90 protein-coding genes and 2 pseudogenes (1 of these 92 running past the window's edge) are annotated in these 104,065 nt (G+C 39.3%); 31 read left to right on the forward strand and 61 right to left on the reverse strand.

The genetic code is table 11. The annotated features are described in order from the left end of the window. The 7 genes from KNQ97_RS14200 to KNQ97_RS14230 form a co-directional block, all read right to left on the reverse strand. Positions 1-926, reverse strand: partial view of an MFS transporter gene (locus KNQ97_RS14200; RefSeq protein WP_128202572.1) — the 5' portion only. It extends 268 nt beyond the left edge of the window; 926 of the gene's 1,194 nt are visible here — the first part of the coding sequence; its start codon is at positions 924-926; the stop codon falls past the left edge of the window. A gap of 294 nt (positions 927-1,220) precedes the next feature. Next, the gene (gene bfr / locus KNQ97_RS14205; protein ID WP_001214863.1) at positions 1,221-1,685 is read right to left on the reverse strand and encodes a bacterioferritin; all 465 of its coding nucleotides are present in this window, start codon (positions 1,683-1,685) and stop codon (positions 1,221-1,223) included. Between the two features lie 253 nt (positions 1,686-1,938). Further along, the gene (ligA, locus tag KNQ97_RS14210) at positions 1,939-3,975 is read right to left on the reverse strand and encodes an NAD-dependent DNA ligase LigA (RefSeq protein ID WP_253612379.1); all 2,037 of its coding nucleotides are present in this window, start codon (positions 3,973-3,975) and stop codon (positions 1,939-1,941) included. 94 nt (positions 3,976-4,069) lie between these two features. Continuing rightward, positions 4,070-5,107, reverse strand: a complete 1,038-nt coding sequence (locus tag KNQ97_RS14215; RefSeq protein WP_000405211.1) for a cell division protein ZipA C-terminal FtsZ-binding domain-containing protein — start codon at positions 5,105-5,107, stop codon at positions 4,070-4,072. A 1-nt stretch (position 5,108) separates the two neighbouring features. Continuing rightward, positions 5,109-8,558, reverse strand: a complete 3,450-nt coding sequence (gene smc, locus KNQ97_RS14220) for a chromosome segregation protein SMC (protein ID WP_001239980.1) — start codon at positions 8,556-8,558, stop codon at positions 5,109-5,111. A 10-nt stretch (positions 8,559-8,568) separates the two neighbouring features. Continuing rightward, positions 8,569-9,264, reverse strand: coding sequence for a GntR family transcriptional regulator (locus KNQ97_RS14225; RefSeq protein WP_001047228.1), 696 nt, complete (start codon positions 9,262-9,264; stop codon positions 8,569-8,571). A 248-nt stretch (positions 9,265-9,512) separates the two neighbouring features. Beyond that, entirely contained in the window at positions 9,513-10,316 is an 804-nt protein-coding gene (locus KNQ97_RS14230) for a sulfite exporter TauE/SafE family protein (protein WP_000420176.1), read from the reverse strand. A 30-nt stretch (positions 10,317-10,346) separates the two neighbouring features. Between KNQ97_RS14230 and KNQ97_RS14235 the strand changes: the two genes are divergently transcribed. Continuing rightward, a complete protein-coding gene (locus KNQ97_RS14235; protein WP_253612380.1) occupies positions 10,347-11,099 on the forward strand; it encodes a biotin--[acetyl-CoA-carboxylase] ligase in 753 nt (250 codons plus the stop codon). Positions 11,100-11,113: 14 nt separating this feature from the next. Next, entirely contained in the window at positions 11,114-11,848 is a 735-nt protein-coding gene (locus KNQ97_RS14240; protein ID WP_057693261.1) for a pantothenate kinase, read from the forward strand. A 49-nt stretch (positions 11,849-11,897) separates the two neighbouring features. On the opposite strand, the gene ffh is transcribed toward KNQ97_RS14240, so the two are convergent. Continuing rightward, positions 11,898-13,307: a signal recognition particle protein gene (gene ffh, locus KNQ97_RS14245; protein ID WP_000460625.1), complete on the reverse strand. Its 1,410-nt coding sequence runs from the start codon at positions 13,305-13,307 to the stop codon at positions 11,898-11,900. A 140-nt stretch (positions 13,308-13,447) separates the two neighbouring features. Here ffh and KNQ97_RS14250 point away from each other — a divergent pair, with 140 nt between their 5' ends. Both KNQ97_RS14250 and KNQ97_RS14255 read left to right on the forward strand, forming a co-directional pair. Beyond that, positions 13,448-14,257 (forward strand): inner membrane protein YpjD, encoded by an 810-nt coding sequence (locus KNQ97_RS14250; protein WP_000624642.1) that lies wholly within the window; start codon positions 13,448-13,450, stop codon positions 14,255-14,257. 84 nt (positions 14,258-14,341) lie between these two features. Beyond that, positions 14,342-15,286 carry a tRNA-dihydrouridine synthase gene (locus tag KNQ97_RS14255; protein WP_001984199.1) on the forward strand — a complete coding sequence of 315 codons (945 nt, stop codon included), beginning with the start codon at positions 14,342-14,344 and terminating at the stop codon, positions 15,284-15,286. Positions 15,287-15,366: 80 nt separating this feature from the next. On the opposite strand, the gene KNQ97_RS14260 is transcribed toward KNQ97_RS14255, so the two are convergent. The 7 genes from KNQ97_RS14260 to KNQ97_RS14290 all read right to left on the reverse strand — a co-directional run bounded on the left by KNQ97_RS14260 (position 15,367) and on the right by KNQ97_RS14290 (position 24,901). Beyond that, entirely contained in the window at positions 15,367-16,320 is a 954-nt protein-coding gene (locus tag KNQ97_RS14260; protein ID WP_253612381.1) for a DUF6160 family protein, read from the reverse strand. Between the two features lie 161 nt (positions 16,321-16,481). Further along, the gene (locus KNQ97_RS14265; protein WP_001038889.1) at positions 16,482-18,893 is read right to left on the reverse strand and encodes a DUF6160 family protein; all 2,412 of its coding nucleotides are present in this window, start codon (positions 18,891-18,893) and stop codon (positions 16,482-16,484) included. Positions 18,894-18,925: 32 nt separating this feature from the next. After that, positions 18,926-19,651: a DUF6160 family protein gene (locus KNQ97_RS14270; protein ID WP_253612382.1), complete on the reverse strand. Its 726-nt coding sequence runs from the start codon at positions 19,649-19,651 to the stop codon at positions 18,926-18,928. A gap of 13 nt (positions 19,652-19,664) precedes the next feature. Next, a complete protein-coding gene (locus KNQ97_RS14275; RefSeq protein WP_253612401.1) occupies positions 19,665-21,797 on the reverse strand; it encodes a hypothetical protein in 2,133 nt (710 codons plus the stop codon). A 222-nt stretch (positions 21,798-22,019) separates the two neighbouring features. Then, positions 22,020-23,327 (reverse strand): hypothetical protein, encoded by a 1,308-nt coding sequence (locus tag KNQ97_RS14280; RefSeq protein WP_001248735.1) that lies wholly within the window; start codon positions 23,325-23,327, stop codon positions 22,020-22,022. A 296-nt stretch (positions 23,328-23,623) separates the two neighbouring features. Further along, on the reverse strand, positions 23,624-24,193 hold the full coding sequence (gene dcd, locus KNQ97_RS14285; protein WP_000985728.1) for a dCTP deaminase: 570 nt from the start codon (positions 24,191-24,193) through the stop codon (positions 23,624-23,626). A 114-nt stretch (positions 24,194-24,307) separates the two neighbouring features. Next, positions 24,308-24,901: a LysE family translocator gene (locus tag KNQ97_RS14290; protein ID WP_000626777.1), complete on the reverse strand. Its 594-nt coding sequence runs from the start codon at positions 24,899-24,901 to the stop codon at positions 24,308-24,310. A 356-nt stretch (positions 24,902-25,257) separates the two neighbouring features. Here KNQ97_RS14290 and KNQ97_RS14295 point away from each other — a divergent pair, with 356 nt between their 5' ends. Beyond that, entirely contained in the window at positions 25,258-25,824 is a 567-nt protein-coding gene (locus tag KNQ97_RS14295) for a DUF2062 domain-containing protein (RefSeq protein WP_000605100.1), read from the forward strand. Between the two features lie 30 nt (positions 25,825-25,854). Here the strand turns inward: KNQ97_RS14295 and KNQ97_RS14300 are convergent, their stop codons facing one another. From KNQ97_RS14300 to KNQ97_RS14310, 3 genes are all read right to left on the reverse strand, one after another. Next, positions 25,855-26,727 (reverse strand): 5'-methylthioadenosine/S-adenosylhomocysteine nucleosidase, encoded by an 873-nt coding sequence (locus KNQ97_RS14300; protein WP_001159884.1) that lies wholly within the window; start codon positions 26,725-26,727, stop codon positions 25,855-25,857. A gap of 144 nt (positions 26,728-26,871) precedes the next feature. After that, positions 26,872-28,101, reverse strand: coding sequence for an iron-sulfur cluster carrier protein ApbC (apbC, locus tag KNQ97_RS14305; protein ID WP_253612383.1), 1,230 nt, complete (start codon positions 28,099-28,101; stop codon positions 26,872-26,874). Between the two features lie 146 nt (positions 28,102-28,247). Further along, positions 28,248-28,748, reverse strand: coding sequence for a hypothetical protein (locus KNQ97_RS14310; RefSeq protein ID WP_000206127.1), 501 nt, complete (start codon positions 28,746-28,748; stop codon positions 28,248-28,250). A 286-nt stretch (positions 28,749-29,034) separates the two neighbouring features. Here KNQ97_RS14310 and metG point away from each other — a divergent pair, with 286 nt between their 5' ends. Beyond that, the gene (gene metG, locus KNQ97_RS14315; protein ID WP_253612384.1) at positions 29,035-31,098 is read left to right on the forward strand and encodes a methionine--tRNA ligase; all 2,064 of its coding nucleotides are present in this window, start codon (positions 29,035-29,037) and stop codon (positions 31,096-31,098) included. Between the two features lie 126 nt (positions 31,099-31,224). On the opposite strand, the gene KNQ97_RS14320 is transcribed toward metG, so the two are convergent. Both KNQ97_RS14320 and KNQ97_RS14325 read right to left on the reverse strand, forming a co-directional pair. After that, positions 31,225-31,413, reverse strand: a complete 189-nt coding sequence (locus KNQ97_RS14320) for an NF038215 family lipoprotein (protein ID WP_000735804.1) — start codon at positions 31,411-31,413, stop codon at positions 31,225-31,227. 162 nt (positions 31,414-31,575) lie between these two features. Beyond that, a complete protein-coding gene (locus tag KNQ97_RS14325; RefSeq protein WP_000463103.1) occupies positions 31,576-32,199 on the reverse strand; it encodes a LysE family translocator in 624 nt (207 codons plus the stop codon). A 178-nt stretch (positions 32,200-32,377) separates the two neighbouring features. Between KNQ97_RS14325 and KNQ97_RS14330 the strand changes: the two genes are divergently transcribed. The 5 genes from KNQ97_RS14330 (at position 32,378) to KNQ97_RS14350 (ending at position 38,006) form a co-directional block, all read left to right on the forward strand. Further along, positions 32,378-32,947: a TetR/AcrR family transcriptional regulator gene (locus KNQ97_RS14330; protein ID WP_038347163.1), complete on the forward strand. Its 570-nt coding sequence runs from the start codon at positions 32,378-32,380 to the stop codon at positions 32,945-32,947. Next, positions 32,944-34,587 (forward strand): MFS transporter, encoded by a 1,644-nt coding sequence (locus tag KNQ97_RS14335; RefSeq protein ID WP_002133721.1) that lies wholly within the window; start codon positions 32,944-32,946, stop codon positions 34,585-34,587. The genes KNQ97_RS14330 and KNQ97_RS14335 overlap by 4 nt, the downstream gene beginning before the upstream one ends. A gap of 40 nt (positions 34,588-34,627) precedes the next feature. Further along, on the forward strand, positions 34,628-35,743 hold the full coding sequence (locus KNQ97_RS14340; RefSeq protein WP_169031051.1) for an HlyD family secretion protein: 1,116 nt from the start codon (positions 34,628-34,630) through the stop codon (positions 35,741-35,743). 64 nt (positions 35,744-35,807) lie between these two features. Continuing rightward, positions 35,808-36,689, forward strand: coding sequence for a 1-aminocyclopropane-1-carboxylate deaminase/D-cysteine desulfhydrase (locus KNQ97_RS14345; protein WP_253612385.1), 882 nt, complete (start codon positions 35,808-35,810; stop codon positions 36,687-36,689). A gap of 117 nt (positions 36,690-36,806) precedes the next feature. Further along, entirely contained in the window at positions 36,807-38,006 is a 1,200-nt protein-coding gene (locus KNQ97_RS14350; protein ID WP_118978405.1) for an NAD(P)/FAD-dependent oxidoreductase, read from the forward strand. Positions 38,007-38,018: 12 nt separating this feature from the next. Here the strand turns inward: KNQ97_RS14350 and KNQ97_RS14355 are convergent, their stop codons facing one another. The 3 genes from KNQ97_RS14355 to KNQ97_RS14365 all read right to left on the reverse strand — a co-directional run bounded on the left by KNQ97_RS14355 (position 38,019) and on the right by KNQ97_RS14365 (position 40,449). Next, positions 38,019-38,189 (reverse strand): hypothetical protein, encoded by a 171-nt coding sequence (locus KNQ97_RS14355; RefSeq protein ID WP_000742883.1) that lies wholly within the window; start codon positions 38,187-38,189, stop codon positions 38,019-38,021. 128 nt (positions 38,190-38,317) lie between these two features. Next, positions 38,318-39,994 (reverse strand): mechanosensitive ion channel, encoded by a 1,677-nt coding sequence (locus KNQ97_RS14360; RefSeq protein WP_001001666.1) that lies wholly within the window; start codon positions 39,992-39,994, stop codon positions 38,318-38,320. A gap of 227 nt (positions 39,995-40,221) precedes the next feature. Beyond that, complete coding sequence (locus tag KNQ97_RS14365) at positions 40,222-40,449, reverse strand: hypothetical protein (RefSeq protein ID WP_000543705.1); 228 nt, start codon at positions 40,447-40,449, stop codon at positions 40,222-40,224. 292 nt (positions 40,450-40,741) lie between these two features. On the opposite strand from KNQ97_RS14365, the gene KNQ97_RS14370 reads away from it, so the two are divergent. Continuing rightward, entirely contained in the window at positions 40,742-41,161 is a 420-nt protein-coding gene (locus KNQ97_RS14370; RefSeq protein ID WP_002000170.1) for a hypothetical protein, read from the forward strand. A gap of 47 nt (positions 41,162-41,208) precedes the next feature. Here KNQ97_RS14370 and KNQ97_RS14375 read toward each other — a convergent pair whose 3' ends face one another. Further along, positions 41,209-41,970 (reverse strand): ferredoxin--NADP reductase, encoded by a 762-nt coding sequence (locus KNQ97_RS14375; protein ID WP_000021173.1) that lies wholly within the window; start codon positions 41,968-41,970, stop codon positions 41,209-41,211. Between the two features lie 86 nt (positions 41,971-42,056). On the opposite strand from KNQ97_RS14375, the gene gigC reads away from it, so the two are divergent. Further along, positions 42,057-42,944 (forward strand): LysR family transcriptional regulator GigC, encoded by an 888-nt coding sequence (gigC, locus tag KNQ97_RS14380; RefSeq protein WP_001242992.1) that lies wholly within the window; start codon positions 42,057-42,059, stop codon positions 42,942-42,944. Between the two features lie 11 nt (positions 42,945-42,955). Here gigC and KNQ97_RS14385 read toward each other — a convergent pair whose 3' ends face one another. The 16 genes from KNQ97_RS14385 to ndhC form a co-directional block, all read right to left on the reverse strand. After that, entirely contained in the window at positions 42,956-43,411 is a 456-nt protein-coding gene (locus tag KNQ97_RS14385; protein ID WP_223153501.1) for an excalibur calcium-binding domain-containing protein, read from the reverse strand. Positions 43,412-43,567: 156 nt separating this feature from the next. Continuing rightward, positions 43,568-43,861, reverse strand: coding sequence for a cold shock domain-containing protein (locus KNQ97_RS14390; RefSeq protein WP_031379448.1), 294 nt, complete (start codon positions 43,859-43,861; stop codon positions 43,568-43,570). A gap of 116 nt (positions 43,862-43,977) precedes the next feature. Continuing rightward, positions 43,978-44,613, reverse strand: a complete 636-nt coding sequence (gene upp / locus KNQ97_RS14395; protein WP_001007343.1) for a uracil phosphoribosyltransferase — start codon at positions 44,611-44,613, stop codon at positions 43,978-43,980. A 100-nt stretch (positions 44,614-44,713) separates the two neighbouring features. Beyond that, a complete protein-coding gene (nuoN, locus tag KNQ97_RS14400) occupies positions 44,714-46,210 on the reverse strand; it encodes an NADH-quinone oxidoreductase subunit NuoN (protein WP_001011955.1) in 1,497 nt (498 codons plus the stop codon). A gap of 2 nt (positions 46,211-46,212) precedes the next feature. Next, a complete protein-coding gene (gene nuoM, locus KNQ97_RS14405; protein ID WP_000429844.1) occupies positions 46,213-47,811 on the reverse strand; it encodes an NADH-quinone oxidoreductase subunit M in 1,599 nt (532 codons plus the stop codon). A 1-nt stretch (position 47,812) separates the two neighbouring features. After that, positions 47,813-49,702: an NADH-quinone oxidoreductase subunit L gene (nuoL, locus tag KNQ97_RS14410; protein WP_000121137.1), complete on the reverse strand. Its 1,890-nt coding sequence runs from the start codon at positions 49,700-49,702 to the stop codon at positions 47,813-47,815. Next, positions 49,699-50,007 (reverse strand): NADH-quinone oxidoreductase subunit NuoK, encoded by a 309-nt coding sequence (nuoK, locus tag KNQ97_RS14415; RefSeq protein WP_000529822.1) that lies wholly within the window; start codon positions 50,005-50,007, stop codon positions 49,699-49,701. Before nuoK ends, nuoL begins: the two co-directional genes overlap by 4 nt. Beyond that, positions 50,007-50,525: an NADH-quinone oxidoreductase subunit J gene (gene nuoJ, locus KNQ97_RS14420; RefSeq protein ID WP_014205902.1), complete on the reverse strand. Its 519-nt coding sequence runs from the start codon at positions 50,523-50,525 to the stop codon at positions 50,007-50,009. Before nuoJ ends, nuoK begins: the two co-directional genes overlap by 1 nt. Then, complete coding sequence (gene nuoI / locus KNQ97_RS14425; RefSeq protein WP_000276693.1) at positions 50,525-51,067, reverse strand: NADH-quinone oxidoreductase subunit NuoI; 543 nt, start codon at positions 51,065-51,067, stop codon at positions 50,525-50,527. The genes nuoJ and nuoI overlap by 1 nt, the downstream gene beginning before the upstream one ends. Positions 51,068-51,085: 18 nt before the next feature. Beyond that, a complete protein-coding gene (nuoH, locus tag KNQ97_RS14430; RefSeq protein ID WP_001070989.1) occupies positions 51,086-52,102 on the reverse strand; it encodes an NADH-quinone oxidoreductase subunit NuoH in 1,017 nt (338 codons plus the stop codon). Between the two features lie 3 nt (positions 52,103-52,105). Then, positions 52,106-54,790 (reverse strand): NADH-quinone oxidoreductase subunit NuoG, encoded by a 2,685-nt coding sequence (nuoG, locus tag KNQ97_RS14435; RefSeq protein WP_000190957.1) that lies wholly within the window; start codon positions 54,788-54,790, stop codon positions 52,106-52,108. Positions 54,791-54,801: 11 nt separating this feature from the next. Continuing rightward, positions 54,802-56,133 carry an NADH-quinone oxidoreductase subunit NuoF gene (gene nuoF, locus KNQ97_RS14440; protein WP_001091095.1) on the reverse strand — a complete coding sequence of 444 codons (1,332 nt, stop codon included), beginning with the start codon at positions 56,131-56,133 and terminating at the stop codon, positions 54,802-54,804. After that, positions 56,130-56,639: an NADH-quinone oxidoreductase subunit NuoE gene (gene nuoE / locus KNQ97_RS14445; protein ID WP_000973142.1), complete on the reverse strand. Its 510-nt coding sequence runs from the start codon at positions 56,637-56,639 to the stop codon at positions 56,130-56,132. The genes nuoF and nuoE overlap by 4 nt, the downstream gene beginning before the upstream one ends. A gap of 13 nt (positions 56,640-56,652) precedes the next feature. After that, positions 56,653-58,440: an NADH-quinone oxidoreductase subunit C/D gene (gene nuoC, locus KNQ97_RS14450; protein WP_000852150.1), complete on the reverse strand. Its 1,788-nt coding sequence runs from the start codon at positions 58,438-58,440 to the stop codon at positions 56,653-56,655. 84 nt (positions 58,441-58,524) lie between these two features. Further along, positions 58,525-59,202, reverse strand: coding sequence for an NADH-quinone oxidoreductase subunit B family protein (locus tag KNQ97_RS14455; protein ID WP_000878003.1), 678 nt, complete (start codon positions 59,200-59,202; stop codon positions 58,525-58,527). 6 nt (positions 59,203-59,208) lie between these two features. After that, positions 59,209-59,760 carry an NADH-quinone oxidoreductase subunit A gene (gene ndhC, locus KNQ97_RS14460; protein ID WP_001274550.1) on the reverse strand — a complete coding sequence of 184 codons (552 nt, stop codon included), beginning with the start codon at positions 59,758-59,760 and terminating at the stop codon, positions 59,209-59,211. 427 nt (positions 59,761-60,187) lie between these two features. Between ndhC and KNQ97_RS14465 the strand changes: the two genes are divergently transcribed. Next, entirely contained in the window at positions 60,188-61,609 is a 1,422-nt protein-coding gene (locus KNQ97_RS14465) for a sensor domain-containing diguanylate cyclase (RefSeq protein WP_001147032.1), read from the forward strand. A 92-nt stretch (positions 61,610-61,701) separates the two neighbouring features. After that, positions 61,702-62,055 (forward strand): hypothetical protein, encoded by a 354-nt coding sequence (locus KNQ97_RS14470; RefSeq protein WP_001047854.1) that lies wholly within the window; start codon positions 61,702-61,704, stop codon positions 62,053-62,055. 22 nt (positions 62,056-62,077) lie between these two features. On the opposite strand, the gene bfmS is transcribed toward KNQ97_RS14470, so the two are convergent. Genes bfmS through KNQ97_RS14485 form a run of 3 tightly spaced genes read right to left on the reverse strand, consistent with a single transcriptional unit; the run spans position 62,078 to position 64,679 of the window. Next, positions 62,078-63,727 carry a sensor histidine kinase BfmS gene (bfmS, locus tag KNQ97_RS14475; protein WP_005129536.1) on the reverse strand — a complete coding sequence of 550 codons (1,650 nt, stop codon included), beginning with the start codon at positions 63,725-63,727 and terminating at the stop codon, positions 62,078-62,080. Between the two features lie 32 nt (positions 63,728-63,759). Beyond that, complete coding sequence (gene bfmR, locus KNQ97_RS14480) at positions 63,760-64,476, reverse strand: response regulator transcription factor BfmR (RefSeq protein WP_000076440.1); 717 nt, start codon at positions 64,474-64,476, stop codon at positions 63,760-63,762. Then, the gene (locus tag KNQ97_RS14485) at positions 64,473-64,679 is read right to left on the reverse strand and encodes a hypothetical protein (protein WP_000143214.1); all 207 of its coding nucleotides are present in this window, start codon (positions 64,677-64,679) and stop codon (positions 64,473-64,475) included. The genes bfmR and KNQ97_RS14485 overlap by 4 nt, the downstream gene beginning before the upstream one ends. A 329-nt stretch (positions 64,680-65,008) precedes the next feature. On the opposite strand from KNQ97_RS14485, the gene KNQ97_RS14490 reads away from it, so the two are divergent. From KNQ97_RS14490 to KNQ97_RS14505, 4 genes are all read left to right on the forward strand, one after another. Further along, a complete protein-coding gene (locus KNQ97_RS14490; RefSeq protein ID WP_000111541.1) occupies positions 65,009-67,843 on the forward strand; it encodes a ribonucleoside-diphosphate reductase subunit alpha in 2,835 nt (944 codons plus the stop codon). 55 nt (positions 67,844-67,898) lie between these two features. Further along, positions 67,899-68,033, forward strand: coding sequence for a hypothetical protein (locus KNQ97_RS14495; protein WP_000465010.1), 135 nt, complete (start codon positions 67,899-67,901; stop codon positions 68,031-68,033). Between the two features lie 137 nt (positions 68,034-68,170). After that, positions 68,171-69,454 carry a ribonucleotide-diphosphate reductase subunit beta gene (locus KNQ97_RS14500; RefSeq protein WP_000025827.1) on the forward strand — a complete coding sequence of 428 codons (1,284 nt, stop codon included), beginning with the start codon at positions 68,171-68,173 and terminating at the stop codon, positions 69,452-69,454. A 114-nt stretch (positions 69,455-69,568) separates the two neighbouring features. Continuing rightward, entirely contained in the window at positions 69,569-70,348 is a 780-nt protein-coding gene (locus KNQ97_RS14505; protein WP_004842275.1) for a tetratricopeptide repeat protein, read from the forward strand. Positions 70,349-70,525: 177 nt separating this feature from the next. Here KNQ97_RS14505 and KNQ97_RS14510 read toward each other — a convergent pair whose 3' ends face one another. Continuing rightward, entirely contained in the window at positions 70,526-71,065 is a 540-nt protein-coding gene (locus KNQ97_RS14510; RefSeq protein WP_005111976.1) for a hypothetical protein, read from the reverse strand. 77 nt (positions 71,066-71,142) lie between these two features. Continuing rightward, positions 71,143-71,670, reverse strand: a complete 528-nt coding sequence (locus tag KNQ97_RS14515; RefSeq protein ID WP_253612386.1) for a hypothetical protein — start codon at positions 71,668-71,670, stop codon at positions 71,143-71,145. 310 nt (positions 71,671-71,980) lie between these two features. Here KNQ97_RS14515 and KNQ97_RS14520 point away from each other — a divergent pair. Further along, positions 71,981-72,085, forward strand: a pseudogene (locus tag KNQ97_RS14520) (Darcynin 1); the annotation flags it as partial. Positions 72,086-72,766: 681 nt separating this feature from the next. Here the strand turns inward: KNQ97_RS14520 and KNQ97_RS14525 are convergent. The 7 genes and pseudogenes from KNQ97_RS14525 to KNQ97_RS14555 all read right to left on the reverse strand — a co-directional run bounded on the left by KNQ97_RS14525 (position 72,767) and on the right by KNQ97_RS14555 (position 81,363). Beyond that, complete coding sequence (locus KNQ97_RS14525; protein WP_216117416.1) at positions 72,767-73,012, reverse strand: hypothetical protein; 246 nt, start codon at positions 73,010-73,012, stop codon at positions 72,767-72,769. Positions 73,013-73,386: 374 nt separating this feature from the next. Next, a pseudogene (locus KNQ97_RS14530) lies at positions 73,387-74,079 on the reverse strand (RHS repeat-associated core domain-containing protein); the annotation flags it as partial. A gap of 32 nt (positions 74,080-74,111) precedes the next feature. Beyond that, on the reverse strand, positions 74,112-74,417 hold the full coding sequence (locus KNQ97_RS14535) for a hypothetical protein (protein WP_253612387.1): 306 nt from the start codon (positions 74,415-74,417) through the stop codon (positions 74,112-74,114). Between the two features lie 120 nt (positions 74,418-74,537). After that, positions 74,538-74,999 (reverse strand): hypothetical protein, encoded by a 462-nt coding sequence (locus KNQ97_RS14540; protein WP_253612388.1) that lies wholly within the window; start codon positions 74,997-74,999, stop codon positions 74,538-74,540. Next, positions 74,992-75,993: an RHS repeat domain-containing protein gene (locus KNQ97_RS14545; RefSeq protein WP_253612402.1), complete on the reverse strand. Its 1,002-nt coding sequence runs from the start codon at positions 75,991-75,993 to the stop codon at positions 74,992-74,994. Before KNQ97_RS14545 ends, KNQ97_RS14540 begins: the two co-directional genes overlap by 8 nt. A gap of 35 nt (positions 75,994-76,028) precedes the next feature. Beyond that, positions 76,029-80,993, reverse strand: a complete 4,965-nt coding sequence (locus tag KNQ97_RS14550; protein ID WP_253612389.1) for an RHS repeat protein — start codon at positions 80,991-80,993, stop codon at positions 76,029-76,031. Between the two features lie 22 nt (positions 80,994-81,015). Next, positions 81,016-81,363: a hypothetical protein gene (locus KNQ97_RS14555; RefSeq protein WP_253612390.1), complete on the reverse strand. Its 348-nt coding sequence runs from the start codon at positions 81,361-81,363 to the stop codon at positions 81,016-81,018. Positions 81,364-81,722: 359 nt separating this feature from the next. Between KNQ97_RS14555 and KNQ97_RS14560 the strand changes: the two genes are divergently transcribed. Together KNQ97_RS14560 and KNQ97_RS14565 are read left to right on the forward strand one after the other, a co-directional pair. Next, positions 81,723-82,049, forward strand: a complete 327-nt coding sequence (locus KNQ97_RS14560) for an ABC transporter ATP-binding protein (RefSeq protein WP_253612391.1) — start codon at positions 81,723-81,725, stop codon at positions 82,047-82,049. A 2-nt stretch (positions 82,050-82,051) separates the two neighbouring features. Beyond that, positions 82,052-82,390, forward strand: coding sequence for a hypothetical protein (locus KNQ97_RS14565; RefSeq protein WP_253206552.1), 339 nt, complete (start codon positions 82,052-82,054; stop codon positions 82,388-82,390). A gap of 246 nt (positions 82,391-82,636) precedes the next feature. On the opposite strand, the gene KNQ97_RS14570 is transcribed toward KNQ97_RS14565, so the two are convergent. The 5 genes from KNQ97_RS14570 to KNQ97_RS14590 all read right to left on the reverse strand — a co-directional run bounded on the left by KNQ97_RS14570 (position 82,637) and on the right by KNQ97_RS14590 (position 87,863). Beyond that, a complete protein-coding gene (locus KNQ97_RS14570) occupies positions 82,637-83,218 on the reverse strand; it encodes a TetR/AcrR family transcriptional regulator (protein ID WP_253612392.1) in 582 nt (193 codons plus the stop codon). A gap of 678 nt (positions 83,219-83,896) precedes the next feature. Next, positions 83,897-84,388: a flavin reductase gene (locus KNQ97_RS14575; protein ID WP_000249482.1), complete on the reverse strand. Its 492-nt coding sequence runs from the start codon at positions 84,386-84,388 to the stop codon at positions 83,897-83,899. Positions 84,389-84,573: 185 nt separating this feature from the next. Continuing rightward, positions 84,574-85,617, reverse strand: coding sequence for a methionine synthase (locus KNQ97_RS14580; protein WP_000735355.1), 1,044 nt, complete (start codon positions 85,615-85,617; stop codon positions 84,574-84,576). A gap of 21 nt (positions 85,618-85,638) precedes the next feature. After that, a complete protein-coding gene (locus KNQ97_RS14585) occupies positions 85,639-86,625 on the reverse strand; it encodes a DUF1852 domain-containing protein (protein WP_000031355.1) in 987 nt (328 codons plus the stop codon). Between the two features lie 365 nt (positions 86,626-86,990). Then, entirely contained in the window at positions 86,991-87,863 is an 873-nt protein-coding gene (locus KNQ97_RS14590; protein ID WP_253612393.1) for a LysR family transcriptional regulator, read from the reverse strand. 255 nt (positions 87,864-88,118) lie between these two features. Between KNQ97_RS14590 and KNQ97_RS14595 the strand changes: the two genes are divergently transcribed. From KNQ97_RS14595 to tcuB, 7 genes are all read left to right on the forward strand, one after another. Next, positions 88,119-88,727, forward strand: coding sequence for a LysE family translocator (locus KNQ97_RS14595; protein WP_218666551.1), 609 nt, complete (start codon positions 88,119-88,121; stop codon positions 88,725-88,727). Between the two features lie 117 nt (positions 88,728-88,844). Beyond that, a complete protein-coding gene (locus KNQ97_RS14600) occupies positions 88,845-89,774 on the forward strand; it encodes a LysR family transcriptional regulator (protein WP_005129570.1) in 930 nt (309 codons plus the stop codon). Between the two features lie 278 nt (positions 89,775-90,052). Further along, positions 90,053-91,363 (forward strand): MFS transporter, encoded by a 1,311-nt coding sequence (locus KNQ97_RS14605; protein ID WP_000383636.1) that lies wholly within the window; start codon positions 90,053-90,055, stop codon positions 91,361-91,363. Positions 91,364-91,455: 92 nt separating this feature from the next. Beyond that, on the forward strand, positions 91,456-92,250 hold the full coding sequence (locus tag KNQ97_RS14610; protein ID WP_253612394.1) for a substrate-binding domain-containing protein: 795 nt from the start codon (positions 91,456-91,458) through the stop codon (positions 92,248-92,250). A gap of 132 nt (positions 92,251-92,382) precedes the next feature. After that, positions 92,383-93,312 (forward strand): LysR substrate-binding domain-containing protein, encoded by a 930-nt coding sequence (locus KNQ97_RS14615; protein WP_253612395.1) that lies wholly within the window; start codon positions 92,383-92,385, stop codon positions 93,310-93,312. Between the two features lie 103 nt (positions 93,313-93,415). After that, positions 93,416-94,822: an FAD-dependent tricarballylate dehydrogenase TcuA gene (gene tcuA / locus KNQ97_RS14620; RefSeq protein ID WP_253612396.1), complete on the forward strand. Its 1,407-nt coding sequence runs from the start codon at positions 93,416-93,418 to the stop codon at positions 94,820-94,822. After that, complete coding sequence (gene tcuB, locus KNQ97_RS14625) at positions 94,812-95,945, forward strand: tricarballylate utilization 4Fe-4S protein TcuB (RefSeq protein WP_253612397.1); 1,134 nt, start codon at positions 94,812-94,814, stop codon at positions 95,943-95,945. Before tcuA ends, tcuB begins: the two co-directional genes overlap by 11 nt. A gap of 104 nt (positions 95,946-96,049) precedes the next feature. Here tcuB and KNQ97_RS14630 read toward each other — a convergent pair whose 3' ends face one another. The 3 genes from KNQ97_RS14630 to KNQ97_RS14640 all read right to left on the reverse strand — a co-directional run bounded on the left by KNQ97_RS14630 (position 96,050) and on the right by KNQ97_RS14640 (position 100,101). Beyond that, positions 96,050-97,279 carry a CaiB/BaiF CoA-transferase family protein gene (locus KNQ97_RS14630; protein WP_253612398.1) on the reverse strand — a complete coding sequence of 410 codons (1,230 nt, stop codon included), beginning with the start codon at positions 97,277-97,279 and terminating at the stop codon, positions 96,050-96,052. Between the two features lie 52 nt (positions 97,280-97,331). Beyond that, positions 97,332-98,654: an MFS transporter gene (locus KNQ97_RS14635; RefSeq protein ID WP_253612399.1), complete on the reverse strand. Its 1,323-nt coding sequence runs from the start codon at positions 98,652-98,654 to the stop codon at positions 97,332-97,334. 226 nt (positions 98,655-98,880) lie between these two features. Further along, positions 98,881-100,101, reverse strand: a complete 1,221-nt coding sequence (locus KNQ97_RS14640) for an acyl-CoA dehydrogenase (RefSeq protein WP_002055095.1) — start codon at positions 100,099-100,101, stop codon at positions 98,881-98,883. A gap of 245 nt (positions 100,102-100,346) precedes the next feature. On the opposite strand from KNQ97_RS14640, the gene KNQ97_RS14645 reads away from it, so the two are divergent. Beyond that, positions 100,347-101,294, forward strand: coding sequence for a LysR substrate-binding domain-containing protein (locus KNQ97_RS14645; RefSeq protein ID WP_001254613.1), 948 nt, complete (start codon positions 100,347-100,349; stop codon positions 101,292-101,294). Between the two features lie 90 nt (positions 101,295-101,384). On the opposite strand, the gene KNQ97_RS14650 is transcribed toward KNQ97_RS14645, so the two are convergent. After that, positions 101,385-102,560 (reverse strand): zinc-binding dehydrogenase, encoded by a 1,176-nt coding sequence (locus KNQ97_RS14650; protein WP_151283420.1) that lies wholly within the window; start codon positions 102,558-102,560, stop codon positions 101,385-101,387. 400 nt (positions 102,561-102,960) lie between these two features. Here KNQ97_RS14650 and add point away from each other — a divergent pair, with 400 nt between their 5' ends. After that, entirely contained in the window at positions 102,961-103,956 is a 996-nt protein-coding gene (gene add / locus KNQ97_RS14655) for an adenosine deaminase (RefSeq protein WP_253612400.1), read from the forward strand. The last annotated feature ends 109 nt before the right edge of the window (positions 103,957-104,065 follow it).

Consider the following 104,065-nt stretch of genomic DNA (forward strand, 5'->3'; position numbering starts at 1 on the left):
ACTTGCCAAACAGGTGCCATCACAATAGTGACCATAGCAAGAGCAGCAACAATTGCACTATAAGTCACAATAGTTTTCTCACCCCACTGTTTTAACAAGATATGCCCTGCAAAACGACCACTTGTCATACTAAGCGCGAAGAAAGTATAAGCCAGCCCAGCAAAGGCAGGATTAAGCTGGTATTTACTGGTTAAATAAATACCACCCCAGTCCATTGCCGCACCTTCTGACAAAAAGGCAATGAAACACATCATCCCAATCAAAAGGATCGTACCATTCGGACGTGAAGATTTTTTAGGCGCGTCAGTTATTTCCGCAGCACCTTGTTCATCTTGCTCAAATGTTGTTAAGGCAGATGGAATGGCAACAAAGCTCACCACCAATAAAACCATGACTACAGACAATGTGCTCATGAGTGGTGAAAGGCCAATTGCTAATAGTGCAGTGACAAGCATGGCACCGATTAAACCGCCAAGGCTACACATACCATGAAAACTAGACATGAGCGCACGTAAGCTGTGCTTTTCCACCACAACTGCTTGTAAATTGATAGCAACGCCAAGACTACCTGCTGCCGTACCAAAAATGAATAACGCTACAGCCATCGATACAAGACTATGCCAGATCGTTAAACTTGGTAGCAATACCATCAAGAGTATGCTCGCCACAGCAATTAATGGACGACATCCCCAACGCTTAACTAAAGCCCCTGTCGCAGGCATAGCAATCATTGAGCCGATTCCCATACAAAGCAGCAATAAACCAAAATTTGCGTGATTTAGGTTTAAACGTTGCTGAGCATACGGAATAAGTGGTGCCCATGCAGATATCGCAAAGCCCAAGCTAAAAAAGCTAAGACGAGTTGCTAATCGTTGTGTACTTAAGAGAGTAGCTGTATCTAAAACAGCAGGTTTGGAAAATAACATATACGCGAAGCTCACCATAAAACCATTGGCGATCCATACCAACCGATTCCCCATAGAAAAACCCTTGCCTCATTAAATTTCTAGGCAAGGGTTTTTGTTGGCGAAATTATATCCAATTCCACAAAAAAAACATGGGGTCTGATACAAATTTTCTGACTTTTTTGTAACTGCCAAAGCCTTATGTAGTAAGGCTTTGAATATATTCAATTTGGCAGAATTAACATTTAAATGGTGACTTCATTTTATTAAAATGAGCCAATAAAAAACCCAGCCTAAGCTGGGTTTTTCAAGTCATTAAATTTGAGACTGGATATAATTTTGTAGGCCAATCAGTTCAATTAAACGCAACTGTTTTTCAAGCCAATAAGTATGGTCTTCTTCAGTATCTGATAATTGTTGACGTAACATGTCACGACTGATGTAGTCGCCCTTTTCTTCACAAAGTTTAATACCTGTCGCTAATTTTTCACGCACATGATATTCAAGTGCTAAATCAGCTTTTAAGCAAGATACAACGTCTGTACCAACATTGATATCTTCACGATGCATGTTTGGTTTGGCACCTAAAAATAATACACGACGAATAATCGCATCGGCGTGAGACGCTTCTTCTTGCATCTCATGGTCAATACGTTCATAAATCTTGTTTAAGCCCCAATCTTCATACATACGAGAATGGATTAAATATTGATCACGGGCAGCCAACTCTCCGCCAATGAGCATATTTAAATAGTCTATGACTTCTGGATTGCCACGCATAATAAATCTCCTATCGTATGAGTCTATTATGGGCAAACTTAAAAATGATTGCAAAACAAAAAATAGTTAAGTTTATGATTTTTATCAAATTAAAATGAGAAACATACGCATTTGCAGTTTAAGTTATTTAAATTTCCTTTGCAAAAAGAAACGCTTGTCCGATTTATAAGCTCAGACAAGCGTTCAAATATAGCAAAAACCATCAATTTATAAATTTGTAACTAAAATCAATGGTTCTTATTTCGCTATACTTTTAGCTCAAAGTTTGCCCATAGCCTGCCATGAGTGATAAGAAATCTGTTTCATTCATGACAGGAATACCTAATTTTGCAGCTTTTTCTAATTTTGAACCCCCCTTCTCCCCAGCAACTACACATTTTGTTTTGCTAGAAACACTCCCACTTACTCGTGCACCTAATGCTTGTAGCATTTGAGTGGCCTGATCACGGGTCATTTGTTCTAATGTACCCGTAAGTACCCAGCTTTCACCATTTAAAGGTTGACGCGTTGGTGCTGTTGGTGCATCCCAATGAATTCCTGCGGCAATTAAACGATCGAGTACTTCAATGTTATGCGGTGCCAAGAAAAAGTCTGCAATCCACTCTGCTGTAATATCCCCTACATCTGGGGTTTTCTTTAAAGCTTCTACATTCGCAGCTTTAAGTGCCTCTAGCGTCTGAAATGTATTTGCTAACATTCTAGCCGTTGTTTCACCTACTCCACGAATACCTAATGCATAAATAAAACGTGCTAGAGTTGTTTTCTTACTTGCTTCAATCGCATCTATTAGGTTCTGTACTGACTTTTCTCCCATTTTTTCGATGCCCAAGAGAGTTTCTCTGTGCTCATGCAAATGGTAAATATCAGCAACATCTTTAAGTAAATCGAGACGTAATAAAGATTCTACCCAACGATCTCCCAAGCCCTCGATATCCATCGCTTTACGCGATACAAAGTGACGAATGGCTTCAATACGCTGTGCGGCACAATATAAACCGCCTGAACAACGTGCGAGAGCCTCACCTTCAGGCATCACTACAGGCGAAGCACATACTGGGCAGGACTCTGGTAAATGAACAACTTCTGCTTCAGCAGGACGGAACTCCGGCCAAACTTTTTCTACTTTAGGAATCACGTCACCCGTACGATATACACTTACCGTATCGCCAACACGTACATCTAGACGATGAATTTCCCCAATATTATGCAACGTTACGTTAGAAACAGTCACACCACCCACAAAAACAGGGTTTAAGCGTGCTACAGGGGTCAAAGTCCCTGTACGCCCTACTTGCCAGTCAATCTGCTCAACTGTAGTTAATGCAGCTTGTGCCGGGAATTTATAAGCAGTTGCCCAGCGTGGTTCACGACTTAAGAAACCAAGCTGCTGTTGTTGTTTTAGGTCATCAACCTTCACCACCATGCCATCAATTTCAACTTGCAAGTTTGGACGTTCTTGCTGAATTTGCTCATAGCGCTGCTGTACTTCTTGAATTGAATTACACAAGTACTGACGCTCAGCAATTTGGAACCCAAGTTCCGTTAACCATTGCAAGCTATCATGCATGGTTGTTAGGCCATGATTTGGTTCACACTGTGCAATCCCATACGCATAAAATGCCAAAGGTCGAGCAGCAGCAATATTTGGATCAAGTTGTCTTAAACTTCCAGCGGCTGCATTTCGAGGGTTAGCGAAGGTTTTTTCTCCCTTTGCTTCTTGGTCAGCATTGAGTTTTTCAAAACCAGACTTTGGCATCAATACTTCACCACGTACTTCAAGTAGACGAGGTATTTCATATTTTTCTGAATGCAGAACTTTAGGTAAGTTACGAATGGTTTTAACGTTTTGAGTAATGTCTTCACCCGTTTCGCCATCCCCACGGGTTACGCCGCGAACAAGTACACCATTTTCATACCATAGTGAAATCGCAAGGCCATCGAGTTTTAACTCAACTTCATATTGTACTTTCTGGTTCGGAAGTCGCTCTTCTACACGGCGTGCAAATGCGAATAAGTCTTCTTGGTTAAATACATTACCAAGTGAAAGCATGGGCACCACATGCGTCACACTCTCAAATTTTGAAAGCGCTTGACCACCTACTTTCGTTGTTGGTGAGTCGGCTTGTACAAGTTCCGGATATTGTTCTTCTAAAGCTTTTAACTGATGAAATAAATGATCATATTCACTATCCGAGATTGTCGGCTGATCCATGACATAGTAGGCATGGTTATGCTTTGCAATCAGTTGAATAAGCTGACGCATCTGTTCGATCACGGAAGTTATTGCCATTATTTTATTCACCATAAAAAAGGGTGGAAATTTCTCCACCCTGAGCTGCGACTAGATATATTGCAATTATCGCAACCTATACCAAAAATTTAAACTAGGCTGTTGCCTGTGCTGGACGATAATCAATCACATGATGGCGCCAATGTTCTTTTAACTGTGGCGTAAATTCAAGGTTATTTTCATCATAAACCTTACCATCAATTTCACGAGCAATAAGGCCTGCAATACTGGTCATCATGTCAAAACCGGTAACTGCTTTGCTGTTTGGAAGTGCAAGGAAAAATGCTAAACCTTGAACTTGTTCAGTCGATAAAGTTTCTAAATCGAAACCAGCAGGACCATTATCAGTCATACGCAATACAGAGAACATCAGTGCACTTGGCTCATCGGTATTTTCATAGCGGTGGAAACAAGACATTTCACCGTAACGTAGACCATATTTTAAAAGCACTTTCAGTGCTTTATCACCCGATAACGCACGGCGCGGATTTGGATATACATTTAATGCGATAATCTGCTCAGCCATTGCTAACGCACTTTCGTCATCAAAACGCTGCTGCTCATGTAAATGTACATCAAGAATGTTGCTTTCACCTTCAAACTCAGCAATTTCAGCAGTTTCGATATTTGGATTTAAGCTTAATTCCGGCTCAGTTTTCGGTTGCCCTTCTGCAACTTTTGGTTCTGATGAGCTAACAACTTCTGGTTCAGCAGAAACGGTATCAACTAACTCAACTGAACTATTTTCACTTACAGTTGGGCTAACAGTATTTTCTTCAGCTTTAACTTCTTCTACTTCTACTGGCGTATTTTCAACGGGTACTTGTGTCTGGACTGTTTGAGCTTGTGAAGCCTGTTCTAGTTCTTTTGTTCCCTTTTCTTCTGACTGGGCTGGCTCGCTTAAAGTTGGTTCCACTCGTTCAGCAACGGCTGCTGACGCAACAGTAACTTCTGGCTGTTCAAGTTGATCTCGTACATGACGAGGGATAACCGGTTGATTACTTTCAGGATTAATATGCAAATCACTGTCTAGCGAGGGTTCAGCATGGTTCGGCTTTTTTAAAATCATTCTTAAGCCAATTAGCATGATAATAATGGCAACAACGATGCCAATAATCGTATTGATTTCCATTCTATGACTCCGAAACTAACCCGTATTCTTTTGCCTGTTCTAAATTGACAGTGACTAATTTTGATGTACCCGGTTCAGGCATGGTTACACCCAACAAGTCAGTTGCCATGGTCATCGCCAGCTTATTATGTGTAATGTAAATGAATTGTACATGTTCAGAAAGCTCTTTTACCAAATTACAATATCTCTGTACATTCGCATCGTCGAGTGGAGCGTCCACTTCATCGAGTACACAAAACGGTGCCGGATTTAACCTGAAAATAGCAAATACTAATGCTAACGCCGTTAACGCTTTTTCTCCACCGGAAAGTAATGCTAGAGAACTGTTTTTCTTACCCGGTGGTCTCGCCATGAGCTTAACCCCAGATTGCCAATCATCCTCAAGACTTAAACTGGCTTCACCACCATTAAAAACTTTTGGAAATAGATTTTGTAACTCTTGATTAATCTGATCAAAAGTCGACATAAACAACTTACGGGTTTCTTGGTCAATGCTCTTCATCGCATCTTTTAACTGAGTTACCGTATTTTCCAAGTCTTGAATCTGGTGGCTCAACTCATCAAAACGCTGAGAAACTTCTTCAAACTCTTGTGAAGCAGCTAAGTTAACTGCACCGATTTTTTCAAACTGTTTCTGTACTTTTTCTAGTTTTTGCTGGTGTTCAGTTAAATCTATTTTCAAGCCCGTTTGAAGCTCGGCATTTAACTCTTTGAGCTGTTCTTGATAGTGCTCACGGTCCGACTTGGCGGCTTGCCATGCTAAACGTTTGGCTTCAAGCTGCTCTCTAAGCTTTTCATCTTGCTGTTGGTATTGATGGCGTTGATCTGTAAGCGTTTGTTGCTTCTCTTGGACACTATTAAGCTCAATCTGCCATTCATTCCATGTCTTTTGCAGCTTTTCGGTTTGAGCAAACTGTTGTTGAAACTCTGACTCAAGGTTTGGCAACTCTAACTGAATAGGGTCAACAAACTTTTTCGCCTGTTCCATTTGCGCTGTAATTTGTTGATATTGGCTCTGCAAGAACGAAATATCTTTTTCAAGCAGCTCAATTTGTTGAGTTGTCTGCGTACTATTACGGCGTAAAATCTCACGTTCTTGTTGTTGCTGTTGTAAGACTTGTTGCTGTTCCTCAAGCTGCTCTGTTAATTCTTCTACCTGAAATTGCAAAGTTTTATAGTCAGGTAAAATAGTTTCGAGCTTCATTGCCAATGCATGCAAATCAATTTCAAGATCATCTTTTTGCATCGCATCTTCTTCAAGCTGCGTATCTAATTGAGCGAGTTGATCTTTCAATTGCTGTTTTTGCAATAAAAATGCTTGTGCTGCGGTTTGTTGCTTGGCAATTTGTACATCAAGCTGTTGCAAGTCTTTTTGTTTTTGTTTAATGACTTGTTGTTTTTGCTGTAGGTCAACTTGTAACTGTCCTAGCTCATCTTTTTGCTGAACTATAATTTGATCTAATGCTTGTAATTCTGGTTGCTGCTTTTGAAGAACTTGTTCAATTTCGTCTAGACGAATACGATGACTGAGCATACCTTGCGCACTTTGACTTTCGTCATCATACATAAGAGCAATTACCCAATCTTGCCCGACATGATAACCATCTAAAGTCAAAATAGACTGGCCATATTGCAGTTGCTTTTGTTCATTTAAAGCATGAGATAAATCTTGTGCAATCGCTACATTCGAGAATATTGATAGCTGTGGCGATGCAATCCAATCATTCAAGCAAGTCAGGTTCCCCTTAAATTTGCTTGATTGCTCTGAAGGCTTTAACTGGCGAGCAATTCCTTCCTGAAAGGCTTGTTCAGTTTCAACAATATGTGCCTGTAACCAATTTGCTAAAAACTTTTCAATAATTTGTGCGTGTGGTTTGCCCTGCTCTGTTAACTCTAGAGCCTGCATTAAACGTAGCGTATCTTGGTTTTGCTTTGGACTTTGTTTAGCAACAAGCTGGCTTAAGTTTTTCTGCTCTGATAATAAAACCTGTATTTCTGTTTTTAACGTTTGCTGCTGGTTTTTATTTGTCTGATGCGCTTGTTGAGCTTGTTCAATACGCTGCACATACTGCTCAATTTCCGCTTCTAACGTTGAGATTTCACGACAAAGCTGCTGCTGTAATTGCTCAAGCTCGCCTTGTTCATCTTCGTGTACTTGCGATTGGATCTGGTTTGCTTGATGTTGCAGCGTTTCTTTTTGCTGTTCAATGCGCTGTACATTTTTGCCTAATTGCTCGATTTGGGCAGACATTTGCATTTTTTGCTGCTGTTGTTTTTCAACCTGAGCTTTTACTTGCTCAAATTGTTGCTGCGCTTGCCGTTGCTGTGATTGTAAACCGGCAAAACTTTGCTCTGCTTCAGCTGCTGTATGCTCAATTGCAGTTAAAGCTTCGGTTTGCTCTTCTAACTGGCTATTCAGTGTTTCGAGTTGCAATTCAGAAAGCTGTAAACGTTCTTTCGTTTGGGCTTTTTGCTGTTCTAACTGAACGAGAGTTGTACTATTTTGCTGAAATAAACTTTGTTTTTGCTCTAGAGTCATTTTCAGTTCAGACAGTTTCTTTTCAGCTTGTTGCCATTCTTGTTGTAGTGGTGAAGATTGCTGAATAAGTCTCTGAAATAAAGCACTGGTAGATTCTAAATCATGTTCAATGGTACTTAATTCTGAACGAACTAACTTAAATGTTTCCCCCAGTTCGTTCATTTGAACGGTATATTCTTCTTGTAGGCGTACACTTTTCTCTGCCTGAAAAGACAAAATTTCAATTTTTAGGGTACGAATCTGGCTTTCTAATGTTTTATATTGAACTGCCGCTTCTGACTGGCGTTTAAGCGTTTTAAGCTGCGATTTTAATTCAAGCGCAATATCTTCCAAGCGTGAAAGGTTTTGCTCCGTATGTTCAAGGTGCTGCAAGGTTTCGCGGCGACGCGCCTGATAGCGGGAAACACCTGCTGCCTCCTCAATGAAAATACGCATTTCTTCAGGTTTGGCATCAACCAAGCGGTTAATCATGCCTTGTTCAATGACTGCGTAAGAGCGTGGCCCTAACCCTGTGCCCAAGAAAATGTCAGTAATATCACGGCGGCGGCAACGTGTACCATTTAAGAAATACTCAGATTTACCTTCGCGAGTCACCTGACGACGAACTGCGAGCTCATTATAAGCGTTATAAGCTCCACCTAATTTGCCATAGGTATTGTCAAAACGCAGTTCTACACTGGCAACCCCAACAGGTTTACGCTTGGATGTTCCGGTAAAAATAACATCTTGCATGCTACCACCACGTAGCTGACGAGCGTTTGATTCCCCCATCACCCAGCGGATCGCATCAATAACATTGGATTTGCCACAACCATTTGGACCAACCACTGCTGTGCGGTTCGCCTTAAAATTTAAAGTTGTACTATCTGCAAAAGATTTAAAGCCGGAAAGTTTTAAACTGCTTAAACGCATAATGCCCTAACTAGCGGCGTGAGCGTCTCGCCCAAGCCAATTCAATCTGTTTCATTCGTGTCAGCGATTCCAACACAAGGTTACGTAAGTGTCGACAAAAATCTTCCATAAATAAAGCGGCTTGTTGTGATTTTCGGATCAAAATTGCATCAGTCACGAGTTTAAATAATGCAAACGCTTCTTGTAGTTCCCGTTTAGAGGTATTTAGCGTCAAAAAATAACTACGACGTAATGATGGTAATAATTCTTTATAAAATTTCATTAAATAAGGATTACCGACCATATCTTGTTGTTCAGCAAGATATTGGAAAATAGCATCGTAGAATTTTTCGATATCGCCTGCTTTTACATGCTCAAGAAGCTGTTCTAACAAGAGCTGTAATTGATCAGCCTCATGGGCACGCCATGTTTCGCTTATGCGTTGTACAATATGCCCCAATAACATCATATTTGTATCAAACAACGCTTTGACCTGTTGTGCCGACATTTCCGAAACAATTGCACCACGACGCGGAAAAATTTCAATGAGATGCGTACGCTCGAGTAATAATAGCGCCTCACGAACTGATCCCCTACTTACGTCAAGTTCTTTAGCGATACGAAGCTCTTGTATACGTTCGCCTTCAACCAATTCGCCACTAATAATCTGTTCGCTAATATATTTGACAATTTGCTCAGAAAGACTTTCTGTCTCTTCGAGATTCATAAATCACCCGCTACTTTTTATATGCATTAATCCATGCTTTTCTTTCGCATCCTTGTTTTTAACTGATCCCATCCATTAAAAACTATGTCATTGTCTGACAATTTTATTGCATTTTAAGCCAACCCACCCAAAATCCATACAGAAATCGGATGAAAAACTCACCTTTAATCTTTTCAAGTCTTCAAATAAAAAAGCTTAAACCGTGAGAGTCTAAGCTTTCTTTTCTATATATTTTTAATAAAACATTTTTAATTCATAAAACCTTTATAAATAAAATAACTGCCGACCACGACTAACAAGCAAGCAAAGCATTTTTTTAGCATTTGTGGTGACAATGCGTGGGCAACCTTAGCCCCAAGTTTAGCGGTCACAAAACTCATGACACTAATACCAATAAAAGCATAGATATGGATATATCCAATCGTATTAGGTACAGAAATGTGCTCTTTAGCACCAAACCACATAAAACCAATTGCACCTGCAATAGCAATAGGTAAACCACAAGCAGCAGAGGTCGCAACTGCTTTTTGCATGACTACGCCATGACGGTTTAAATATGGGACAGTTAAGCTTCCGCCTCCAATTCCAAAAATTGCAGAGGCAATACCAATGCCACCACCTGCCATAAATTGCATAGGTGTTGAAGGAAGCTGACGTGTTGGGTCAACCACAACATGGGCTCCTTTGAACATCCGATAAGCCATCACAACAGCAAAGACACCAATAAGAAGCTGTAAATGCTGTCCAGACAAAAGGTCGGCAATACCTGCACCTAAAAAGGAACCAATCACTAGTCCCGGTGCTAAATTACGGAAAACAGGCCAGAGGACTGCACCTTTTTTATGATGAGCCGAAACTGAACTAAAGGAAGTCACAATAATGGTTGCTAGGGAGGTTCCGACTGCAATATGCATGATTACAGCGGGATCATAGTGCAACTGGGTAAAAACGACATAGAGGATTGGTACAATAATTAGTCCACCACCAACTCCAAACAGTCCGGCAGTAAAACCAGCAATTGCGCCAATGAGTAAATATATGATTAACTCCATAAATGTTTTACCACTCTGCTCATATTCAACATGGATTTAGAGACTCGCCAACTACAACAACTTTTAAGCGCAAAAAACCAGCTTCCAGAAGTGGTTTTATTAAAAGCAACCACAACTTCGACCAATGATGATATTCGTGAAATTGCCCAAAAAGGCATTACAACAGGCTTGGTTTGCAGTGCTCAACAAACTCAAGGGCGAGGTCAACATCAACGGCAATGGATTTCACCTGAAGGAAACATTTATTTAAGCACATTGGCGCAAACTCGAACACCCTTAGATGGTCGCTTAGCACTTGAAGTTGCGTTGAATATTTTGCAAATTCCACAGCTACAACCTTTGAGCCTACAAGTGAAATGGCCAAATGATTTGTATAGTACACAAGGAAAATGGGGCGGAATTTTGGTTGAACCTCTTTCCCAACATCAGGCGATTGTGGGTGTAGGTATTAATTTAAAAACACCACCAGTCACTGATAGTGATCAACCGATCACGTCTCTAGAAGATTTAGGCCTAGAGCAAATGAGTCGTCTTGAGTTAATTTCGGAGCTTTATGTCGCAATTCAAAATGCAGCCCGCTGGTTTGATCATGGTTGTTATAACCTTGCAGGACGTTTTAACCACCATGCAGCATGGCTTAATCAGTTAGTTCAGTTCGAACATAGTCAAGGACTGGTATATGGCCGTTTCGTTGGAATCTCTAATGAAGGTGCGGTGATTCTTGAAACTCCTGAACCACAGCAGTTTTATCAAGGTCGTCTAAGACCACAAACCACTCAGTAATCAGGTATTTTCCTATGAAAAGTTTATGGCTTGATATCGGAAACACCCGTTTGAAATACTGGATTACTGAAAATCAGCAAATTATTGAACATGCAGCTGAGTTACATTTGCAGTCTCCTGCCGATTTATTACTGGGATTAATCCAACACTTTAAACATCAAGGCTTGCATCGTATTGGGATTTCTTCGGTTCTCGATACCGAAAATAATCAGCGTATTCAGCAAATTCTAAAATGGCTAGAAATTCCTGTTGTTTTTGCCAAAGTGCATGCTGAATATGCAGGTTTACAATGTGGTTATGAAGTTCCAAGTCAGCTCGGGATTGACCGTTGGCTACAGGTACTTGCTGTTGCTGAGGAAAAAGAAAACTATTGCATTATTGGTTGTGGAACAGCGCTTACCATTGATTTAACGAAAGGTAAGCAACATTTAGGCGGTTATATTCTGCCAAACCTTTATTTACAACGTGATGCACTGATTCAAAATACCAAAGGTATTAAAATTCCTGATTCGGCTTTTGATAATCTAAATCCGGGTAATAACACCGTAGATGCAGTACATCATGGTATTTTACTAGGCCTCATTAGTACGATTGAAAGCATTATGCAACAATCACCTAAGAAACTACTTCTCACAGGTGGCGATGCTCCTCTTTTTGCTAAATTTCTACAGAATTACCAGCCAACTGTTGAAAAAGATCTTTTGCTTAAAGGGCTACAACAATATATTGCCCATTACCCTAAAGACTAAAATACAGAACAAAATAAAAGGCGCTCTAGGCGCCTTTTATTTTATGGTTTTATTTCTTTTGGTCGTTGTTACCAAACAGTGGTCCCATACCGCCGCCACCGCCAAATTGTTTTTGCATATTGCCTAATGAACGCATCATTTTGCTCATACCAGATGGATTCGCAAACTTCTTCATCATTTTAGCCATTTGCGCTTGTTGCTTAATGAGCTTATTCACTTCAGCAACATCCATACCACACCCAGCTGCAATACGTTTTTTACGGCTTGGGTTCATCAGGTCTGGATTACGGCGTTCCTTGATGGTCATTGACTGGATAATAGCTTCCATTTTCTTGACCTGCTTTTCAGGATTCGCCTGCTCAATTGCTTGCTGAATTCCTGCACTGCTCATGCCTGGCAACTTGTCTAAGAAGCCCATCATGCCGCCCATCTTCTTCATTTGCTCAAATTGCATCAGCATATCTTCAAAGTTGAAGCTGCCACCTTTTTGCAATTTTTTCGCCATTTTCTCGGCTTTTTCTTTGTCGATTTTACGTTCAACTTCTTCGACTAAAGAAAGTACGTCACCCATACCTAAAATACGTTGAGCAACACGGTCCGGATGGAATGGTTCTAAAGCATCAAGCTTTTCGCCCATACCTAAGAACTTAATTGGCTTACCGGTAATAGCACGCACAGAAAGTGCCGCACCACCACGCGCATCACCATCAGTTTTAGTAAGAATCACACCTGTAAGCGCTAAAGCATCGTTAAATGCTTTAGCAGTATTTGCAGCATCCTGACCTGTCATGGCATCAACCACAAACAAGGTTTCAGTCGGCTTAACTGCTGCATGCAATTCTTTAATTTCGTCCATCATGTCTTCATCGACATGCAAACGACCCGCCGTATCGACAATCAACACATCAGCAAACTGGATTTTTGCCTGTTCAATTGCACGGTTAACAATATCAATTGGTTTTTCAGAAGGATCTGATGGAATAAAGCCTGCACCAACTTCTGCTGACACAGTTTCTAACTGTTTAATCGCTGCCGGACGATAAACGTCGGCAGAAACGGTCATTACTTTTTTCTTTTGACGTTCTTTTAAGAAACGTGCCAGCTTGGCTGCTGTAGTTGTTTTACCTGCACCTTGTAAACCAGCAAGTAATACCACAACTGGAGGCTTAGCACTTAAATCCAGTGTTTCATTGGCCTCACCCATCATCTTGGTGAGTTCATCATAGACAATTTTTACAAATGCCTGGCCTGGAGATAACTGAGTCATCACTTCTTGGCCCAATGCCTCTTCCTTAACTTTCGCGATAAATTCACGAGTTACAGGTAACGCGACATCGGCTTCAAGAAGAGCCATACGTACTTCACGTAAGGTATCTTTAATATTGTCTTCGGTCAGCTGCCCTGAGCCAGTAACATTTCTTAAACTCTGCGTGAGTCGTTCTGTTAAGGTATCAAACATTGCAAAATCCGCTTAAAATGGCTAGTTGCAAAAAAATCTTTCTCGAAATAGAAAATTTATGCATAGAATGCTATAGGATACTTTAGTTCGCAGCGAATTTATATCTTATCTAGATGAATTAATCCTGAAAAAGGTTTGACATGATTAGCCTCCCCTTGGTTTACACAATTTTGGCACTCATCGCATATACCACTTCTTTCTGGTATCTGTTCATACGTTTAATGTCAAAACGTGAACCAAACCCATGGTTATTTGCTTTTGTTACAACCTTAGCACTGCTGTTACATGGCACAGTTTTATGTCATGCCATGCTGACGCCATCAGGAATTAACTACGATGTTTTTAATCTGGTGTCTTTTACATCAGGTCTTATGTTGTTGTTAAGCTTAGTTTTTAGTACTTTCCGTCCGATTGTACCCTTAAACTTGCTCGGTATTCCTGTAGCAGCGATTGGTCTTATTTTAGGTTTTGCATTTAGCCGTCCCGATCAGTTTATTGAACAGCATTCATTAGGTTTAGATACTCATATTATTCTTTCACTTTCTGCTTATGCTGTTTTACTGATGGCAACCATACATGCGATCTTGATATGGTTCCAAAACCGTGAACTCAAAAAGAAACAAAAAAAACGTATTTGGGTCAATTTACTTCCATCCATTCAGGCCATGGAGTCTTTATTATTTGACCTCATCATTACTGGTTTTATTTTATTAACCATTGCTCTCGCGTTTGGTTTCTTAACAGTTGATAGCTTCTTTGCCCAGCATCTCGCTCATAAAACCGTATTTAGTATTATTTCATGGTTTATTTATGGCTCTTTATTGATTGGCCACTATAAACTTGGCTGGCGCGGACAAAAAGCGATTCGTTTTACCTTAATTGGTTTTGCATTATTAGCGATCGGTTTTATTGGCAGTAAATTTGTGCTTGAGATGATATTGGGTCGATAAAACAATTAAAATTTCAGCACTACTAGACAGCGTTATACATATCCCGTATAACGCTGTTTTTGTTTTGCTCAGGTGACTCAGACTGTGAAACTCATACTCGCTCCAATGGAAGGTTTAACTGACCCGATCATGCGGGATACACTCACATCTGTTGGTCACTTCGACTGGTGTGTAACCGAGTTTATTCGCGTTACAGACAGTATTTTGCCAGACCATATTTACTATAGTTTTTGTCCTGAACTTAAAAATGATGGTAAAACAGCTGCTGGAACACCTGTACACGTCCAGTTCTTAGGCAATAATCCAGAGATGCTGGCAGCAAATGCGGCAAAAGTCGTTGAACTGGGTGCTCCTGCAATCGACCTTAATTTTGGTTGTCCTGCAAAAACCGTCAATCGACATCGAGGTGGTTCGGTACTTCTTGATGAACCAGACGTAGTACATATGCTGATTAAAGCTGTTCGAGATGCTGTACCTGCGCACATCCCTGTTTCAGCAAAAATGCGTTTAGGTTATCTAGATGAAAACCACACCATGGAAAACGCCCATGCTGTTGAAGATGCGGGTGCAAGCTGGTTAACTGTACATGCTCGAACTAAAGCAGATGGTTATACGCCACCAGCTTATTGGGAAAAAATTCTGCCTATTAAAGAAGCTTTAAAAATTAATGTGATTGCTAACGGCGAAATCTGGACCAATGCTGATGCTAGAGCTTGCCAGCAACAATCTGGCTGTGAAGATTTAATGATTGGCCGTGGTGCAGTGACTACTCCAGATTTAACACAATGTATTCGCCAAAATATGGATGAAGCACTGTTTACTTGGGAACAACTGGTTGACTTACAAATACGTTTTTTAAATGGTCAAGCAAAAACAGAAATTGGGATGGTTGGCCGTTATAAGCAGTGGTTAGGTATGATGACAAAAGCCTATCCTCAAGCGAAAGAATTATGGGACCAAGTGAAACGCATTAAAGCTTTAGATGAAATTGTTCAGCAGCTAGAGCAAACCAGTTCTTCTCGTATTTAATCACTCAAACAAAAGAGAGCGATTGTTTAGACAACCGCCCTCTTTTGGTATTTCAGGTTAAGTAATTATTAATTATTTTTTTAAAAGCCACTTACTTTCATTTTAAAGTCGGTCACCGAAGCACCCGTAACTCCAAAACTCCCCATAGACCCATTGGGTAAATTATTAAAGGTTGTTGTACTTTGTGTACCTAAATTTCCTAAAGTCACATTGTTAAGTGATGCATCAAATTTACTAGATACACCTATATTTCCAAAGGTAAGTCCTGTCGGGTCAACCCCAGCATAAAATCCATCAAGAACAAAATCGGTTGACGCATTCGTACCTGCAAATTTAAACCCAAATGTAGCACCCGTGTTATCGGAAACTAAAGTAATCGGGCAACCAGATGCAGCAGAACAAATCGATTGAATAGCTCCTCCAAATTTAACCATAACCGACTGGGCAGCATGTCCCAATTGAATATTTAAACGAGGCTTATTGGTTTGTACAAAGTTAATATCAAGATTACCAGTAGAACGAATCAGCTCTTTTACCCCGGTATTCACCGTTGTGCCCGAACTAAAAATTGATTTTGGTGCATAACTTGTTAATGCATAATCGGATGGGCTAGATAAAGATGTACTTGGTGCTAAATAAACTGAAAATGGTAAAAGCCGAATACCATTTACGTCACTCCCCATCGTGACAGCTAAATTTAAAAAAGGATTTCCACCACCAGCATCGGTATCGATTGCAATATTAAAAGAAGGATTTGTAGATACAGCAGCTTTAATAAACTCTATGCCAGGAACCGGATTAGTAGAGTTTCCTGCAATGACAAGACCTGCTTTACTGTTGTAAGACGTAGATGCAATACCGTTCGTATCAATCAAGGCAACTTGATTAAATTTAACTTGATCGGCCTGAATACCTAAAGTTAGACCATTTTGACCCGTCGCAGCTGCAAGACTTTGATCATCCAAAGGTTGCATCGCGCAAACACTTGAACTACCGGCAAGTAACAGCCAGCACCCTATATTTTTATTTTTCATGTCGCTCTAATCCTTAAGAGACAAACGTTTATTATTTGTTCAGACTATCAGAATAATATTCAAGTACAAAGCAATTATCTCTATAACCCGACGAATGCAAATCCAATCACACTAAACTAAAATTTATATAAAAAAGTGACGTTAAACGTCACTTTTATTGATTAGTTAAAGGCGCCATTTCTAGGCACAATGCTAAAGCTACTATTTAGACGTCCCCCCGTAATTGCAAGCTCACCTAAACGTGCTCCTGCACCCGTTGAAGGTGGATAGAAATTAATATCTTTTACACGTAATGCGCCGTCAATACTCTTATCAGGATTAAAATAAACCGCGGTATTTACACCAACTTTACCTAAACCACTTGCGGTATCTTTACCCACAACTAAAGCGGTATTAAACGCTAGCTTTCCAGTAATATTGTCAAATCCAATTGCAGAACCATCAATCGGATCACTAATTTGTACAGTATTTCCAGTTGCTGTCGCAGGCATTGTAAAATCACCTAGTACAGTTAAAGCACTACCATCTGCAATTGAACTATTCGGCACTATCGATAAATTAAGATCGCCGCCTAAACGTAGTTTTAAACCAAATAAGACATCATTATTTTTGGCAAAGTTATCGATTGGCGAAGTACAAGACCCGGTTGCCGGACAAGTTTTATATTTAGCTCCCGGTAAATAACCTGCCGCAATTTCGGTTGATAAAGCAAGTAACATATCTTTTAAACCGATATTTAAACTGCCATTTTCTAAACCAATAGTGCCATTGCCTTTGAGGAACATATCAATATTACGTAACCCCATATAATAATCGGTAGGGTTGCCCGCATTATTAGCATTTGGAGAACCATCAATTAATAAAATTGAAGTTGTTTTAGTACCGCCTGCATCTCGACCTGTCGTTCCTACAGCTATACCAAAACCTAAACGTGAAGTTGTACCAGATGTTGCAACTAAATTTTGAATCGGTTTACCGTTGGCATCTTTTGTATAGTAATAAGCACCATTTGCAGGCGCATCTACACCATAGACAGCGGCATTCGCATTTAAATTATAAAAGGGTAATGCCAAACCCCACTGGTTATTTAAACCATTATCTGCAAATTGATTAGCAGCAGCGACATTTGCACTGGTGGTAAAACGACCTCGTCTTGAAAATGCCTGAAACTCTGCTCCACGCATGGCAAGAATTAAGCTAAATGGATTAGTCACCGTATCACGATGAATATTATGTTGATAATCGGCAGCAGTGGTTAAAGTGCCGGATCCTAAACGAATTGCATTTAACGTTGCGTTATTTGGCATTAATAAAGTTTTTGTATCAGCAAGATTTAGATAAATATTTCCACTGTCAAAATAACCGCGTGTAGCCGAGTTCAGCCCCGTTAAATTACCGAATTCAAAACCATAGGCGTTCAGCCCTGCCCCACCAATTTCCAAGGTAGTTGCTTTACCATCTGAACCTAACATCGAATCATTATCTTTAGTGAACTCCCCTTTCATACGAAAGGCAATTCCAGAGTTACCTAAAATACTATTACTTGATCCCGTACCTGAAGCTGTATTAGCAGTACCTAATGTTGTTTTATCTGAAGAGCCATCCATACCACGGACTTGTAAGTAACTATTGACCATACGGCCGCTAGCACCTAAACGAATCAAGCCTTTAGAATTCTGTGGGCTATTTGTCGTGTCTAGGGCATAAGGATTTGACTTATCAACATTTGAGCTAAGCATTACCTCAATATTTAGACCTGAATTGGTTACTTTCCCACTACTGTCTACATATGTACCAGCAGTTAAACCAGAAGCAGAATCGGCGACACGATTAAAATCGACATAGCCATAGGTACTATTTGGAGTTTGCCCAACCGCAGCAGTATTATTCCCTGTATTAGTTTGTAAGACTATGCCACGGGTAGGATCAATAAACATGACGCCTTTACCAACAAAATTAAAGTTAAAATTCTTTAATATCAATTGATTTAGCTGACTACGCGCGTCTAATTGCCCTAAATAAATATTTGCATTATTTAGACCAAGCGTCATGCTTGACTGACTATTCGGGCTAAATAAACCATCTTGAGTAGCAAGAGCCAAGTTTAAAGGCGAAGTTGTTTGTATAGCCAACTGTCCTAAAGTAGGTGAACAAGCAGCCGAACTATTACAGACTTTGACGCTATTTACAGTAATGAGCGAGGGGCTACTTTGCATAGAAAAATCGACCCCTGCTTTACCTGTAGTCGCATTACTTCCTACGTCTAAACGGTAGTTTGTACCTAAAGCTTGTGTAGAGGCATTGCTTTTTTGTATTTTTACACCACTCGCTTGAGCTCTTAAAATTTGATCAGCACTTGTTGGTGTGCCTGCATGGTCGTCCCAATAAGCATTATCAATATTGATTTCGTTGAAAGTCGTTTGTATCGAGATTCCATCTTGACCATTGACCGCACTCAAATCGGCATCTGTTAACGCTTCTAAAGCAAAAACCTGTCCGCTCACTAACAACATACTGGCTGTTAATGTATTTAAAATAAACTTTGAGCCGTGACTTTCTTTATTTTTGTTCATCACTTCAGTTCCTTTGAAATCTACATTAACCTTTAACAACGTGGATGGCTTCCATCACAGCTAAAGACCATGACTTTTCCTTGAATTGCTAAGTTGCCATTCATCATTAAGCCCATAAATCCTGTTTCACGACCGTAGTCATACGCCGATGGGGTTGCAGTAGCCACTTGCTGGTTCGCACTATTAGCAGTCGCTGCATAAGTTGGCTTTTTGAAATATGCATAATCATACATATTTGCACTCGAGCCTTGGGTTGTTGTTGAGCTCGTAAAGTTATCTTGCTCAATTGACAGAGCATTAAAACCAAAATTACGAATTAAAATTGGCTGTGCTGCACTAAAACTCAGTTGAAGAGCCGGTTTTATAATTTCAGTATTACTTTTATCAAGATACTTTAAATCAGCACCATCTAAACCCATTTTTTGAATATTTAAAGTGCCTTGCACACCTTTAAATACTAACCAAAGTTTATTACCGCTGTCGCTATTTTCAGCCCAACCACTTGGCTTAGTCGCGTCTGTTTGCACAAAGCGTTTATTAATTGCTAAACCAATATGACAGAACTCTACGTTTTCACAAACGCCGCCACTGCCATTATCAAATATGCCGTTACTGGTCTGGTTTAAATTAAGCATCAAAGATAAATCAGCACCAGCTTGGCCATTAATTGCCTGTAATGCATCATTATCCAAGGTTTGCAATTCTGCATGAGTCACAGTTGCACAAAGAGCAAAGAGTAAAGCAGTTATTTTTTTCATCGCGTTACTCCTCTTATAGACCTTTTGTGGTGAGCTTTAAATGTTGAATTAAAACACCATCAATAACAGCTGAACCTAAATTGTTTAGAGGACTAATATTGGATAATGCAGGTGCCTGATTGGCAGTTGGAATCACATAGCCTGTGGTGCCATTACTACTTCCAATTAAATCATTGACAACAGCATTTCTTGATGTAAGCCATGGAATAGCAGAATTACTCCAATCACGGTTTGAAACAGTTCCATACATTGGAGTTGAACCTGATGTGCTTGTACATCCTAATGCACCAGAACACTTTGGTGCATCGGCGGGTTTAGCTTTTGGATCTGTGATAACCCAAGTACCTGTACCTTGGTTATATTCCCACTGATATAAATAACCAGCAGTTTTATAACCACAGTCTGAATTAAATAAACCACAACTATATTCCTGATTCCATGTTTGAGTATTCTGTTGTCTTTGCTTAAAACGGACTTCTGTCATAGTTGCGGAGGTAGTTCCAGACACAGAATTGTTCAATGACACCAAACTACCAGCAGAAGTTCCGGAAACTTGTGTTCCAGTTGAAATTAAGCGGCCAAATGAAACGCCTATTGCCCCTTCACCTGTATTTGCTAACAAGGTTTTTCCATTATCAGGACTATAGACCGTACCAATTGCGATACTACTATGCGTTGGGTTAGCACAAGAGTAAACATTACAAGTAGAGCCTTTATAAGTCGCGTCAGCACCAGTGTAATCAGTATAGATCTGTTTATATATTTCTGGTTTATTGGCAATACGTGCAATTTCTATACTAAAGTTTTTACCATCAGAACCTAAAATAAGTGGTTGATATAAATTACCTAATACTAAATTAATATTTGGATTGTATAAATATAAACCCTCACTATCAGCAAATTTTGGTGCTACAGCACTTGTGGAACCTAATGCTGGTGTATATAAATTATTTGATGCATTTGGTGAATCTGATGTTTCACGAGTGCTTAATCGTAAGACTTTACTTGTATCATTAAAGGCAATTCGTGTTTTATTCGATGTTTTTGTATCTGTTCTAGTTCTATTTTCTACATAGTAACGACATCCACGAGAAGTACTAAAACTTCCTGTTCCACTGTTACCACAATCACCACTACTACTTGTACTTAAAGTTGAATTTGCACCAGCATGTACTGTTTGCCAACCATTATTGGTACTCGATGCATATGTCTGGGTTTGACTCGTAACGTTTTCAGTCACAATACTAGTATTTTTGCTATCACCTGTATTTAAGCGGACTAGGCCAGACATTCCTAAAGTATTATTGTAAAAGGGGCTCATTCCACCTGTAGTAGTTGCTCCACCTAAAGTTTGAAACATACTAATCTGGCTGCCATTCAGACTAAAGCCATTTAAAACACCTTGTAAACGCAATCGGTTAGCCCGATTTGTATCAATACTGGTACCAATTAGTCCATTACTATCGCCATACTGGAACTGTGCTAAAGAGCCATCTGTAGTCGCTACAATATTAGGATTCCGTACAAATGCATCTAACCATAAACCTAATTTTAAATTATATGCATCAGCTCCTTCTGCACCATCAATGGTAGGTTGATACAAAGGAGCTTCTAAAGATAGATATGTAACAGGATAAAAACCACTATCTGTAGTGCTAAAGTTAGGAACATTGTTGGAAGTTTTTACTTTAAATACCCATGGGTTCGCACCTGTTCCCCAACTTGAAATCGCTGCTGCTGTTGCAGTATTGGCAATACGTGAGTTTGCATCACTGTCCGATTTGGAAAGTGCTAAACCATAAAGAAAGATATCAGCTTTACCTACAGCTTTATCTTCAGGTCCAACGCTACCATTACCACTTGTATCTGCGGCTGCAACACTTAAGGGTCCCACAGGCACATAGTTGATATAGCCAGTATCCTTACTACGATCAGTAATAATTTGATTTACAGATTCATTTGGACCAGCACCACGGAATACCATAAATGCATTTTGGGGTAATATTGCAATACCTTCGCCTGTAGTTTCACTTAAACCGGCATCAGAAAGTTCTTCAAGAGCAAAGCTAGGTTGACTTAAACAGAGTCCAATTAAGCTTGCTAAAACGGTTTTTTGAAAACCGACCGTATAATTAAGTGTAGTCATCATGACCTTCCTGTTTTATACGATGCCGCGCACCATATTTCTTTTTCTTTAACAGTCCTTGAGGCAAGATGAAATTATTTCCTTTTTCATCTCACTAGGGGCAAACTCTAAAAATTGCCAATCTTTCCACATTTCCATTATGCTGAATATTTACTCAAATGCAAAATTAAATCAGCAAAAACGCTTTTTTCCGATGAATGAAAATATTGATTTTTAGCTCAACTAACAGAATTTCAAAGAGCCATAACAGTTAGCTGAGAAATTTTGTTTTTGTAAGACAACATTAGTTAAGGTCATAGAGGCTGGCGTTTTTCCTGTTAAATCAACTGTCCCTACAGGAAGATTCCCTACTATTAAACAGTTAGCTGCTAAAATTCCACATTCTACTGCGTGACCTGGACTATTTAAGTAAGCACTTACTTGTCCTAATGCATCAACAATTGTAGAAAGTGCAATATCAACGCTACCTGTAGGAGTAATTTGGCCAATATCAATTGGATTTGTGAGTTCTAGCCACCACCCAGTCTGTGCAGTAGAAGCAGCTTCAGGCCATAGAATATTTACCCCCTGTACGGAAAGATACCCTGCGGATCCATTTAATTGTGCAGCATGGAAATAACCCAGACTTTGTTTAATTGCTACATTAACATCTAGATTATCTACAGAACCTGTTACATTACCAGAAATAGGAATAGGAATTCCAAGTACTGAAGCTGTAGCATTTAGGGTCCCACTAATAGCCAGACCGCCGACTGTAGCTGTCGCTTTTAAATTAGCCGTATTTATACGTTTACCCGTAATAATCTGTTCCCCCATCGACAATGTACCCGTACCTACACCTAAATTTAAGTTATATGCAGTGGATGTAAAAGGAACCGTGACACCCTGTCCTAGAACAGTTGCTCGACCAGTAATTGCTGTGTTTGTTTCATCTTGAGTAATACCATAGTAAGGATTCGTTGTCACAGTCCCGCCTGTTGGTTTAGTAATTAAGTAACCACTCAAAGAATTAATACCACTCGCAGCATCGCCATTTTGCAAACCAAAGGTAAGTAAACCCGAAAGCGATTTAGCACTTAATCGGAAACCTTGTATTTCACGTGTAGACGCTGAATTCGGGTTCTTAACAGCGAACTCTAAAAATGGATTAGTAATAACTGCTGAAGAGGCAGCACGTTCAGCACTGGTACTATCTACAGTACCACCACTTAAGCTTAAATAATCGATATCAATATCACAGGCCCCTGCTCCATTGACACCACCACAACCTAACTGTAATTTTTTAATATTGGCATTCAGTTCTAATTGGGCATCTAGAGCAAGTCGATAGAAGCCCATGTTTCCGTTAGTATTAGAATTACTTGCAGCATCGGTAGGCGCAATATAGGACATACTCATCAAGGCTTGACCACGAGTAGCTGACAACTCAGCATCAGACATTGGAACTAAGGTAGAACCAGCATAAGCTGAAGAAAAGCATAAACTTCCGAGTGCTAATATCGCAACCTGAAGAGACGTAAACTGTCGCATGACCGACCTCCGTATCCTTGGGGGCATAATCTAATTTCTTTTTATTTGGCTTCTTTTTCTTTAATGTACTCTTAAACTAAATACATAAGAAAAATACCGATATTTACGATTTCGCTTCTTTTTAATTTGTGTGATCCACATCAAAGAAAAAAATCAATTCTTGATCATTTTATATCATTTTTTACAAAAGAAAACGTACCTTATTAATATTCCGATAAACGTCACTTTTTAAGGTATATATAAAAAATAGGCCACTTAAAGTGACCCATTTTTAAAGCTCATCTATTTTTAACAATTTATGTCTTAGGAAGTGTAACCCCAGTTTGGCCTTGGTATTTACCACCACGATCTTTATAAGAGGTCTCGCATACTTCATCACTTTCGAAAAATAGCATTTGTGCTACACCTTCACCCGCATAAATACGCGCAGGTAAGTTCGTGGTATTTGAAAATTCTAAAGTAACGTGCCCTTCCCATTCTGGCTCTAAAGGAGTGACATTTACAATAATACCGCAACGTGCATAAGTTGATTTACCAAGGCATACAGTCAAAACATTACGTGGAATACGGAAATATTCAATTGTACGCGCTAGAGCAAATGAATTAGGCGGAATAATACAAACGTCAGACTCAATATCGATAAAACTTTTTTCATCGAAATTTTTTGGATCAACAATTGCAGAATGTACGTTAGTGAAAACTTTAAATTCGCGGGCACAGCGTACGTCATAACCATAGCTAGAGACCCCGTAGGAAATCAATTTTTCGCCATTCTTATCAAAACGGACTTGATTCTCTGCATAAGGTTCAATCATGCCGTGTTTTTCGCTCATCTCGCGAATCCAACGATCAGACTTAATAGCCATGTATTTTCTATCCAAAAGGTAATTTCATTGATTGCGACGTACTTTAACGTAAAAAAGCAATTATGAAAACAATGGCGGCTACTCTTATCGCTAAGAATAGCCCGGAATAAATTTTTAAAGATTTAATAAAGCAGAATAGCTAATTGGAATTGAGAAACTAACTAAAACCAACGAGGCTGTTCTTTGTAAATTTGATTGATTTAACCAACGTACTTTATTTGCAGCCAAGACTGACCCTAAAAAAATCCAGAATAAGGCAATCGGGGTAATTAAAGCTAAATAAGCCAGCATATGAATGAGATAAATATGAAAATTAGTCCACGCTGCAACAGGGAAAATCGCTGAAGCAAAAAGTAATGCCTTAGGATTTAGTAAAGTTGCACAAAATAATTCACGTGGGCGAATAGTTGGCTGATCTAGTTCAAGCTGTTGATTTGCCGTGTGCCATAATTTAATTGCTAAAAAAATAATATAACAAGCACTGAGCAATTTAAGTATAGGAGGTAATAAAGGAAGCGTTGCAGAAACTTTCCCGATTAACATTCCCCAAGCTGAAATCGAAATCACATACCCTAGAACTTCTGCTGGAATTAATTTAGCAGATTTTTTAAGGCCTACTTGTACTCCTGATGATGCAAGTAAAGTATTTGTTGGGCCAGGGGTAAGTAAAATAGTGGCAACCAAGCCAATAAAAAGCCATGAAATCATTGAATGACCTCACAATGTAGTCATCTCAGATTAATAGATATTATTCTAGAAGGCAAAATCTAATTGTAAGACAATTTTTTAACATCTTAAGAAATAAAATTTAAAAATTATTTATAAACAATAATTTATTAAAATTTTATTAATTCTAAGCTAAAAAACTATAGAGTCAGTCACAGCGTTTTACGTACCAAATTGTATTTAAGTAATATAAGTATTTTTATTTTAAATCTATTTTTACATTAAAAAGGCCTATAATAAATTATTACCGCAGTAAGTTTAATTTTTAAGCTTTTAATAAGTTTCAATTAATATATTGTTTCTTTGTGTTTATATGAGCTCCTAAGCTCTACTATCCTATGATTATGGCAAAGCAATTTTTTCAATCTTGGCTTCCTTCTCCAGAGAAAGTTACAAATATGAAATTTTTAAGGATTTTCGGGCAAAAAACCCTTAATCCTGTGCTTTGGTATGTCAACCGTAAATCTATTACTCGCGCCATTTTTGTAGGGACTTTTTTCGGTTTACTGCCTATACCCTTTCATAGTGTATTTATTGTTATGGCAGTTTTACTGTTTGAAGTTAATTTACCTATTAGCTTAATGCTTGCTTGGCTCAGCAATCCTCTTACATTAGCACCTATTTTATATATTGGTTTCTGGTTTGGTGCCCATATTTATCATGTGCATATGATAAATAAGAAAATGCTTTTAGGGGTGCTTCATCAGATTTCACGTTGGATTACGCATTTTGGTCATGGTCATATCGATTTGAGCCTCGCTAAAATTTTAATATCAGGTCTCATTGTCGAAGCGTTTGTATTTGCAACCATACTATATATAGTGACTGAGATTTTCTGGCGTTGGATGGTCATTCGAAACTGGAAAAATAGAACAGGACATAAAAAACAAGAAGACGCTCTATAAGAATTCATCTTCTTGCCTAAAATTAAATTGTTATTTTGGTAGTTTAGATTTCATATATTCTTCAGCTACGTTAAGCACGTAGTCTTGGCAAGCTTCTCCTGTACCAGGGTCATAAGCTCCATTATTGGTAATATTATTAGATAAAATTCGAATTCCTAAAAACGGAACATTAAACTGGCTTGCAATTTGTGCAACAGAAGCCGCTTCCATTTCTTCAACTGAGGTACCATAACGCTCATGGAAAAATTGAATTCGGTCAAGTTCATTATTCCAAACATCTGCCGAGCCAATCGTTCCTTCAACCACTTCACCTTTGTCATAACGTACTTTATGTGCCGCCATTAATAGCTCTTGGTCACCTTCAAATTTGCGAATTGCAATAGGCTCAGGGTCAGATTCTTCTGTCGGTAAAACATCAAAAGCCTCAACCCATGTAAGTGAGTTTGAACCGCCACCTAATGGCTGTTTAGGCGTTCTAAAAGCGCCAATATTGGTTGCATATTTTCCTAAAACAATATCATAAACATGAAGATCAGGATCGTGCCCCCCTGCTGTTCCCTGATTAATAATCGCAATCGGTTTATACCGTTCAATTGCCAAAGCGGTTGCGGCAGCAGAGTTACTCATCCCCATACGTGTTTTAGAAATAATCATTGGATAACCATTGTAGGTTCCTTTCCAAAAGGTCCAGCCACCTATTGTTTCAACAGTTTTATTTTCTAACTTTGAAGCCATTCTTTCCGACTCTACGGGTAAAGCACCCTGAATAATAATCGGCTGTAACTTCTGTTTTTGTTCCTGAACAGTTGGTGTTTGTGAAACTGATGAGTTGTCATCATTACATCCAACTAAAAATAAAGCGCTACATAAACTGATAACGCCCAAACTATACTTAAATTGCATTTTCCACCTGTTTCTTTGAAAAAGAAGCGTAAAGTAGCAATCTGCATGCCAATTTCAAGTTTAGCTTTGTTATTTAGATTCAGTAATTTAAATTTTTCTTTTAACCAGCCAATAAAAACCCGACTTAAAGTCGGGTCAGATGAATCAAAAGATTCGTTTATCATCTCGTGCACGCTGAGGAACTCTCTCAATCTGTTGCCACACCGCTTTCGCAATATCGATATAACTATCAGCTGCATCATCCATTGCAATCACACTCGGTTTGCCCTGATCCGCATGCTCACGTATTTGAGCATTTAAAGGCAAACGACCTAGCAATGGAATATGATATTGCTCGGAAAGCTTATCACCACCACCGATACCAAAAATTTGCTCTTCATGCCCACAGTTTGAACAAATGTGGGTCGACATGTTCTCAACGACACCTAATACAGGAATACCAACTTTATTAAATAATTCAATGCCTTTAGTCGCATCCAGTAAAGCAACATTTTGTGGGGTCGTCACAATGATTGAGCCAGTCACTGGAATACGCTGAGCAAGTGTCAGCTGAATATCGCCTGTACCCGGCGGCATATCAATCATGAGTACATCTAAATCTGGCCAAAGCGTTTGATTAAATAATTGCATTAGAGCGCCTGTAGCCTTCGGCCCACGCCATGCAACAGGTGTGTTGTTATCGCCAGTTAGATGTCCAATAGAAAGTACAGCCATACCGTAAGCATCTAACGGTACAAAATTTTCACTTTCAATCAGAGGAGTTTTACCAGCATTACCTAGCATGGTCGGGATACTTGGTCCATAGATATCAGCATCTAATACCCCAACCTTAAGTCCCATTTTTTGTAAGGCAAGCGCCAAATTGACCGTTGTTGTCGATTTACCAACACCACCTTTACCTGATGAAACTAAAATAACATTCTTGATTCGAGGATGAAGTGGCACATCTCTTTGTTGCGGCGCTGCTTTCTGAATTGGTGGGTTATTTGGATCCGGTTCAGACTTAGGTGAGGCATCAAGCACAGGAGGTAAGTTCGCACTTTCTTTAGGTGCTTTAGATGAACAACCTTGACCCGAACTCTCTTGTGTAGGGCGCTTTTGTTGAACTACATGTAAATTAAGTTCTTCAATACCGCACTTTTGCAAAGCGCCAGCTAAATCATCATGAATTTGCTGCAAGTATTCTTTTTCGTCTGGGAAAGTATTAATGGTGAGTTGCAAAACACGACCTTGTACTTGAAGCTGACTAATGCGCTCTTTTAAAGCATCTTTTGAATCTGGCAATAAATAATTTTGGAGTACGGTTTGGATTTCCTCTTCTTTCACTTCTTGTGTGGGTGAAAAAACGGATTTTAATGAAGAAAGCCAAGACATATTGTTTACTCCAAAAAACAGATCATTACAGCTTAATGGAGATAGTGTAACAGTATTGCTCCGCACTCGCTCACCTTGGGATGAATAATTACTAACTTCAGAACTCATCTTTTAGGTAAGGAGTACGGATTTTAGTTTAAATCAGCTTATTCAGCAGAATCATGATTTTTCAATTTATTAAGTTTTTCGGTAGCTGTTTTCTTCAACTCATCAAATTTCGCAGTTGCTTGAGTTTTTAACTCATCAAATTTTGTAGCCGCCTCTTCCTTTAATTCTGCAGCTTTGGCTTTAGCATCATCAAGTTTATGCGCTGCTTCAGTACGTAAATGATCAAACTTATCTTGCAGGCTATGCTGAGCATCATCAAGTTTGCCTTTCAAATCACTAGCTTTATCTTCAACCGCCTCTTTTGCAGCAGCTTGTTTTTCTTTTACATTTTCCTTTAAATCTTCCAAGGCTTTTTCACCTTGTACTTTTGCATCGGCCGCTTTGGTCTTTAGCTCATCTACTTTATCTGCAACTGCTTCTTTACCCGCAGTTTGTTTCTCTTTTACATTTTCTTTTAAATCGTCCAAAGCTTTTTCACCTTGTACTTTTGCATCAGCCGCTTTTGCCTTTAATTCATCTAATTTATTTTCAGTAGTCATCGTTGTTATCCTCATCGTTAATTAAAAAAATTACCTGAATAAGTTATTAGTTATACATCGTTATGGCTTATTTTCTGACCGTAACTGCAATTTGAAACAAAGACAATACAGGAAGATTCAAATATTTTTTGATTTGTTTATCTGTTCTAAAGAGAAATAACTTCTGGCTTTAAGTCCATTTTTGTAGATACCTCTTATATTTAGTCAAAGATTATTAATCTTTGCTTATCTTCCTGCATCAGTTAAAATCTTCCACCTTATAAATACGAATGAGAGAATGAGATCCGTGCGTAAAATTTTAGTCACCAATGCCCTCCCTTATGCCAATGGTCCAATTCATATGGGTCATTTACTCGGTTATATCCAGGCAGACATCTGGGTTCGTGCCATGCGGGCAATGGGTCATGACGTGACTTATGTATGTGCGGATGATGCTCACGGTACAGCAATTATGCTACGTGCCGAAGCAAATGGTATTAGCCCAGAAGAGCAAATCGCGAATGTTCAAAAAGAACACATCCGTGATTTTGACGGTTTTGGCGTACATTTCGATCATTATGATTCAACTCATAGTGATGCAAACAAAGCTCGTTCAACAGATATCTATATTAAAAACCGTGAAGCCGGAAATATTGCAGTTCGACCTGTAACTCAATTATTTGATCCGGAAAAAGGTATGTTCTTGTCTGACCGTTTCATTAAAGGTACTTGCCCAAAATGTAAGTCAGAAGATCAATACGGCGACTCATGTGAAGTGTGTGGTACAACTTATAATGCGACTGAGTTACTCAATCCGCGTTCGACTTTAAGTGGTGCAACACCAGTTGAAAAATCATCAGATCACTATTTCTTCAAGCTCCCAAACTTTGCTGAATATTTGCAAAAATGGACCCGCGATGAAGGTCGCTTACCTCTTTCAATTGCTAACAAATTGGATGAATGGTTTGAAGCAGGTTTAGCAGACTGGGATATTTCTCGTGATGCTCCTTATTTTGGTTTTGAAATTCCGGATGCACCGAATAAATATTTCTATGTGTGGGTAGATGCCCCAATCGGTTATATGTCTAGTTTTGAAAACTATATCAAAACTAAGCGCCCAGATTTAAACTTTGATGATTTCTGGAAGAAAGATAGTCAAAATGAGGTTTACCACTTTATTGGTAAAGACATTGTTTACTTCCATGCTTTATTCTGGCCTGCGATGCTTGAAGGGGCGAACTATCGCACTCCAACAGGCTTGTTCGTAAATGGTTTCTTGACTGTAAATGGACAAAAAATGTCTAAGTCTCGCGGTACTTTCATTAAAGCCGAGACGTACTTACAACATTTAAACCCAGAATATTTACGCTATTACTTTGCATCTAAACTTTCAGATAAAGTTGAAGACTCTGACTTGAACCTTGATGATTTTGTTCAGAAAGTAAATTCAGATTTAGTCGGTAAAGTGGTTAACATTGCTAGTCGCTGTGCTAAGTTCATTAACAGCAGCTTTAACAATACGCTATCAAGTACATGTGCTGAATCTGACTTAGTACAAAGTTTTATTGATGCTGGTGATTCAATTGCTGCTGCATATGAAGCGCGTGAATTCTCTACAGCGATCCGTGAAATCATGGCGCTTGCTGACCGCGCAAACCAATATATTGATGAGAAAAAACCTTGGGCTCTTGCCAAACAAGAAGGTCAAGAACAACAAGTTCTTGATGTATGCTCTGTCGGTATCAACTTATTCCGTCAATTAGCAGTGTACTTAGCCCCAGTTCTGCCAACTTTAGCTCAGCAAGTTCAAGATTTCTTAAAACTTGAAAGCTTTGATTTCGAATCACGTAAACAAATTCTTGTAAGCCATGAGATTGCGCAGTTCCAGCCTCTTATGCAGCGTGTTGATCCAAAAGCTGTTGCAGCCATGGTCGATGCTTCTAAAGAGTCTTTAGGTGCTCCTGTTCCACAAGCGACTAAAGCAGCGAAAATAGAGAAATCTGCCGAGAAAAAAGCAGCCCCTACTCCAGCAGTTGGTGAAGCTGAAATTATCGGTATTGAAGATTTCTTAAAAGTTGACTTACGTGTTGCTCAGGTCGTTGAGGCAGGTACAGTTGAGGGTTCAGATAAATTGCTTCAACTTACTTTAGACGTAGGTGAAGCTGAACCACGTAATGTATTTAGTGGTATTCGTAGTCAATATGCGCCAGAAGACCTAAAAGGTAAATTGGTCGTGATGGTGGCTAACCTTGCACCACGTAAAATGCGTTTTGGTGTTTCAAACGGTATGGTACTTGCTGCCGGAAATGATGAAGGCATTTTCATTATTTCACCAGATAGCGGTGCAAAACCTGGAGATAAAGTTTCTTAATCTAGATTCATAAAAAAGCTCCCTACATTGGGAGCTTTTTTATTTCTAACCTACTTTTTAAAATAAGCAGGCTTATCTGCACTGAGTACATTTAAAGTGCTATATGTGAGACATTCTATCCATCAATTAATAATTAGATTGCTCATGATTATTGGCTTGTAAATCGGGAATTTTGTAGTCTTTTTCATAAACCGGAGAACCAGCAATACTCATCGCCCGTTCATTTGAAGGTTGCTGTTTACTTGTTGTTCTCATCTCACATCCTGTAGTTAAGATGAAAAAAACAACCGAAATGCTCACCATTAGTTTTTTCATAACGTGATCCTCATTTCTTTTTGTTTTATTAATTAAGTTACCACTTTTTAAATATTTAAGTGCTAAAAAAGATATTTCAATTTGTATATATTTTGCGCAAAAATAAAGCCAGACTACAAAGAGTTGGCTTTATATTTTTTAGATATTTTAATTAAAGATTTATCATTTGAAGAAGATTAACTTTAAGCCCAATACACTAACAATGCTTCCAGCCACTCGGTCAACACCCGTTTTTGCTTTTAAATACATTTTTCGAGGCTTCTCTGAAGATAAAAGCATTGCTACACACGAGTACCAACCTGCATCAATCATAAAACAAATGAGCGGTAATGCGACGTAGTAATAATTTGGAATTTCTTTTGGCAGTAAAGCAGTAAAAACACTCGCTAGTACAACAGCAATTTTCGGATTACTTAACTGAGTAATCAAACCATATCGGTAGGCTTGTTTATAAGTCATTTTCGATTTGGCATCATTTTCCATGGCAATTGGTTCTTTGGCATGTTTAATAATTTTAAAAGCAAGCCAAAGCAAATACAGCCCTCCACCAATTTTTAAAATTAGATAAGCTGAAGGCACTGCCAATAAAACTGCCTGTAACCCCATAACTGCTAAAAAGCCAAAAAGAGCTGCACCCGTGCCCGTCCCTAATGCCGTAAACAAGCCATGTTTACGTGATTTAGATATTGAATTTTGCGCTACATAAATAAAGCTTGGCCCAGGACTTATTGCTCCAAGCATCAATGCCATCGCAATTGAAAAAAGAGGAATAAGGGACTCAAACATTGTATTGACCTAGCATCATGCAATTGCGCGATATTCTAGCAGCTTTTTATGACACATATAAAAATGGAAAAGAGATAAATTATAAAAATTGAATTTTCATGTTTTTACAATTTAGCTATTCACAACGGACAAAAATGTCCGTTAAATATATCATCTTTAAACCTCCCAAATCAGTGACATGAGTAAACGTCAAAAAATTGCAGCCCAGAATCGGGATGAATTACTCAATGCAGCCGAAGAATGCTTTCGTATTCATGGTATTAATGTCCCCCTACAAGTCGTGATTGATCATGCACGTGTAGGTAGAGCGACGTTCTACCGCAACTTTTGTGACCGCAAGGCTTTAATTAGCGCCCTTTTAGAGCGTGCGATTACACAGCTAGAGCAAAAAGCTGCTCATTTTCAACAATTCGAAGATGGTTTATTTCGTTTAATTGAAGGACATATTGCACAACTTCCCAAGCTCGCAATTTTGCAAGATTTTTGGAGAGTGATTGATCGACAAGATCCAATTATGCTAAAAATTTATGAACGGCGGAATAATGCACTTAAGCCACTGATTGAAAATGCAATAGAACAAAAACTGTGCCGAGCTGATCTAACTGCTGATGACTATGCAATGTTCACAGCAATGTTGGGTTCTTCATTTCAAGGACATGAACCTGAAGAACAAACCCGCTTAGCGAAACGAGCAATTGAATTACTATTTCATGGTATTCAAGTACAAAAAATTCGAGGGATAGAATGAGTAAAACGCCTCGTTATTTAGAAACGCCACCTGACTGGACACCAGAAGAACAACCGACTTTACCTGGTTCACCGGCAGCGATTGCGCATTCTATACCTAAGCGATTTCTTTATTTTTTTATTGGTCTGTTTGTCGCTATTTCAGCAAGCTTAAGTAATGGTTTCATTACGGCAAATTTACCCTTAATTCAAGGTGAGTATGGCCTGACGCCTTCTGAAGCCGCTTGGCTTCCTGCTGCTTATGTAATGGCGAATGTCAGTTCGAATCTGATTTTGTTTAAAGCTAGGCAACAATATGGTCTGAGAGTCTTTTCAGAAATAGGACTTGTTATTTTTATTGCCGTGCTGGTTTTGCACATTTTTGTGCATACCTATGAAATGGCCTTGTTCGCTCGGGTTGTGGCAGGTTTAGCTGGTGCACCACTCAGCTCTTTAGGTATGTATTACACCATGCAAGCTTTTAAAAAAGCCGACATGGCAAAAGGTATATATATTGCCTTTGGTTTTCAGCAGTTAGGTGTACCGCTCGCCTGGATTATTTCGCCTTTTCTTGTGAGCACAGATAGTTGGTCTGTTCTTTACACCTTTGAACTCGGCTTAGCACTTTGTTGTTTAGCGATGGTGGTTTCTTTGAAATTACCACGTAGCTTACGAATCTATGTTTTCGAAAAACAGGATTTCTTCACCTTTGCTTTACTGGCGCCAGGTTTTGCATGTCTATGTATTGTGCTGACACAAGGCCCAATCTTGTGGTGGTTTAACAGTGAATGGCTTGCTTATGTATTAATTGCAGGTTTTAGCTTAGTTGTTTTAGGTTTGCTCTATGAACATTATCGTGCCAATCCATTAATTATGACACGTTGGTTAGGCGCCTCCTCAACCCTACGCTTTATCTTTGGTGCTTTTGCCATTCGTCTTTTAATGTCAGAACAGAGCTATGCAGCCGTTAACTTCCTAAAAACTATGGGAATGGGTCCAGACCAATTTGTTCCACTCTATGTGGTCATATTGGTGGGGATTTTAAGCGGAACTCTATTTAGTGCGCTTACTTTCTCGCGTGAACGAATTATTTTTCACTTACTTTTTGCAGAGTTTTTGATTCTCATTGCCTGTGGACTAGATTATCACCTTACGAGCGATGTACGGCCTTCAAACTTCTTTGCAAGCCAGTTTTTAGTAGGCTTTGCCGGCGGCCTGTTTATCGGTCCTTTATTGTTGATTGGATTTGCACAAACTTTGGCTAAAGGTCCTTCGTATGTAGTGACTTTTATTGTCTTATTCTCTGCAACCCAAACATTTGGTGGCCTTGTCGGCTCATCTTTTTTCTCGACCTATCAACAACATCGTACACAAAACTATCAAGTCGAGATTATTAAAGATTTGGAACAAGCCGACCCATTAGTTGCTCAAAGGCTTTCTACCTATCAACGTAGTGCAGCCATCACAACAAATGATCCCGCATTACAAACAACTCAGTCTATGCGCTCACTTAATCAAGTGGTTACTCGTGAAGCTCAGGTCCGTGCCTACAATGATGTGATTGCATTAAACGGTATTTTTGCCGTCGCCTTACTCTTATGGGGCGGATTTAATATTGCACGTAGTAAATACCTACAACGCAGAGGAATTAGCCGCCCTTAACGGCTTTTGTTATTGATGAAATAGAAATTGAGATTGATATATGTCAGATGATCAAAATAAACCGGAACAAACACCTGCTCAAACATCTAATAATGAGCCAACGCCTGCACCTGCAAGTAAACTGATTCCGACAAAACGCTCAACCCTATTATGGATGTTGGGTGTGCTTATTATCGGTATTTTAGTAATTTTGTGGGCATGGAGAATTGGGCCTTTTGCCACGAGTGTGCAGCAAACTGACAATAGTTATGTCAAAGGTAAAACTACCATTTTATCGTCGCAAATTAATGGCTACGTTAAAGATGTATTAGTGAAAGACTTTGACCATGTTAAAAAGGGTCAAGTATTAATGCATATTGATGCCACCACTTATGACCAAAAAGTAGCACAAGCGGCTTCGGGAGTAGAACAGGCCAAAAATACTTTAGCCAATCAAACTCAGTCAATTGCTCAAAAACAAGCAGATATTGTGGCTGCGCAGGCTAAAGTAGAACAAGTTAAGGCTCAATATGAACTTTCTTTAGCACAGCTTAGACGCTATCAACAGCTAGGGAATAGTGGAGCAGCTTCTAAATCTGAGCAAGATAAAGCCGCTGCTGATGCCGAAAATAATCTTGCAGCCCTTAAACAGGCGGAGGCCAATGTTCTAGTTGCCAAAGAAGCACTTAAAACAGCTCAAGTCGCAGAAGCTGGCTTAGAAGCACAAGTTTCCAGTGCTAAAGCACAGTTAGATCAAGCACAAACCACCAAAGACTATAGTGTTATTGTTGCTCCAATGGATGGACAACTTGGTGAAGTAAACCCTCGTGTTGGGCAATATGTGGCCGCAGGATCACAGTTACTCTATCTGATTCCACAGCAAACTTGGGTGATTGCCAACTTTAAAGAAACCCAAATTGCCAATATGCGAATTGGACAAAAAGCGTGGTTTACAGTCGATGCAATGAAACATAAAAAATTTACAGGTCATGTTGAACAAATCTCTCCGGCCGCGGGTTCCGAGTTCAGTGTACTAAAACCGGATAATGCAACAGGAAACTTTACCAAAGTCGTTCAACGGATTGCCGTGCGTATTACCATTGACCCAAATCAGGAAGGAATGGAACACTTACGCCCTGGTATGTCAGTGATTACTTCTGTCGACACAAGCTCTTAATAGCTTTTTAAAAACCTCTTTAAAAAGCTACAATGTGATCAATCATTATTTTTCTCAATTTCTAATGTTTGATCACATTGCCCAACCTATCTCCTATCAGCACATTGAACTATCCTTTCCTGTTCATCTCGACATTAAACGTTTAGATTTAGTTCATCCTCAAATTTCGGGTAATAAGTTTTTCAAATTAAAATACACTTTGCTTGCCGCAAAAGAACAAGGTTTATCAAGCATTTTGACTTTTGGTGGGGCTTACTCAAATCATATTGCTGCAACAGCTTATGCAGCTCATCTTTTTGGTTTAAAAAGTATAGGAATTATTCGTGGTGAAGAGTTAGCTAGTAAACCACTTAATCCCACCTTGGCAAAAGCTCAAAGTTTAGGAATGCAGCTACATTTTGTCTCTCGCCATGAATATCGCTTACGAGATGATGCAAATTACCATCAACAATTACAGCAACAATTTCCGCAGACCTATATCATTCCCGAAGGTGGAACCAATGAACTGGCAGTTCAAGGTTGTCAGGAAATCCTGAGCCAATATGACTTAGAGCAATATGATGTCATTTGCTGTGCGGTCGGAACTGGTGGAACGATTTCAGGGCTCATTGAACGAAGCACCCCTCATCAAAAGGTTCTAGGATTTTCGGCTTTAAAAGGCGACTTTTTACAACAAGAAGTTCAGCAGTGGACCCAAAAACAAAATTGGTCTCTGACAGATGCATACTGCTGTGGCGGATATGCAAAAACCTCACCCGAGCTATTGGCATTTATAGAAAATTTTGAAGAGCAGCATGCCGTACCACTTGAACCGATCTATACGGGAAAGATGATGTTTGGTCTGTTTGATCTTATAAAAAACAATTATTTTCCAGCGAATACACGCATTTTGGCAATTCATTCCGGTGGTTTACAAGCCGATATTAGAAATAGACCTCACACATGACTCACCCGCTTTTAGAAGGCCTTATCCCTTACCTGTATAAATGTCCTTAGCATGAGTAAGTGCTGGCATGATAGTATATGCCCCTTTTTAATTTTTACGACTAATCGAGAACTTCTTATGTCTAACAGTCATGTCGATGTCATTGTCTTAGGTGCAGGTGCTTCTGGACTCATGTTGGCTGCACATGCTGCTAAACGGGGACGTTCGGTCTTAATTTTAGAAAAAGCCAATAAAATTGGTAAAAAGATTTTAATGTCAGGCGGTGGGAAATGTAACTTTACCAACCTCTATGTAGAACCTGAAAACTATATTTCTCATAATCCGCACTTTGTTATTTCTGCCCTGTCACGCTATAGCAACTGGGACTTTATTGGTCTGGTCTGTGATTATGGAATTGCCTATGAAGAACGTAAACACGGGCAATTATTTACGCTAAACGGTGCTAAAGAAATTTTAGAGATGTTGGTAAGTGAGTGTAATAAAACAAACAATGTCGAAATCCAGACCCATTGTGAGGTTGGACAAGTCGATCCATTAGAACAAGGTGGTTTTTCAGTACACACAAATCAGGGCCGTTTTAGCTGTGAATCATTAGTGGTTGCTACAGGTGGATTATCCATCCCAACTTTAGGTGGCTCTGGTTTTGGCTATGAATTGGCACAAAAATTTGGACATACAGTTTTCCCAACCCGTGCAGGTTTAGTACCATTTACTTTTTCGGATCATATTAAAGAAGTCACCACACGCTTGAGTGGTAACGCTTTAGATGTCACGTTAAGCAACCAAAAAAATAGCTTTACTGAGGCATTATTATTTACGCATCGTGGTTTGAGTGGTCCAAGTTCATTACAGCTTTCAAACTATTGGAATACAGGTGAAAGTTTTAAAATCGACTTTTTCCCGAGCCAAGATTTAGCAACTTATTTAAAAGATAAAAAGAAAGCCCAACCTAAAGTTTTTCTGCGTACTCTTCTGAACGAATTTACGGCAAAAAGTATTGTACAAGAGTTACAACAACTTATATGGCCAGAGCAAAGCGAGACAGCCATTGGTAATATCAGTGATGCACAGCTAGAGCATATTGCCGAGCAGCTACATGGTTTTACCGTTAAACCATCAGGCACAGAGGGATATCGTACTGCCGAAGTTACCTTAGGTGGAATTGATACAACTGAAGTTTCATCTAAAACACTCGAAAGCAAAAAGCAGAAAGGACTATTCTTTATTGGAGAAGTACTTGATGTGACTGGCCACTTAGGAGGCTATAACTTCCAATGGGCTTGGTCTTCGGCTTATGCAGCTGCACAATATGTTTAAATGATGAATAAGCTAATTTGATGCTTTCGAATCATTGGATGATTTTTCAGAATCATGCTTATGGCTTGTTGTCTGTTTTGATGATTCGGATTTACTAAATACAAATTTATAAGCACTTGCTAAAAAACCAACGGTAATCCCAGCAATTACAACAGGTGCTAAAAAACGACCAGGTTTTTTCATCGTATTTTCCTCACTTATTTGTTTTTATAGCTGTCAAAGACAGAACGACCACTCAATATAGAGTGGTCGAACTTATCACAAAAATCAAAGATTTTTTGTACTGTTTATCTGAAAATTAGTTACACCTACTAAATTTCATCATTTTCGCCAGTAGAACCAAACGGTTTATTTACTGGTGGTTGTGATGGATTTACTTGTGCAGAATCAGCTGGTTTTGCATCAGATGAAACTGTTGTTGATGGTGCAGTTGTAGTCGTTGACGGAGTTGAAGCCGTAGACGAACTACCTGTTGTATTATTAGTAGTAGGCGGTTGATATAAAGGATTTGGTTGATTTGCCTCTTTCTTAGCTTTATCCAGTAAATCAGATAAAAGTCTTTCTGCTGGTTGACGACCACCCAAACCAAATGCAAGAGCGAAAGCAACTGCAACTGCGCCTAGCGTTAAGCCGAACGCAAGGTTTACGATCGAATCGGCAATACCCATCGCTCTTAAACCAAGTGCAAGGACTAAACCAATAATCAAGACACGAACCAAACTACCTAACCAACGCGAACTATTATATTCACCGCGTTGAACAACATTCGCCACAACATTTGCAAGCCAGAAACCAATCACCAAGATTACAGCGCCCAATAGAATGTTTGCACCGAAATGGATAAACATTGCGATTAGACCACTAATCTGATCGAAACCAAGACGGTCAGCAGCTTCAGAAACTGCAAACAACATGGTAAAGAACACGATTAGCCAACCAACGGCATTAGAAACTTTAGTTTGACCTAAAAAGCGTTGTACATCTAATTTTGCAGGAATTTCATCAACACCAGTTCCTGCAATTAACTCGGCAACCAAGCGACCAACAAAACGTGAAACAATATAAGCAACCAGTAAAATTAAACCAGCAGCAATAATGTTTGGAATAGCTTGTAAAATTTCATTGAGCATTGCTGTTGCTGGCTGAGAAATAGTCTCAATACCTAAAGCTTCAAATGCTACAATCAATGTCGTAATAATAATGATGGCAAAAACAAATGAACCTAAGAATTTGCCTACATTTGAATTTTTGAAAAGACCAATTTTTTCCGCTTGAGATTGCACACCTAAGCTATTAATTAATCCTTCAACAATACCGCGTACAATTTTTGCCAATATATAACCAACAAAAACGATAACGCCAGCAATAAAGATATTTGGTAAGAATGCTACAGCATCATTTACCATATTTTGAACTGGAATCAGTAAGCCTGTTAATCCTAAGATTGAAAGAACAATCGGAAGGAAAAGTAACAATACAAGCCAGTAAAGAATTTCACCAATATTCTGGCTAATTCCCCCTACACCCACTTCGCTGCTTAACTTATCATCAAGTTGAGTTCGGGATAAAACATTGGTCACCCCCGCCCGCACCAATCGAGCAACGATCCAGCCAATAAAGCCCACCACTACAGCAGCAATGATATTTGGTATATAGACGAGTACCTGATTAACCATGTTGCTAAATGGACCACTCACTCCACTAATGTTGAGCACATTTAAAGCAGCAACAACGGCGAGAATCAGAATAAACCAGAATACGACTTTGGAGATCAGACCTTCTATATTGGGTGTACGTCCAGTCGCTGAAGATAATTTCGCATTGGTATTTACTTTTTGCAGAAGTTTTTTTACACCTGCCGCCACCAATAAAGCGATGATCCAGCCTACCAGTAAGATGACAATTGCAGCTAAAATAGGATGAAACTGATCCCAGTAATACATCGCATCAAACTGAGCGCCGCGAGGCCCATTAAAAAATTCATTCATATTGTTATGTCCTCAATTGTTATGTTCTTTTCAGTGTTATCACTAAATGAAAAACACCAGTTCGTTGTAAAAAATGACGATAAATGCGGTCTATGTCACCTTATGTTTTGAATATTTTTCAATCAACAACCTTCTGCATAAATACAACAAATTGATGCAAAAGATTGCAAAAAAAGCCTTCAGGTCACATCCTAAAGGCTTTTTATCACGATATACTGGTTAGCTTATTACCCTTCATAGGTCTTCAAATCAGAAGTACCACTAATGACTTGTGGTATGGTCTCATGTTGAAAAGCGGCTTCCTCTTTTGGCGTTTTGCTGTGATCAGCAACCATATAAACCACAAGTGCGAGAAGAAAAAGCCCAACAATAATTAAAATATAAACTGGCAATCTTCTTTTTTTTGCAGTCTCTTCCGGACTCGTCACATGAGGCGGTTTTGAAAAATCATGCATCTTCTTTCCCCTCTTCTATTATCATTAACTTTATATTCATCATAACAATTTGATTTGTTGCATTGTGTGAAAAAGCATTATGAGAAGGTGTCTACGGTTGCAAAACTCTACTTTTAAAAATATTAATTTAGTATAAAATTTAGCCACTTTAATTATAACGTTTTAGAATCTAACTTCTCGATATTCAGAATCTTCGCTAAAGTCCGATTTGTAATACAATATGTTTTAGCCCTTACTTTTTATAAAATAGGCTATAATAAGCCCCCTTGTTTTAAAGCTACTCAATTTTATGATGTATCGTCAGCAAAGCGTAACTCTTGATCTCGACACTGACGTCACACATCAATGTTATTTGCATCAGACAAGAGATGACCATCTCATTGGTATTATTGAATTTAATAAACCAAGTTATGAACTCAAATGGGGTGATCTTGAATATTTCCGTCGCCGCACCGAAGAGTTCTCGGTCATGCCATTTCCTGAATGCATTAATGCGATGATTGTTGATATTCGTAATATCAATGTATTTCTGGACAATGAAGTTCCAATTTTACCGTGGCGTTTACTCGAAGAAGATTGTCCTGTTCGCCTAGTTGTTCCTCAAGACCGCCTTGAACACTATGCGGGATTATTTGAACCAACATGGCTTTCAACAGATGTCGACAGTGCGATTGCAGAGATCCGTGAGTTTATGGATATGTTTGTCCATTAATAAACATATCTATAAAAAATTTTCTTAAAATATTTTACTTCCTGTTTCTACCAGTAATTTTCTACCGCAATATTTCCTTCACCACGACGATTCATTGTGAGACCACGGCGTTTTAGAGCCTCTTTCGTATCATCAACCATTTGTGGGTTTCCACAAAGCATGACATGACTTGATGCTGGGCTGAGTTCTAAGCCTGCTACTTTTTCTAGCTCACCATTTTCGATTAACACGGGTAAGCGTTCATGTAACGGTGCAGATGGATCTCGGGTAATAATAGGAATAAATTTAAAACCGCTATGCCCTTCCCCAAACGTTTCAGCAATCTCTTGAATACGGTCAACATAAGCCAGCTCAGCCGCAGTACGAACACTGTAGACCAAGTTAATTTTCTGGTAATTAGACCAAGTTTCAAAGTCTTGTAGCATCGACAAAAATGGAGCCAAGCCTGTACCTGTTGCCAGTAACCACAGATCATGCGGTAAAGGCTGTTGATAGCGTGCCAACGTCAGGTAACCATATGGAATTTTTTCTAAATAAAGCTCATCACCGACTTTCAAATGCTGTAGATTCGAAGTGAAGGCACCGTCTGGTACTACAATTGAGAAAAACTCTAGCGTTTCATCAAATGGAGAAGACACCACCGAATACGCACGGACAACCAGCTCATCTCCTACCTTTAAACCAATACGCGCAAATTGCCCTGCCGTAAATTTAAAATGCGAAGGACGCGTCATGGTAAAACTGAAAAGTGTTGGGGTCCAACGGTGAACAGATAAAACTTTTTCTACGCTAAATTTTTCAATTGACATGATTTCAACGTGGCATGAAATAGTGCGCTCATGTTAGCATGACAGCCGAAATAATGAATACTTTTAAACGTTAAGGCTTTTTAAACATGCGGATGACATTACGCCAGTTGGCTGTTTTTGTAGCAGTCGCCCAAGAAGGAACCGTTACTAAAGCCAGTGATGCGGTCAGACTGACGCAAAGTGCAGCAAGTATGGCTTTAGCCGATTTAGAAGACGGCTTAGGTGCTCCTTTATTTGATCGTTTAGGTAAGCGCTTGCAGCTAAATGATCTTGGACGTTTTCTGCTTCCCCAAGCATTAGAAATTTTAGGCCGCTGTGAAGCCTTTGAACAAGCAGCCAAGGGTGAGTTACAGAGTATTGACCTTCGTATCGGGGCTACTTTAACCATCAGTGATTATCTCATGCCAGATTTAATGGCTAACTTCTTACAACGTCATCCACAAGCACATTTACAACTTCAAGTTGGTAACACACGCCAAATGATTGAAGCTGTAAATCAGTTTCAGCTTGATTTAGCTTTAATTGAAGGGTCTTGTCACTTACCTCAACTCCAATGTATTCACTGGCGTGACGATGAGCTAGCAGTGTGCTGCTCACCTGACCACCCGTTAACACGTTTAAATCGCCCACTTACCCCTCAAGATTTTCATGACGTAGAATGGATATTACGTGAAGAAGGTTCAGGTACTCGTGAAGTCTTTGATAATGCAATTTTGCAAGATTTACCAGATGCAAACATTCGTTTGACGCTTGGACATAACGAAGCGATCTTAAAAATAGTGGCTGGTGGTTTAGGAATGTCGTGTATTTCAAAGTTAGCGATTGAACCTTTAAGTGAAAAAGGTCAACTTGTTATTTTAGATACCCCATTTTGGCAACTTACCCGCCCTCTTTATATGCTAGTGCACCGCCAAAAATATCAAGGTCCGGGCCTTAAAGCATTTTTAAAATTTTGCGATGAAGATCAGGCTTAAAGCCTGATTTTCTAATGCCATCGTGAGTCATTTTCACATGGCTCACCGTCACGATCACCATCCATTTTAGTGTTCGGGCAATTTCGTACAAACCAACGTGCCTCTTCTAAAGAATGCATTTGCGTACAGTACTCACGACCATCACACTGAAAAGCTGATGTTTCATCATTTACCCGTTCTGGAACTTTTTCTGATGTAAGTGCTAAAGCCTTTTTCGTTTTTTCAGAAAGCTGAACATCCGGTAATTTACCCAAAGCTGCACGCTGTGCTTCAATAATCGTCTTCTGTTGTTGTATTAATAATTGCACTTTTTCGTGTGATGCACGTTGCTGAGCCTGCTGACGATAGTGCAATACCATAAAACTCACACATGCAACTATAACCAAGATACTAACGATAAATATACTGATGTATTCACTTGAACTCAGCTTGAATCTGCTGCGTTTAATTTTTTCCCGTTGAATCATACTTCCCCATTTTTTAATCTTATTATTCATTCTTAAGAAAATTAAGGGAAAATTATATCTCCCTTAATTCTAAATCATTTAAACTTTCTAAGTGCTAGCGAAGTAGTTGTCTAATACATTACTTAGGTACTTCCATCGGCAACATTTAATTCATTATTAACGTCGGAAATTAGACAATAGCTCACTTGTGATCGCTTTATTGTGATCAGCAATTTTAGTTTTCTTAGTCTTCGCAGGATTAGGATCGATACGCTCAATTTTAATTGCTTTAAACTTTCCTCGATTATCTGCAGCAAGAAATCTCACTTTTTCATTTCTTTTCGGTTCACCTTCGAATGCAGGAAAATCAGAAATATGAAAGAAAATATCTCCTTCAGTCGTCGAAATAAAACCAAACCCTTTATCGGCGTTATATTGTTTTATCCTTCCCGTATAAAACTCTTGCTTCATAATTTTTCACCCTAATTTCCCAATGCAATTACTGTAGTAAATAAAAAGAGACTTTCATTTCCGCTCTTAAAAGTTATACGGCTTAATGAAGTCTCTTTTTATCGTTATTTCAAAAATTAGTCTTTTTGAACACTACCAAAAATCTTGTCACCAGCATCGCCTAAACCTGGAACAATATAACCATGTTCATTTAAGCCATTGTCAATAGATGCAGTATAAAGCTGAATATCAGGATGTGCTGCCTCTACTTTCGCGATTCCTTCAGGTGCTGCAACTAACACCATAACACGGATATCTTTACATCCACTTGCCTTTAATACATCAATAGCAGCAACTAAAGAATTACCTGTTGCCAACATTGGATCAATGATCATGGCAATACGGTTAGCGACATCAGGAACTAACTTTTTATAGTAAGTACGTACTTCTAGAGTTGCTTCATCACGCTCAAGCCCTAACACACTTACTTTTGCACTTGGAATTAGGTTAAGCACACCATCAAGCATACCGATACCTGCACGCAAAATCGGTACAATCGTTATTTTTTTACCCGCGATACGCTGAGTAGTAACATTGCCAGCCCAACCTTCAATCTCACAATCCACAACTGGTAAGTCTTTCGTCGCTTCATATGTCAATAACATAGTCACTTCCTGAGCAAGCTCACGGAAATTCTTGGTACTGATGTCAGCACGACGTAATAAACCTAATTTATGACGAATAAGTGGGTGACGAATTTCTTGAATGGCCACAGATGTTACCTAAAAATATAAAAACGTATTTATTATAATCTTTTTTTAACTATCAATAAAAAAAAGCCTCCATATTTGGAGGCTTTTTTGTACACAAGAATTATTGTTGCTGTGAAAGCATGAAATGTAATGGAGATAAAATTTCTGCTTTTAATGCCAAATTAATCATTGGATCTGGATAAACACCCAAAATAATAACTAATGCAGCAGCAGCCAATACCATTAAACCACCCACTTTTTGTCCCCAATGTGCATCAGCATCAATACGAGGAGTTTCAGGTGGAGTCATATACATAACAACCATCACACGTAAGTAATAATACAAACCAATACCACTACCCACAATAATCATTGCAGCTAAGAACCAGTGTTGAGTTGTTACAGCAGCCATAACAACCAAGAACTTACCAATGAAGCCTGCTGTTAATGGAATACCAGCCAAAGATAACATCATGACTGTTAATGTTGCTGTAAGTACTGGACGGCGCCAGAACAAACCACGGTAGTCTGCAAGGCTTTGCGCTTCATCTACGTTGTTATATGGGCTAGACATTAACGCTACTGCACCAAAAGCACCAATAGTCGTTAATACATAAGTCACCACATACACAGTTACGCTGCCCAAGCTTGCATATGTCATGCTGATTAAAGCAATTAACAAATAACCAAAGTGAGCAATAGATGAATAACCCAAAATACGCTTTAAGTTGACCTGACGAACAGCAAGCAAGTTACCGACTAAAATTGACAATACGGCAATGATTGTCAAAACAGTCACTAGTGAGTTCACCATGATTGCGCCAGAAGCAAGCAAATAACGTACGAACAAACCAATTGTTGCAACTTTAGCTGCAGTCGCCAAGAACGTTGCCATTGGAGCCGGCGCACCTGCATATACATCTGGTGTCCATTTATGGAACGGTGCAAGCGACAATTTGAATGCAACAGCAAAAATAATGAGTGCTAAACCTAATAACACCATTGGCTGTTTGATTGCGCCAAATAAAGCTTGTACAGAATCATAGAATGAAAGCGAACCAGTGTAAGCGTAGATATACGCCATACCCATCAACAACATTGCAGAGGCTGTCGCAGAAAGTACAAGGTACTTAATCCCTGCTTCAAGCGACTGACTACGTTGATATGTATAAGCAAGTAAGCCGTATACAGGAATCGACATTAACTCAAGGCTAATGAAGAATGATGCATAATGTGAACTTGCAACCATCAACATTGCACCTGCTACAGAAGCAAGTAACAGAAGATAGAGTTCTTCGCGGTTGTCTTTATAAGTCTCAATATATGCATGAGACAAAGTACAGCAAGCCAATGATGCAACTAAAATCATGAATTGATAGAACATGGTAAATGGATCAACCATAAACATGCCCATCACATTTGCCGGCACAAATTTGCCGCCAAATAATTCTAACAAGATATAAAGTGCAGCAAGGTTTAAACCGACAACAGAGGTTGTTGCGATTAAATTATGGTTACGCTTAATTGAAATTAACAGCATGACGACGACTGCTGTCAAAGCAACAATCATCACCGGTGCTAAAGGCATAAGCGTAGAAAATGATACTGTGAAGTTCATGATTATTGGATCTCCACATGGTCAAGTTGAGTAGCTGTTTGCTGAACAGTTTCAACGACTTCTTGTACTGGTACATAACTATTGACCAACCACTGCATGCTTGAATGAGATACATCCAAGAATGTTTGTGGATAGATACCAAGCCAAACGAGACCAATCGCACAAATCATCAAAATACTAACTTCACGAGCAGATAAGTCTTTTAATGGACTAGTGTAGTGTTGCTTTTGTTCAGAGTTTGGTTCACCAAACAAAGCACGGTGAATCAAGATCAAACCATACAAACCTGCAAATACAAGGCTGATAGAAGCAATGATCGTGAATACAGGATATTTATTAAATGAACCCATCAAAATCAGGAATTCACCAATAAAGTTACCTAAACCTGGCACACCAACAAGAGCTGCGACGAAGAACATTAAGAAGAACGGTAAATACTGGAGCTGACCACGAAGACCACCCATCAAACGTAAATCACGTGTATGTAAGCGCTCGTAGATTTGACCAGACATAATGAACAATGCAGCTGATGACAAACCATGTGCCAACATCATGATCATTAGACCTTGGAAGGTCAAAATATTACCTGCATAAATAGCAAGTAAAACGAAGCCCATATGTGAAATCGACGTATACGCAAGTAAACGTTTCATATCAGTTTGCTGGTAAGCACACCACGCGCCGTAGAAAATACCAATCAAACCGAAAATAATTGCAATATCTGCAAACTGTGCAGAAGCTGCCGGGAAGAATGGAATTACAAAACGAAGCAAACCGTACGCTGCTGTTTTAATCAAGATACCAGCCAAGTCTACAGAACCCGCTGTAGGTGCTTGAGCATGGGCATCCGGTAACCAGCCATGCAATGGGAAAACTGGTAACTTCACTGCAAAACCAATAAAGAAGCAGATCATGAAACCATACGCGAAGCCAGCAGGTAAACGATTCGCTACAGCTAATAAATAGTTGTAATCAAAACCGATCATACCAGTCATCATGTAACCATAAACCACAAGGCCAAGGATACCGATTAACATTACTAAACCAGCGATTTGCGTATATAAGAAGAACTTGGTTGCAGCGTAAACACGTGAACGACCGTTTGAACCCTTATGACCCCATAACGCAATCAAGAAGTAGATTGGTACAAGCATCATCTCCCAGAAGAAGAAGAATAGGAACAAATCAATTGCCAAGAACACGCCGATAACACCCCCTAAACTCCATAACAAGTTTAAGTGGAAGAAACCAACATTCTTTTGGATCTCACCCCATGAACAACCAACAGCAAGTACACCAAGTAAAGCTGTTAATAACACCATGAGTAAAGACAAGCCATCCACTGCTAGGTGAATGCCAATACCGAGAGATTGAATCCACGGTAAGTAAAACTCAGCTGTCCAAGTTGGGACTTTTGAGCCTAACTCGTAGCTATAAGTACCACTTTGCCAAAGTGCAAGACCTAAGCCCAACGTAATGAGCATACCAATTAAGGCGATCCAGCGTGGCAAAGTTTTGTCGAGTTTATCGACTAACCAACAAGTAAAACCTGCAATGAACGGAACAAGGATCAGCGCGGGTAAAATTAAATTGTTTTCCATTTTATTTCCCCACTACCTGAATAACGATCAAGATCATCAATAACACCACTACACCGAGTGACATGCTTGATGCGTATTCACGCAATGAACCTGTTTGACGTGAGCTTGTGAAACTGTTTCCGCCTTTAACAAGCGCAGGAAGAACAAGCCACAAGCTGTCAATCGGATCACGACCAAATAGTTTGGCGAAGAATAAATAAGGTTTAACAAAAACGATGTCATACAACGCATCAAAACCAAATGCAGTACGACAAATATGAGCTAAGCCAGCACCAAGACTTGTTTTTGCAAACGATTTTACTGCACCGTAAGCAAATGCAAATAGACCGATACCAACAGCTAAACCAACAAGCGCGATACCTACTGCTAAATGCTCTGCCCCATGCATGCCTTCAACAAATTGTTCAGCAACATGGAATTCAGGAATTTTTGCTGTATTCAAAATATTTGCTACTGGAGCTTTTAATGCAGCACCAACAAAAGTAGACAATACAGCCAAGATACCTAATGGAGCCCAGTAAGTAGCACCTTTAATCTCATGGTAATGTGTATTTTCTTTACCGAAGAATACAACCCAGATTAAACGGAAGGTATAGATTGAAGTCAGGAATGCACCTGCTACACCAGCCCAATATAAGCTGTTATATAAAGCAATCGATTGACCTTGTACCCAAACCTCACCGAGAATCGCGTCTTTAGAGAAGAAGCCGATTGTTAAGAATGGGATAGCTGCTAATGCACCGCCACCAATCGCAAAACATGCAAATAGGAATTTGTTTTTGTAGAACAAACCACCCATTTTGAAAATATTTTGTTCGTGATGGTAAGCAAGAATAACTGCACCAGAAGACAAGAATAATAATGCTTTGAAGAATGCGTGAGCCAACATGTGGAACAAGCCAGCTTGATACGCTTCTGCACCGACAGCCATAAACATATAACCAAGCTGACTCATAGTTGAGTAAGCCAAAATACGTTTGATGTCTGTTTGTACGAGAGCAGCAAAGCCTGCAACTAATAAAGTTACAGCACCTGTTACCGAAATGAATTGCATCACTTCAGGCGCAAGTTCAAATACACTGAATAGACGACAGCACAAGTACACACCAGCTGTTACCATTGTTGCTGCGTGGATTAATGCAGAAACAGGTGTAGGACCTGCCATCGCATCTGCTAACCATGTTTGCAATGGAATTTGTGCAGATTTACCAGCAGCACCCAAGAACAACATTAATGCAGTCCAGATGGTAAGTGACGAACTCTTCGTCATTACTTCTGCTGCGTGTTCAACGATGTACTGAGTATTAAGCGTACCAAATTGTTGGTAAAGCAAGAATAAAGCGATAAGTAAGAATACATCACCTACACGGGTAACTGTAAATGCTTTGATCGCTGCCCAACCATTTGCAGGATTTGCATAATAGAAACCAATCAGCAAGTAAGAGCATAGACCTACGCCTTCCCAACCTAAGAATAACAACGCTAAGTTGTCACCCAACACAAGCAAAAGCATGCTTGCAACGAACAGGTTGAAATAAGAGAAGAAGCGCGCATACCCTTCTTCACCACGCATGTACCATGATGCAAAGATGTGGATTAGGAAACCAACACCCGTGATCATGCCCATCATGAGTAAAGATAAGCCATCTAAATGTAAGCTAATGCCAGGCGCGAAACCACCAACATTGAACCATGTCCAAAGATTTTGAACAAAAACTTGCTGGCCGCTACTGGTAAATGCCATACCAGCAATCAATGCAAATAATGCAGATAAACCTACAGAACCTACACCAATAATTGCTGCAACATTTTCAGAGAGCTTATCACGCCCAGCCGCCAATAAAATAAAACCGATTAGCGGAAATAATACTGTTAGATATAAATAACTCATCCGCGCATCTCACTAGCAGCATCCACATCCAAATGATGGAAGCGATGATAGAACTGAAGGACAATCGCAAGACCGATACACGCCTCTGCCGCAGCAAGGGTTAAAATCAGAATGAACATGACTTGTCCATCTGGTTGTGCCCATACGCTACCCGCAAGAACGAATGCTAACGCTGCAGCATTCATCATGATCTCAAGGCTCATTAACATAAATAGTAGGTTGCGTCGCACCATTACACCGTAAAAACCGAGTGCAAAAAGAATGGTCGCAACAATCAAACCATGTTCTAAAGGGATCTGGCCCATTATTCTTTTTCCTCTTCTGCACCTGGTTCACGTTTACCTAAGTGGTATGCTGCAACAAGGGCTGCTAGCAATAACATCGCGGCAACTTCAACCAACAATAAATAGTGTGTAAAGAGCGCTTGACCAACAACTTTTGGTCCAATTACTTGTGCTCCAAGTGGTGCAGAGATGGTTGTATATTCGCCACCAAGCATCCAAACTAAAAGTAAGCCAAGTAAAAAGCTCATGAGTGCTGGATATGCCCAAGCATCCGAAGAAAGCCATTTACGCTCTTGTTCAACTGTGTGTTGCCCTAAGTTAAGCATCATCACAACGAATACGAACAAGACCATAATCGCACCAGCATAAACAATGATTTCGAGGGCGCCGGCAAACGGCGCACCTACGATCATGAAAATACCAGCAACAGCAAGCAATGAAACAATCAGACTAAGCAATGCATGTACAGGGTTCGTGTTAGTCACTACACGAACCGTAGAAACGATGGCCACGAGCGCCATCAAATAAAACGGCCACATCATGGTAATAGACTCCGTACATCGATTGGTGCACTTTCTTTTTGTGCTTGACCTTTCTCTTTACCGTTAATTGCCATACCAGTTACACGGTAGAAGTTATAGTCTGGGTATTTACCTGGACCTGAAATGAGCAAGTTTTCTTTCTCATATACGAGGTCTTGACGTACGTATTCGCCCAACTCGAAGTCTGGTGTGAGCTGAATCGCTGTAGTTGGACATGCTTCTTCACACATACCGCAGAAGATACAACGAGAGAAGTTGATACGGAAAAATTCCGGATACCAACGTCCGTCTTCTTTTTCAGCTTTTTGCAGTGAAATACAGCCAACCGGACATGCAACCGCACAAAGGTTACATGCCACACAACGCTCTTCCCCATCTGGGTCACGTGTCAAGATAATACGACCACGATAGCGAGGTGGTACAATTTCCTCTGCTGGTACTTCTGGATAAAGAATTGTGTCACGTTTACGGAAACCATGGGTAAATACCATGAATAACGTCCGAACGATTGACCCAACTCCAGCTAGAATTTTATACATTTTGTACTCCCTGCTGTCTTAGGCCTGATTCATCAGAATCACAGCACCAGTTACCAATAGGTTAACCAACGCCAGCGGCAAACAAATTTTCCAACCGAAGTTCATGACTTGGTCGTAACGTGGACGCATTAAAGAACCACGTGCCAATACAAACATCATTACGAAGAATGCTGTTTTAATCACAAACCAGAACACTGGTGGAACAAATGGAATTTCTAAATTAAATGGAGCTAACCAGCCACCAAAGAATAAAGTCACGATCAATGCAGAGATAAGTACAACGTTTACATATTCAGCAACGAAGAACATACCCCATTTCATACCGCCATATTCAACATGGTAACCTTCGGCCAATTCTTGTTCTGCTTCAGGTTGGTCAAATGGGTGACGGTGAGTTACCGCAACACCTGCAACAACGAAAATCAAGAAACCTAAGAACTGTGGAATGATGAACCAAACATCACGTTGAGCTTCAACAATTTCACGAAGGTTAAATGAACCAGCGATTGCAACCACACCCATTAGCGAGATACCCAAGAACACTTCATAAGAAATTGTTTGAGCAGCTGAACGCAAACCACCGAGTAATGAATATTTGTTATTTGATGACCAACCACCGAATAACACTGCATAAACCGCAATACCAGCCATTGCCATAAAGAACAACAAACCGATGCTCATGTCCGCAACACCCAATGCAGGGCTTACAGGAATAACCATGAACGAAAGCACCGCAGTTGCCATCGCAACTGCCGGAGCTAAACGGAAAGTTAATTTATCAGCAAATTTTGGTGTCCAGTCTTCTTTGAACATGATCTTAAGCATGTCGGCAACGATCTGGAACATACCACCAGGACCAACACGGTTTGGACCATAACGGTCTTGCCACCAAGCAAGCAAACGACGCTCAATGAAAGACATCAACGCTGCAACAAGAACAACAACAAGCAAAATCACAACTGCTTGAACAACAGCGTAAGCAATTGGCCAGTTCTCAGCCCAAAGTGGCGTTTGACGTATAATTTCTTGATTCATGAATTACACTCCTAATGCCACTGAAACAGGTTCAGCTAAAGATACTGTCGGAGCTAAACCAACTGGGTAACCAATATAACCTGTAGGTAAATATTCGATTACTTGTACAGGTAAGCTCACAGTTGTTTCGCCTGCTTTTACTGTAATACGTTGGCCTTCTTGTAGATTCAAACGTGTTGCGTCTTGTTCGCCCACAGCAAATACAGCTTCAGGAATACGAGTTTCCATTGCAGGTGTTTTAATTGTGAATTCACCAGAACCAAAGATATGGTGCATTGGTACAAGACGGAAGCTTTCAGGATTTGCAACTACAGCTGTTGGAGCGACATAGCTACGTGCTGGACGTTTTGCTAAACGGTCGAATAAACGAACGCCTGAATCACCACCTTTTAAGTGACCACCCACTTCATCTTGGTATTTGTTCCAAGATTGTGGAGAGTTCCAACCTGGTGCCCACGCAAATGGTACAAGCGAAGAAGCTTTTTGCGGACCTACATAACCTTCCATAGAGAATGTTAATGCTGAGTCTGGATCTGTCGGTTGTTTAGGTTCATGAACCGATAAAGGCGCACGCATTGCTGTACGACCAGAATAACGACGTGGTTCACGAGCAATTTTCAAACCATGTACACGGTAGCCAGCGTCTGGCGCAACATCTTGAATTGCTTCAAGTACTGGAACGTTCTTCACGATTGTTTCGATTACGTCGTCAAGTACTGTCCAATCAATTGGCTTGCCTTTAAGGCCAGTTTCAATGGCATGCAACCAACGCCAAGATTCTTTAATCGCGTATTCAGGTTTGTAGTAGCTTGGATCGTAAACTTGGTAGAAGCGTTGTGCACGACCTTCTTGGCTTACGACAGTACCATCACCTTCAGCAAAGCTTGCTGCTGAAAGTACAATATCAGCCTGTTTCACAGTTTCAGTTTCACTGTGGTCAAGCACGATTACTGTTTCAGCTTTATCAAGTGCTGCTTTAACTTGAGCGGCCGGTAAACGACGGAATAAGTCATTTTCAACAATAACAAGTGTGTCGTAGTCTTGAGCAAATGCTTGTTCAAGGCTTAAGCCACCAAATAATGCCAAGCCCATAGAGTTCACTTCAGGAACAACAAGGCTTAAACCAGCTTTTGAGCCAAGGTTTTGCGTTAACTCTGCTGCCGCTTCCATAATTGAAGCATCTTGCAAGCTCGTACCCGCAATAATTAACGGTTTGTTTGCTGCTTTTAAAGTGTCGGCAATAGTTTGAGCAAATGCTTTTGCATCTTCATCTAAACCATTAACTGTTTCACCTTTAACTGCCGCAGCAACTGCAAAACCTAAACGCGCAATATCATTTGGAGATGCAACAACTTCACCTGTCGCAACATCTGCAAGACGAGTTTGAGTTGCAGCCAAGATATAGATCGGAGATTTCGCTTCCTGACCAATACGTTGTACAGGCTCAGCCAACCAGTCCGGTGTACGTGTTTTTGCAGCCATTTCGCGAGCTTTGTTTTTTGCAGCTTGACGAACTGACAATGCCATACGTGGAGCAGTTTGAGTTAAATCTTCACCCAATATTAATACTGCATCGTAGCTTTCAATTTCACGCATGTTCGGGTTGTAAATACCCTCTGTTTGCATGATTGAAGCAGCAAGTTCAACGAGGCTTTGCTCTTTTTGTGCAACACCTGTTGAGTAGTTTGCTTGGCCCACTAGTTCACGCAATGCGTAATTTGATTCTAAGCTTGCACGTGGCGAACCAATACCTAGAACTTTTTTACCTTCAAGTTTCGCAATTGTTTGGTCCAACGCTTGGTCAACAGAAACAGTTGCTACTGTTTCGCCATTACGGAATTGAGGTTGACGTGGACGATCTGCACGGTTTACATAACCTGTGCCAAAACGGCCTTTGTCACAAAGGAAGTATTGGTTAACCGAACCATTGAAACGGTTTTCTACACGACGGATTTCGCCATAACGCTCACCCGGAGAGATGTTACAACCTGAAGAACAGCCATGACACACGCTTGGTGCATATTGCATATCCCATTTACGGTTATAGCGCTCTGAATGAGTCTTATCGGTAAATACACCAGTTGGACATACTTCAGTCAAGTTACCAGAGAATTCAGACTCTAAAGTACCTGATTCTGGACGACCAAAGTAAACACGTGATGCATTGGCATATACACCAAAGTCTGTACCGCCTGCATAATCTTTGTAGTAACGAACACAACGATAACAAGCAATACAACGGTTCATTTCATGTGCAATGAATGAGCCTAGTTCTTGGTTGTAATGTGTACGCTTAGTAAAACGATAGCGACGACGGTCGTGACCTGTCATTACAGTCATATCTTGTAAATGACAGTGACCACCCTCTTCACACACTGGACAGTCGTGTGGGTGATTGGTCATTAAGAACTCAACAATAGATTCACGGAAATCTACTGCTTCTTTGTCTTCAATCGAAATATAGGTATTGTCAGATGCTGGTGTCATACATGACATCACAAGACGTCCGCGCGTATCTTCAGGATTTGCATACTGAGTTACGGCACATTGACGACATGAACCAACAGAACCTAAGGATGGGTGCCAACAAAAATACGGAATATCAATGCCAAGGGATAAACATGCTTGTAGCAAGTTTTCTGATCCATTGACTTCGTACGATTTTCCATCGACATGAATTGTAGCCATAGTCGAATCCCTTAAGCTTGTTCTACGTTGCTAGTTTGCACGACAGGACGATCAGTCACTTTCGCTTCAAACTCGCTACGGAAATGTTTGAGTGCGCCCATAAGCGGCTCCATCGCACCTGGTGCGTGGGCACAGAAAGTCTTACCAATCCACAATTTACGAGTAAGTTCTTGTAAGTGGTCGATATCCTCTTTCTTACCTTCACCTGTCTCAAGTGCTTTAAGCGCTTTAACAGCCCATGGCAAACCATCACGGCAAGGTGTACACCAGCCACATGATTCACGCGCAAAGAATTCTTCCAGATTACGGGTCAACGACACCATACATTGGGTCTCGTCTACCACCATTAATAAACATGTTCCTAAACGCGAACCTGCTTTCATAATGGTTTCAGCATCCATTGGTAAATCAATGGTATCTGCCGGTAAAAAGTCAGTAGACGCACCGCCTGGTAACCATGCTTTAAGCTTCAAGCCATCACGCATACCACCAGCATGTTCTTCGATTACTTCACGTGCAGTCGTACCAAATGGTAGTTCCCAAAGACCAGGGAATTTTACTTTACCTGACGCACCATAAATCTTTGTGCCCGGATCTTTTGATTTACCTGCTGATAAACCGATATACCATTCTGGACCACGAAGCATGATTGCTGGCAAGTTGTTATAAGTTTCAACGTTGTTCACAATCGTTGGGCGACCCCATGCACCAGCAACTTGCGGGAATGGTGGTTTAGTACGTGGGTTAGCACGGCGACCTTCAAGTGAGTTAATCAATGCAGTTTCTTCACCACAAATATAACGACCTGCACCAGTGTGCACGTGTAACTCGAAGTTCCAGCCAGAACCTAAAATATTGTCACCTAAGTAACCTTTAGCGCGGATTTGCTCAAGCGCTTCATTTAGGTATTGTGCAGCCTCGATATATTCACCACGAATAAAGATATAACCCTGAGTTGCTTCTAGGGTATAACCTGCAATCAACATACCTTCGATCAATTGGTGAGGAAGTTTTTCCATCAACAAACGGTCTTTAAAGGTACCTGGTTCCATCTCATCGGCGTTACAGATCAAGTAACGTGGACCGCCATCATTTGGCGCCATAAGAGACCATTTGATCCCTGCAGGGAAGCCTGCACCACCACGACCTTTTACAGTTGCAGCTTTAATGACCTCAAGCACTTCAGCAGGTTTCATACCTAATGCTTTTTTAAAGCCGGCATAACCTTCAAGTGCTTCGTAATCGTCAGCACTACGTACCGATTCTTGTTTGCTTAAACGCCAAGTCAGTGGATGAGTTTCCGGATTACCGTCGCCATAAATTGGTTTTGGTTCAGTATTCATACATACTTCTCCAATAACTGTTTGATTGATGTCACTTCTACTAAACCGTGAGTATCTTCATCAATCATTAACGTTGGGCCTTTGTCACAGTTGCCTAGACAGCAAATTGGAAGCAGCGTAAAACGACCATCTTGTGTCGTTTGACCAAACTGAATACCTAATTCGCGTTGGAATGCTTCAGCAAGTGTTTCAGCACCCATCAAGAAGCAAGCAATTGAGTCACAAAGCAAAATTACGTGGCGACCTACAGGTTGGCGATAGATACGGTTGTAGAACGTTGCTACACCTTCCAAATCTGCAACACTGATCGTTAATAATTGTGCGATGGCGTTCATTTGAGCATCATCTACCCAGCCATTACGGCGCTGTACGCACTTTAATGCATCTAAAGAAGCTGCACGTGGGTATGGATAGTGACCAATGTGATGTTCAATTTCGTGGATTTCTTCAGCAGTCAAAATCCCTTCAACATTCACACGTGGTTTTTTATCAGTCAGAATCATCATTTTGCGTTACCTCTTAGCGATCCACGTCAGCCATAACCACGTCAATGGTCGCCAGATAAATGATTAAGTCAGATACTAAACTGCCGTTAATCACTGAAGGAATTTGCTGTAAGTGAGTAAACGTCGGTGTACGGATACGAGTACGATAACTCATCGTTGCCTTATCCGAAGTCAAGTAATAAGTACTTGCACCTTTCACAACTTCAGTCATGAATGACGCTTCACCAGCAGGCATGACAGGACCCCATGACACGCTCAAGAAGTGCGTAATCAAAGTTTCAATATCTTGTAACGTCTTATCTTTTGGTGGTGGAACAGCCAATGGGTGATCCGCTTTATATGGACCAGAAGGCATGTTATCCAAACACTGTTTGATAATTTTGAGTGATTGTTCAATTTCACGGAAGTGAACAAGTACACGAGCGTACGCATCGCCTTCATACTCAACCGGAACTTCGAAGTCGAAGTTTTCATAGCCACTGTATGGACGATATTTACGAACGTCGAAATCAATACCTGTTGCACGTAAACCAGTACCAGTTACACCCCATGCAAGCGCAGATTTGGCATCGTATTGAGCAACATTACGTGTACGGCCAATAAACACAGAGTTTTTAAATGCAGCTGTGTAGTATTCGTTCAAACGTTTTGGCATCCAATCTAGCAACTCTTTAACAAGTTTTTGCCAGTTGTTTGGAAGGTCATGTGCTGTACCACCAATACGGAACCATGCTGGGTGCATACGGTAACCCGTAATTGCTTCAACGATGTCGTATACTTTTTGACGGTCTGCGAACATATAGAATACTGGTGTCATACCACCGGCATCCTGAATTGCCGTACCACAGTAAAGTAAGTGGTTATTAATACGGAACAATTCGTTCAACATGACACGGATCACTTGTGCACGCTCAGGAACTTTAATTCCAGCAAGCTGCTCAACAGCCATGACATATGGCATGTTTTGCGCACAACCACCCAAGTAGTCAACACGGTCAGTATAAGGAATGAAAGAGTGCCATGTTTGACGCTCAGCCATCTTTTCCACACCGCGGTGGTGATAACCGATATCAGGAACACAGTCCTTCACTTCTTCACCGTCTAACTGCAATACAATACGGAATGCACCGTGCGCAGATGGATGGTTAGGACCCAAGTTCAAGAACATGAAGTCTTCGTCAGCGTTACCACGCTTAAGACCCCAGTCTTCTGGTACAAAGCGTAAGTGTTCCTGTTCGAAATCTTGCTTCGCTTTGTCTTGCATGTACGGCGTATATTCTGTCGCACGTGCTGAATATTCTTTACGAAGCGGGTGACCTTCCCAATAAGTTGGTAACAAGATACGACGAAGCATTGGATGCCCTTCGAAATTGATACCGAACATATCGTAAGCTTCACGTTCATACCAGTTGGCATTTGGCCAGATATTTGTCGCTGTCGGGAGGTTAAGATCGTTTTCGTTCAAGGCAACCTTGATACGAATGTCACTATTACGCTCAAGCGATAATAAATGATAGAACACAGTGAAGTCAGATGCTGGCAAACCATCACGATGTTGACGTAAACGCTCATCCATCGCTGATAAGTCAAACAGCATTACATAAGGACGTTCCACTTTACGCAGGAACATGAGGACTTCTTGCACGCGTGCGCGCTCAACCCAGACTGTTGGAAACTCTTCAAAAGTCGCCTGCACATAAAAGTTCTCACCAAATTTGGTTTTGAGCTCTTCTACGATTGCAAATGCTGGGCGTGAATCAACTGGTGTTGATTCTGGCATAGCAATGTCAGTTTCAGCCATTGGCTTGGCTTCCTATTTAATACAAATTCTGTCAATTTTCTCGATGAACATATCGGTTAGATATGTCAAAACACCGTCAAAAAATTATTTAATCTCATCCATAGAGCGTAAGTTTTTAACGGCAATACGCTGCGCATTCTTACGATCACGTTCTGGCATCATCTTTGGCTTATACACTGGCTGAAGATCATCACCAATCACGGCAGAAAGCGGGCGTCGCTCTAATTGAATCTGGTCTTGTAAAAGCATTAATGCTTGGATTAATGCTTCAGGACGAGGCGGACAACCTGGGACGTACACGTCAACAGGAATAATTTTGTCTACACCTTGTACTACTGAATAGATGTCGTACATACCTCCAGAGTTTGCACAAGCACCCATTGAAATAACCCATTTAGGTTCTAACATTTGTTCATACAAACGTTGGATAACCGGAGCCATTTTTACAAAGCAGGTACCTGCAACAATCATCAAGTCAGCCTGACGAGGTGAAGCACGAATAACCTCTGCACCGAAACGGGACAAGTCATGCACGCCTGTTAAAGTCGTTGCATATTCAACGTAACAACATGATGTACCAAAGTTAAATGGCCACAAAGAGTTTTTACGTCCCCAGTTTACTGCTGTATGCAAGACATCCTCTAAACGAGTCATGAATACGTTTTTATTCACTTCCTCTTCAAGTGGATCTGTCACAATTTGACGATCTTGCAATGGATATTGATCAGCATCCGGATTCGCGCGGGTCAGAGTATATTTCATCCCGACTTACTCCTTTTCAGATGACAATGCAGGTGTAGTTTTTGACTTAACACGACCTGATGATTGGGCTGGAATCTGGCCTGTAGGGTCAGTTACGAGCTCTTCAATAGAGTTAAAGCGTGTAATTTCAGCAATGTTCATTGTTGGTGAACCGACTTTAATCTTCTCACCTGCTAATTTACGGCGATCTGCCGGTGCCCAACTTAAAGCACCTACAGAGAAGGCATAAACAAGCGCAATTAATAGGTCAACGACAAAGATTACGACAGTGGTATAACCCAACCATCCTACTTCACGCACCGAAGTAGACCATGCATAGAGGTAAAGTGCCTCTAAGTCGAAAACAACGAAGAAAATTGCAACTAGATAGAACTTTGCAGACAGGCGAATGCGAGCGCCACCAGCACTCACGACACCTGATTCAAACTGCTCTTGCTTAGCACGTCCCCACGATTTTCCCCCGAGGAGTAAGGGAACTGTGAGCATAAAGACGCAAAGAAATGTAACGCCGATCACGAAGGCGATAATCGCCCAGTCGTATGGAGTAATGGCACTCATGCGGGGATAACTCCTGGCAGGCCTATTATTTAACAAAGAATGTATGTATTGGCCTTCAAATACACCAAACACAAAATTAATCCCGCCAATTGTACCTGATTTCTAATTTCCCTTGCTAGTTGAAGCGTCTTAGTCTTTTGGATGATTTTCCAATCAAAAGTAATCATCTATGTCTTGTAGAGGGGGTTTCACCGCTTATAATCGGTTTATTTGATAGTTTTCGCACTTGTAATGATTTTTTTCATTTTCTGATTTTTAATATTATTTGCACAATTGCTCAATCGGTCAAATTAAACACCTTACTTTTTTATAATATTAATCGGTTTTTTATTGTATTCATCTTCCCCTCTGAATTATGATGAATGTTTAATCATGCATTAATATTTTATTACTCTTGGATAAGAGTGTTTATCATTAAGGGCAGCTGATGCCATACTCACTTCGTGAATTTTCATTTTCTACCTCCCTGAAATTTTTTCTCTTATTTACCATCATTATTACGCTATGTTGCTTTATTGGAATTGCATCTCGCCCTCTTAGTTTTCTTGCTTTTTTCTGGCCTGCTAATTCGGTATTTCTAGGCCTATTGCTTCGTTTTCCACAAACTCGCCAAATAGGTAGTTTTGCTGGTGCTTTTACCGGTTACATGATTGCCGATTTAGTTAATGGCACACCTCTTTTTCTCACCCTTATTTTAACGATATCCAACTACCTGTATGTAGTAACGACTTTAGCACTCGCAATATTGTTTAATCGCCATATAAAAGCAGCTTATCAAGGCTATTCTTATTTACTCTTATTCGCACTATGCGGGATTGGCAGCATAACCGGTGCTTTGTTTGCAGCAACTTTTGTGCCTATGTTTAACACCAAATTTATGATTGGTAGTTTTTGGGCCGAATTTGGTTATTGGGTTACATCAGAGCTTCAAAATGCTTTATTGTTGTTGCCCATTATTTTAAACATCCCCCCTTACCTTAAAATAAAAAACCACCTTAAGGGTAATCGTATATATATCAAAGCGATTGATTTTTTGCCTTTATTCGCTGTTTTAATTTCGATAGGAGTGAGTTATTACGACTCGGGTCCAGGTTCCCTACTCTACCCCATCGCCGCATTAATCTGGTGCGCTATCCGCTATAAACCCATTATTGTTGCTCTCATTACATCCTTTACCAGTGCATATATTATTTATCATGTCTCAGGGCATTATTTATTACTGTATCCGCAAGACTATTTAGGCAATACCATTTCTATACGTATAGGGCTGATCATGATGACGGTTGCACCACTTACCGTTTCCAGTATTAGCGCACTCCATTCTGAATTAATTCAGAAGTTACAACATGCAATTGCCCATGATGAACTCACCTCAAGTTTAACTCGACGCCAATTTTTACAGTCAGTCCGCCTACTCCAAGAAAAAGTACAAAAGGAAAATAAGACCTCTGCATTTTTTATGTTGGACGTCGATCATTTTAAAAAAGTGAATGATAGTTATGGCCACTTAATTGGGGATAGAGCCTTACAGACCTGTGTAACGACCATACAAAATATTTTACATCCTCATGACTTACTAGGACGTTTTGGTGGAGAAGAATTCGCAATTTTTATTCCGGATACCACCAGAGAAGCTGCCTTTGAACTCGCGGAAAGAATACGCATTCAAATTAGTCAGCAACCGATTTATGTATATGGCAAATTACCCATCTTTGTGCAGGTAAGTATTGGTATTAGCTTATATTCTCCAAGCTATCACCGTTCTATTGAAAGTTTGTTTAAAGAAGCAGACGATGCACTCTATCAAGCAAAGCGCCAAGGGCGTAATAGAGTTTTTATTTCTTTGTAATATTTCCAAGTCATCATCTAGTGTAATGAATTTTATACAATATCTTCTGTTTTGCCATGTATGCTAATAACAGATAATAAGGAGAAAAATGCATGAATCTAGAATATACGCATAAACCAGACTATTACTTGTTTGCACAATTACTGGTGCGACATATAGAAAGCTATATTCATAAACACCCAGATGCAGATAATGCCATTTTTGACTTGCGAGATGTCTATGAAATTTTTAGGCAAGATTTCGCATCAACCACAACAAATCTAGAAGGCATTCTACATATTGCAGACTCATATAGAGTTGAGACTTTGAATGGGGATCAGCCTCTTATTCAAAAATATCAAATTGATGCTAAAAATAATTCGCTCTTGATTGACTTTAATATAGATGCACTCAATAGCCTGAGAAGCGGCAAACCTATTTTGGAACCTGATGCAACTCAGTTATAAATGAACCAATAAAAAAAGCACCTTATGCAGGTGCTTTTTTATTGCTCTTTAATGGCGGTTGTTTAAAGCGATGTGCTGGCCAAGTCATAATAAAGCGTGCGCCTCCCAAACTTGGACTTTCATCTACCTTAATTTCCCCACCAAACCAGTAAGCAATACGACTTACGATAGAGAGACCCAAACCATAACCGCCAGATGCGCGTGTACGACTGTCATCTAAACGGGCAAAGGCTTCGAATACACGTTTGCGGTCTTGCTCAGGAATACCCGGTCCGTCGTCTTCGACACAGACAAAAGCCATGCCATCACTATGAATACCGCCCGTAATCCGAACTTTGTTATCACAATAACGGACTGCATTACCTACCAGATTTTGCACGACACGGTGAAGGTAACGACGCTCTGCATCTACTTTCACATATAAAGGCGGTGGAATAAGTTCAATTTCTTTCTGTGTTTTTAAAGCCTCAGTTTCAACTGCAACCTGATCCAACACTTCAAAAAGTACAATTTCTGCAAAGTCTAATGAAGGTGTACCCTGCTCTAGTTTTGCATAAGTCATAATTTCATCAATTAAGGTATTGAGTGCTTCAATATCTTTATCAATCATGTCGACCTGATGCATACGATGATTGTAATCATCTTCTTCGGCTAACATTTCTGTACCAAAGCGAATACGTGCTACAGGCGTTCTCAGCTCATGAGATACTGCTCTCATTAACTCACGTTGAGCCTCAATCAAACGCTGAATATGGTCAGACATATTGTTATAACTTGAAGCCAAGTTTGCCATTTCGTCGCTTCCTTCAATAGGAACACGCAGTGACAAATCACCCGATTTCATACGGTTTAATGCATAACGCACCTGTCGGATTTTGCGCTCTAACGGTAAAATCAAACCGTAAACGCCTAGACTTAATAAAAACAAGCTAAATAAAGTAATACCCGCCGAAAGCTGTAAAGGCATCCAGTTAAACATTGGAACCGGACCCAGCACTAACACCTGCGCAGGATGATTCGGTATTGGAGACACAATCGAAATGGTTGTACCGCGCACTGTTGCACTATCTTTGTACAACATGACACTTTGGTCTTGGCGCAAACGTCCAATCTGTTCAGAGTCCAGATTTACATCTTGGATGTTTTGAATATTGATCGGATATGAGAAATGCTTTTCAATCTTGGCAAGATATTCTTGTTCCTGCCCCGGATAAAACATTAAATAGTCGAGCACAAAAATAGGAAGAGCCTTCATTTGGCGTTCAGTGATTTTGTCGACTTTTATAGATAGGTAATGTTGTGGGTCGTCACGCAAGCCAATAATGACATATGCAATGCTATTGCTTGCATCGTAACGAACTACAGATTTTTGTGCTTCGATCCGCTTTTTCTCGGTACGAGACAGCTCAACCTTACTTGCATCGGTATAATAAATTGGAAGTTCGAGCAAATCAGATGCGTCAGAAATCCAATCTATTTTTTGCTGCTTCCCAGGTTGTCGAGCGACTCCTTCACTAATGACATAAGAAATACCATCAGTTAAAGATTCTCGGTATTCTTGTGCGCGTTGGTAGTTGATAATTTGTACCAGTAAATACCCAAAAACAGCCACCAAAACAACAAGAATTACCAGCCCCGCATATATTCGCAGGAATATACTGTGTTTAAACACTCGACCAACCTTATAGGAAGTTTAATCAGATTTTACAATCCATTGGTTTCTTTAACAAACAAGTAACCTTTACTACGTACAGTTTTAATACGTTTTGGATTTTCAGGATCATCGCCAATTTTTGGACGAATACGTGAAATACGTACGTCAATTGAACGGTCTTGACCATCGTATTCGATACCACGTAAACGTTCGAAGATATCTTCACGCGATAAAATACGGCCAGCGTTTGATGCAAGCAACCATAACAAGTCATATTCAGCACTTGTAAAGTCAACAAGCTCACCGTTCAACGTTACCGAACGGCCACCATTGTCGATGACGAGGTCGTCAAACTCAATACGTTGAGCAACTTCATCTTCAACAGTTTTATCCGTACGGCGTAACAAAGCACGAATACGCGCTAATAATACACGTGGTTGAACTGGTTTCGCGACATAATCGTCTGCACCCATTTCCAGACCAAGTACCTGATCCATATCTTCAGTACGTGCAGTCAACATTAAGATTGGTTGATGATAGTGTGGGCGAACTTCACGACAAACGGTTAAACCATCTGCACCCGGCAACATGACATCCAAGACCACAAGATCCGGTTGCTCACTAATAATACGACGAATTGCACGGTTACCATCGGTTTCTACACCAACTTCCAAACCGTTACGGATTAAATATTCTTGAGTTAATCGCGCTAAACGCTCGTCGTCTTCAACGATCAGAATCTTTGGTAACTTTTCTTCTTGGCTCATATCATTGCCCCTATAAATCTCATTACATGTATCTTAAAAATCTTGCAGATACATTCGTTTATCATTTGCAATATACACACGTTTACATTGTAAACAAGTAGGCGTTCACCAAACTGATACATGACAACCATGTTTTGTTGCATTTTATTAATCTTTGAATTTTCAGGTATTTTTATTATCTGTTTATTGTTCTTAAATGTCATAATCTATTCATATTTCCTATGTATGAATATTAAACAAATTATTTCTTCACTAAATTTAAATTCACTCAAGTGTTTGTTTTTTGAGTTATCCACAAAGTTATCTATAAGTGTTTTTTCACAGCTTTGGTATGCTATCTCCCGACAAATCATACAGATAAAAAATTACTAAAAAGTCAAGATTGATCTACCGTAAAAAATCCCGTATCTTGTGTTGAAAATAAACTTTAACTACTAAGTCTTGTGTTTATCCCTCAAATATCGTGGCATGTTTTTTGCTCGGTTCAAACGGTCTATGAACATAACAAAAGTGACAATGGAGCTATGCTGGCATGAGCGTAATTACTTCGACTCCCGGTCAAATTCAGGTGATTAAACGCACCGGAGATGTTGCTGCATTTGATGCAGAGAAAATTTCTGTTGCGATTGGTAAAGCTTTTCTTGCTGTGGAAGGTCAACAAAGTGCGGATTCGAGCCGTATTCACGACCGTATTACCCAACTGACGGAAATGGTACTGAACACTTTCACTCGCCGTTTACCTTCTGGCGGTACCATTCATATTGAAGAGATTCAAGATCAAGTTGAACTTGCACTGATGCGTACTGGGGAGCACAAAGTCGCTCGTGCTTACGTTATCTATCGCGATCAACGCGCAAGTGCCCGTAAAGACACAAATTCTAATCATCACCCTACCTTGCAAGTTACCGATGCAAACGGTCAGCTTCAACCACTTGATTTAAGTGCACTGCAAGCAACTGTAAATCGAGCTGCTGAAGGCTTAGAAGGTATTGATGTTCAAGCAATTATCGATGAAACCGTTAAAAACTTATATAACGGCGTAAAAGAAAGCGATATTGCTACCACCATGATGATGGCAACACGTACACGTATTGAACAAGAACCTAACTATACATACGTAACTGCACGTTTGCTTCGTGATGAGTTGGTAAGCACTGGCTTAGCATTCTTAGGTTTACCGGCCGATACAGCTGAAAACAATGCACTTGAAGCATTCTTGAAAAAAGGTGTAGAGCTTGATTTGCTTTCACCGGACTTGCTTAAGTTCGATCTAGAAAAACTAGCAGCAGCGATTCAACCGGAACGTTCTAACCAGTTTACCTACTTAGGTTTACAGACTCTATTTGACCGTTACTTCATCCATTCAAATGGCGTTCGCTTCGAATTACCACAATTATTCTTCATGCGTGTGTCAATGGGTCTTGCACTTAATGAGCAAGACAAAGAAGAGCGTGCAATCGAATTCTATAACTTGTTGTCTAGCTTTGACTACATGGCCTCTACGCCTACCCTGTTTAACTCAGGTACATTACGTCCACAGCTTTCAAGCTGTTACTTAACAACGATTGGCGATGACCTTTATGATATTTATGGTGCAATGCGTGACAACGCGATGCTCTCTAAATGGGCAGGTGGTTTAGGTAATGACTGGACACCTGTACGTGCCTTGAACTCTTATATTAAAGGTACAAACGGTAAATCTCAGGGTGTTGTTCCGTTCCTTAAAGTTGCGAACGATACAGCCGTTGCGGTAAACCAAGGTGGTAAGCGTAAAGGTGCGGTATGTGCGTACTTAGAAACTTGGCACTTAGACATCGAAGAATTCTTAGAACTTCGTAAAAACACAGGTGATGACCGTCGTCGTACTCACGACATGAACACTGCAAACTGGGTTCCTGACCTATTTATGCAACGTGTGTTTGAAGATGGCGAATGGACACTATTCACTCCGTCTGAAACTCCAGACCTACACGATTTAACTGGTGCTGAGTTTGCTGAACGCTATGCATACTATGAGTCTGTTGCGAAAGAACAGAACATGTTGCACAAGAAAGTACGTGCGAAAGACTTATGGCGCAAAATGCTTTCTATGTTGTTCGAAACTGGTCACCCTTGGATCACGTTTAAAGATGTTTGTAACTTACGTTCACCACAACAACACGTTGGCGTAGTTCACTCATCTAACCTATGTACTGAAATTACGTTAAACACCAACCAAGACGAAATTGCGGTATGTAACTTAGGTTCGATCAACCTTGTTCAACACGTTAAAGGTGGCGTATTAGACCGTGAGAAGTTAGCGCGTACTGTTAAAACAGCAGTTCGTATGCTCGATAACGTTATCGACATTAACTACTACGCTGTACCACAAGCGAAGAACTCTAACTTGAAACACCGCCCTGTTGGTATGGGTATCATGGGCTTCCAAGATGCACTTTACGAAATGGGTATGGCTTACGGTTCTGATGAAGCTGTGAACTTTGCTGACGAGTCAATGGAAGTGATTAGCTACTATGCAATCCAAACTTCAAGTGACTTGGCTGTTGAACGTGGTGCTTACTCAACATTTAAGGGTTCATTGTGGGATCAAGGCATCCTTCCAATCGACTCTTTAGAAATTGTTGCGAAATCTCGTCCAGAACGTATGTTTGAAGTTGACCGTACTCAACGTTTAGATTGGGACAGTTTACGTGCCAAAGTTCAAAAAGACGGTATGCGTAACTCAAACGTAATGGCGATTGCTCCAACTGCAACCATTTCGAACATTTGTGGTGTTTCTCAGTCTATTGAGCCAACATTCCAAAACTTATATGTGAAATCTAACTTGTCTGGTGAGTTCACTGTAATTAACCCTTACCTTGTTCGTGCATTAAAAGAACGTGGTCTTTGGGACACAGTGATGGTCAATGACCTCAAACACTTTGAAGGTTCAGTACAAAAAATTGCTCGTATTCCTGAAGAATTAAAAGCAATCTTTGCAACTGCGTTTGAAGTTGAGCCACGCTGGATTGTTGATGCTGCATCACGCCGCCAAAAATGGATTGATCAAGCACAATCTCTTAACCTTTACATCTCTGGTGCAAACGGTAAGAAACTTGACATCACTTATAAGATGGCATGGTTACGTGGTCTTAAGACGACTTATTACCTCCGTGCGTTAGGCGCAACATCTGCTGAAAAATCTACAATTAACACAGGTGCGTTAAACGCGGTTAAACCTGCAACTGTAGAAGCAGCAGCACCTGTGGCAGCTCCAGTGGTAGAAGCGAAGAAGCCTGAAGCAGTTGAAGAAGACGGCTTTACTCAAGCAGCTCCGGTTCCTATGGCTTGTTCAATCGACAACCCAGATTGCGAAGCTTGCCAATAACATTCAATAAAGTTGCTCTTTAACAAAAAGAGCAACTTTAAACGAGGTAAAGATTATGTTTTTTCATCTCAGCCATAACTATATGCTTGGTGTTGGAATCTTAATCTTTGCCTTTATTTTCTTTTATACGCCTATGGTTTACGCCTTTTTTAAAATTCGTAAACAACAGCGTAAGCAAAATAAGTTGTAGGGATAATGGACCAAAGGCCCAAAATTTGGTCATACATCAATAAAACTTAATTTTGTTTACACATTATGAGCGTATAGTAGTGACATCTTCGTTTAGAGATGTCGAACATAGATATATACAACGAAGAGAGAACAACAATGTCTATCCTTAGTTGGGACGATTTTGAAGATGATTCGCAAAAACCGGCTGCACCTGAACACAAGTCTGCGCCCGTCAACCCGGAAAAAACGCCTGATTCGCAGAATGTATCTGCTGCGCAGCCATCATCGCAGAGCGTGGCAGCTCCACAATCCACTGGAACCCATTCCGTGCGATCAACAAATCCAACCGATTCAATGGCTCGAGCATCTGAAGCCTTAGAACATTTGGATGTTGCTCCTGGCCTTGAAGAGTTAGAAATGGGCGCGCAACGCGTTCAGGTTGACGACAAAGCCATGATTAACTGTCGCGCCGACTTGAACCAGCTTGTTCCATTTAAATATGAGTGGGCTTGGCAAAAATATCTAGATGGTTGTGCAAACCACTGGATGCCTCAAGAAGTGAACATGAACCACGATATCGCACTTTGGAAGTCTGAAAATGGCTTAACTGAAGATGAGCGTACGATCGTTATGCGTTCTTTAGGTTTCTTCTCGACTGCGGACTCTTTGGTTGCGAATAACCTCGTATTGGCAATTTACCGTCACATCACGAACCCTGAATGCCGTCAGTACATTTTGCGTCAAGCGTTTGAAGAAGCAATTCACACTCACGCTTACCAATACTGTATCGAATCTTTAGGTATGGATGAAGGCGAAGTCTTCAACATGTACCGCGAGATTCCATCGGTTGCGCGTAAAGCAGCTTGGGGCTTGAAGTACACTCAATCGTTAAGTGACCCTACTTTCCACACAGGTACGCCTGAAAACGACCAACGTTTACTTCGTAACTTGATCGCGTTCTACTGTGTTCTTGAAGGGATCTTCTTCTACTGTGGCTTTACTCAAATTTTGAGTATGGGTCGCCGTAACAAGATGAATGGTGTTGCTGAGCAGTTCCAATACATCTTGCGTGATGAGTCTATGCACTTGAACTTTGGTATCGACATGATTAACCAAATCAAGATTGAGAACCCTCACCTTTGGACTGCCGAGTTCCAACAAGAAGTAATTCAAATGATTCTTGAAGGTACAATGCTTGAAATCGAATATGCACGTGACACAATGCCACGTGGTGTATTGGGTATGAACGCAAGCATGATGGAAGAATATTTGAAATTCATCTGTAACCGTCGTTTATCTCAGTTAGGTTTACCAGAGCAATTTGCTGGTGTAACTAACCCATTTGCGTGGATGTCGGAGATGATGGACTTACGTAAAGAGAAGAACTTCTTTGAAACTCGCGTAACTGACTACCAAACTGGTGGTGCGTTAAGCTGGTAAGTTGAAGCGTTCTTACTCAAAGTAATTTGAGACTATAAAAAATCCGACTCTATGTCGGATTTTTTATAATTATTAGTATTAAATTGAACCAGATTAGCTTATAAGAGATATATTATGAATTTAAAGTATTTAATGATTTCTAGCCTCATAAGTGTATTTTTATTAGGTAGTGCAGGCTGCTCAGAACCTATTCCCCAACAAAATAAAACTCAAAGTGAAGCAAGCCAATTATATGAACAAGGCGGTAAATATTTCTTAGGTAAAGATGCTCCTAAAGACTATCAAAAAGCTTTTTCTTATTTCCAAATGGCAGCTGAAAAAGGCTTACCTATTGCACAAAATGATTTAGCAGGAATGTATTCCAAAGGAATAGGCACTCCGAAAAATGAAGAAAAAGCTTACTATTGGTATGAGAAAGCTGCTAAAAACAACTTTCCAGAAGCTCAATATAATTTGGGTTTGATGTACGATAATGGCTATTATGTAAATAAAGATAGATCAAAAGCTTTAGAATTTTATAAATTATCTTCTGATCAAGGATATGCTAAAGCTCAATATAATTTAGCAAATGCTTATCTTTCAGGGAATGGAATAAAAAAAGATATTAATTTAGCGCTAGAATTATATAAGAAAGCTGCAGATCAAAATCTTTCTGAAGCTCAATATAATTTAGCAAATATTTATTCTGATGGTACTCTTGTTAAACAAGATAATGAAAAAGCTTTAGAGCTATATATAAAAGTAGCAGAAAAAGGCGTACCTGAAGCTCAAAATAATCTAGCCTATATGTATGCTAATGTTTTTTCGGATTATGAAAAAGCTAAATTTTGGTTCCAAAAAGCTGCCGACAATGGATATGAACCAGCAAAAGAAGCTTTACAACAATTTCATTAAATTACAATAAAATTAAAAATTATATAAAAATAGATTTATTAATCGGTACACTCTGAATATTAAATCTATTTTTATTAACAACACTTTTAATGATCAGAAAAAATTTATTTTGAATTACTTTTATTTCCTTAAATATAAACTTCTTTTAATTTTTCTAAATAAAAACCACTTACAAAATCATCTTCTCAAAAATATAATATAAACAGTATAAATTGTAATTACCACAAGTAAGGTTAATAGAATTCCTTGTATTTCTGAAAAGAAAATACTTAACCAAGATAATCTATAGTTAAATTCTTTATTTGAAAGAAATAACTTAGCTTTATTAGGGGAGTTCTTATTTATAAATAATTTTATTGTATGATCTTTTACAGCCTTATTAAAAAGCTGTTTATTCTTTTCTTTAAAAGAATCACAACGTTCAAAAATATATGTTTTATATACTCTAAAAAAAACTTGGTCTTGTTGAAAATAGCTTTTATTTCCATAATTATATTGATATGAAACTGCTAGATTTGCCATTTTATCCCCGCCTCGTCCCCAAGGGCTTGAGCACTTAATTTCATAATTTAAGATCTGAAATTTTTCTAGCCGCACCCAAGTTGGATGAGTTACATTAAAGATTTTTAACTTAGCAGCAGGAATACTTGTGCATAAAAAAATTAAAACAAGTAAAAACAATACAAGATAGAGACTACTATAGAAAAATTTATTCATAACTCAAAACTATAATAGATTAATTTTTAGCAATTGACTGATAATTATATACTATTAACATGCAAATTAGTCCTCTATTATTTTTTAGATGTGACAGTAAGATATATAATTAAACCAATTAATACTAAAATTATTAGTTGGATTTCCAACATAAGATTTATCACCCAAGAGTTTCTAAATGATAAACCCTTTTTGGTTATTAATATTTTCGATTTCTTTGTGTCTGGTGAAATAAAAATTTTTATTTCATTATTTTTCTTTATTTCATTAAATATAGATATGTTCTGACCTTTCATCTCATCACAGTTTTCAGAAATAAATAATCTATATACAACCAAAAAATCTTCTCTTTCTGATGTATAAGTGGCATTTCGATACGTATATTGATACTTTATATCTCCACGAGCATTCCTATCCATTCCTCGTCGCCAAGGTTTACTTGAGCAGTAAATCTTGTAATCTAAAATTTTATAACCTTTTACTTCAACCCAATCAGGATGAAATAATTTAAAAACTTCTAATTTCAAATTAAAAGATGAGGTTACAACTAATAGAATAAGAAAAATAGCTAATAAGGATAAAATAATTTTTATAAATAATTTCATTATTAATATATCCTAACCAAAATAAAGATTCTCAAATTAATATATAAATATATTTCATATACCCTTAGCGGCTAAATATTAGTATGAAAATAAAATTTTATTGAATGACCTTAAGTATAGTCACCGTAGGTCAAAAATAAAACATTTAAACTTTTGATCTACTGATATCAGTGATGTATTGATGTTCTACAAAGCACCAAAAGCTAAAAACAGGTTTGATCAATGGAGGGATTGATAAGATTGCAGGCACAATGATTGGCATATTCGCTGATGTAGAACATCTTATCGGTATTTTTGTGGACCTTAGGAAGATGCGATTCGAGACTCTGAGTTCTGTACAGTGCCCTACTTTGAGTTTGTAGAGATTATTCCAGCCATTGAAGATGGTTACGTGGAGTATGAAGGTTCTTTATAGAGGTTGTGGAGAATATTTTTAGTTTTGCACGACCAGTAGCTATTCTGGTCATTATTATTAAATTCTTTAAATTAAAAAAAATAAATCGTTCTAGCTTGAGATAGCTGAAACTAAGTTTTATGCCTAAAGATATTTTTAAACAAATTTTATTGATCTGTTATTTGGATATATCTAAATGAGTTAAAATTGGTTCTCTACCATCGCAACCATTCACCCATCCCTCTATAAGTGTTTGACTATGGAGCGCTGATAAAAGCGTTGCATACATAATTTTAAATAGCGGATGGTTTGCATTTAGTTTTATTTCATTTGAAGATGTACACCCCTCACCAGTTGCTACTGGACTTTTAAGCACTACAATTACATATGAACCACTATCATGAACAACTAATTTTCCAACCTTAGTTTGTGGGAAAGGGCTATTTGCAAATACAGTGGAGCAAAATGTTAGACTCAAAAATAGAGTAAAATAGTTTAGTCATAAGCTTTTTCCATTTATATCAACTCATATCATTTTCTTAAATCTAGTCTAGTTATAAAAGGATATTGTCCAAAACAGCCATTATCCCCACCACTAATCATTATTTCTAAAGAGTTTATAGAATAGCTCTAGTTAGATATTCTTACAGCAGTATGTCTTAAATTATATAAATTTAATAAAGTAAATATAGAAATAATAGTTTATTTATTTCTCAGAAGCTTTATCCACTCATTAAAATCCTCAAGTGTATACAGGTATTCATCTTTATTGCTTACATCAATAATGTCAACAGCCCCCATCCTTACTAGAATATCCCGAACTACTTGATCAGTTACTAAATCACTATCATTAAGCATAGAAAAAGCCCATTCAGCAATATTTTCCCTACTCTCAGCTCCATTACATAAGCTATTTAATTTTAATAATAATTCATCATTTAAAGTCACTTTATCTTCGCCCTACATATTTTCCATTTACATCGAATATTCTATGGTTGAAAGGTTCTAATACTGGTTTGGGAGCAACACTACGAATTCTCCCTGCATGATCCAATTTTTCATACCAAGTCCTTGATAAATTAGTAGATGGATTCCACTCTCTTACCAATCTAGCTCCCATCATTTCACCTGATTTTTTTGCAGGATGAATTCGCCATAAAATCTAAAACGCCCATCAGTTAACTCTTTTACTCCACCTGCCCCATATTTCTCAAATTGGGTATAATATGTAGTTAACTTTGCCCCTTGAAGACTACTCTCTGCTCCTCGGCTTATTATATTAATTTCTGGCAATGCAAACTTTGTTGATGCTGCAAATATTCTTGCTCATTTATACCAAACTTTACTCCATTAACTGCGGCACCACTTACACCCAAAGTACAAAAATTTAAGCAATCTGAAAAGATTGAAGTTGTAGCCTCCCAACCAGTTCCATTATAACCATTAAAAAGAGCATCCTTTACATTAGAGTAGTTATATGGTTGCCCTGTTACTGCATACCAACTTTCAACAAGTAGTCCACCGAAAGCCTCGGTGACAGTTGTTCCTGTTATATCTCTATATGTATAACTATCATTCCATCCATATTGATATGGATTGATTTGTCCATGCCCACCACTGATAAATGTAACTGGGTCGGGCTGATAAAACCGTCCTAATACTGGGTTATAGTGCCTTTGCTTTAAGTAAACCAGATCATTCGCATCTTGTACTCCCCCTACAAATGCTTGAGGATTTTTTAGGTTACTCGGTTTCTTTAACTGTAACTGTTGCCCAAAGGGTGCATATTGATACGACTGGCTAACAATACCTTGTTCATTGATAACTTTTAATGTCGACCCATCAAAGTTCTGGATATGGTATTGAATCCTGTCCTTCGCCAGCGCGAGCTAACTAAGGACTAAAAATGATAATAATATCAATATTTGCACTGTAAAATTATTAGCATTTTTCTCATTACTTAAAACCACCTTATTAAAATATCCTATTTTTATAATAGGATATTTAACCTTCATTATCTAAAATAAAATTCATACATCTTATTTAATCACTTAAATTCTATTAATTTTTTTTCAAAATCTTCCAATAATTTATTTTTTCTCTTAGAATCATCAGGAGAAATTAACGAATTTAATATTTCTTCATCACGTTCTATATTAATTAAATGGATACTTAACCACCCAGAACTCCAAAATTCGATTCCCCCTAAAATATTATTCCCCTCTATTTCAACCCTCTCTAAATTACCAAAACCCATTACCTCTCCCTCTGTAGCATTAGAAAAAGTTACTGTATAATTTTCTTTAATTTTAGGAAAAATATTTTTTTTAAAATAATCCATTGAAATATCCATTATTTATTTCCTTTCTAAAATTGGAGTAAGATTTCTATAAGGAGGTAATAATATGCCTCATTGAAAATTCTTTAAAATGAATGATATTTTTGCTAAATAATTCTAAACAAGCACCACTCCCTAATCCGATTCGGATGAACTAACACTCATTAGATCAGCTATAACTTTACAGTTAGTTATTACTTTCTCATTAGCCGATTCATTTTCCAGATAGTTTATCCAATAATATGCGCTACCTTTAAAATTTAGAAGTAGTACTCGTCCTCTTTCACACCAAACTTCTATTTCAATTTCATCTGTTCGGAACTTAAGCCGAACTACTGCTAAAAGTAAATCTGACTTTTTATTAGGAAACCTAATATTATCATCAAAGTCTGGTTTTCCCGTTTTTAAATTTATATGATAGAAGATACTTTCCACTCCGTGCGGCAATCTAGAAACTTTATTAATTTTATCAATTTGTTTATCCCAAAGTATTCTAGCTTCCGGTTCTATTTTTTCTCTAACTGCATTTAAAACTAACCTCTCAAGATTATTTATTTCATTCAAACCATACCATTTTTTCTTTAACCAGTTAATCATTTAAATTTGCTCCTGCTATTCCATAAGCACCACCCACAATAGACCCTTTATAAACGAGTGGTATTCTATTATATTGTTGGAATAATATAGATTGAGGTGGATTTAAGTCCTTAAATGATCTTGGCATCGTTCTATATCTATATGGATCAGATAAGGCATGGGATTCTTTTGAAACATAATTCCCATTCCACTTATTACCACTCTTAGATAGCCATTTACCAAAATCATTATCTAGAAATGTGATTCTATTTTCAATTTGCTTTGCATTTACAAATCGATTTGGTATCCAATGAGAAAATTCAAGTCCACTAGCCTTGGTTCCAGCAGCTTTCCAGCCTGCAGCTCCTCCAGAATAAAACGATAAGCCTATACCAACATATTCACCAAAAGAATAAGCTGAAGAGTTTTGATCAATATTACCTATATCCCATGTATTTCTCAGATAAACTGGCACACCTAGAAATAAAGTATCTCCAACCCCTGCCGAGAAGTTTGTAAAATCTACAAAATTCTTTTCATGATTTTGAATAAAATAATTATCATTAATTATACTAAACTCTAATCCATTCTTATCACTATAAGTAAACGGATCATTGACACCATAATGATAACGGTTGATTTGTCCATGCCCACCACTGATAAATGTAACTGGGTCGGGCTGATAAAACCGTCCTAATACTGGGTTATAGTGCCTTTGCTTTAAGTAAACCAGATCATTCGCATCTTGTACTCCCCCTACAAATGCTTGAGGATTTTTTAGGTTACTCGGTTTCTTTAACTGTAACTGTTGCCCAAAGGGTGCATATTGATACGACTGGCTAACAATACCTTGTTCATTGATGACCTTTAAGGTTGATCCATCAAAGTTCTGGATATGATATTGAATCCTGTCCTTAGCCAGCGTGAGCTGACTAAGAAGTAAAATTAAGCTCAATAGCACCAACTGAATAGCAGATGACCATATTTTCTTTGAATACATATCGTTATTTTTCATTTCACTTTTCATTATTGTTTTCATGGCTACCTTCCTTAGTCATCTTCAAGAATAAGATCTAAAACTGTGGGTAACCAGGCCATCATTTCTTCATCAGGATCAGGTTCACTTGGATGAATTCCTGCTTCTAATACCCCTTTTGCTCCTAGTTGTTTATATTCATAACCATCTTTATAGCCATCGCCATCTGTATCAGGATTATTCGGATCAGAACCAATGAAACGCTCTAAATAGTCAGGTAAACCATCATCATCACTATCCAGATAGCTATCTAACAAGTTGAGTAATCCAAACTCTGCCGCCTCAAAATTATTGATAAAATCATAGCCGTCATTTGCATCCGGATAATGCTCCAGCGTTGCAACCAGTTTATCTCCAACATACACGTACGCTTGACTATAGCCTGCTCTATGGTTGATTTCGTAAATTAAATGTCCTGCCAAATCATAAATATAATCGGTGATTCCATTTTCCCGTACAGCCCTGACTCTCAAGCCATCTGCATTGTAAATGTAGCTTTCATTACCATTTTTGCTTATACGGTAATAAGCATCGTAATCGAGTGCTCGAATGCCATCATTGGTAACATTCCCCATTCCATCGTAACTAAACTGATAAGGAGAGCCACTCACACTACCCAAACGTGAAGTTCCGTTTACATATTGGTAGACATACGAAGCAGGTGCAACAAATTGACTTTTTGCTATCACATTCACAGTACTAATGTCATCATTGTTATAGCTATATTGATAACGTGCATGATCTTGTTCGACCTGCTTCATTAACCCTGTACCATAGCGGTCAATTGAAGCGTTATAAGTTGCGCCACAATTATCAACCATTCTATTAATACGGTTTAATGCATCATAGCCATAACTAATACTTACAGCACATTTATTCAGGCTGGTTGAACTTACGCCTGTAGGTAAACCATTATTTGAATAAGAATAATCCCATGCAACATCAGAATTTGCCTGTACAAAAATCAGTTGATGCAATGCGTTATAGTTAAGTGACTGAATAACATTTGGTATTGAACCAATTTCACCAAATGCATTTTGATTGGACAAATCGACCGCTTTTCCATTTGGATAATTAATAGATATAATCTGATTGAGGTTGTTATAGCCAAATGTAAGGGTAAATGCATAATTTGCATCATGCGAGTTAATACTTTGGGTCAGTGAAATCACTCGTCCTAAATTATCACGACCATAACTTTGCGCCGTGTTGGCATTACTTGTAGAAGTTAAACGGCCTGCAGCAGTATAACCATAACTTGTTGTTACACCACGCCAGTTCCGAGAAGTAATTAAATCATTGATTGGATAGTATTCAATCGTCTCGACTGAACCATCTTGATGAGTAATGGTATTAATTTTACCTGTAGCATCATAGCCATAGGTTTTTTGTCCATTAATACTATTATCTTTTTCAGTTGCTAATGTACCATTGCTGTTGTAAGTATAACGTTGTATGGACGCTCCAGATGTTGCAGCGATCGGTTGTAACAGTGCAAGATCATAATCTGTAAATGTTTCAAATACCGATCCGTCATTACCTTTTCGACTGACACTCGTTTTTAATTCCGGACTAAAATCACCAGCTGACAGATAATTGGATTCAGTAACACCATAAGCATCGCTCACTAAAGCAATTGCACCTGAACGTCCAGCACATGACTGATAACAATAATTTATGGTTACACCATTATCATTTACAGTTTTCGGACGATCAAATACATCATAGTCAGTAGAAATACCGGTTGTCGTACCATTTGAAGATGGATTAGAACTAAATGTTATATTTCCAAAGGCATCATAACTATTGGTCATCACAACAGTTTTGTCTGTTGTATTTTCAGCAGAATGAATCAGAAGTCCATCACCATTATATTTTTCAGCTTTACTATAATTTCCACCGTTTTGTGCTGTCTTTAGAATATTTAGACCATCATAACTTATCGTAGTATAGCTCAAGCCAGCGATTGGTGTTTCGACAATTAAACGACCTGCATCATCATATTGATTTTCAGAACGAACGCCATCCGCATCAGTATGTCTTACAATATGTCCAAAATCATCAACTACATTTGACTCCTGCCCGCCATTTGCAAGTTTGATTTGGGTTGGAATACCGTTTTGATAGGCAGCAAATTGAGTAATTTGCTTTCCATTCCCTACATCTACTTCAATAGGTAAGCCTGTATGTCGATCTCCTGATACATAGTTAGAAAAACACCCGACAAAAGTTGACCATTGAAAATCAACTAAATTGCCAAGACATGTTGAAAATGAAAGAGTTTCATATTTATATTTTGTAATTCGACCTGCCTGAGTCTGGCTCTGAATTGCACCTAACTCGTCATATTCAGTCGTTTGTACTGTAAAATTACCAGATGTTTTTTGCTTAGGTAATCCAATAATCCAAGGTAAACTACCATTATTTACCGCATCATTTCCTGCATTTGCATTAAAGTATGTCGTCGTTGTACTTGGTAATTGAATTGCACTCCCACCATTTAAACCAGTTTGTTGTATCGTTTGAGCATTACCATATTGGTCAAAATTACTATAAGTCGTCTTATATTCGCCAAAATGGTTGATTGTTTTGCTACTAGGACGAACTAAATAGACATAATTATACCCTGTATAATTATCATTCGCTGTTGCAGGATTTTGCCCAATTAAAGATAGTGTGGTCCATGAATAATTTTCTTGTCGATCGCCAATAGTTACTTTTTTCAGTAAACCATGTAAAAAACTCTCTGCAACACCACCATCAAATGCATTCATTACATAGGTATAGGCTTTGCTCAAACCAGTTACCAAATCTTTGGTGGTAACGGTAGTCGTCAGTTCATTGCTCTCTTTATTACGGCTATATCCATAATTAATTTGCAAACTGTTCGCATTTACACCCGTATAATTTGAGTAAGTAATTTTGAAAGACTGTGCCTCATCAAACCCAGGGCGTGGAGCATTGATTAATGAATACGACCAATTCACAGATTTGACATTAATTAAACCATTGGAAGAAGCTTTAAAAAATTTAGCCCCCATCAAATCACTGTAAAACCACATATAGCCCTGTGAAGTAATACCATTGATCGATTTTGGATGGTTACCAATAATACGATAAGGACCACCATATTCGTAAGCAATAGCATCACCACTTACGTCTCCTACAGTTCTTAAATAAACACTCGCTGCCTGTTTATTTTGAACTTGAGCAACAGTATTAGTACTTCCCGGTATAGGGTCATTATTTAAATAATTACTTTTATCCCCTGTGTAATATGTATAGGCTTTCCATACCACATACCTTCCATTTATATATCTTTTAATATTACTTAGAATGATATCGCCATTAATACTTGAAAATTCATCTTTATTTTCACTAATAACTGAACCATCTTTATATTTTGCATAACTTAAGGCTAGTTCTGGAGTAGATAGAACATCCCTACCATCTAGCTGATGTCGTACATTTTCCAAGAATAATTTGGAAGAGTTGTTATATCCCTGATAGGTTGGATTAGTATTCTCGATTCGGGAATAGTTCATCGAATATGATTCACCAAACTGGTTCTCAACTTTTGAGGCATAGAGGCTTACACGTCCAGCAATATATTGACTTGAGAATATTGTAGGAAAGCCTGTTTGATTTTCTCTATTTTCAATAGGAAATAAATAGTTTACTCCATTAGGTGCTCTAACTCTGAAGTTATTTCCACCATTCTCACAAGAAATAATCCAGTTATCCTGTGAGATATATCGCGTACTTGCAGGATACCCAGTTACACCATTTTGGATAGGATAAAAAATAATATTTTTTTGACCTGGTAAATAAAGGCTAATTGGTCTTTGTCGTGTATCTACATTAGAATAAAGATAAAAATCTGATGTTGATGTTGTCGGCTTATTAAAACTCCATAACTCATTCGATGGCGATTTTGATAACTGACCATCCCATTTTAACTGAAGTAAGGACAACACTGTATTTGCATAGGCATTTGTGTAAACTAAGGGCATAATATCAACAAGTTGATTATTATAATCCCTTAAAATAACTTCTTGTCCTGCTGAATTATAAAACCTAACTTTTACATTAGGTTCCCCCAGAACTTCATAATTAAAACTTGGGATGAGAACTTTTTTTGTAAAACCATAGAAATCAGCAGTATCGACGTATATCGATTTTGTTTTACCTAAATAATTACCTGAATAAAGAATATCGATCCTTCTTATATCTTTACCACTAATATAAAGGCTATATGTAAAATAAGATGAAGTTAAGTGTGCAGTTAATGCATTTATATTATTCTTATTTTTTGCAACGAGATCATTGGTAAAGGTCTGAATGTCAGTTGAAACTTTTGCAGTATAATAGTAAGTAGGGTTTATTCCATTATAAATACTTTGGGACTGAAGTTTATTATAAAAATAGTCACTTGAATTTAAAGTACTTCTATCACTAGAGGCATATTGTAAAGCATAAGCAAGACTTTTTAGATAGTTAGCATTCGTTAATTCGAGATAAGAAGGGATAACCTCATTTTTATAACCTGAATCAAGAATAGAGGTTTGGTAAATAGGCGAACCCGCACTACTATTTCCATTTGAATAATCGCCATTACTTTGGCAAATTCCTTGCCCGTTGTAGTCCCCTTGTAACTTGGTTGAAGCCCCCGTCATCATGACCAAGCGTGGTACTTCCAACTCCCAGTTAGCTATAGACCTAAATCCGTTATTTACCTTTCCATAAGAGCGAGATAAAGTAAAATCAAGACCACGATGACCTTTTAGAGTTACTTCTGGAATATCAAAAACAATTTGCCCACTCATTAAATCAATATGACCATTAGGAACTTTTTCTTGTCCTGTATCTCCCATACTTTGATCAGATGGAAAAGAGGTGGTCGCGATTGTCCAGTTAATGGGCGCGGCATAAGTAATTGAGCAGATTATAGCTAAAAAAATACCTATTATTATTTGCATAAAAATATCTCTTTTTATTTTATTAATTTTTTTGAATTTGAACCGTACCGATATCCTCCCCATCTCCCCATCGAGTACAGGTATTCATCCCATCAATCTTCACTGTTTTATTTGATGCTTGAGCCATCATTAATAATGCCAACTGTCTTTTACCCGTTGCACTATTTTCATTTTTAATCATCATGTAATTGCGGTGTTGTGCACAATTTGGCACATCACCAGAGCGACTACCTATAATATCCACCCAGACTAAACCATCAGCTTCACGGACATTAATAGATGAAACTTTTCCAATGTAGGTACTTGAAAATGCGTTATTTACAAATAAAATTTGTGTAAAAAAAAACATATTTAGAAATATTTTTTTCATTCCAATTCTTTACTTTTTGTTAAAGTTACACATAAAATATATTTTATTAAATAAAATTACAATATCCACATTATTTATTAATATTTAAGGACTAGGGAATGATGGAAAAGAATTTTTAGCTTTATTAGTTAATAACTTTTAAGACATATATCTATGAAAGGAAATAGCTGAAGAATTGTAGAGATTAGATATTATAAAGTTGATGAGACCAGCTTATAAATTTTTTTAAGCAATTGTCGGCTCTGTATAAAATAGTCATATTTTATTAACTAATCATTTCAAAAATTCGAGTTCGACTAAATAAAATGAGACAGTAAATCTTACATAGTTGAATATCTAGAAATCTAATGGAAATTTAAATGGAAAAAATTGTATTTTATCTAATGATTATATTCACTTGTATTCAAACTGCGAATGCAGAACAAGATTATGTAAGTGGAACTCTAACTAAAATTACAAGTGTGACAGAAGGACTTTTAATAAAATTAGAACCCGGAAACCTTCCAGATGTTTGTAAAAATAAAACTGCTTATGGGTGGATGCTTATTCCTCAGGCTCGTAAAACTATAATTGCTTTAACCTTATCTCAATGGTATCAGAAGAAAAGAAGCGTAACGGTTTATGTTGATAGAGATTATTCTAATAATCCTAGTTTTTGTACAGTACAACAAGTAGAGCCTCTATGATTATGAAAAAACTATTATTTTTTGTATTTCTAACATTATGTTTTAATACCACATTATTTGCAGCTGAAGGTGTAGAGGGTAGAAAAATCATAGATATTGGCTGTCATGCAGACTCTGGTACATGCTATGTTAGTTTATCAGGTAATCCTTTTGGCTCAACCTTAGGCTGTCCTGTTTCTAACACAAATGAATTCAGATTTGATAATGCTGAAACACCTCATGGGAAACGTGCATATGCCTCATTATTAGCTGCTTTTTTAGCAAAAAAAACTGTAGATATTTATTTGGCTGGCTGTACATCGCAAGGGCATCCTAATTTAATATTCTTTCACATTCGTTAAGATTATTAAAAGATAGATAAGTTTTAATTATTTTAGGATATGCTCCATAAATTTCTTATTAATTTTATATTAAAAAATAGGGAATATAAAATTCAATATTTTATATTCCATTTATTATAATTTATTAATTTAACTAATATAAACTTAAAATTTTTACAGCTTATTAAATAGCTAACCTTACTCACCCATTCTTAAAGAAATATATTTTATAATTATTGAATAAATTTAAATTTATATGGTGGTATATTAAGAGTTAAAACTTAAACAGCTGCTTTTAAGAGTCCTCCCCCAAAACCGCTCCAACACCACATCCCGTTCATCCAAACTGTTAGAGCTTAAAACCTGTAGCATCAAGCCATCTATAAGGTTTAAAACCATATCTGCATCGAATTTAAAAGCACGGGTCTCACAGCTAAAAATCAGGTCAAAAAGCTCCCGATGCAGCCATTTTCGGTATTCAACTGCCATACGGTAGGCTTGCGGGTACAACCGTTTTATTTCAAAAACCGCTTTAAGCAGCAAATGGTACAGACTGTTTAAATTGGTATGTAAGACAATAATTTCTTTGAGTTTATCTTTTTGGGTGTAGTAACGGCTTGAGTAAATAATGGAGAGTACTTCTTCTTTGAGTAGGCTTTTTTGAAAGGCGATGCACATTTCAATTAGGCGTTCTTTGGAGTGGAAGTAGTTGTAAAACGTGGCTTTCGGTATTTTGGCTTCTTTGATAATGAGGTCTACCCCTGCATTATGGAACCCATGCGTGGTAAAGAGTTGTATGGCGGTTTGGACCACCTGTAATTTTTTGGAAGATATTTCTAAAGTTGGCATAGTTTTACCGTTATAAATTCTTGTTGTTTCTAAATGAGATAAAAAGCCTGTGCCCTTTCTGGGAGAAAAAAAGGCACAGCAAAGCCGTAAGACGGTGCTTGGCACATCTCAAGTTTTGTTTTGCTAAGTTTTAAGTAAAAATGACTTAAAGCCTGAAAACCTTATGGCGTTCAAGCTGCTGTAATTTTTTAAGCTGTGTCGTTATAGCTTTTGGCGCTTAAGGCCAAGAAATGATGGATGTGCATAGCCAACTCCTGATTTTGGGAGTTCTGCCAAAGCATTCTTTTGGAATTATGGTGGCAGAACGAAAGAGGGTTGACAGACTGGCTTCGAGAACCCAGCACGCACAAAGGCGTCCCCCTTCCGTCCTACCGCTACAAAAAGGGAGACGAGTGGGTCTACATCAAAAAAACGAGTTTTTTCAATGTTCTCAAAGATCAGCCTGTCAAAGCCGGCTGGCAATGTGGCCAGCACGCAAAGCATAATCTGAGAGTTGAGATGTGTCAATGTGGCTTTAATGACAAGTGATTAAATTTATTATTGTTTTTCATTAGATTAACTAAATTATTATTTAAGATATTATATTTAATTATATTTTTAAAATTAAACAGAAGCGATCCGTGCTTATTGATTTCTTAATGAGACTTTTAATATGAAATAACGAAATGATAAGTAGGATTAGACAGTCTCTGTCTGCCCCACTTGGTGATAAGCACGGTTAAAGTAAACCAAACTTTGGTCATGTTGGCTTTGTTTAATCGCCACAATCGGACATATAAAAATCGTGTGTGTGCCGACTTGTTGAATTTGCTCAATCTCGCAGTCAAAACTTACTAAAGCATCTTCCAACACAGGTGCGCCTGTTTCTAACTCAATCCATTCGCCATGTTTAAAGCGTTCTTCTGGTGTGAGCTTAGATGAAAATGCTTTTGAAATATGTTCGTGGTGCGCGCCTAACACATTTACGGTTAAGATTTTGTTATCTAGGAAATGTGCATGTGAACTCGCAGCTTGGTTCATACAGACCAATAATGTCGGCGGCGTGTCAGTCACACTACAAACAGCAGAGGCAGTAAATCCAAAACGGCCAGACATGCCTGCCGTGGTCACAACACTAACCGCACTTGTGAGTAAAGACATTGCATTTCTAAAGTCTGTTGCTTGAACCATGACATTATTCCTAAATTGAACCGTACCTTTTCCTGTGTGTTTGCTATACCGCCCAACTCCATCAGGAAGGTACTATCGACATGCGATCTGATTAGAGCGACATGTAGTAAGTAAAATGAGGGTTACTTGTTTGATTATCAACCACCATCAAAAAAGTAACCCTTTATACCACTTATTGGTAAATATTAAGCAGTAAGATCAAAACCCGTAAGTTCTCGGCGAACGATTTCTGCACCTGCACTTAAGGCATTTAGCTTGCCGCGTGCCACTTCACGAGAAAGAGGCGCCATACCGCAGTTTGTGCACGGGTAAAGCTTGTCTGAATCTACAAACTGAAGCGCTTTACGTAGTGTGTTGGCAACTTCTTCCGGTGTCTCAATCTGGTTTGTTGCAACATCAATCGCACCGACCATGACTTTTTTACCACGAATAAGTTCAAGTAAGTCGATTGGCACACGAGAGTTGTGACATTCTAACGAGATGATATCAATGTTAGAAGTTTGAAGTTTCGGGAAAGCTTCTTCGTACTGGCGCCATTCTGAACCGAGTGTCTTTTTCCAGTCAGTATTGGCTTTAATACCGTAACCATAGCAAATGTGCACTGCAGTTTCACATTTTAGACCTTCAATTGCACGCTCTAAAGTCGCAATACCCCAGTCATTTACTTCGTCAAAGAATACGTTAAATGCAGGTTCGTCAAACTGAATAATATCTACACCAGCAGCTTCTAACTCTTTCGCTTCTTGGTTCAAGATTTTGGCAAATTCCCAAGCAAGCTTTTCACGGCTCTTGTAGTGACCATCATAAAGTGTATCAATCATGGTCATTGGGCCAGGTAACGCCCATTTAATTGGCTGATCAGTTTGCTGACGTAAAAACTTTGCATCTTCAACAAACACAGGCTTTTGACGAGACACTGCACCTACCACAGACGGTACACTTGCGTCATAACGGTCACGAATACGAACTGTTTCGCGCTTCTCAAAATCTACGCCATTTAAGTGCTCAATAAACGTAGTCACAAAGTGTTGGCGGGTTTGTTCGCCATCGCTGACAATATCAATGCCCGCAAGTTTTTGTTCGTGAAGTGCTAAACGTAACGCGTCTTTTTTACCTTCAACTAAGCCTTCATTTTCGAGTTTCCACGGCGACCAAAGCTTTTCAGGTTCTGCAAGCCAAGACGGTTTCGGTAAGCTGCCAGCAGTTGAAGTCGGTAATAACTTTTTCATAATAAATGACCTATATGTTGATTAATTAGGAGCGTAATTCGCAGACCACTGCTCAAGAATCGCTTGGTATGGTTTGATAAATTGCTCTTCAACAAACTTCCCCTGCTCTATAGCCAAACGGCTACGTTCTTCACGGTCATACACAATTCGAGTAAGTGAATAATCTTGGTGCTTCAAGCTTGGTTGATAAGACTTTCCAGCCACTGAATTTGCATTGTAAATTTCAGGACGGTAAATCTTTTGGAAGGTTTCCATCGTACTAATAGTACTAATCAACTCAAGGTTGGTGTAATCACTCAACAAATCGCCAGTAAAGTAGAACGCTAACGGCGCAACGCTATGCGGCGGCATGAAATAGCGAACTTTTAAGCCCATTTTTTGGAAATATTCATCGGTTAATGAATAGTCTTCTTGCTTGTATTCGACACCCAAAACAGGATGTTCGTTTTCAGTACGGTGATACACCTTACTTGTTGAAACGCTTAGGCAAATGACTGGTGCCTTTTTAAAGTTGGCTTTGTAAGTTTCAGAGTTAATAAAGCTCTTAAACAAGTTACCGTGCAATTCACCAAACTTTTCTGGCGTGCTAAACGTAGACTTGTTTTTGTTGTGGTCTAACAACAGCACACTAAAGTCATAGTCACGTACATAAGACGAGAAGTTGTTACCAACAATACCTTCGATGCGTTCATTGGTCTTTTTATCAACAATATTGGTTTTCAATATTTCGATGAGAGGAAGCCCGCTGGTACGGTTTTCGGCATCAATGTTCATTTCAACTGAAATGATTTCAAGTTCAACGCCATAGCGGTCGCCCTTAGGATTGTCCCAATGAGCTAAGGCATTGAAACGATTGTCGATCATCCGTAATGTGTTGCGCAAATTTTCTTCGCGGCTCATCCCTCTCGCCAAGTTAGCAAAGTTGGTTGTAATACGCGTATTGTCTGCTGGACGATAGTTCTCATCGAAACAAATACTCTTAATCGTAAATGTAAATTCTTTACTCATTGTGATCAGTACCCTAATTTCTGAGATAAACCTAAAAAATCTTTTTGCTCTGTTTGAACTTTCCAGCCTTGTCAGTTTTGTGCCTTGTGGTCTTATCAAAAGTGAATTACTGGAGCGCTTCAGAGCATGGATAGATTTATACCGCAATCACAACATGAATAAAAATGATTTAGTCTCATTCAAAACTGAGTGAAATTCATGTTTAGGGTTTTATAAATAAGTATGAAGTTAAATTTTTTTCATCTTAGAGAAGTTTAGACAGTAGAAATTTACTATACGGCGCTCACACAGCACTTAAAAATTTTAAATATTTATTATTATTTTCAATAATTTAAACAATATAATTTTAGAGAAAATGGCTAGACTTAAAGTAATTTATGCTGACTCTCATTCATCTCTGCTTTTAGCCATTCTAAAAATAGGGTTTTACGTGGATCTTCCTCAAAAGCACGATGAGAAAGTAGAAAATAGGCTGAACCATCTTGAACGACTGGTGAATTTTTTTGCAGTAAGTTCCATTCAAGCTCTTTTTCAATCATATAAATTGAGATGACTGTCGCGCCAAGTCCCGCCAAACAACCTTCTAAACATAAATAAAAATGTTCGAGTTCAACTTTGGTGTAGCCTTTTAAACTTTGCTTTAGCTCAGCAATGCGACTCATACTTTTGAAAAAATTTGGTCTAGAGGTCGAAATGAGTACGTCGTTGGTTTCCGATGGCTTGGTTGATTGAACTAGAGCGATATATTCATCGGCAATTTTTTCGCTATAAATATGCTCTCCCCAATCAAAGTCATTTCTACGAATCGCAATATCAATATTATCTTTTTCAAAATCAACCACACCGCCTGCTGTGAGTAGCACAACCTCAAAATCATGCCCGAGCTTTTTAAATTTTGATAACCGCGGAATGAGCCATTTCATAGAAAGAGTCGGTTCACAGGACAAAACCAGTTGCTTGTTTTCGGTTTTGGGTTGGCTAAGCTCTATTAAACATTCATCGAGTTGACCAAACACCTGATGGCAACAACTCAATAAAGTTTCACCCTGCTCGGTCATCACAAGCGTTTTATTTTTACGGTCAAATAAAGTCGTATTTAAAGCTTCTTCTAAATTATAAATCTGTTTACTAACCGCACTTTGCGTCACAAATAATTTCTTTGCAGCTAAAGTAACACTGCCATACTTCGCCACAAAGTAGAAAAATTTTAGTGAATTCAGCGATATTCTTTCAATCATTCCAAAAGCTCATAGATATATAGTCGTTTTTATCGATTTTTATTTTTAGATTTCTGTTCAAAATAAAAATCATCTTTATTAAAACCTATTTTAGATGATGAAAAATATTTTAAATATCTATATCTATCTTCATAAATGTAAAGTCCCAATCTTTCTCACCAAAAGAATAGCAGCTTTAAGTAGAACAGCTCTCCTCTCAAATACATTCCAAAAAGTACAGAGCATTCCCCTCGTTTTCAGTGAGGGTACAAGATAATGGCAGAGTTTATTGCGGTTATTTTAATTACGATTTTGGCGGTGGTTAGCCCCGGAGCAGACTTCGCGATTGTGACTAAAAATAGTTACTTGTACGGTCGAAAAATAGGTGTGTTTACTTCACTTGGAATATCGCTTGGCGTGTTGGTGCATGTGACTTATACGTTAGTCGCCGTTACCTTTGTGATGACTTATACGCCGCAAATTTTGAATATTGTGAAGTATATCGGCGCGTTTTATCTGATCTATATTGGCTATAAGACTTTTACTCAAAAACCAGTTTTAGACACTGCGGCATTAACTTCTATAGGTACTTTGCAAGCGATAAAATACGGTTTTTTTACCAACGCCCTCAACCCTAAAACCACGCTATTTGTGATTAGTACCTATACGCAAATTGTGAGTTTAACCACGCCTAAAACTATTCTTTTGGCTTATGGCTTTTTTATGTCATTTGCCCATTTTGTATGGTTTTCACTTGTGGCTGTACTGTTCTCATCCATGCTACTAAGACAAAAAATGTTAGCCAAGCAAGTACAGATTAATAGGGTGATTGGTTCAATTTTATGTGTGTTAGGTGTGATTTTGCTTTTTACTAAGTTTCAGTAGAGCCGCTTAATTTTTAAGAAACTTTTTTATATATTGCTGTTAATATTAAAACGCATGATAGATTTCCCAATCCTTCATATCTCTATAAATCAAGGATGATGAGCGAATACATTTATTATGGAAATCAAGCAAATAAAGTATTTTTTGACGGTCGTTGAATCAGGCAGTATTGGAAAAGCTGCCCAAAAACTCGATGTGGGTGCTTCGGCAATTAGTCAGCAAATTAGTAAGCTCGAGCAAGAGTTAAGCATTCGCTTATTACAGCGTAATGCTTTTGGTGTGACCCCAACCCCTGCTGGCCTTGCCTTTTTAAAGCACTCTCAACTTATTTTGCGTCAAGTGAACTTCGCCATAGATGCTGCACATTCAGCACGGCTTTCAGGTCATGTCAGCCTTGGTTTTCCACCGACCATTACCGCTTTAATTGGCATCCCTTTAATGAAACTAATGTCTGAACGTTATCCAGACATTCGTTTAGAGATTGTGGAAACCCTGTCGGGGAACCTGATTCAGTCGATTAATTCGCGTCAGCTTGATATTGCCATTATTTTTACCAATGAAATTGATAAACAGTGGTCAATTCAGCCTTTGGTACGCGAGCAAATGTATTTAATGGCACGCAAAGAAGTGCTCGAAAAATACGGTCTTAGCGAATGTATTAAAAGCGGAATTATTCAGTCGCATCAAATCGGCGATATTCCTTTAGTGTTGCCACGTCAACGCCATAGCTTAAGAAAACTGCTTGAGCACAAGATTGGACAGCTTAATGTCGTCTATGAAATTGATGGCTTGCATTTGCTTATGGACAGCCTGATTCATCTTGACCTTGCAAGTGTGAGGCCCGGTAGTGCTTGTTTACAAGAGTATAAACACAAGCTGCAATTGCTTAAGGTTGTCGACCCTGAAGTTGAACGAATTAACTATTTGGTGAGCCTTGCCGAAGAAGAATTATCACCTGCCGCACTTGCTGCCAAGTCAGCCATTAAGGCATGTGTGAAAGAGTTGATTCAAAACCAGATTTGGCCATGTTCTGAAATTATTTTATAAAGGGTCATTAATTTTTCTAAATACCTAATTAATTTTCTCCTCTCACTCCCTCCTGCTTTTTAAGATTACATTTTCCTTCGAATGATAAGTGGTTTTCTGTTTATCGAAACATAGATGTGTAGTTTGAACTGGAAACAAGGCATCACATTTTCTACGAAGGACACCTTTAAATCTCATCTCTAACCCATTTCCTATTTAGGTTTATTGATTGAATCAGTTTACGTCCAAACCTTGAAGATCGTGAATGTTTCCATTTTGTTAGGCCAAGGAGGTCTCCAATGGATGTCGTTAATAACCGTAGGGCTACTTTTAAAAAAATATTAAATGTAACGAGTGGCAACTTTTTAGAACAGTACGATTTTTTTCTTTTTGGTTTCTATGCCACCTATATCGCAGCAAAGTTTTTCCATTCTGATAATGAATATGTCTCTTTAATGATGACATTTACCGTGTTTGCTGCTGGTTTTCTTATGCGTCCTCTCGGCGCTATTTTCTTGGGTGCCTATGTCGACAAAGTCGGTCGCCGTAAAGGTTTAATTGTGACTTTAAGTCTTATGGCAATTGGCACCATCTTAATTACCTTTGTGCCGGGTTATGAAACCATTGGTATTATCGCGCCAATTTTGGTGGTAATTGGCCGTCTATTACAAGGCTTCTCGGCAGGCGTTGAATCTGGCGGTGTTTCAATTTACCTCGCTGAAATTGCAACCGATAAAAACCGTGGCTTTATTACTAGCTGGCAGTCTGGTAGCCAACAAATTGCGGTTGTGTTTGCGGCCTTACTTGGTTATTGGCTCAACACCATTTTAACTCATGCTCAAGTGGGTGAATGGGGCTGGCGTATTCCGTTCTTAATTGGCTGTTTAATCATTCCTTTAATCTTCTTGTTCCGTCGTACTTTAGAGGAAACTGAAGACTTTAAAGCACAAAAAACTCACCCATCTTCAAAAGAAATTTTCAGCACACTTGTAAGCAACTGGCGCATTGTACTTGCTGGCATGATGATGAGTGCGATGACTACGACAACTTTCTACTTTATTACGGTTTACACCACGGTGTATGCGAAACGTACTTTAGAAATGTCGGTAACAGATAGCCTTTTAGCAACCGTGTTTGTAGGTTTGTCGAATTTCTTCTGGTTACCAATGGGTGGCTTACTTTCCGACAAAATTGGCCGTCGTCCAGTATTAGTGGGTATTACGACTCTTGCGATCTTTACCAGCTATCCGGTTTTAAGCTGGTTGGTGAGCGACATTAGCTTCTCAAACCTACTTATTACCCTTGCTTACTTCTCGTTCTTCTTTGGTATGTACAACGGCACTATGGTCGCAACGCTTGCCGAAGTGATGCCAAAACGTGTACGTACCGTTGGCTTCTCTTTAGCATTTAGTCTTGCAGCCGCGATTTTTGGTGGTATGACTCCAATGGCATGTACCTTCCTTGTCGAAAATACAGGTAATGCAAGCACACCAGCGTTCTGGCTCATGCTCGCTGCGGTATGTAGTCTCATCTCAAGCTTGTATTTATGTCGTGGTTCTAAACAGAAAGATCCTGACGCGATTGCTGAACCTGCAAAGGTTAGCGCTTAAAACAACTCATTCCTTAACCTGAAATTTTAATAAACAGTACGGCAGACCTTAAATCTCCGTACTGTGCTTTCTTGCAATTCAAGTGAGGCACTATGAAAAAGTCCCCTATCTTCATAACTATTTGCCTAGCTGGTGCAGGCTTAGGATCTACATTTGCCAATGCAGATACGCTCGAAGTAATTAGCTCAGGCGGTTTCTATTCATCTATGGAAAAACTCATTCCAATATTTGAAAAGCAAACTGGTCACACGGTTCACCTATCATCTGGTTCATCTATGGGTGAATCACCGACTGCAATTCCAAACCGACTTAATCGTGGTGAACGTTTTGACATTGTTGTGTTGGCTGCTCCTGAACTAAGCAAACTCGCAGAAAAAGGTTATGTTGACCCAAATTCACAAAGCGCTTTAGTGAATTCAAGCATTGGCATGGCTGTGCCTAAAGGTGTACCAAAGCCAGACATTAGCTCTGCGGCGAAATTTGAAAAAGTTTTATTAAATGCCAAGCACATAGGCTATTCAGCAAGTGCGAGTGGTACACATCTTGAAAAAGATGTTTTCCCAAGCTTCCCACCTGTCGAATACAAAGTAATTTCGAGTAAAGCAGAAAAAGTGGTAGGCGACCGCGTTGCAAAACGTATCGCCGAAGGCCAGTTTGATATTGGTTTCCAGCAAATTAGTGAAATCAAACCTTTTACCGGCAAATATGGTCAAGTTGAGTTAGTTGGTCCAATCCCTGCGCCTTACCAAAAAGTTACCGTGTTTGCGGCGGGCATTGGTAAAAACTCGGAACATGCAAAAGTCGCAAAAGAACTTATTCAATTTGTGAAATCGCCTCAAGCGACACAAATTATTGAAGAACAGGGTCTTGAGCAGGTTAAACAATAAAAGCTCTAAAAGGCAGCATTTTGAGAGGATGTTGCCTTTTCTCTTTTAGTGGTTTACTCAAAGCAATAGAACAAAATCTATAGCGATAAACCAGTGTAGAATTAATCCATAAAGGTTAATGTAGTATTTGCCGTGGAACTTAAACAATTAAAGTATTTTATTGCAGTGATCGAGTCAGGAAGCTTGGGTAAAGCTGCAAAAAATCTCGATATTGGAACTTCTGCATTAAGCCAGCAAATCTCAAAATTAGAAAGCGAGCTTTCTATTCGCCTTTTACAACGTACCGCTTTGGGTACGGTTCCCACCCCTGCGGGTTTAGCTTTTTTTCAACAAGTGCAACTGGCACTTAGACACCTAGACCATGCCGTAGACTCTGCGCACTCCTCACGTTTAAGTGGTCACGTCACCGTGGGTTTTTCACCGAGTGTTGCGGCTGTTATAGGCACGCATTTTTTAAAACTCATGAGAAATCGTTATCCCGATATTAAAGTCCGTTTAATCGAAGGCTTATCGGGTGACCTCAAAGCTTTGGTGAATGCAAGGCAGCTCGATGTCGCGATCATCTTTAGTGACGATGTCGACCCACAGTGGGCCATACAGCCTTTAGTCAAAGAACAGATGTTTTTAATCTCGCCTAAAGAAGTGCTGAGTCAGTTCGACCTTGAAAGCTGTATCGACACTCAGACCATTAATCATTCACAGCTTAAAGAACTTCCACTGATTTTACCGAGCCAACGACATGGACTGCGTTTATTGCTCGATCAGAAAATTCACCAACTTAAAGTGGCCTATGAAATTGATGGGCTGCACTTGTTAATGGAAAGCATTAGCCAACTCGAAATGGCAACCATCCAACCTGCGGGTGCATCGTTAAACTCGCGGCAAGACCTGTGTTTACTGCGCGTTATAGAACCTGCTATTGAACGTATTAATTATTTAATTAGTCTCTCTGAAGAAGAGCTCTCGCCTGCCACCTTAGCCACAAAAGTGGTGATTCGTGCCTGTGTAGCAAACTTGATTAATGAAAAGCGCTGGCCCGGTGCGGAACTCATAAACACTTAAGCCATTAGTGTTTATTTTTACTAAACACCCATTCAAGCCTAGCCTCTCACTTCATCTTCCCTTTTGAAGCTACATTAGCCCTAGCTGAGAAAGGGAGAAATCCATGCATGATGTGATTGTAATTGGTGGTGGGAATGCCGCACTGTGTGCCGCGCTCACAGCAAAAGAAAGTGGTGCTTCTGTACTGGTAATAGAGGCAGCGCCCAAAGAGTGGCGTGGTGGTAACTCACAACACACTCGTAACCTCCGTTGCATGCATGATGCTCCTCAAGATGTATTAGTCGATGCCTACCCTGAAGAAGAATATTGGCAAGACCTACTTAAAGTGACTGCGGGCAAAACCAATGAGCACTTAGCTCGTCTAGTTATTCGTAGCACGGCGACCTGTCGTGACTGGATGCGTAAACATGGTGTGAATTTTCAGCCGCCGCTCTCAGGTGCCTTACATGTTGCACGTACCAATGCCTTTTTTATGGGTGGAGGTAAAGCTCTCATTAATGCCTATTACCGTAGCACCCAAGAACTTGGTGTCGAAATTTTATACAACACAAAAATTAAAGATCTAAAGTTAAATCAAGGACATTTTGAAGCTGCAATTGCGGAAGATGGTCGTGTATTTAAAGCGAAAAGCTGTGTATTGGCCGCAGGTGGTTTTGAGTCAAATCTCGAATGGTTAAGAGAAGCATGGGGGCAAAATGAAAACGGCGAATGGCCTGCCGATAATTTCATTATTCGTGGTACCCGTTTTAATCAGGGCAACTTACTCAAATTTATGATAGATCAAGGCGCCGATATTATTGGTGACCCATCACAATCGCACTGTGTGGCGGTAGATGCACGCGCACCGTTATATGACGGCGGCATCTGCACCCGTATTGACTGCGTTTCACTGGGAATTGTAGTCAATAACAAAGCTGAACGTTTTTACGATGAGGGCGAAGATTTCTGGCCAAAACGTTATGCGATTTGGGGCCGCCTTGTTGCCAAACAACCTCAGCAAATCGCCTATTCGATTATCGACTCAAAAGCCATTGGTCGCTTTATGCCACCTGTGTTTGCGGGTGTGAAAGCAAATAGCATTCAAGAACTGGCCGAAAAAATCGGGCTAGATGCAAAAACCTTATGCCACACCGTAGAAGAATTTAATCAAGCCTGCGTACAAGGCACCTTTAACCACACGGTTTTAGATGACTGCACCACCGAAAATATTGTTCCCAACAAAACCCACTGGGCCGTTCCTCTCGATCAACCACCCTTCTACGCCTATGCGCTTAAACCCGGCATTACCTTTACCTATTTAGGTTTAAAAGTCGAAGACGATGCTGCGGTGCGTTTTAACAATAAACCAAGCCGTAACCTATTTGTCGCAGGTGAAATGATGGCAGGTAACGTACTTGGTCAGGGTTATACCGCAGGCGTTGGCATGTCGATCGGCACAACCTTTGGACGCATTGCCGGAAAAAATGCCGCCCACTATGCACTTTCACAAGGAGTTGAACATGAATGCTAGTACCAAAGCCCTAATTCCAGTTGTTCAGCTCTCTGACCATGAGCAGGAAGTTCAAAGAGTGCTACAGATTTGTAATGCTTGTCGCTACTGTGAGTCTTTTTGTGCTGTATTTGCGGCTATGACCAAACGTCTTGAGTTTAACCAAGCCGATATTCATTACATGGCAAACCTGTGCCATAACTGTGGTGCATGTTTACATGCTTGCCAATATGCTCCACCACACGAGTTTGGGGTAAACATTCCAAAAGCGATGGCACAAGTACGTTTAGAAACTTATCAAGAATTTGCGACCCCTCAGCCTTTAGGCCGACTTTATAAGTCTGTAGGTATTCCTTTTGTCTCAGCTTTAACACTTATTTTCTTTTTTTGCATGTTAGCTGTGGTGTGGTACAAAGGCACTGACCTGTTTGCAGGTTACCAAGGTAATTTCTATGCGATTTTCCCGCATAACTTTTTAGCCCTATTGTTTGGAGCGACCTTTACAGTTGCAATTGTTTTACTCGGCATCGGAATTAGCAAATTCTGGCGACAGACGTCTAAAGTCATTCATGGCAAAGTTGAGAAACCCGATCTGGTTCAAGCTACCCAAAACGTATTAACACTTAAATATTTAGATGGTGGACATGGCAAAGGCTGTAATGAGCAAGATGACCGTTACACACAAATCCGCCGTGTGTTCCATCACCTGACGTTTTATGGCTTTATGCTCTGCTTTGCAGCTACAGGTGTAGCGACTTTATATCACTATTTTCTTGACCTACATGCGCCTTACCCTATCTTTAGCTTGCCTGTGATTTTGGGTACTTTGGGTGGAATTGGCTTAGTTGTCGGGCCTGCTGGCTTACTCTATTTAAATCTTAAACGTCATCCGTTGCATGGTGACCGTGAGCAAAAACCTGTAGATCGAGGCTTTATTTTCCTTCTACTTATCGTTAGCGCTTCAGGGTTAGCACTCATGGCATTTCGCAATACCCCTTACATGGCACTTTTACTGATTTTCCATTTAGCTACGGTCATGACATTCTTCATTACCATGCCATTTGGAAAGTTCGCACATGGTTTTTACCGCAGTGCTTCTTTACTCAAATTTGCCATCGAAGAGCGTATTTCGAAGAAGTCATAATGTTTAAGATTAGAAAAACTTCCTAATAAAAAACCGCTATAAAAGCGGTTTTTTATATTCAACTACAATGATAATTGAATGGACATATTGAAAACGGTAATAGCTTAAGCAATTTTTCCATCAATAATGCCTTTCTCTTTTAACGTAGCAAGCTCTTCTGCTGTTTTAAATCTCGATAAGATTTGAGCAGTATGTTCACCAAGCTCTGGCGGTGCATGATGATATTCAACGGGAGTATCAGACAGTTTGATGGGTGAGCCAATGGTTCGGAAGTTTTCATTTAAATGATGAGGAATGTTCACCACCAAGTTGCGATGTACAATTTGTGGTTCAGCTAAAGCATCTTCAATAGAGTTGATAACACCTACGGGAACTTTAAGCGCATGAATCATCTCAACCCATTCTTTGGCAGTTTTCTGCAAAAAGTGCTTCGACAATAAAGGAATCAGTTCATTTCGAAATTTTACGCGGTCTTGGTTGCGTACAAACTTTTCATTTTCGAGTAACTCTGGATAACCAATCGCAATACATAAATCTTTAAACTGTTTGTCGTTACCGCAAGCAATAATAAATTCTTTATCTTTAGCCTTAAAAGTTTGATATGGCACAATACTCGGATGTTGATTACCCATGCGCTGCGGGGCTTTACCCGAAGCTAAATAGTTCATTCCCTGATTTGCCAGTGCCGAGACCTGCACATCCAGGAGTGACATATCAATATATTGACCACGTCCCGTTTGCGAGCGTGCAATCAATGCAGCCTGAATCGCGATGGTTGAATACAAACCAGTTTGAATGTCTACCACAGCCACACCAACTTTTTGCGCACCACCACCTGCCACATCATCAGGCTCGCCAGTAATGCTCATTAAGCCAGACATACCCTGAATAATAAAATCATAACCGGGTTCTTCTGCACGTGGGCCATCTTGCCCAAACCCAGTAATCGAGCAATAAATAATATTTGGATTTAACGCACTTAATGACGCATAGTCCAAGCCATATTTAGCCAAAGACCCTGTCTTATAATTTTCAATTACCACGTCGGCAGTCTTGGCAATTTCATAAATTAAAGCCTGACCTTCTGATGTGGTAATGTCCACCGCAACCGAATATTTATTGCGGTTGGTACACTGAAAATAGCCAGATTCACGAGTCATGTTTCCATCTTGATCGGGCATCCATGGTGGTCCCCACATACGAGTGTCATCACCTACTCGAGGACGTTCAATTTTAATGACTTCCGCACCAAGGTCAGCCAAGATCTGTCCGCACCAAGGCCCTGCAAGCACACGACTTAAATCTAAAACCCGAATTCCTTGTAATGCACCCATAACGATACCCTTATCTTTTTAGAAGGTACTCAACGCACCTTCTTGTCATTGTTTATGATTGTTTTTGCGGATCGTACTGACGATCTTTAATAAATAAGCCCGGCAATACACCCGCAACAAAATACGCAGCACCCATCACAATAAAGGCCATAGTAAACGTACCGCCCGATGCCAAGAATCCAATGGTGGCTGGTGCAATCGCTGCCCCGACACGACCAATGTTATAGGCACCGCCAATGGCTGTTCCGCGCACATCGGTTGAAAAACTTTCAGCCATATAAGTCGCGTTCACACCGTATGGAATGCCATATAAGAAGCCAAAGGTGATTAATAAATACAAAATATTGTCAGGGGTATTAAAGAAAATAATGATTGGCAAGAACACGGCGCTGGCAATTGTTCCAAACACAAAAACGGCACGACGATTAAACTTATCAGCAAGATAACCTGCTAAAATTTTGCCTAAAATCATTGCGGTATATGAACCCACCATATAACTGGTTAAGTTTTTAAAGTTCATATGCACTTCTGTTTCTAAATAACTTGGCATCCAGTTGTTAATGCCGTAATAACCAAACTGTAAGAAGAATGCTGTGGTCATCCACAACAAAAACATCTTACGGTGTTTAAAGTTATTAAAGATTTGCTTATAAATGCTGCTACTTTTTGGCTTTTCAGCCACCACTCTTTCTTTAGACTGTCTGCTGCCTTGCAAGCTTTCAATTTTGGTGAGCTGCCAAGATTTTGGCTCCGGCACAAATCGTTGTAGGAAAATATTAACGAAAGCAGGTACAACGGTCAGGAAGAATAAAACACGCCAGCCATGATCTGGAATAATTGCCCCTGCTAAAAGGGTTGCCGCAATATAACCTACAGTCTGACCCGTCTGTAACGTGCCCAATACCGTTGTACGGTAAGTGGTGGGTACATATTCAGCCATTAAGGTATTACAAGCCATATAAAGTGCCCCAATACCCAAAGCACCAATAAAACGTAAAGCCATAAATTGCTCGAAGCTTTGCGTAAAGCCTAACAAACAAGTCGCTACCGAAAAGAAGGTTACCGAGTTCGCAATGGTTCTTACACGGCCAAACTTGTCACATGCCCAACCACCCAAAATACCGCCAATACCCATACCCGCCAAAGAGGCACTGCCTAAGGCACCCGCTTGAAAGGTACTTAAACCAAACTCTGCCTTTAAACTGGTCAAGCTATAAGACAGCAGCATAATATCAATGCCATCGACCACCATTGCAAAATAGGCAAATAACAACGCCCATTTCCATGTATGAGGGCCAATCCTTTCGTATGTCCCAAGGTTACTTGGAAATGTATTTCTTAATTCTTTCGATATTACTTGAACGTCATTGTTCATCTTTAGTTCCTCATTTTCCCAAATGAGTCATCGGTAGCTTACTTATGTTTTCTGTATGACTTAATCTTCTATACTTTTCATCAACTTACTTTCAAATTTAAGTACACAGAGGTACATCTTCACATGAGTATCCTTACGATGAATCTTGTCATTATCCATAAATTTTTGCGTAAAAATCCCTAAAGGTGCTCCCGAAAGAACACCCTTATTTTTAAAAATGAATGAGCTAGTTACTAAATGCGGCAATGCCTGTTTGAGCACGACCTAAAATCAAAGCATGAACATCATGTGTACCTTCATAGGTATTTACGACTTCAAGATTAACCAAATGACGTGCTACGCCAAACTCGTCACTAATACCATTTCCACCCATCATGTCGCGCGCCATACGAGCGATATCAAGCGCCTTTCCACAGTTATTACGCTTAATTAGGGATGTACCCTCAACTGACGCAATACCTTCATCTTTCATACGGCCAAAACGTAACGCTACTTGCAAACCCAAAGCAATTTCAGTTTGCATATCTGCGAGTTTCTTTTGAATCAACTGATTTGCAGCCAACGGACGACCAAATTGTTTACGGTCCATGGTGTATTGATGTGCAGTATGCCAGCAGAACTCGGCAGCACCCATTGCGCCCCATGCAATACCATAACGGGCACTGTTCAAACAGGTAAATGGGCCTTTTAAACCTCGAATTTCAGGGAATGCATTTTCTTCAGGTACAAATACGTTATCCATTACAATTTCACCTGTAATCGATGCACGTAAACCAACCTTGCCATGAATGGCAGGTGCAGATAGACCTTCCCAGCCCTTTTCTAAAATAAAGCCGCGAATATCGCCAACATTACCTTCAGCAGAAACTTCTTTTGCCCAAACGACAAATACATCGGCAATTGGACTATTGGTAATCCACATTTTTGCGCCAGTCAAACGATAACCACCGTCAACTTTTTTAGCACGGGTAATCATACTGCCCGGGTCTGAGCCATGATCAGGTTCTGTCAAACCAAAACAACCAATATATTCACCCGTAGCTAGTTTAGGTAAATACTTTTGCTTTTGCTCTTCGGTACCAAATTCATGAATCGGAACCATGACCAATGAGCTTTGCACGCTCGCCATAGAGCGGTAACCCGAATCGACATATTCAATTTCACGTGCAACCAAACCGTAACTCACATAGTTCAAACCCGCGCCGCCATATTGCTCAGGAATGGTTGGACCCAGTAAGCCTAGCTCTCCCATTTCACGGAAAATAGATGGATCTGTTGTTTCATGACGAAATTGTTCAAGTACACGTGGTTGCAAACGTTCTTGGCAATAGGCATGAGCTGCATCACGAATCATGCGCTCATCTTCGGTAAGCTGTTGCTCAATTAAAAATGGGTCTTGCCAGTTAAATTGAACTTTTGCTTTTTTTGTTGTCACCATGTGATTCATCGCATCCTCTGCTTGATTTGATCTTCTTTATTTAACTCGATGTTATGCGTGAAAAATGCAGTAATCAAACGATAAATGTTCATGCAGATATGCGACTTACGCATATTTAAAATAAGATGCATTAAATTTAGATATTTAATTCGTTGTATTTCATTAAAAATGGCTTATTTTTATACTAAACTCTGCTCTCTGCATTTAGGTCATATGCTGTTTTGAAATATGACGACAAATAAAAGGATTTATTTATGCGAAGAAGTATCCCATCCATTCAGGGCCTGATTTGCTTTGAAAGTGCAGCAAAACATCTAAGTTATACCTATGCTGCCCAAGAGTTATGTATTACCCAAAGTGCAGTCTCGCGCCAAATTCAGCAGTTAGAAGATTTCTTGGGCGTTGAACTCTTTATACGTACTCGGCATGGTGTTGAACTCACCATTGCAGGTCAACAGTATTTTAAAAGCATTAAACCTTACTTGTTAGGACTAGAGAAATGTACAGCCGATGTGATTTCTCATAAAGGTTTAGGTGGAACATTAAAGTTAGGCGTGGTACCTACCTTTGCAACGCGCTGGTTGTTACCCAAGCTCCATCTTTTAAATCAAAAACACCCTGAAATTACGGTTCACTTAGAAACCAGTACCAAGCCCTTTTTATTTAATGACAATATTTTTGACGCTGCTATTTTTGCAGGTACGCAGCAGCAAATTGATCACTGGCCCGGCATACAAGCACATTATTTAATGGATGAAGAAATTGTACCCGTGTGCTCGCCGAGACTCATCGAAAAGTATTTTCCAGATGCAGTCATGATCAATGAAAATACCTATGATTTAAGCTCTGAAGATTTACTGAAAATCCCCCTACTTCAACAAACCACTCGGCCTAGCATTTGGCAAGAATGGTTTCTAACCCATCAGATGCAACACCCGAAGCCTTTTGATGGACAACGCCATGAGTTATTTTCGATGCTTGCCGTTGCTGCCAGTCATGACATGGGAATGGCTTTAATTCCACAAATGTTGATTGAGTCTGAACTACAAAAAAAAGAACTGGTGATTGTTTCTAATAAAAAATTAAAAGGTAGCCGAAAATACTATCTCATTCATTCGAGCCAAGACATCTCACCGACTATTCAAAAATTTGTTGAGTGGATTTACCAAGAACTAGAACAACTAAAGACTAATACGAATTAGCTCAGCAGCTTTCATTTACGCTCAATACTCTTAAAAGGTTGTGATTAATCAAATCACAACCTTTTTAGTTAAGCGTAAATGACTTTGAAATTAATGACTCATTAATTGAATGTCTGAACCGCTACGTTTCGGATCAATCAAGATTTTGGCATGCTGTTCAGGATCACGTAATGCTTCAAATGCACTCGTAACCCCTTCTAGGCCAACAACACCGGTAATGAGCGGTGAGCAATTCACTTTACCTTCTGCAATCATGTGTAGCGCATCTCGAAACTCAAGCGGTGTATAGCCCAACACGAACTGAATTTCTAACTCTTTATTAATCGCAAGTGCTGGTTCGATTTTGTCACTTTGCATGCAGACACCCACCCCAACAATTCGGGAAAACAAAGGTGCACCTTCAATAATTTGCTGCAAAACACCCGGTACGCCTACACACTCAAAAATAACAGGACGTTTTGGTAGAGCGCCTAATTTGTCAATCATGCGCCATCCATGCCACCAAGGTAAGCGTGTCGCTTGCAACTTATCAAACAGCCCCATGCCCATGTTAATGGCATCAGAAACATTGCCAAGCAAACCAAACTCTTTCCAGTTAGCAAATGGCGATGTCTCTTTAGGATCTACCACAATATCTGCACCGCATTGCTCGGCAAGCTTACGGCGGTTTGGTGAAAAGTCGCTGGCAACTACAGTTTTAACCCCAGCTGCTTTAAGCATTAATATGACACCTAGCCCAACAGGGCCACAGCCAATTACAATCGCAGGTTCACCAGTTTTCACACGGCTACGGCGAACAGCATGCAATGCAACCGCCATAGGTTCAGTCATGGCAGCACTATCGGCATCTAGACCATTCGGTACTTCAAACATCAAGCTTGATTGAGCCAATACTTGCTCGGCATAACCACCTGAAGCATTTGGGGAAAGCCCTGTAGACAAATAACCATGCGGATCTACATTTAAAAGCGGCATTGCACAAACAAGTGTATCTGCTTTAAATTTATGACGTGTTTTTGGGCCATAGTCTAAAACCTTGCCGCAAAACTCATGTCCTAGTACAAACGGATCTGTAGACTTCGCTAAACCATTAAACCCGACACGTGCAGCCAAATCATGCATGTGGTCGCAGTGATGCTGCATATGTAAATCTGAACCACAGATCCCGCATCGCACCACTTCCAATAAAACTTGCCCTTTTGCAGGCGTTAATTTCGGTTGGTCCACCACTTGTAGTTTTGCTTGATGACAAAGTACCGACTTCATTTGAGCCCTTCCTATTTCTTCTTTTTCATTTACTTGCTAGAAATAGATTTCTACAGATAAATTAATCGCTTTATCAATTTGGTCTTTAGCAAGCCTTTATTCATCTTTACAACTAAAAGGCAAAATACCAATGACCATTCTTCAGCCAATCCACTCTTGAAGAGTCAACAAAACAGGCTCAGCGAAATTAAAAACAATAAAAATCTTGGTGCTTGTATCTTACACAGACTGCGTTGTCTTCTTAGGCCAGAACAATGTCATCAAAATTAAAACTTATACAAATATAGTAAGTTCAAAAAACTCAACTCAACGCTTTTCACAAAAACATAGCAAATCCAAACTTTTATCAGTGCATCTAAACAGGCATGATGAATTAATAGCAACAGATAAGAAGAAATTTATGATTACTAAAACGCTTCCACTTACAGATATACACCGCCACCTTGATGGCAACATCCGCATTCAAACCATTTTAGACTTGGGGCAACAATACAATTTAGATTTACCTGCTTACGACATTGAATCTTTACGACCCCACGTACAAGTGATGGATAACCAACCAGACTTATTAAGTTTTTTATCTAAGCTCGATTGGGGTGTAAAAGTATTAGCGAGCCTAGATGCCTGCAAACGTATTGCTTTTGAAAACATGCAAGATGCAGCACAGCAAGGCCTAGACTATGTAGAGCTGCGTTTTTCCCCGGGTTATATGGGAATGACACATCAACTCCCGCTCGAAGGTGTTGTTGAAGCTGTGATTGCTGGCGTAAAAGAGGGTAGTCAGGTGTACAGGGTAAAAGCGAATTTAATTGGCATTATGAGTCGTACTTTTGGTCAAGAAGCCTGCGAAAAAGAATTAAATGCCCTGCTTGCCCATAAAAATGATATTAAAGCGTTGGATCTTGCTGGAGATGAGCTTGGTTTTCCGGGCAATTTATTTATTGATCACTTTAAAAAAGCACATGATGCAGGTTGGCACATTACGGTACATGCAGGCGAAGCTGCTGGTCCAGAAAGTATTTGGCAAGCCATTGAAGAATTAGGTGCTGAACGAATTGGACATGGTGTTAAAGCAGTTCAAGATTTAAAACTTTTAGATTATTTGACTAAACATGAGATTGGTATTGAATCTTGCCTGACTTCGAACATTCAAACCAACACAGTGCCTTCTTTAGCAGAACACCCATTAAAGACTTTTTTAGAACATGGTGTGCTTGCCACCATTAATACAGATGACCCAGCAGTTGAAGGCATTGAGATACAGCATGAATATTTAACTGCTGCCCCATTAGCAGGTTTAAGCCCTGAGCAAATTTATACAGCTCAAGAAAACGGCCTAAAAATCGCATTTCTATCAGATCAAGAAAAAGATGAGTTAAGGCAGAAATATCAATAACAGAGAACAGAGAACAGAGAACAGAGAACAGAGAACAGAGAACAGAGAACAGAGAACAGAGAACAGAGAACAGAGAACAGAGAACAGAGAACAGAGAACAGAGAACAGA

The sequence above is a fragment of the Acinetobacter sp. UC24323 genome (assembly GCF_024151445.1).
Lineage (GTDB): Bacteria > Pseudomonadota > Gammaproteobacteria > Pseudomonadales > Moraxellaceae > Acinetobacter > Acinetobacter baumannii.

What these genes read in the sequence shown, in the direction of transcription:
- KNQ97_RS14240 (WP_057693261.1), top strand. Translation starts at nt 11,114, where the DNA reads ATGAAAAGTTTATGGCTTGATATCGGAAACACCCGTTTGAAATACTGG.
- KNQ97_RS14640 (WP_002055095.1), bottom strand. Translation starts at nt 100,101, where the DNA reads ATGAATCACATGGTGACAACAAAAAAAGCAAAAGTTCAATTTAACTGG.
- KNQ97_RS14385 (WP_223153501.1), bottom strand. Translation starts at nt 43,411, where the DNA reads ATGATTCAACGGGAAAAAATTAAACGCAGCAGATTCAAGCTGAGTTCA.
- KNQ97_RS14260 (WP_253612381.1), bottom strand. Translation starts at nt 16,320, where the DNA reads ATGAAAAATAAAAATATAGGGTGCTGGCTGTTACTTGCCGGTAGTTCA.
- nuoI (WP_000276693.1), bottom strand. Translation starts at nt 51,067, where the DNA reads ATGTATAAAATTCTAGCTGGAGTTGGGTCAATCGTTCGGACGTTATTC.
- KNQ97_RS14215 (WP_000405211.1), bottom strand. Translation starts at nt 5,107, where the DNA reads ATGGAAATCAATACGATTATTGGCATCGTTGTTGCCATTATTATCATG.
- KNQ97_RS14300 (WP_001159884.1), bottom strand. Translation starts at nt 26,727, where the DNA reads ATGCAATTTAAGTATAGTTTGGGCGTTATCAGTTTATGTAGCGCTTTA.
- KNQ97_RS14515 (WP_253612386.1), bottom strand. Translation starts at nt 71,670, where the DNA reads ATGAAATTATTTATAAAAATTATTTTATCCTTATTAGCTATTTTTCTT.
- KNQ97_RS14555 (WP_253612390.1), bottom strand. Translation starts at nt 81,363, where the DNA reads ATGAAAAAAATATTTCTAAATATGTTTTTTTTTACACAAATTTTATTT.
- KNQ97_RS14630 (WP_253612398.1), bottom strand. Translation starts at nt 97,279, where the DNA reads ATGGGTGCATTACAAGGAATTCGGGTTTTAGATTTAAGTCGTGTGCTT.
- KNQ97_RS14275 (WP_253612401.1), bottom strand. Translation starts at nt 21,797, where the DNA reads ATGACTACACTTAATTATACGGTCGGTTTTCAAAAAACCGTTTTAGCA.
- KNQ97_RS14580 (WP_000735355.1), bottom strand. Translation starts at nt 85,617, where the DNA reads ATGAAAAAGTTATTACCGACTTCAACTGCTGGCAGCTTACCGAAACCG.
- KNQ97_RS14290 (WP_000626777.1), bottom strand. Translation starts at nt 24,901, where the DNA reads ATGATTTCATGGCTTTTTATTGGCTTGGTTGCCACTATTTTACTTACC.
- KNQ97_RS14310 (WP_000206127.1), bottom strand. Translation starts at nt 28,748, where the DNA reads ATGACTACTGAAAATAAATTAGATGAATTAAAGGCAAAAGCGGCTGAT.
- KNQ97_RS14280 (WP_001248735.1), bottom strand. Translation starts at nt 23,327, where the DNA reads ATGCGACAGTTTACGTCTCTTCAGGTTGCGATATTAGCACTCGGAAGT.
- KNQ97_RS14535 (WP_253612387.1), bottom strand. Translation starts at nt 74,417, where the DNA reads ATGGATATTTCAATGGATTATTTTAAAAAAAATATTTTTCCTAAAATT.
- KNQ97_RS14585 (WP_000031355.1), bottom strand. Translation starts at nt 86,625, where the DNA reads ATGAGTAAAGAATTTACATTTACGATTAAGAGTATTTGTTTCGATGAG.
- bfmR (WP_000076440.1), bottom strand. Translation starts at nt 64,476, where the DNA reads ATGAGCCAAGAAGAAAAGTTACCAAAGATTCTGATCGTTGAAGACGAC.
- KNQ97_RS14340 (WP_169031051.1), top strand. Translation starts at nt 34,628, where the DNA reads ATGTCAGATGATCAAAATAAACCGGAACAAACACCTGCTCAAACATCT.
- KNQ97_RS14590 (WP_253612393.1), bottom strand. Translation starts at nt 87,863, where the DNA reads ATGATTGAAAGAATATCGCTGAATTCACTAAAATTTTTCTACTTTGTG.
- KNQ97_RS14325 (WP_000463103.1), bottom strand. Translation starts at nt 32,199, where the DNA reads ATGTTTGAGTCCCTTATTCCTCTTTTTTCAATTGCGATGGCATTGATG.
- nuoN (WP_001011955.1), bottom strand. Translation starts at nt 46,210, where the DNA reads ATGAACTTCACAGTATCATTTTCTACGCTTATGCCTTTAGCACCGGTG.
- KNQ97_RS14350 (WP_118978405.1), top strand. Translation starts at nt 36,807, where the DNA reads ATGTCTAACAGTCATGTCGATGTCATTGTCTTAGGTGCAGGTGCTTCT.
- dcd (WP_000985728.1), bottom strand. Translation starts at nt 24,193, where the DNA reads ATGGCTATTAAGTCTGATCGTTGGATTCGCGAGATGAGCGAAAAACAC.
- KNQ97_RS14355 (WP_000742883.1), bottom strand. Translation starts at nt 38,189, where the DNA reads ATGAAAAAACCTGGTCGTTTTTTAGCACCTGTTGTAATTGCTGGGATT.
- KNQ97_RS14225 (WP_001047228.1), bottom strand. Translation starts at nt 9,264, where the DNA reads ATGAATCTCGAAGAGACAGAAAGTCTTTCTGAGCAAATTGTCAAATAT.
- KNQ97_RS14270 (WP_253612382.1), bottom strand. Translation starts at nt 19,651, where the DNA reads ATGAAAAAAATAACTGCTTTACTCTTTGCTCTTTGTGCAACTGTGACT.
- KNQ97_RS14375 (WP_000021173.1), bottom strand. Translation starts at nt 41,970, where the DNA reads ATGTCAATTGAAAAATTTAGCGTAGAAAAAGTTTTATCTGTTCACCGT.
- KNQ97_RS14600 (WP_005129570.1), top strand. Translation starts at nt 88,845, where the DNA reads ATGGAAATCAAGCAAATAAAGTATTTTTTGACGGTCGTTGAATCAGGC.
- nuoF (WP_001091095.1), bottom strand. Translation starts at nt 56,133, where the DNA reads ATGAATACTGAACCAAAACCAATTTATGGCGACGGTAATCCGGAAACT.
- KNQ97_RS14565 (WP_253206552.1), top strand. Translation starts at nt 82,052, where the DNA reads ATGAAAAAACTATTATTTTTTGTATTTCTAACATTATGTTTTAATACC.
- tcuB (WP_253612397.1), top strand. Translation starts at nt 94,812, where the DNA reads ATGAATGCTAGTACCAAAGCCCTAATTCCAGTTGTTCAGCTCTCTGAC.
- KNQ97_RS14605 (WP_000383636.1), top strand. Translation starts at nt 90,053, where the DNA reads ATGGATGTCGTTAATAACCGTAGGGCTACTTTTAAAAAAATATTAAAT.
- KNQ97_RS14485 (WP_000143214.1), bottom strand. Translation starts at nt 64,679, where the DNA reads ATGACATTTAAGAACAATAAACAGATAATAAAAATACCTGAAAATTCA.
- tcuA (WP_253612396.1), top strand. Translation starts at nt 93,416, where the DNA reads ATGCATGATGTGATTGTAATTGGTGGTGGGAATGCCGCACTGTGTGCC.
- gigC (WP_001242992.1), top strand. Translation starts at nt 42,057, where the DNA reads ATGCGGATGACATTACGCCAGTTGGCTGTTTTTGTAGCAGTCGCCCAA.
- nuoH (WP_001070989.1), bottom strand. Translation starts at nt 52,102, where the DNA reads ATGAATCAAGAAATTATACGTCAAACGCCACTTTGGGCTGAGAACTGG.
- nuoE (WP_000973142.1), bottom strand. Translation starts at nt 56,639, where the DNA reads ATGATGATTCTGACTGATAAAAAACCACGTGTGAATGTTGAAGGGATT.
- KNQ97_RS14370 (WP_002000170.1), top strand. Translation starts at nt 40,742, where the DNA reads ATGTATCGTCAGCAAAGCGTAACTCTTGATCTCGACACTGACGTCACA.
- nuoK (WP_000529822.1), bottom strand. Translation starts at nt 50,007, where the DNA reads ATGGGCCAGATCCCTTTAGAACATGGTTTGATTGTTGCGACCATTCTT.
- KNQ97_RS14390 (WP_031379448.1), bottom strand. Translation starts at nt 43,861, where the DNA reads ATGAAGCAAGAGTTTTATACGGGAAGGATAAAACAATATAACGCCGAT.
- bfr (WP_001214863.1), bottom strand. Translation starts at nt 1,685, where the DNA reads ATGCGTGGCAATCCAGAAGTCATAGACTATTTAAATATGCTCATTGGC.
- KNQ97_RS14550 (WP_253612389.1), bottom strand. Translation starts at nt 80,993, where the DNA reads ATGCAAATAATAATAGGTATTTTTTTAGCTATAATCTGCTCAATTACT.
- KNQ97_RS14595 (WP_218666551.1), top strand. Translation starts at nt 88,119, where the DNA reads ATGGCAGAGTTTATTGCGGTTATTTTAATTACGATTTTGGCGGTGGTT.
- nuoL (WP_000121137.1), bottom strand. Translation starts at nt 49,702, where the DNA reads ATGAGTTATTTATATCTAACAGTATTATTTCCGCTAATCGGTTTTATT.
- KNQ97_RS14470 (WP_001047854.1), top strand. Translation starts at nt 61,702, where the DNA reads ATGAATCTAGAATATACGCATAAACCAGACTATTACTTGTTTGCACAA.
- KNQ97_RS14545 (WP_253612402.1), bottom strand. Translation starts at nt 75,993, where the DNA reads ATGAAAAATAACGATATGTATTCAAAGAAAATATGGTCATCTGCTATT.
- KNQ97_RS14360 (WP_001001666.1), bottom strand. Translation starts at nt 39,994, where the DNA reads ATGAATGAATTTTTTAATGGGCCTCGCGGCGCTCAGTTTGATGCGATG.
- KNQ97_RS14235 (WP_253612380.1), top strand. Translation starts at nt 10,347, where the DNA reads ATGGATTTAGAGACTCGCCAACTACAACAACTTTTAAGCGCAAAAAAC.
- nuoM (WP_000429844.1), bottom strand. Translation starts at nt 47,811, where the DNA reads ATGGAAAACAATTTAATTTTACCCGCGCTGATCCTTGTTCCGTTCATT.
- smc (WP_001239980.1), bottom strand. Translation starts at nt 8,558, where the DNA reads ATGCGTTTAAGCAGTTTAAAACTTTCCGGCTTTAAATCTTTTGCAGAT.
- KNQ97_RS14455 (WP_000878003.1), bottom strand. Translation starts at nt 59,202, where the DNA reads ATGAAATATACTCTGACCCGCGCGAATCCGGATGCTGATCAATATCCA.
- KNQ97_RS14650 (WP_151283420.1), bottom strand. Translation starts at nt 102,560, where the DNA reads ATGAAGTCGGTACTTTGTCATCAAGCAAAACTACAAGTGGTGGACCAA.
- KNQ97_RS14610 (WP_253612394.1), top strand. Translation starts at nt 91,456, where the DNA reads ATGAAAAAGTCCCCTATCTTCATAACTATTTGCCTAGCTGGTGCAGGC.
- KNQ97_RS14250 (WP_000624642.1), top strand. Translation starts at nt 13,448, where the DNA reads ATGATTAGCCTCCCCTTGGTTTACACAATTTTGGCACTCATCGCATAT.
- KNQ97_RS14500 (WP_000025827.1), top strand. Translation starts at nt 68,171, where the DNA reads ATGTCTATCCTTAGTTGGGACGATTTTGAAGATGATTCGCAAAAACCG.
- ffh (WP_000460625.1), bottom strand. Translation starts at nt 13,307, where the DNA reads ATGTTTGATACCTTAACAGAACGACTCACGCAGAGTTTAAGAAATGTT.
- nuoC (WP_000852150.1), bottom strand. Translation starts at nt 58,440, where the DNA reads ATGGCTGAAACTGACATTGCTATGCCAGAATCAACACCAGTTGATTCA.
- KNQ97_RS14505 (WP_004842275.1), top strand. Translation starts at nt 69,569, where the DNA reads ATGAATTTAAAGTATTTAATGATTTCTAGCCTCATAAGTGTATTTTTA.
- KNQ97_RS14645 (WP_001254613.1), top strand. Translation starts at nt 100,347, where the DNA reads ATGCGAAGAAGTATCCCATCCATTCAGGGCCTGATTTGCTTTGAAAGT.
- KNQ97_RS14265 (WP_001038889.1), bottom strand. Translation starts at nt 18,893, where the DNA reads ATGAACAAAAATAAAGAAAGTCACGGCTCAAAGTTTATTTTAAATACA.
- KNQ97_RS14510 (WP_005111976.1), bottom strand. Translation starts at nt 71,065, where the DNA reads ATGAATAAATTTTTCTATAGTAGTCTCTATCTTGTATTGTTTTTACTT.
- KNQ97_RS14320 (WP_000735804.1), bottom strand. Translation starts at nt 31,413, where the DNA reads ATGAAAAAACTAATGGTGAGCATTTCGGTTGTTTTTTTCATCTTAACT.
- KNQ97_RS14495 (WP_000465010.1), top strand. Translation starts at nt 67,899, where the DNA reads ATGTTTTTTCATCTCAGCCATAACTATATGCTTGGTGTTGGAATCTTA.
- KNQ97_RS14330 (WP_038347163.1), top strand. Translation starts at nt 32,378, where the DNA reads ATGAGTAAACGTCAAAAAATTGCAGCCCAGAATCGGGATGAATTACTC.
- KNQ97_RS14540 (WP_253612388.1), bottom strand. Translation starts at nt 74,999, where the DNA reads ATGATTAACTGGTTAAAGAAAAAATGGTATGGTTTGAATGAAATAAAT.
- KNQ97_RS14345 (WP_253612385.1), top strand. Translation starts at nt 35,808, where the DNA reads ATGTTTGATCACATTGCCCAACCTATCTCCTATCAGCACATTGAACTA.
- nuoG (WP_000190957.1), bottom strand. Translation starts at nt 54,790, where the DNA reads ATGGCTACAATTCATGTCGATGGAAAATCGTACGAAGTCAATGGATCA.
- KNQ97_RS14295 (WP_000605100.1), top strand. Translation starts at nt 25,258, where the DNA reads ATGATTATGGCAAAGCAATTTTTTCAATCTTGGCTTCCTTCTCCAGAG.
- KNQ97_RS14575 (WP_000249482.1), bottom strand. Translation starts at nt 84,388, where the DNA reads ATGGTTCAAGCAACAGACTTTAGAAATGCAATGTCTTTACTCACAAGT.
- KNQ97_RS14230 (WP_000420176.1), bottom strand. Translation starts at nt 10,316, where the DNA reads ATGGAGTTAATCATATATTTACTCATTGGCGCAATTGCTGGTTTTACT.
- apbC (WP_253612383.1), bottom strand. Translation starts at nt 28,101, where the DNA reads ATGTCTTGGCTTTCTTCATTAAAATCCGTTTTTTCACCCACACAAGAA.
- KNQ97_RS14635 (WP_253612399.1), bottom strand. Translation starts at nt 98,654, where the DNA reads ATGAACAATGACGTTCAAGTAATATCGAAAGAATTAAGAAATACATTT.
- KNQ97_RS14365 (WP_000543705.1), bottom strand. Translation starts at nt 40,449, where the DNA reads ATGCATGATTTTTCAAAACCGCCTCATGTGACGAGTCCGGAAGAGACT.
- nuoJ (WP_014205902.1), bottom strand. Translation starts at nt 50,525, where the DNA reads ATGTGGCCGTTTTATTTGATGGCGCTCGTGGCCATCGTTTCTACGGTT.
- KNQ97_RS14570 (WP_253612392.1), bottom strand. Translation starts at nt 83,218, where the DNA reads ATGCCAACTTTAGAAATATCTTCCAAAAAATTACAGGTGGTCCAAACC.
- add (WP_253612400.1), top strand. Translation starts at nt 102,961, where the DNA reads ATGATTACTAAAACGCTTCCACTTACAGATATACACCGCCACCTTGAT.
- KNQ97_RS14335 (WP_002133721.1), top strand. Translation starts at nt 32,944, where the DNA reads ATGAGTAAAACGCCTCGTTATTTAGAAACGCCACCTGACTGGACACCA.
- ndhC (WP_001274550.1), bottom strand. Translation starts at nt 59,760, where the DNA reads ATGAGTGCCATTACTCCATACGACTGGGCGATTATCGCCTTCGTGATC.
- ligA (WP_253612379.1), bottom strand. Translation starts at nt 3,975, where the DNA reads ATGGCAATAACTTCCGTGATCGAACAGATGCGTCAGCTTATTCAACTG.
- KNQ97_RS14560 (WP_253612391.1), top strand. Translation starts at nt 81,723, where the DNA reads ATGGAAAAAATTGTATTTTATCTAATGATTATATTCACTTGTATTCAA.
- KNQ97_RS14490 (WP_000111541.1), top strand. Translation starts at nt 65,009, where the DNA reads ATGAGCGTAATTACTTCGACTCCCGGTCAAATTCAGGTGATTAAACGC.
- KNQ97_RS14465 (WP_001147032.1), top strand. Translation starts at nt 60,188, where the DNA reads ATGCCATACTCACTTCGTGAATTTTCATTTTCTACCTCCCTGAAATTT.